The sequence below is a fragment of the Microbacterium sp. genome, assembly GCF_044340635.1.
GTDB lineage: Bacteria > Actinomycetota > Actinomycetes > Actinomycetales > Microbacteriaceae > Microbacterium.
In genome coordinates this window covers 169386-281224 of sequence record NZ_JBIITF010000003.1, presented here as the reverse complement: position 1 = coordinate 281224, position 111839 = coordinate 169386, and the positions used below count along the sequence as shown (strand labels likewise).

Genomic DNA, 111839 nt, shown 5'->3' with positions numbered 1-111839 from the left:
TCGCCTATCCCGGCCGCGTCTGGGATGTGCGCAGCGACACCTTCGACTACAACGGCGAGTCCACGTCGCGCGACTACGTCGATCACACGGGTGCCGTCGCGATCGCCGCGATCGATGACGACGGACGCATCCTGCTGTTGCAGCAGTACCGGCATCCGATCCGCTCGCGCGACTGGGAGATCCCGGCCGGTCTGCTCGACATCGCGGGCGAACCGCCCGCCGATACCGCCCGGCGTGAGCTGGCGGAAGAGGCCGACCTGACGGCGAGTCGGTGGAGCGAACTCGTCAGCATCAAGACCTCGCCCGGGGGCAGCGACGAGGTCGTGCACATCTTCCTGGCCGAGGGCATCTCGCCCGCACCCGAGACGTACGCGCGCGAGGCGGAAGAGGCCGACATCCGCCTCGAATGGGTGCCGCTCGACGATGTCGTGACGGCCGTACTCGAGGGACGGATGCAGAACGCGATCCTGATCGTCGCCGTGCTCGCGGCCGCCGAACACCGCCGCCGGACGGCGACCGAAGACGGCCGCCCCACGGCCGGCTGAACGATCCGGGACGGAGCCGAACCCCGGTGCGCATCGATCGAGCCGTGACGGCGTACCTGCGCCACGTCTCGATCGAGCGCGGGCTGTCGGAGCACACGGTCGCGGCGTATCGACGGGACCTCGGCGACTATGTCGCATGGCTGACCGAACAAGGTGTGTTCGACACCACGGACGTCACCCCGGATGTCGTGGGGTGCTACATCGCCGACCGGGCCGCGGCATCCCCTCCTCCCGCCGCGTCGAGCCTGGCGCGGCTGCAGTCCTCGGTGCGGGGCCTGCACCGCCATCTCGCCCGCGAGGGGATCGAGGACGAGGATGTGTCGGCCCGGCTTCGCCCCCCGAAGGCCCCGCAGCGTCTGCCGAAGGCGTTGACGATCGACCAGGTCGAGCGGTTGCTCGCGGCCCCGTCGGGGGAGGATCCCATCGGCCTCCGCGATCGGGCCCTGCTGGAACTGATGTACGCCACGGGCGCTCGCGTGTCGGAGGTGGTGACGCTCGACGTGGACGATCTCGCGGCCGGGGGCGGAATGGGCGCGGGCGGCGCGGGCGGGAGCCGCGGGACCGGCGACATCGTGCGTCTGCGCGGCAAGGGGGACAAGGAACGCATCGTGCCCGTCGGATCGTTCGCGCGCGACGCGGTGGATGCCTACCTGACCCGGGTGCGACCCGAGCTCTCGCTGCGAGGTCGCGCCACGCCCCGGCTGTTCCTCGGTGCCCGCGGCGCGCCGCTGTCTCGGCAGAGCGCCTGGCTCGTCATCCGGGCCGCCGCCGAGAAAGCGGGGATAGCGGCCCACGTCTCGCCGCATACGCTCCGCCACTCGTTCGCCACGCACCTCCTCCAGGGCGGTGCCGACGTTCGCGTCGTGCAGGAGCTTCTCGGGCACGCATCCGTTGCGACGACCCAGATTTACACCCACGTGACCGTCGATGCCCTGCGTGACGTGTACGCGACATCGCATCCGCGGGCACGGTAACGCGTCCGACAGCACCGGCGCCCGCGCGCGCCGCCCGGGCCGAGGGTGCGCGGGTGACTAGAATCGGTCCACAGCATGGGGTTCAGATGGTGACGCAGGGAGTATCGGTGGCGGGCAGCGCGCGGGGCACGAAGAAGGCCTCCTCGACGGACGAGGCACCCCTCGGCCCGACCGGTCGCCCGTATCACGGCTTCCCCACACCGCCGAAGCTCGATTCGCACGGTCCGGCGCGCATCATCGCGCTCTGCAACCAGAAGGGCGGGGTCGGCAAGACGACCACGACCATCAACCTGGCCGCATCGCTCGCGCACTACGGCCGTCGCGTGCTCGTCGTCGATTTCGACCCGCAGGGCGCGCTGTCGGCAGGTCTCGGTATCCAGACCCACGACGTGCCGACCGTCTACGATCTCCTGCTCGACACGAAGCGCGATCCGCGCGAGATCATCGTCCCCTCGCGCACCGAGGGTCTCGACGTGCTGCCGGCGAACATCGACCTGTCCGCCGCCGAGGTGCACCTGGTCAACGAGGTCGCGCGCGAGACGATCCTGGCGCGCGTGCTGCGCCACATCTCCCGCGAGTACGACGTCATCCTGATCGACTGCCAGCCCTCGCTCGGGCTGCTGACGGTCAACGCATTGACCGCCAGCCACGGCGTACTGATCCCCATGGAGTGCGAGTTCTTCGCGATGCGCGGCGTCGCCCTGCTGATCGAGACCATCGAGAAGGTACGCGACCGCCTCAACCCCGCGATCGAACTCGACGGGGTCCTCGCAACCATGTACGACTCGCGCACGCTCCACGCCCGCGAGGTGCTCGAGCGTGTCGTCGAGGCATTCGGCGACGATGTGCTCGAGACCGTCATCGGTCGCACGGTGAAGTTCCCGGATGCATCCGTCTCGGGTCTGCCGATCATCGAATTCGCCCCCGAGCACGCCGCCGCCCAGGCCTACCTGCGCCTGGCGCGGGAACTGGTCGCGCGTGGCGACGTCGCCTGAGGCCGCGCCGGCGGTCGATGACGGGGACGGCGACGGCCGATTCCGTGTTTCGGTCACGGGATTCGACGGCCCGTTCGACCTGCTGCTCTCGCTGATTTCGAAGCATGAACTCGACATCACCGAGATCGCGCTCAGCAAGGTGACGGACGAGTTCATCTCGTACCTGCGGGCGCTCGACCCGGACGAAGAGCTGGAGCGCGCGAGCGAGTTCCTCGTCGTCGCGGCGACCCTGCTGGATATGAAGGTCGCGGGCCTGCTGCCACAGGGCGAGCTCGTCGATTCCGAGTCCGTTGCGCTGCTCGAGGCGAGAGACCTGCTGTTCGCGCGTCTGCTGCAGTACCGCGCGTTCAAAGAGGTGTCCGGATGGTTCGGCACCCGGCTGCAGAGCGAAGACACGCGGCACGCTCGTGCCGTGCGGCTGGACGAGAAGCACCGCGCAGCCGTGCCCGAGCTGGTCTGGACGCTGTCGGTCGAGGACTTCGCCGCCCTCGCGCTCCTGGCGTTCAGCCCACGCGAGATGCCGCACGTCGGTCTCGAGCACCTGCACGCGCCACTCGTCAGCATCCGCGAACAGGCGGCCGTCGTCGTGTCGCTGCTGCGCCGGGCCGAGTCGGTGAGCTTCCGCGAGCTCGTCGCCGGCGTCACGCAACCCGGTATCGTCGTGGCGCGATTCCTGTCGATCCTCGAGCTGTACCGGCATGCTGCACTCTCGTTCGAACAGGTCGAACCGCTCGGCGAACTCACCCTGCGATGGTCGGCCGAGAACTGGTCCGACGAACAACTTGCGAGCCTGGGGGCCGATTATGACCGTTGATGCTTCGACAGACTCAGCAACCGAGGGCGGCGCTGGCGCGGCATCCGTCGCCCGCCGCCTCGAGGCGATCCTGCTCGTGGTCGAAGAGCCGCAGAGCCTCGTCGCGCTCGCGACCGCTGTGTCGGCACCCGTTGCGGCCGTGCGTCAGGCGATCGAGTCGCTCGTCGAGGATTACGACGGCCGCACGGGGGGACCTCGTCGCGGGTTCGAGCTGCGCGAGGTCGGCGGGGGATGGCGCCTGTACGTTCGCGCGGAGCACGACGACCTGGTGAGCGAGTTCGTCAACACGCAGGCGCCGTCGCGCCTGTCGCAGGCAGCGCTCGAGACGCTCGCCGTGATCGCGTACAAGCAGCCCGTCACACGCGGTCAGGTCGCGGCGATCCGCGCCGTCAATGTCGACTCGGTCGTGCGAACGCTGCTGGGTCGCGGCCTCATCACGGAAGAATTCGCGGATCCCGAGACCGGGGCGATCCACTATGGAACGACCGACGCGCTGCTGGTGAACCTCGGTATCAACTCGCTCGACGAGCTGCCGCCGATCTCGCCGCTCTTGCCCGATGTCTCGGACGACGACAGCCTCGACGAGACCTTGGGGCGGTGAGCTTGGCTGACATTCCGGGTGAAACCGGGACATCCCGATCAGGTGTGTCCCCTTTTCACCCGGAATGGAGGGTGTATACCGAGCGAAAAGGGGACATGAAGCAGGAGAAGTGGGACATGGAGCGAGGGAGCCGGCGATGAGCGATGAAGAGACGGGGGCGACGGATGCCTCGGCCGACGGAGTGCGGCTGCAGAAGGTGCTCGCCCAGGCCGGCGTTGCCTCGCGCCGCGTCAGCGAAGAGTTGATCTCCGACGGGCGCGTGCGGGTAAACGGCGTCGTGGTGACCGAGATGGGTGCGCGGATTCATCCGGAGTCCGACCTGGTCGATGTCGACGGTGTTGCCGTGCAGGTCGAGTCCGGCATGCGCTACGTCATGCTCAACAAGCCCACGGGCGTCTTCAGCACGATGCGCGACGAGCGTGGGCGCCCTGACCTGACTCAGTACACAGAGGAGTGGCCCGAGCGCCTCTACAACGTCGGTCGCCTCGACGCCGAGACGAGCGGCCTGCTCATTCTCACCAACGACGGGCAGCTCGCCCACGTGCTCGCGCATCCCTCGTACGGCGTGACGAAGGTTTACATCGCGAAGGTGTCGGGCCGGGTCAGCGCCCAGACGATCTCGCAGCTGACGCGGGGGATCGAGCTCGAGGACGGACCCATCGCAGCCGACAAGGCGCGGCTCTTGGACGCTTCGGGCGGCACGAGCCTGGTCGAGCTGACCCTGCACTCGGGTCGCAACCGGATCGTGCGTCGGATGATGGCCGAGGTGGGGCATCCGGTCCGTGAACTCGTCCGCCGACAGTTCGGCCCGCTCCACCTGGGAACTCTCCCGGCGGGGCAGGCGCGGGAGTTGACTAAGGTGGAACGCGGCGCGCTGCTCACCCTTGCGCGCCGCGATGCCGCCCTCGCGAGCGACGACGAGCCGCAGGGCGACACTCAGTAGGAGATTTCAGTGACCGACACGACCACGCCACGCGTTGCCGCGCGCACCAGCGGCACCGTCCGCGTGGTCGGTGCGGGACTGCTCGGCGCGAGCGTCGGACACGCCCTGACGGCGCTCGGCGTCGATGTCGCGCTCGACGATACCTCGCGCGCACAGGTGCGTCTGGCCGTCGATTATGGTGCCGGACGGCTCAGCAGCCCAGAGGACCAGCCTCGTCTCATCGTCGTTGCGGTGCCGCCGGATGTCACGGCTGACGTCGTTGCGGCCGAACTGGCTCGCTTTCCAAACGCGGTCGTCACGGATGTCGCGAGCGTCAAGCTCGCGCCATTGCACGAACTGCGCGAGCGCGGCGTAGATCTCACGCGCTACATCGGTTCGCACCCGCTCGCCGGGCGCGAACGCGGGGGAGCGATCTCGGCCCGTTCCGACCTGTTCATCGGGCGCCCGTGGGTCGTCTGCCGTGACGAAGAGACCTCGTCTGCCGATCTCGCGATCGTCGAAGGCCTCGCCCTCGACCTCGGGGCCATGCCGATCGAGATGACACCCGAAGAGCACGACCGATCCGTGGCCGTCGTCTCGCACGTGCCTCAACTCGTCTCGAGTCTGCTCGCGGCGCGCCTGCGCGAGGCTCCCGAGCAGTCGCTCGGCCTCGCGGGTCAGGGCGTTCGTGACACGACGCGGATCGCCGCATCCGCCCCCGAACTGTGGGTGCAGATCCTCGGCGCGAACTCCGAGCCCGTCGTCGAGGTCCTCGACCAGCTCGCCGCCGACCTCGGCCGGGTCGCCGATGCACTGCGAGACCCGGATGCCGCGGGCTCTCGCCGCACGATCGCCGACACGATCCAGCGCGGCAACGAGGGTGTCGAGCGGTTGCCGGGAAAGCACGGACAGAACCGGCGCTTCGAGCAGCTCGTCGTCATGGTCGACGACACCCCGGGCCAGTTGGCGCGCCTGTTCAGCGAACTCGGCGCGCTCGGCGTGAACGTCGAAGACCTGCGACTCGAGCACTCGCCCGGAGCCCCATTCGGCCTGGCCGAGATCAGTGTGGAACCCGCGATCGTCGCGCACGCGACGGCAGGGTTGGAAGAGCGAGGTTGGCGGATGGCGGGCACGGGTAATGGGTGAAGCGACCCCGGTGGTGCCGCTGGCAACCGCCGACAACGTCATCGCGATCGACGGCCCCGCGGGTAGCGGCAAGTCGAGCGTGGCGAAGCGTGTCGCCTCGCGCCTCGGTTACGGCTACCTCGACACAGGCGCCGCCTACCGTGCCCTCGCCTGGCACGTGCTCGAACGCGGTGCCGACACGAGCGACGCGAGCGCCGTGCTGGATGCCACGGGCGACTTCGATTTCGCGATCTCGACGAACCCCGACGACACGTGGGTGCGCGTCGGCTCGGTCGATGTCGCCGCTGCCATCCGTGAACCCCGCGTCTCGGACGCCGTCAGCGGCGTGGCCCGCGTGCCGGCGATCCGTCAGGCCGTCACTAACCTCTTCCGCGCGATCATCACCGATACGCCCGAGGGCATCGTCGTGGAAGGCCGGGATATCACGACCATCGTCGCGCCCGACGCGGCCGTCCGGCTGCTGCTCACAGCGGCCCCCGAGGTGCGCGCCGCCCGGCGCAGCGCCGAGCTGGCCGGCGTGGAAGCAGCGGTCGTCGCCGACGCCCTGCACCGCCGTGATGCCTCCGACAGTGGGGTGGTCGACTTCCTGACCGCCGCCCCGGGGGTCGAGGTGGTCGATTCGACCGACCTCGATCTCGAACAGACCGTCGACGCTGTCCTCGACATCGTCGACAGAACACGAGGATTGACCCCATGAGCGCTGACGACGAATACGAAGGTCGCCCCGACCAGATCGCCGAGAAACTGGCGGATCTCGACCCCGAGTTGGTCGAACAGAGGGCGGCGACACTTCGCGCATCCCTCGCCGATTACGACCTCGATGAAGACGACGCGCACCTGCTCGCGGGAGTCGAGCGCGGCATCGACGGCATCGAGTACCTGCCCGCCCTGCCCGTCGTCGCGATCGTCGGACGCCCGAACGTCGGCAAGTCCGCCCTCGTCAACCGCATCCTGGGTCGGCGTGAGGCCGTTGTGGAGGACACCCCGGGTGTCACGCGCGACCGCGTCACGTACAAGGCCGAGTGGATGGACCGGCGCTTCTCGCTCGTCGACACCGGCGGGTGGGAACCGGATGCACGGGGCATCGACGCATCCGTCGCCGCACAGGCCGAGGTCGCGATCGATCTGTCGGACGTCGTGCTGTTCGTCGTGGACGCCATGGTCGGCCCGACGGCGACCGACGAGCAGGTCGTGAAGCTGCTGCGCAAGAGCGGTAAGCCCGTCTTCCTCGTCGCGAACAAGATCGACGACGCACGCCACGAGCCCGAGGCCGCGGCGCTGTGGAGCCTGGGTCTCGGTGAACCGCACCCCGTCTCGGCCATCCATGGCCGGGGCGTTGCGGACCTGCTCGACCAGCTCATGGAGAAGCTGCCCGAGGTTTCGGCGGTCGCCTCGCACGAGATCGGCGGCCCGCGCCGCGTCGCGATCCTCGGGCGCCCCAACGTCGGCAAGTCCTCGCTGCTCAACAAGGCGGCGGGCGAAGAGCGCGTCGTCGTGAACGAGCTCGCCGGCACGACCCGCGACCCGGTGGACGAGATCGTCGAGCTCGGCGGCAAGCTCTGGCGTCTGGTCGACACCGCCGGCATCCGTCGTCGCGTCCACCTGCAGCAGGGTGCCGATTTCTACGCGTCGCTGCGTACGGCGACCGCGCTGGAAAAGGCCGAGGTCGCCGTTGTCGTGCTCGACGTGAGCGAGTCGCTCAGCGAGCAGGACGTGCGCATCATCGACATGGTGCTCGAGTCTGGCCGCTCGCTCGTGCTCGCGTTCAACAAGTGGGACCTGCTCTCGACCGACAAGCTTGTTGACGACGATCGTCGCCGCTACCTCGAGCGCGAGATCGAACAGGACCTCGCGCACGTCTCCTGGGCGCCCCGCGTGAACATTTCGGCGAAGACCGGCCGTCACCTCGACAAGCTCGTGCCGGCGCTCGAGACGTCGCTCGAGTCGTGGGATCAGCGGATTCCGACCGGCAAGTTCAACGCGTTCCTGTCGGAGCTCGTGGCCGAGCACCCGCACCCGCTTCGCGGTGGCAAGCAGCCGCGCATCCTGTTCGGCACGCAAGCCGCGTCGCGTCCGCCGACATTCGTGCTGTTCACGACCGGATTCCTCGACCCGGGCTACCGCCGCTTCATCGCGCGTCGCCTGCGCGAGATCTTCGGCTTCGAGGGCACACCGATCCAGATCAACATGCGGGTGCGTGAGAAGCGCCAGCGCTGAGCCGGGCCCGGGGGCGCCGAACTGCCGTCCGGGTGTGAGAATCTGGACGGGTGAGCATCGAGCCCCCCGTCCCCGGTGAGCCGCGACGGCCGTTCGGGCCGCGCGACTCGGGGGATGCGTGGGTTGTTGCCGACAGTGGCGAACGCTACTGGGGGCGCTTCGGTGCGGCCGGTCTGCTCGCGTACGACACCGCTCTCGATAGCGTGCTGCTGCAGCACCGTGTCTCGTGGAGTCACTTCGGTGGCACCTGGGCGCTGCCGGGTGGCGCTCGCCACGAGGGGGAGTCGGCGATGGATGCTGCGCTGCGCGAGGCGCTCGAGGAGGCCGGTGTTCCCGGCTCGGCGATCCGCCCGCGCGCTACGAGCGTTCTCGATCTCGACATCTGGTCGTACACGACCGTGATCGGCGATGTCGTCGTGCCCTTCGCGCCGGTCATCAGCGACCCCGAGAGTCATGCGCTCGAGTGGGTGAGGGTTGACGAGGTGGTCGATCACCCGTTGCATCCCTCGTTCGAGGAGGCCTGGAGTTCGCTTCGCTCGGCGCTGCATCTGCGCCCCGTCGTGGTTGTGGACATGGCGAACGTGGTCGGGTCGGTACCGGATGGGTGGTGGAAGGATCGTGCGGGCGCGACGGATCGCCTGCTCGATCGACTGGAGGCGCTCGCTGTCGAGGGGCTCGAGGCATCCGCACTCGAGCTGCCGGCGACGCGTTGGTTCCCGCGCATCATCGCGGTCGTCGAGGGTGCGGCGCGGGGCGTCGACGATCGTGACGGGTTGGTCGAGCTCGTGCGGGCCGAGGCATCCGGCGACGACGCGATCGTGGAGGCGGTGACTGGCCTCGATGCGGGGGGCGCCGCCGTGACGGTGGTCACGAGCGACGCCGAACTTACGCGCCGCTCGGAGCGGGTTGGCGCCACGGTTCATGGGGTTCGCTGGGTGCTCGACCGGCTCGCTTAGTCGCTCTGCGCTAGACGCTGTCGTCGCGCAGTGAGCGGATCATGCTCCGCAAGACCCGCAGCGCTCCCGCTTGCTCGTTCTCGGTCATGCCCGACAACATCCGGACCTCGACGGACCGCACTGCCGCCGACGCCTGCTTCAGGCTTTCGCGGCCGCGCGGTGTCAGCTCGGTCGGGAGAACCTTGCCGACGCGTGCCTCGGTCGCCCGGGTCACGAAACCGTCGCGTTCGAGGTTCTGCAGCAGCACGTTCATCGACTGCCGTGTGACGAAGGCGCCCCGGGCGAGCTCGGAGTTCGATAGGCCCGGCCTTTGCGACAGCAGCTCGAGACACGAGTAGTGCGTGACGGTCATTCCGAGTGGCTTGAGCACTTCTTCCATGGCGGACCGGAGCGCGCTTGACGCCTCTTTCAGCAGATAGCCCAACGACGTCTGCAGATCGATACCGGTTTGACTCATGTCAGTATTCTGACATATATTTTTGTGTGTCAGAAAACTGACATTAACCTCTGAGGAGCGCACCATGCCCGCCACCGGTCCCGACTTCATCTCTCTCCAGGCGCGCGACCTCGGCGCCTCGCAGGCGTTTTACGAGCGCTACCTCGGGCTGGTCCGCTCGCCCGCCGGGCCGCCGCATGCCGTGGTGTTCGAGACCACGCCGATCGCGTTCGCGCTGCGCGACATCGTTCCCAGCACGGACTTCGCATCCGTGCCTCAGCCGGGCATCGGCGCTGCGATCTGGCTCCACGCCACGGACGTCCAGGACATCCACGACGCGCTCGTCGCCGACGGGCAGACCATCGTCTCGGCGCCGATCGACGGCCCGTTCGGCCGGACGTTCACCTTCGCCGATCCCGATGGTTACCAGATCACGCTGCACGACCGCGCGTAGGCACCACCCTGGTGGGGGTGGGCTTGGGCGCGGCGCTCGGGTCACCTCGACGGGCTCAGCGATCGCGCGCGCGGCGATCGCGGGCGTGCGGGGAACCCGGGGACGAGGCGATCGCGGGCGCGCGGCGAACCCGGGGGCCAGGCGATCGCAAGCGTGCTGGGGCCCTTCGACAGGCTCGATGGTCGAGGGTACGGCGCTGCGGGTCACTTCGACAAGCTCAGTGACAATGCGCGCGGTGGTCACCTAAAACGGTGGTGGGTCCGTGTTCGGGGTGAAGTGGATCGCCGAGGGTGGTTTGTCGATATAGACGTGACCGCCCGGTGATGTCCATTCCAGGATCCCGCCGCCGAGTTGTCGGACCGTCCAGGCCGTTTCCCCCTTGAGAGTGTGGTGTCGTTTGCAGAGGCAGGCGAGGTTGCAGACGATGGTTTCACCACCCAGCGCGTAGTCGAGGGTATGGTCGCGGTCGCATCGGTGTGCGGGTTGTCGGCATCCGGGGAACCGGCAGTGTTGATCCCGCGCCTGCAGGAACCGCTTGATGTCCGCGGACGGGGTGTATCGGTCGACGGCGAGCACGCAGCCGGTGATGGGGTCGGCGAGGACCCGGTCCCATCCGGTTGCGTGTCCCGCGAGCCGGCGTGCGGTGGCGGGGTCGATCGGGCAGCGGCCGACCAGTTCGGCGGGCTCGTCTGTCACTCCGGCCAGTGCCAGGGCGGGAATGGTGACGTTCACGATTGCGCGGATCGCTCCCAATCCGCCCTGGCCCTCCGAGAGTCCGGCCCCCGTGTCGACGGACGGGACCGTGGTCAGCAACATGTCAGCCACGAGGTCCGCCCGGATCTGATCCAGAGTGCGGGTGTCCGTTGGGTCGGCGTTCTTCAACGCCTGGGCTTGTTGCGTGATCCGGTCGTGCATCGCGTGTGCCAATACCGCGGGTTGGGTAGAGATGAATTCCGCCATCCCGTCGCCGATGTCCCGCACACACGCACCCCGCAAAGCGCGAGCCTCCTGATGGCGCTCCGCCAAGGGTCGCGGCTGCAAAGACTCCGCCAACCGCGCCAACGACGCCCCGAGCCGCCCGGGCGTCGTCCCCTCGGCTCGCACCAGCGCCTCGCGCTCGAACTCCGCCCGCGCCTCGACATCCCTCAGAGGTAGCCCGTGTTCCATGATCACCGCGACATGGCCGCGAGCGATCCGTCCCTCTTCCCACGCCGCGAAGGTGGCGGGGAACGCCTCATCCAACACGGCGGCATCGTTCATGCGGCGTTGCACGGTCCGGTCGGACATGTTCATCGCCGCACCGAGTTCCGCCGCCAATGCCCGGTACGGGAGTTCTGCTTCGCGGGAGGAGGGCGAGGCGAGTTCGGCAACCCGGCGCGCACCCACGTGCGCGGCTTTCGCGAACACGCGCGCCATCGCGGCTTCGGTACGCGCATACGCACGCCACACGTCGATGCCCTCCCCGGCGAGCTCGCGCGCGATCGCGTCCACCCCCGTCGTTTCGACGTCGTCACATATCGAATGCATGTTCGAAACTCTACGGACGACCACCGACATCCGAACCCCGAAAAGCACCCAAACCACGCCAAATTCGCGACGAAAAGATGAGAGTTCTCACATCTCACGACGTCGGCAATGGCAAGCGTGTGCCGACGCTGTTTGCGCACAGCGGGTCAGCTCGAGAACCTCAGTGACCGCTGGCTGAGCGGCCCTGGCCACAGCAGGCTTACTCCGGGCTGAAGCCGCGCAGTTTGTCGATGTCGCGGCGCTCGCGCTTCGTCGGACGTCCGGCCCCGCGGTCACGGACGGGCACGAACGCGATCTCTTCCCGCGGCGGCGGGGGAGGCGTGAGGTCTTCGTAAGCCAGCGCGGCCGCCGGGGCCCCGACGCGCTTCACGAGGGTCTGGCGGACGATCAGCGTGCGGTCGAAGCCCGCGATGCGGATGCGGACCTCATCGCCGGGCCCGATGGGCTGCGCGGCTTTGGCTCGGTCGCCGTTGACGCGCACGTGTCCCGCCCGGCAGGCCGTGGTCGCCGCCGAGCGGGTCTTGTAGACGCGGACGGCCCAGAGCCAGGCATCCGTCCGCACGCGGGATGTCTCGGTGCTCACCCGCGCACCGCCCCGGTTCGCGCCGTGAGGCGGGGCAGGCGTGTCGCGACGCCCGCCACGATGAGCCCCTGGCCGAGCGTGTAGGTCGCCATAACGAGGGGGCTCGTCCAATCGGGCATGGCCTCGGGTGTGAAGAGGCGGAACGCGAGGATGGTGTCGGATGCGAGAAAGAACGCCGCGCCGATGGCGATGATCGTGGCGGTAGCGGCCGTGCTCCCGAGGACGAGGCCGTAGATCGCGACCGCCGGAGCGATCCCGCCACCGATATGGCTCATGATGATCGGGACGAGGATGACGACGAGCAGCAGCCACCACGCGGCGTACACCAGCGCCCACGCGGGCCAGCGCTTGATGCGGACGAAGCGCCAGAACAGCACGATGTAGGCGATGTGCGCCAGTCCGAAGCAGAGCAGCATGACGGGCAGCTCGGGTGCGTAGGGGAAGAAGGTGCCCGCGCCGTCGCCGAGCCACGAGAAGGCGAGCGCGAGGAAGAGCAGGGGCGCGGGCGTGCCCCAGGCCGAGCCGCGGCCGGCCCACAGGGCCGCAACGGCCAGGAGGGGCATGAGTGCAAGCTTGGTCGGGCCTGCGACGGCTTCGGCCCCGATGCCCAGCGCTATGACGTGCACCAGCGAGACGAGGGCGTACGGGACGAATCCGATCCATGCCGGCAGTCCGGCGACACGTGCGAGGGGCGAGCGCGAAGACTCTGCGGTCATGCTGCTCCTCGTCGAGTGGGCGGACGGGCGCCTGGGCGCATGGCGGCCGGGCCCCATAATCGTTGCACGACCCACACGCTTTCGCGCGTCGGCCTGCGCCGCATGACGGCCCGCGGAACCGAGTTGCACCGGGTGGCAATGGTGAGGGCAGCGAGCTCCGGTCGCGGGGGTGCGGCGGTCACGTGCTCAGTTCGAGCTGAACGATCACCCGCTCGGGCTTCGGGCGCGCTATCTCCCGGAACCCGGCATTCAGAAACACGCTCAGGATGCCTCGGTAGAGCTCGTTCGCGGAGCGTGTGGTCATGCTCGTGTCGTTCGGATGCGCCTCGAGAATGCGGGCGCCATGCGTACGAGCGTGGTCGATCGCGGCATCGAGCAACCGCTGGTTGAGACCCTTGCCGCGGTGTTCCTTACGCACCACGAAGCACGTGACAGCCCAGACGGTCGGGTCGTCCCACGGCTCCGTTGTCGCGGCGAAGTCCCGCGTGCGCGATAGTCGCGGCTGGGTCGTGCGCGGGCCGACGCGCACCCACCCCGCGGCTTCACCGTCGACGTAGGCGATGAGTGCGGGCGAGGGGTCGGCGGCGACCTGTGCTCGCAGCATCCCTGCGCGATCTTCCCGATCGGATGCCTTGAACTGTGCGTTCGTGAGCTTCCACCACTGGCATTGGCAGCTGAGGCCGTCCCCACCGCCCGAGAAGGTGTGCTCGACGTCGTCGAAGCGTTCGGCGTTGGCGGGCACGATTGTGATCGTCATGGCCCGAAGGTAGTCCGCCCCGCCGACACGGTCGATCGCGTTCACGGGCGCGCGGACGCTCGGGTAAGATGGGGGAGTTGTCCGCGCTCAGGCGGGGGCAGAAAAGTGAACAACGGGATGTGGCGCAGCTTGGTAGCGCACCTGACTGGGGGTCAGGGGGTCGCAGGTTCAAATCCTGTCATCCCGACAGATCAGAGGCCCGGGAGCTCGTAAGAGCTTCTCGGGCCTTTTGCGTGCCCGAACCAGTCGCCGCGTCGCGCTCAGCCCCGTCGCCAACCCACTGCGGGGGCATAGACGGCGCAAAGGATCCGGATAGGGGCGCGCGGTGTAGTGGTGATCCGCCACGAACGAACTGACCCAAGGATCGACCATGAGACGACTCGCCCTGACCTCCACCGCCCTCCTGGCCTCTGCGCTCCTGGTGTCCGGATGCGCTGTGTCCGCCACCACCTCGAGTACGCCCACCGCGTCCAGCTCCGCATCGACGATCGAGTCGAGCTCGACCGTCGCTGTGGACACGAGCAACGCCAGCGGCGACATCGACTGGAGCGCTCTGCCGACGACAGAGGTGGCGCTCACCGACGACGGCCTCACCATCACCGAGGCGGGTACCTACGTCCTCAGCGGATCTACCACCGGGCAGATCGTGGTGGGCACCGACGGGAATGTGCGCATCATCCTGAATGGCGCCACCATCGCGAGTAACGCGGGCGCCGCCATCCAGGTCGATAGCGCCGAGACGACCGTCATAGAACTGGCGGATGGCACGAGCAACACCGTCTCCGACGCATCCACGCGCACCGACGAAGAGATCGACGGCGCCATCTACTCCGCGGACGACCTGATCATCACAGGTACGGGTTCGCTCGATGTCACCGCGACTTTCGCCGACGGCATCGTCGGCAAGGACGACCTGTGGATCGAATCCGGAACCATCACCGTCGAGAGTGTCGACGACGCCATCCGCGGTACCGACTCGCTGACGGTCAGCGGCGGCACCATCACGATCGATGCGGCGGGCGACGGCATGAAGTCCACCAACGACAGCGACGCCGGCGCGGGGCAGCTCGTCGTCTCGGGTGGCGACATCACGATCACCACGGGCGATGACGCCGTCAAGGCCGAGCAACAGGTGACGATCACGGGCGGCACGATCGACATCCTCGAATCCGTCGAAGGCATCGAGGCGCCCGTCATCGTGATCGACGGCGGCGAGATCTCGCTCAACGCGAGCGACGACGGTATCAATGCCGCCGCCTCGGCTATCGTCACGAACGGCCTCAACGTGACCATCAACGGGGGAGACATCACGATCGTGATGGGCTCGGGTGACACCGACGCGATCGACAGCAACGGTGACCTCACGATCACCGGCGGCACGATCGACATCACCGGTCAGTCGTCAACCGACTTCGACGGGACGGGAACGTTCTCGGGCGGAACCCTGATCGTCAACGGCGAGCAGCTCACGGAACTGTCGGGTCAAATGATGGGCGGCGGCGGCGGTGGTGGCGGTGGCGGGCGGCCGTAGGGCGTGACGTACCGACGGCGTCGGCCCGGCTGAGCGAGTCGGGCCGACGCCGTCATGCAGGCTGGAGACCGTCAACGAAACGGCAGGCTCGCATTCACACGGCTCTCAGCGCACGTCGTGGCGCATCGAACGGTGTCGGGTGGCCGTCGCGCGCGCCGACAAGGAACTGGATCTCGCTCCGCGTCAGTCCCGATTGATCGAGCCGTCGCCCGACGGATGCCGCGAGTTCGGGTTCTTCCGGAGGGATGAGTTCGCTGCCCGGTTCGCGCGTCTTCCAGCCTTTGCTATTCATCTGCCGATAGAAGCGCTGACGCTCATCGGAGGTGACTTTACCCATCCGGTAGGCGCGTTCGAAGATCGCCTGCATCGAGACGCCCCACTCCCCTTTCAGGTCGGACAGTTTGCCGAGCGAGAGGTTTGTCAGCTGCGGACCGATCACGTGGGCGGGCATGAGGAACTCGGCGGCGAATTGGTTTGCGTGATCTTCGACGTCAAGGTCTACGTACTGGCTGTGGAGGACGAGGTGGCCAAGTTCGTGCGCAACGGTGAGGCGCTTCCGATCCGTCGGGAGTGAGCCGTTGAGCACAATGACCGCGTGTTCTCCCGCCCACTGGGACATCCCGTCGATGCGGTGGGTGCCGAAGTCCTCCTCAACGACGATGACGCCGGCCGACTCGACCCAACGGGTGAGGTCTCTCACCGGACCGATGGGCATCCGCCAGGCGGCGCGGAGCATTGCCGCGGCCTGATCGGGATCATGCTCGTCAGGATCGAGCTGGATGACGTGGTTCTTCAGCTGCAACGGCACCCGCTCCAGCAAGTACGAGGAGTGCATCCGCAGGGCGTTGAGCCGGGCCTCGACCCGCTTCCAGTCTGAAGGCTTCGTGGTCTTCTGCCGGCGCATGTGAGCATCGGCCGCGATGGCACCGTGCATCCGAAACTCGTGTCGGAGGAACTCGGCCGTGACGCCGAGCGCTTCTCCGAGCTTTTCGAGCATCGCTTCATCGGGCTCGCGGAGATCGTTCTCGTAACGAGACAGAGCGGCCTGAGTGATGCCGAGACGCGTGGCGAGCTCTTCCTGGGTGACGTCTGCGGCCCGCCGGAGAACGAGAATGACATCGCCGAATCTGCGGCTCATCATCCGGACTCCTCCTCCGCCTCGCGGACGACGCGGCTGAGGTCGATCTCGGGCAGATCGGGTGCGACCGGCGTCCACGAGAACCCGGATGCGTTGCCGACGTCTCGGCGAAGCTGGATCGCCCAAATGGGATTGTCTTTGCCATCACGGAAGGACAGGATGGCGTCTCCGACGGCGCGCAGGTCGGCGTCCCAGTAGTAACCGAGGGCGAGGCTGAATGACTCGAGCCCTTCGAGAGTGAGAGTGCTGTTGGACCAGAATGCACTGGATGCCTCTGTTGGATACGCGGAGATGCGGTCGCCGGGGTGGTGTCGCTTTATGCGGATGAGATAGGTGGTTCCGCTTCGCAGCTCGCGGACTGGCTCGCGGTCACTGACGTGGATGCCCTCCATCCCGTCGACCACCCGGACCAGCCGGTCCCAGATCCGTTCGTGCAGGAAATTTGCCGTGAAGCGGGCGGTGAAGCTGGGGAACCAACCTGGCCGCCACTGCTTGAAAGCGGCAAAATCATCGCGGGCCCCGTCGACAGCATCGATGAATGCGTGCACGAACGTGTCACCCAGGTCGTCGAGTACCTGATCGCCGTCGGGATATGCGGATGAATTCATGCCAGAAAATATACCACCCCTGTGCTGATGGTGGTCAGTCTGCCTCTCCTGCAGTCTTCGAAGCTGCGGGGGTGACGAGCTGCTGGATAGCCGTTGCATAGGTCCGGATCAGTGCCTCGGGGTCCGCGTCGAGAAGCGCGGTGTCTCGCACCAGCCAGAGCGTGGACATGAGGCCGCCGACGGCCGCGGCGACGAGCCGCGCGCGCAGGTCGGCGTCGGGACCGGTGAGGATGGCGCGGAGCGGCTCGACGAAGGTGCGATCGTGGGCGAGATGGAGAGCGGATGCCACGTCGCCCGCGTCGCTGGCGCGCACGAGAGCGAGATACACGCCCCGCACCTCGTGCTCTGTGTCCATGACGTATCTGACCAGGCGCTCGCCGAGTGTCTCCAGGGGGAGCTCGAACCGCAGAGCCCACTCCGGCGGGATCTGCATGGCGTCGAGGAAGAGTTTCTCCTTCGACCCGTAGTGGCGGATGACGAGGGCGGGATCCGCGCCCGCCTGGCGTGCGATGTCGCGGATGGATGTCGCCGCGTACCCGTTATCGGTGAACAGCGAAGCGGCAGCGTGCTTGATCGCCGCCTTGCTTCGTCCTCGTTCTCCGCCCATTTCACCCTCCTCTCCGAGTATGCCCTGACTAAATGTCACCAGCGTTGACTTTGTTCCCGCCGCGGAACAGAATCGACCTGATAGTCGAGGACGACGAAGGAGAAATTTCATGGCGAAAAAGGATCGACCGCTCAGCGCGAAGAGCTCTGTCGGAGAGTGGCTCAAGCATCCGGTCGGCGGCGCCCTGCTGCGTGAGATGCTCGCGCAGGGCGGCCAGAGCGAGAAGGCGCTCGCGCCGGTGAAGTTGCTCTCGTTGCAGCGCCTCGTCGCGATGAGTCAGGGCCAGCTCAGCCAAGAGGTCGTGGACGATCTCGTCCTCCGGGCGAACGGTGGTGTCGTCGTGGAAGACTCCGAAGACGACGAGGAGTCGGGGTGGATCGAGCAGATCACGCCGGGACGGTTCACGGGCAAGACCGTCGTCGTGACGGGTGCTGCATCCGGTATCGGTCGCGCAACCGCCGTCCGGATCGTCCGCGAGGGCGGACGCGTCATCGGCATCGACGTCTCGGCCGAGCGCCTCGCAGACGTTGCAGAGACACTGACGGACGGCGACTTCGTTCCGGTCGTTGCCGACATCACGGACCCCGACGGCATCGACGCGATCATGTCGGCCGCGGGCGAGCGGATCGACGGGCTGGCGAACGTCGCGGGAATCATGGACGACATGTCGCCCCTGCACGAGGTGAGCGACGCGATGTGGGAACGCGTCATGGGCATCAACGTGACCGGGATGTTCCGGCTCACGCGGGCCGTGATCCCCGTCATGCTCGCGGCAGGAACCGGCTCCATCGTGAACATCGCCTCCGAGGCCAGTCTTCGCGGGTCGGCCGCGGGCGCGGCGTACACCGCGTCCAAGCATGCGGTCATCGGCCTCACCCGCAGCAGCGCGTTCCTCTACGCGCCGCAGGGCATCCGCGTCAACGCCGTCGCGCCCGGGCCGGTCGCGACGAACATCGGCGGAATGTCGATGGAGGGTGAATATCGGGAGCGGATCGCGAGCGCGATGACGGTGCTGCCGCCGATCGCCGAACCCGAGCAGCTCGCGGCATCGATCACCTTCCTGCTCAGCGACGACGGCACGAACCTGACCGGTGTCATCCTGCCCTCCGATGGCGGCTGGTCGGTGATCTGAGGCGGCGAATCTACAACGCCCCGATCTCGCGGCCGCGTGGTGGGCGTGAACCGCCACGATGCACTAGTTGGTGAGCATCCACGGCAGTTTCTTCGTCGCGGACTCGAGCCCGCTCGCCGGCCCGCCGAGCGCCCGGAGCGCATACACGATCGTCGCCAGGTCGACCAGCTCCTGCACGAGGGCACCGGCGACGGCCGGGATGACCCCGGTCGTGGCGACGAGCATGAGACCGACGCTCAGGCCGATACCGATCCAGATCGCGGTGAGAGCCACCCGCAGGGTGTGTCTGCCGATCGACACCGCATCGACGACCTTGGCGAGCGAGTCCACCAGGATGACGACGTCGGCCGCCTCGCCCGCCGCGGTCGCGCCGCGCGCGCCCATCGCGACCCCGATATCGGAGGCGGCAAGCACGGGCGCGTCGTTGATCCCGTCGCCGACCATCATCATCGGCCGAGGGCGCATCTGGGCGGCCAGCCGGACTTTCTCTCCGGGGAGGAGCTCTGCGTGGACATCCTCGATCCCGACTTCCCGAGCGATCGAGTCCGCTGTCGATCGGCTGTCTCCAGTCAGCACGACGACGCGTTCGACGCCGTGCGCACGCAGCCACGAGACGACGGCGGATGCTTCGGGCCGGGGGTCGTCCGCCAGCACGAGAACCCCGGCGAAGCGGCCGTCGATCGAGACGTACGCGGCGGCCTCACCGGCGGAGAGCGTGGCTCTCGTGGTCTCGGGGGCAACCGAAGCGACGTAGGCCGGTTTGCCGACCACGACCGTGTGTCCGTCGATGAGGGCCGTGACCCCGTTGGTGGCGTTCTCGCTGGCCTCCTCGGCCGTCATCAACTCGAGCCCACGGTCGAGGGCCGCGCGACGGATACCGTCGGCCAGCACGTGCGATGAGTACTGTTCGGCGGAGGCAGCCAGGAGGAGCAGCCGATCTGCGGAGGTTACTTCGGTCGGTCGGACGTCGACGAGATCCGGTCGCCCCTGCGTGATCGTCCCGGTCTTGTCGAACGCCGCCGACCGCACGCGCGCGAGTTGTTCGATGACGGCGCCGCCCTTGATGATCACCCCCGCCTTGGCGGCGCGGGAGAGCCCGCCGAGGAACGCGACGGGCGCGGCGATCAGAAGCGGGCACGGCGTCGCGAGCACAAGCACCTCGGCGAAACGCGTCGGGTCGCCCGAGATCGCCCACGCGGTGGCCGCCAGCACGAGAGACACGGCCGTGAACGGAATGGCGAAGCGATCCGCGAGCCGCACGACCGGGGCGCGTGAGCCCTCGGCGGCGTGGACGAGCGCGATGATCTGCTGGTACTGGCTGTCGGCGCTGCGGCGCACCGCCCGGATGCGCACCGCCCGCGATCCGTTGATCGCGCCCGAGAGTACCTCGCCCCCCGCCTCGCGGCTGACCGGAAGGCTTTCCCCCGTGAGGGAGGACTCATCGAAGGTGCCGGTCTCGGAGAGCAGGATGCCGTCGACGGGGACGATCTCGGCCGGGCGGATGAGCAGGAGGTCGCCGATCGCGACGTCATCGACGTCGACGTCCTGCACCTCGCCGGAATCGGAGGCGCGCGGATGGGTCAAGACATGGGCGATGCGCGGCGACCTGTCCAGCAGCGCCGTCAGGTCTCTTTTGGCTCGCCGGGCCGCGAAGTCCTCGAGCGCTTCACCGCCCGAAAGCATCAGCACGATGATCAGCGACGCGACGTATTCGCCGACGGCCAGGGTCGCGACCATGGCGACGACGGCCAGGATGTCGAGACCGACATGCCCGCGGAGGACGTCGCGGACCATCCCGACGAGTGTCCACGCGACGAACGCGCTGACGGAGCCGGTCGCGAGCCACCGGCTGGCGGCTTCCTCGCCGAAAGAGTGAAGGACGAGCACGGCGACGAGGATGATCGCCGCGATCGTGATCACGGGATACCGCCACAGCATTCGGAATGAGCGCACGATGTCAGCCTCCCCTCCCCGAGCGGCGATCGCCAGGGAGATGTTCTCTCGCCATCCGGGACGGACGGCGTGTCGTCGGCCTACGGTGCGGGGTCGTCGCCGCGCTGCCAGGCAATGGCGATCAGGCGCTTGAGGACGTCGAGGTCGATGTCGTCGAGTTTCTTCACGTAGATGCATCCGGCACCCTCGGTGTACCCGCCGAGCTCCGGCAGCAAGGTGGCGCCCTCGGGCAGATCCTTGAGACCGTAGAGCGAGAGCTGCGCCTTGCGGGGCGAGAACCCGGTCTTCGGCCACTCGCCCTGCGTGCGCGAATTCGCGGGGGAGACGTAGCGGTAGCGGCCGTACCCGACGATCGACGGACCCCAGAGCACGGGGTCGACGCCGGTCACCTCGCGGAAGATGCCGTCGAGCGCGATCCCGTCGTCACGACGCCGCTGCGGAGTCGCCGCCTCGAGAAAGGCCGTGACGTCCGCATCCGTCGCCTGCGTCTTGATCTCGCTCACCCGGCCATTATGCGCTCACGCCGGCTCGCCCACGAGGGGCAACAGCTCGAAGGTGACGGCCGGCGTCGCGATCCCGTTCACCTGCAGCGCGACGGCGTGTTCACCGGGGTAGTAGCGGCGCGTGGTGATCGCGCGGAAGGAATGTCGTCGGTCGATCGCCAGCTCTTCACCGGGGGCGAGATCGGCGGTCGCCAGCTTGAAGACCTTGTCGCTGAGTGTGCCGTTCGCGCGGCGGTGGTGTACGACGTAGTCGACGGACAGGCGTGCGCTCTCGGCGCCCGCATTGCGGATGACCGCCGTGAACCGCGCCTCTCCGCCCCACGCCACACGCGGGTCGGCGAGGTGCGGCCCGTCGATGTCGACGGAAGCGGGGGCGAAACCGAGCAGCCCGAGGGCTTCGGGATCTCCGCGCCTGACGAGCGTCCGCAGGGCGCGGCGCACCAGGGCCGGGGTCGTCGGTGCGGGCGCGTCGAGCCAGCGCCGGGCGGTCTGGACGACGAGGTGCGGCGAGTCACGGCTGAGGTCGTTGAGGTGGTTGGCGACAGATCGGCGGACGTACTCGCTGTCGTCCCGGTACAGGGCGTCCAGGATGTCCACCGTGACACCGGGTCGCGCGAGCAGACCCGGGACGCGCACGGCCCACGGCAGGTACGGGCGGGTGCCCTCGCTGGCGAGACGACGCACGTGCTCGTCGGGTGAGCCGGTCCATCCGGCGACGATGCCGAGGGCCCGGTCCAGGTCGTGCCGCAGCAGGGTCCGGATGGCGAACTCCGACGTCAGTCGACCGGTGACCTCTGCCAGCACGGCCATGGCATCGTCGAACGCGGCATCCGTCCCCTCCTGCACCGCGCGGACGGCAACCGCGCTCGTGACGGGCCAGATCAGCCATCCGGTGAACGTGCTCTCCCGAGCGCTCGCGGAACGGATGACCCGGGCGAGGCGCGCATAGTCGCCCGGGACATCGGCGAGGAGGGCATCGCGGAGCAGGTCCGCGCGCTCGCGCAGCGAGAGCCCGTCGAGCGACTCCGCAGCGCGAGGGAGTTCTCGAAGCGGTCGTTCGGGGGAGACGTCTTGGATGGCGCGGCTCAGGGTCTGCGCGACGCCGGCGCCGAGCAGTTCGTCTGCGAAGGGCATGACCCCATCATCGCGCGGACGTATGACATGTCAGCCGAGTCGGTCGAGCAGGTGCCGGTTGCGCTGCACGATGAGCCGCCGCAGATATGGGACGAGGATGAGGCGCTCGGCGAGCCGACCGAAGACCGGGGAGGCGATCGTGATGACGTCGATCATGATCGTGGCGTCGCCGTCGGGCAGGAACACGTGCTCGTGACGGAACGAACGGAACGGGCCGCGCACCTGCTCGTCCACGAACCGTGTGGGCCGCTCGAGGCGCGTGATCCGCGATGTCATCGTGAACCAGATCCCGAAGTGCCTGGCACGCCAGGTGACCGACTCGCCGAGCGAGATGGACCCGGCGGTGACCCCGCCGACCGCCCGCTCGCCGGATTTCGCCATGGACGCGACATGCTCGTCGATGTCGAGCGACACGTCGAACAGCCGCTCGGCCGACGCCCGCGTGCGGCTCACGACCGAGAACGAACTAACCATCCCTCGATCCTGCCAGGGGATCGTCCGGACGCGCTCCCCGGGCGAAGATCAGCCGAAGGCCAGCGTCGGAAGCCCCGCGGCAGTGTCGTCGACACGACGGATCAGGGCAGGCGACAACACCTCGTCGATCACGACCTCGACCACGTAGTGCGCTGTCGCCGCCAGCAGGTGGCCCGTGTATCCGGCCGCTCCTTCGCCCTTGACGCCCACGGCGAGGTGGATGTGGGGGAGCGGCCCGTCGTCGGTCGCCGCGATCGTTCCCGACCCGGTGCCCTCGACCCCCTCGATCGTCACGGACTCGGCGAGCGGCGCGTGGGGATCCTCGATCGGACCCGTCGTCCCGATGAGCGTCACCGAGGTGAACGCGCCGACGAGGGTGACGATCACGCCCTGTTCGACGTGGTGCTCACGACAGGCCGTCACCACCGACGCGATCACGTCGTCGCCCGGGCGCAGCAGCACGGCGAGGCGTCGACCCGAGGTGATCTCTCGCGATTCCATGACGGTCCTCTCCTCGTGTGCGCCGGCGGCGGCTGGCTCAGTGTGTGTCGAAAATCTGCTGGTAGTCCCGCACCCGCTCGTGGATCCGCTGCCACTCCTCGGCGGTCGGCGCCGACGGATCGGCGGCCGGCGGGAGCGCCCCGAAGCGCATCAGGCAGGCCATCAGCAGCAGACGCGCCTTCGTCGCGGTGAGGTTGCTGCCCGAGATGAACGCGGGGCCCGGCCCGCCCCCGACCATCCCCTCGGCGTTTCCGCGGTTGACGCACACGACGGGCATCCCGCGGAGCACGGCCTCTTCGAGCGCGGCGGTCTCGGACTCGTTGCCGATCCCGAAGGGCGCCATGCCTTCCAGGACGAACCCCGCGAGCGGGAAGCTCTCGAGGTTCTTCTCGATCCGTGCCAGGATCTCGACCTGCATGGCAGCCGAGTCCAAGAAATCGTCCATGCCGTACCGCGCATACTTGGCGATCGTCACCTTCGGGATCGCGCTCTCGAGCAGCATGCCCGAGGCGTCCTTCACGGAGACGTCGACGGGCGCTGACCCCGAACCCGAAGCGCGCACACCGACGGTCGCGTCGGGAAGCCGGCGCAGGTTGACGGCGGAGCGTGACGTGTGCGCCTTCGCCGGACGGTAGGTGAGCATCGGATCGCCCGGGGCACCGATCGTGCCGACGATGCCGCCGTGCCCGCCGGTCGCGACGAACCCGCCGGGTCGGGCATCAGCCTTCTGCGCGTCCCGCGCGGCGAAGATCTGCTCGTCCTGCACCAGCACGACGCCGATCGCGTCCCGACCTTCTGCATCCGCCCAGATGCGCGACCGCACATAGGCGACGCTGTCGACGAGGTTGCGGTCGCCGTCGTTCGCGAGCGCGCCGTGCGGACGCTGCGACGCGTTGCAGCTGAACGGGATGGTGGTGTCGATGAGCAGGTTCAGCCAGTAGGCGGTGTCTTCCACGCTCGCGCTGTCTTCGAGCCACATCGCGCCCTCGTACCCGCCGCGATCGAGCGTCGACTGTACGACGTTGGTCAGCCGGGCGAGCGTCGCCATGGCCGGCGCGTGCGCCAGGTGGTACGGCCGATAGCCGAAGAAGTCCTCGCCCCGCACCTCCGGCGCGATGTCATCAGCCCGGTCGGTGATGTCCAGATCGGTGCGCTGCGACGCGGGCAGTCCGCTCGTGTAACCGCCCGACGGAGCGGCGCGCACGAAGTCGTAGCGAGCCTTCGAGCCGAGCATGTTGTTGTCACCCTTTTCGTCGAGACCGAACCGGTCGATCTCTTCGAAGATGCGCGAGGCGTCGGGGTAGAAGGTCTGCCGGCTCTCGGCGGAGGGGCTGAGCGGGTCGATGCCCTCTTGCTCCCACGCGCCGCCGTCGCGGGTGCGCGCCATGTAGGGCAGGGCGAACAGGCCGTCGTCGGGCCCGATCGTGACCTCGTACACAGGCACGTCGTCCTCGGTCATCCGCTCCGCGACGAACACGCCCTCGGGAGTCACGTAGCCGTCCGGTGCGGCGTAGAGGGAGGATGCGTCGCGCTCGAGCGGATGCGCCGAATACGCCTCGACGTACACCGTGACGGGTGCCGCGAGGCGCTGCGGGCGCACGATGTCTTGTCGGGGATGCGTGCCGTCGGGATTGCGACGCGGCGGCAGTCCGTACTTGCGGCGGGCGGCGTCGCTCGTGACGAGCGGCTCGCTGTTCTGCACCGTGGCATTGGCGCCGCTGAACACCGCGATGCGCGGAAGGTGCTCGGCGGGCATGGGCTGCGGGAGCGCGGTGGAGGCGTGTTCAGACATGGTGTTCACCACTCCTGGGGTGGGGCGAAGCGGACGATCTGTTCGCGTTCGAGCAACTCGGCGACCCGCAGCGGCGTGCGGTCTTCGAGGTAGGGGCCGATCAGCTGCGCGCCGAGGGGCATGCCCGAGTCGGCGCCGGGCCCCATCGGGATCACGGTCGAGGGCAGCATCGCCAGGTTGACCAGGCGGCCCCATGCGCTGACGACGTCGAACGCCGGATGCTCCGTCCCGGCCACCGTCAGGGTGCGCTCGGCGGTGGGGCGCTCGTCGTGGAGGGGAGCGGCGCCCGGGACCGCGGGCGCGAGGACGACGTCGAAGCGGTCGAAAACGGATCCCCACGCGGCGGTGATCGCGCGCTGCGCTTCCGCGTCCTGCCAGGCTGCGCGCACCGACTGGGTCAGTGCCCGGGCCGTCGTGTTCTCGGCGGCGTCGTTATCGGAGGCCGCGACGACCAGCGCATCCCAGTCCTCGTCGGTCAGGCTGTGCGCGATCTCCGCGGCCTGCAGCCGATCGAAGAGCTCGAGGCCCGAGGCGCCCGCCCCCGGGGGCGACGTCAGCTCGTCGACGGTGCAACCCGCCGCGCGGAGCTTGTCGGCAAGGTCGAGCAGGGCCATCCGCATTTCATCGTCGATGGGCGCCGCCGGCTCGTCGATCCACAGCCCGACGCGTGTGCCGCGCAGCTCGTCGACGCGAGACGGGGGGAGGTCCAGTCGCCAGCCGACGGCGTCGAGACGGGCGGGTCCCGCGAACACCTCGAACGCCAGGCGCAGGTCCCGTGCCGACCGCGCCATCGGCCCGGCGACGGAAACGGGCGGCTCGATGAGACCGTCCGTCGCCCACGGCAGATGCCCCATCTTGGAGACGACGCCGTTGCTCGGCCGGTGCCCGAAGACCCCACACCACGCCGATGGCATGCGGATCGAACCCGACAACTCGCTCCCGAGTTCGAGCGCCGAGAGCCCGGCGGCGATCGCGGCAGCCGCGCCCCCCGACGAGCCGCCCGGTGTGCGCTCCGGATCCCAGGGGTTCAGGGTGCGCCCGAAGTCGGGGTTGGTGCTCTGGTAGTCGGCGAGCAGGACGGGCACGTTCGTCTTGCCGTAGAGCACCGCGCCGGCGGCGCGGGCGCGGGCGACGGCGGGGGCGTCCTCGAGCGCGACGTGCGCGTCGGAGAGACGACCGTGCGTCGTGCGCATCCCGCGCACGTCGAAGGAGTCTTTGACGGTCATCGGTATGCCCGAAAGGGCTCGGCCCGGTGCACCCTCCCGTCGCGCTTCGTCGATCTTGCGCGCGGTGGACCGGGCGGACTCGGCATCCTGCGTCACGATGGCGCGCAAAGCCGCGCCGTGCCCCGCGACCATCGCCAGATGGGCGTCGATCACCTCGACGGCCGAGACCTCGTCGCGCCTCATCAGGTCGAGCATCGCGGTGGCGTCGAGCTCGCCGAGCGGCAGGGGAAATGACATGGGTGCTCCTCGTGCGCCTCTTCCGCGGCGCTATGAGCAACTGCGCTGCCCGCGCTCAGTATTCGTGGCCGATGTGTCGGCGATGTTTCGGCGGCTGCTTCGCGGAACGGTCCTCGTTAGGCTGACGCGCATGACGGATGCTGCGGGGTTCCTGTCTGCGGATGACGCCCGCATCCTCGCCCTAGAGTCCTCCGTGCTCACCGGGCACACGCTCAAGCTGATGGTCCTCGCCCCGGGCGAGCCGCTTGATCTGGGGGCTTTGCGCAGGTCGGTGCTGGCGCGGATGGCTGACCAGCCTCGCGCGCTCCAGCGTGTCGAGATCGGGGAAGCGGGAGCTCGCTGGGTCGAGGCCCCGGGCTTCGACATCGCCCTGCACGTTCGTCGTCGCGCCGGGGACGAGTGCGCCACGCCCGATGATCTGCGCCGCGTGGTGAGCGAGCTCATGTCCGAGCACCTCGATCGCTCGCGCCCGCTGTGGACGCTCGACCTGATCGGTCCGCTCGCGGATGGCAGCGAGGCGATCGCGGCCCGGATGCATCACGCGATGGTGGACGGCATCGCCGGGATGCCGTTCCTCGAGGCGATCCTGCTCGACCCTCACGATGCGCCACCGCACGCTGCAGGAATCGCCGCGGCAAGCGCACCGTCTTCAGCTGCGAACGAGTGGATCCGGCTGCCCGAAGTCATCACGCGCGAGCTCGGCCGGCCCGGCTCGAAGTCGCCCTTCGACCGGCCGATCACGGCGGCCCGGGATGTGGCCTTCACGGTCGCGCCTCTCGACGGGCTGAAGGCGATCGGAGCGACGCGTCCGCACCGCGCCACGATCAACGACGTGCTGCTCGCCGCGGTCGCGGGGGGATTGGATGCCTGGCTCGGCACCCACGCGGCCCACCTCGACCTCAGGGCGCAGGTTCCGGTGAGTCTTCACGGTCGCGACGAGGATGCGTCGGGCGCAGGCAACCACGACTCGTTCATCAACGTCGATCTCGAGCTCGGGATATCCGACCCGCTGCGCCGACTAGACCGCATCAGCGCGCGCACGCGTACCGAGAAGCAGGCGGGGGATGCGGTGCTGCTGTACGACGTCTTCCACGCGTTGGGGACGGTGCCGGCGCTGGATGCTCTCGCGCACCGCATCGCGGACAGCTCGCGCCAGTTCAGCCTCGCCATCTCGAACGTCCCGGGTCCGCGCGTACCGGTCGCGGTCGCGGGGCGCCGGGTCGATCGCCTGTTCACGTCGTCCGAGCCCGGTGCGCACCATGCCCTCCGTATCGCCGCGATCTCTCACGCCGACGAGATGGGGATCGGATTCTGCACCGACCCCTCCGCCGTGCCGCGCGTCGAGGCGCTCGCCGAGGCGGTTGGTCGTGCCTACGGTGAGCTGCACCGGGCGGCTCTGGGCGCGGACAGCTAGCGGCGCCGCGGGCTAGCCTGGATGGAATCGAAAGGGATCAGCATGCAGCAGCGAATTCTGGGCCGAACCGGCCGCGAGGTCTCGAGCGTCGGGCTCGGAACGTGGCAGCTCGGCGCTGACTGGGGTGACGTCAGCGAAGACGACGCGCTCGGAGTGCTCGCCGCGGCCGCAGATCAGGGTGTGACCCTCTTCGACACCGCCGATGTCTACGGCGACGGACGCTCCGAGTCACTGATCGGACAGTTCCTCCGCGGGCGTGACGACCTTTTCGTTGCCACCAAGATGGGGCGCCGTCAGCCCCAGGAGCTCGAGAACTACTCGCCCGAGAACTTCCGCGCGTGGACCGAACGCTCGCGTCGCAACCTCGGCGTCGACACGCTCGACCTCGTTCAGCTGCACTGCCCGCCGAGCGCCGTGATCGACGCGGATGCGACCTACGATGCCCTCGAAGATCTGGTTTCGGATGGCTCGATCGCTGCCTACGGCGTCTCGGTCGAGACCGTCGAGCAGGCGCTGTCGGCCATTTCCCGGCCGGGAGTGGCGAGCATTCAGATCATCTTCAACCCGCTGCGTCTCAAGCCGCTCGATGAGGTGCTGCCCGCGGCCGAGGCCGCAGGCGTGGGCATCCTTGCTCGTGTGCCGCTCGCATCCGGTCTGCTCTCGGGCAAGTACACGACAGACACGACGTTCGCGCAGAACGACCACCGCTCCTACAACCGTCACGGCGAGGCGTTCGATCGCGGCGAGACGTTCTCGGGCGTCGACTTCGAGGTCGGCATCCAGGCGGCGAACGAGCTCGCCGCAGCGCTGCCCGAGGGGGTTTCGCTTCCTCAGGCATCCCTCGCGTGGATCATGTCGCGCGCGGGAGTGACCTCGGTCATCCCCGGCGCACGCAACACGCGTCAGGCCGTGTCGAATGCCGATGCGGCCGCGCTGCTCGAACCGGGCGCTGACTTCGACGTCGAGGCCTTCGATGTCGTGGTGCGCGACGTCTACGACCGTCTGTTGCGGGCCGACATCCACCCGCTCTGGTAGGTCTGTGCGTCAGACGTCGACGAGTTCGACGCGGGCGCGCGCGATGCCCCCTTCGTCCAATCCCTCGGCCTCGCGCACCGCGCGTTTGAGGGGGAGGACGTACGACCCGGTCCCGCTCGAGGGGAAGATCGACGTCGTCCAGGAGCTGTCGCCGATGCTGACCCGCACCCGGACGGAACCGAAGCCACGGGCGAGCGCGGGATCCTGCATCTCGCGAATCATCTCGCTCATGTCGCCGGGCAGATCGACGAAGAACCAGGAGGCATCCGTCCGTGCCTGCCACCGGTAGACGGTTCCCTCGAAATCGACGATCACGAGGCCACTGTATTGCCGTCCGTGGACGTTCGTGCGGCCGTGAGTGCCAGACTGGAGCGTTGCCGCCTACCCGTCCCCACGGAATGAGGAATCACCATATGGAGCACACAGAAGCCCCCGAGGGTCGCCCCTGGGTCGCGTCCTATGCGGAGGGTGTGCCGGCCGACATCCCACCCGTCACCGAGACCCTCGTCGACATGCTCGACGCCTCGATCAAGAAGTACGGCAAGCAGACGGCGTTGGAGTTCTTCGGCGCCACGACGACCTACGCCGAACTCGGCGAACAGATCGAGCGTGCCGCCGGTGCCCTGCGCAAGCTCGGGGTCGAGCCCGGCGACCGGGTCGCGCTCGCGCTGCCCAACTGCCCGCAGCACGTGGTCGCGTTCTACGCCGTGATGCGCCTCGGCGCGATTGTGGTCGAGCACAATCCGCTGTACACCCCGCGTGAGATCCGGCACCAGTTCGAGGTGACGGCCCCGGTCGTCGCGATCGTGTGGGACAAGATCGCGGATGTCGTAGCAGGTCTTCCCGAGGACGCGCGGCCGGGTGCCGTGGTCTCGGTGAGTCTGCCGGAGGCCATGCCGCTCGGTAAGCGCCTGGCACTCCGGCTGCCCATCCCGAAGGCGCGAAAGGCCCGCGATGCCATTACGGCCAAACCCACGGCGAAGGGTGTCATCGCGTGGTCGCGCCTGGCCGACGCGCGTCGCATCTCGGCTCGGGTAGCGCGACCATCGCTCGATGACACGGCCCTGTTGCTGCTGACCAGCGGCACGACGGGCACGCCCAAGGCCGCCATCCTGTCGCACCGCAACCTTCGGGCGAACGCCGCGCAGGGCAGGGCGTGGCTACCCGGGCTGCGGGATGGTGAAGAAGTCGTGTACGCCGTGCTGCCGCTCTTCCACGCCTACGGCCTGACGCTGTGCCTGACCTTCGCGATGTCGATCGGGGCCAAGCTCGTGCTCTTCCCGAAGTACGATCTCGACCTTGTCATCGCTGCGACCCGCTCCTCGTCGCCGACGTTCCTTCCCGCCGTGCCGCCGATCTACGACGCACTCGCACGCGCGAGCAACCAGAAGCGGATCGATCTCAGCGGTGTGCGGTTCGCCATCTCGGGGGCGATGAGCCTTCCGGTCGCGACCGTCACGCGCTGGGAAGAGGCGACCGGTGGTCTGCTGGTCGAGGGATACGGCATGACCGAGACATCCCCGGTCGCCCTCGGCAATCCCGCGGGACCCAGCCGCCGCCCCGGCACGGTGGGCGTGCCGTTCCCGAGCACCGAGATCCGGGTCGTCGATCCGGACGATCCGACGCAGGATCGTCCGGCCGGCGAATCGGGCGAGCTGCTGATCCGCGGGCCTCAGGTGTTCGGTGGGTACTGGGGTGCGCCGGACGACACGGCGGCCTCGCTGCTCCCGGGCGGCTGGCTGCGGACGGGCGACATCGTGACCATGTCGGAGGACGGGTTCGTCACGATCATCGATCGGCTCAAGGAACTCATCATCACGGGCGGCTTCAACGTCAGCCCGACCGAGGTTGAGCAGACGCTGACGCAGCATCCGGACGTCGAGAGCGCGGCCGTCGTCGGGTTGCGTCGCTCGTCGGGCGGAGAGGATGTTGCGGCGGCCGTCGTGATGAAGCCGGGCGCCGTGTTCGACGGAACAGCCCTGCGTGACTTCTGCCGCCAGCACCTGACGGCCTACAAGATCCCCAAGAAGGTCGTGCAGGTCGACGACTTGCCGCGCTCGCAGGTCGGCAAGGTTCTGCGCCGCACGGTGCGAGACCAACTGATGGAGCGCGACTCGAAAGACTGATGGCGTCCGGGGTCAGCGACCGCCGAGCGCCGCCCGCTCGGCGGATTCGGATCGCTTCGGTGGAATCTCGCCTCCGAAGCGACCCGGATCGACCGAGTGATGTCGCGTAATCCCATTCCAGCGCTTCTGTCGCATCGTGTCTAGGCCGAAGGTCCCGCGGGCGGCTTCGGCCGATCCCACGGGACCTTCGGCCCCGGTAACCCCCCGAACGCCGTCATAGCGTCAGAGAACGCAGCGGCCGGCCAAGTGGGCACCGGGCGGGAAGGGAAGCCATGGAGCGAATCGTGGTGGGCTATGACGGATCGGAACCCGCTCTGGTCGCGCTGGACTGGGCTGCGACGAGAGCCGCCGAACGTTCGAGCATCGTCGAGATCGTGTCCGTCAACGCGTCCGAGCTGTTCGACGAGACCGTCATCCCGGATGTGCTCGAGGACGCGGAGCGCAGATTCCGCGACATCGCGAAGGACGCGCATGTCCAGTCGCGACGCGTGAACGGACGGATGCCCGGGGCGCTTCTGCAGGCGGCGGAAAAGTCCGACCTGCTCGTGATCGGCGCACACCGGCGTCGTCCCCTCCGTGCCGCGATCGCGGGGTGGCGTCCGCTCCGAACCGTAGCGCGCTCGAGCGTGCCCGTCGTCGTCGTGCCCGACGACTGGACGGCTACGGAGGGTCGTGTCCTGGTCGGTCTCGACGACGACGAAAGCTCCGCGGCCGCGCTCCATCTCGCCGCGCGGGAGGCGCACGCCACAGGCGGAGGTCTCACGCTGCTGCACGCGTGGCAGATGCCCGTGCCGACCATGGACGGGGAAGTCGCGGTACTGGCCTCCCCGATCGAACAGAAGGCGGCTCATCGCCGCATCCTCGATACGGCGGGAGACGTTCTGCGGGCCGCATATCCGGATGTGCCGATCGAGCTGATCCTGGTGAACGACAACCCGCCCTCCGCCCTTCTGATCGAGGCCCGGCGCTCGTCGCTGCTCGTCATCGGCACCCACCATCGCGGTCCTCTCACGGGTGCTCTGCTCGGATCCGTCGGGCAGGACATCGTGGCTCAGTCACGCATTCCGATCTGCGTGGTTCCCCGTCCGTGAGGGGTGACGCGTCCCGACCGTGTCGTCGGTAGGATCGCGAGCAGCGTCAAACGCCGGGAGGTCGACATGACCGACGACACGGTTGCATCGAACGAGGATCCTTCCGCGAGCCCAGCCGACGAGCTGGCGGGCCGGCGTCTGTCGGACCTGCTCAGCGCCAGTACGTCGGTCATCGAGCGGCTCGATCTCGAGGTGGTGCTGCGGCGGATCGTCGAAGCGGGGATGTCGCTGGTCGGTGCCCGATACGGCGCACTCGGTGTCATCAGCCGCGACGGTGGCCTCGAGCGTTTCATCCACGTCGGCATCGACGCGCCGTCCGCCGACCGGATCGGACATCTGCCGGTCGGTCGTGGTGTCCTGGGCGCGGTGATAACCGACCGTGAACCGATTCGCGTGCCGCACCTGGCATCCGAGCCCCGGTCCGTCGGGTTCCCCGCCCATCATCCGGTCATGGACTCGTTCCTGGGCGTCCCCGTGCGGGTCGGCGATCAGATCTACGGCAACCTCTACCTGACCGAGGCGAAGAGCGGATCGTTCAGTGCGGCCGATCAGGAGCTCGTCGTCGCCCTGGCCGCCACGGCGGGCATCGCGATCGAGAACGCCCGCATGTACGACGCCGCGCGCACCCGCGAGGTCTGGAACGCGACGATCGCGGATGTGATGTCGGCCATGCTCGACCTCGACGGCACGAACGTGCTCGAAGTCATCGCGTCGCGTGTGGCTGCGCTGATCGACGCCGACCTCGTGGCGGTGGCGATACCGCACGGGGAGGACCAACTCGTCCTGTCCACGGTGTACGGTCTCTCGGCCGCCGAGCTGCAGGGCCACGCCTACGCGATCGAGGGCACCCTGACGGGACGTGCCCTGCGCACGCGTCAGGCGCTCAGCATCGAAAGCGAACCCGAGGGGACGAAATTCGAGGGTCAGCCGCCGCTCGGACCCACGGTGGCGATCCCCTTGTACGCGGGCGACGACGCCCTCGGAGTGCTGATGATCTCTCGTCAGCCCGAGGGTCGGTCGTTCACCGCCGCCGACCTCGAGATGGCGTTCTCCTTCGCGGCGCAGGCGAGCATCGCCCTCGAGGTCGTCCGGGCGCGTGAGGATCGCAAGCGCGCCGAGACCACGCGTGACCGGGCCCGGATAGCCCGCGACCTGCATGACCACGTCATCCAGCGCCTCTTCGGGGCGGGGCTCGCGCTTCAGGCGGCATCCGCGACGGTCCACGCCGACGCGTCCGCGGCCATCGAGGCGCAGATCGACGTCATCGACGCCACGATAAAAGACATCCGTACCGCGATCTTCGCGCTGGGAAGCGGCGAACGTCAGGGCGCGAAGCGGTTCCGCGATCGGGCCCTGGACGTCGTCGCAGAGATCAGCGACTCGTGGCCGACACCGGTCCGGGTCTCGTTCGTCGGGCCCCTCGACAACGTGATCGCGGGCGGGCTGGACGATGATCTCGTGGCCGTCGTCCGCGAACTGCTGACCAACGTCGCGAAGCACGCGCAAGCCGAGTCCGTGGATGTCGTCATCCAGCTGTCGGACGATACCGTGGAGCTCTCGGTCACCGACGACGGCGTCGGCATACCCGAGGGTGCCGCGCGCAGCGGCCTGGCGAACATCGCCGAGCGTGCGCGTTTGCGCTCCGGCTCGTGCGACATCGTGTCTTCTGCGCGAACCGGAACGGCCGTCCGGTGGCGAGCCCCCATCCGAGCATCGAACGGACATCCTCAATGACCCGTGTATTCCTGGTGGACGACCACGAGATCGTGCGCCGCGGTGTCGCACAGCTGATCGACGCGGAGCTCGACCTCGAGGTCGTGGGCGAGGCGGGCGGCGTCGATGAAGCGATGCGTCGAATCGAAGCCACGCGTCCCGACGTCGCTGTGCTGGATGTTCGTCTACCGGACGGCAACGGGATCGACCTGTGTCGCGACATCCGCTCGGCGCACCCGAGCGTGAAGTGTCTGATCCTGACCGCGTACGACGACGACGAGGCCCTGCGGTCCGCGGTGCTGGCCGGAGCGAGCGGATACGTCATCAAGAACGTGCGGGGCGGCTCGATCGTCGACGCGATCCGGCGAGCCGCGGCGGGCGGCACGATCCAGGCCGCTGATGTCATGTTGCGCGCGGCGCGGACGCTGCACCCCGAGACGGCGCCCCGGCGCGACACGACCGATCCGGGGCTGTCGTTGCGCGAAAGTCAGATCCTCGGGCTGATCGCCGAGGGGATGACCAATCGCGAGATCGGCGAACGCCTCGGCATCGCCGAGAAGACCGTCAAGAACTACGTCAGCGGCCTGCTGGCGAAACTCGGCATGGAGCGACGCACCCAGGCCGCTGTCTACGGCGCCGAACGCAAAGGCCGGGGGAGTGCCGGGGCGTAAGCATCCGACGTCCGCCGTCCGCCGTTCGCCTGCGGGATTCGGGTCAGGCGACGGGCGCCTTCTTCGGCTCGTGCATGATGAGCACCGGACACCGCGCGTGCTGGGCGCACGTCGCGCTCACGGAGCCGAGGAGCAGCCCGACGAAGCCACCCCGTCCCCGGCTTCCGAGGACGAGCATCGAGGCGTGGTCGCTCATGTCGATGAGGGACGCGGCGACCGGCCCGGGGCGGATCGAGGTTCGCAGCCGCTCCGGCCGGCCCTCCGGGAACGCCCGTTCGAGGGCGTCGGCCAGGATGTCCTCGGCGTCGCCCTCGGGCGACCAGTCGCCGGTCGGGAACGACGCGTCGTAGGTGATGGGGAACTGCCACGCCGTCACGGCCTCCAGCGGGACATCCATCATCCGAGCGAGCTCCGCCGCCTTTCGCAGGGCCGCGATCGAACTGGCCGATCCGTCCACGCCGACGACGATCGGCTTCGGCTCTGTGCTGGTGACCATGATGTCTTCCTCTCCGATCGGATCCTCGGGGGACTCTCTGACCTCATGCTGTCGCCGTCCGGGCGCGCCGAGCAGGGCCGAAGGTCCCGCGTGCCTCAGAACAGCGAGCCGAGCCAGAGTCCCAGGCCCGCGACGAGGGTCGTCGCGGCGAGCACCCCGAGTCCGTTGAGCGCGCCCGCGAGCCACTTGCGCTCCTGGAGCAGGCGCACGGTCTCGAAGCTCGCGGTCGAGAACGTCGTGTAGCCGCCGAGGAAGCCGGTGGCGACGACCGCGTACCACCCGTCCGAGACGAGCTGACCCGCGGCGAGGCCCGCGAGGAATCCGAGCAGCAGCGAGCCGGTCACGTTGATGATGATCGTCGCCCACGGGAGAGCGCTCGAGACGCGGGTGCGGATGACGCCGTCGAGCAGGAGTCGGGATGCCGCGCCCAGGCCGCCCGCGAGGGCGATGAGCACGAAGATCAGGGGCGTCACCGCTCGACCCCGTTCGCGAGCGTCCGCCGGTGGAGGGCTGCCGCGATCGCGATTCCTGCCCAGGTCGCGACCGCGCCGACCAAGACCGTCCCCGCGCCGTACGCCAGCCCAGGTACGGGCGAACCCGCACCGATCAGGTGCGCCGTGTCGGCGGCCAATGCGCTGTACGTCGTGAAGCCGCCCATCGCGCCCGTGCCGAGCAGCAGGCGCACGCGTCGACGTCCGCCGTGGTCGGGTCCGCGGCGGACGAGCGACTCGAGCAGCAGGCCCAGCAGGAATGCGCCGGTGATGTTGATGGCGAAGATGGCATACGGGATGCCGTCGACCGGCGGGAACGCCAGGCTCAGCGCCTCGCGGGCCGCGGTGCCGAGCGTGCCGCCCGCGAAGACCAGCAGCAGGGCGCCCGGCCGAAGATGAATGGGTCGCGGTGCGCCGGTGACCGACTCGGATGCCTCGAGGTCGGGATCGAGGGGCAGGTCCTCGTCGTGTCCGTTCATGTGTCGGGCTCATCCTGCCAGATGCTCGTCGGGGCCGCGAACGGCGGAGCGCGTTCATCCCCTGGGAGTCGGTGCACCCCGGCGGTCCGCTCTCCGGCTATCGTCGCAGGGGGCGCGCCGCAGACAGCCAGACGGGGACGCGACGCCACGGAGCAAAGGAGCACCATGACATTCGAGTTCGGCATCTTCGACTCGTTCGATCTGGGCCGGGGCACGGCCGGAGAAGTGATCGATGCCCGCCTGCGGCTCGCCGTCGAGGCCGAACGCCTCGGCTTCGGGCACTACCACGCGACCGAGCACCACGGCACCGACCTGTCGGTCATCCCCTCACCGAACCTCTTCCTCGCGGCGCTCAGTCAACGCACCGAGCGCATGCGGATCGGGGCGATGGTCTACGTCCTGCCCTCGTACGAACCCCTGCGCCTGGCTGAGGAGATCGCGACGCTCGACCACCTCTCGGGCGGGCGGGTCGACCTCGGGGTCGGCAGCGGGATCAGCCCGATCGAATTGGGGTACTTCGGCGTGGCGGATGACGCGGCGCGCGGCCTGTACGACCGCGCCCTGGTCGCCCTGCTGGACGCCTGGAAGACGGGGGTGCTCACGCATCCGGAACATCCCGAGCGCGAACCGGCGACGCTGTCGGTGCTGCCCGTGCAGCAGCCGTACCCGCTGCTCTGGTACGCCTCGAGCAACCCCCGGACGGCAGAGTGGGCCGGTCGCAACGCCGTCAACTTCCTCGGTCGCTGGAATACGGGGGAGTTCGTGCAGACGGTCGACGCCTACTGGCGCGCCTGGCGCGATGCGGCGGGGGACGAGAGCCGCCTGAACGCCCATGTCGAGGGCGTGCCTCGGGTGGGACAGACGACGTCGGTGCTGATCGGGGAGAGCGATGCGGCGGCTCATGACCGGTTCCTCGCTGTGCAGGAGTTCTATGCCACGCGCGTTCTGCGCCTGTGGCACGACCACGGCATCTCGACCTTCGACGCGGGCTTCGACGGCGCCGTCATGCTCGAGCGCGGCACCGCGATCGTCGGCACGGCGGAGAGCGTCCGGGATCAGATCGTCGCGCAGCTCGAGCTCGTGGACGCCAACATGCTCGAGGTCCAGCTCTACCAGGGCGACATGGGTCTGGACGAGAGCCTGTCGAACCTGCGCGCCTTCGCCAGCATCATGCCCGACATCCGGTCCGCGGCCGATGCCCTCGCCCGCGGGACGGATCGCGTGGCCCTCGGCGGCGCCGGGGTAGGCGTGGTCACGCCGTGACGGGGAACGGCGTGACGGGCAAGGGATGCCGCCGATGAACCCCGTGCACACCGAAACGGACGTCGTGTACGCGGCCACCGCGGGTCGCGAGCTGCGATGCGACCTGCACTGGCCGGTCGGAGACGTCGGTCCTCTCCCCGTCGCGATCTACCTGCACGGGGGCGGGTGGGCCCGGGGGGCTCGCTCCGATCGTGCCGAGGAGCGGCTCGTCCCCGTCGCCGGGGCGGGAATCGCGGTGGCGTCGATCGAGTACCGCCTATCGGGCGAGGCGCTGTGGCCGGCGCAGCTCGACGACGTGCGCGCGGCGATCGACGCCGTGCCGCGCCTGTTCGCCGAGCGCGGCGTCGCGGTCTCGGGGCGCACCACGCTCTGGGGCTGCTCGGCCGGCGGACACGTGGCGCTGATGGCCGCGTTGACGGCGGCAGGGAACGGCGACGCGGGACCCGATGCCGGACCCGGGGCGGCCCCCGGCGCGGCCCCCGATGCGGTCGTCGCCTGGTTCCCGCCCACCGACCTGACCCTGATGACGGATGCCCCGGCCTCTCCGGGCGCCCGCATGCCCGCCTTCCTGCCGCCCGGAGCGGCGGTCCCGCCGTTCGAGCGCATGCTGCTCGGGCTGGGCGAGGGGGACGACGAAGACGCCCTTACGCGGCTGCGGGGTGCCAGCCCGCTCTCCCATGTGGCGCCCGGCGTGTGCCCCGTGCTGTTGATCCACGGCGACGAGGACGCCCTGATCCCCGCATCCCACTCCGAGACGCTGCGCGATGCCCTGCTGGCCGCGGGCTCGCCCGTGTCGATGCTGCTCGTGCGCGGCGCGACCCACGAGGATCCGCTCTTCGACGCGCCCGCGGTCCTCGGCGCGACGGCGGCGCACCTGAAGGACTCCGCGTGACGTCGAGCTAGCTCGTGGGGCCGGCGTCGTCGATCTGTGCGCTGGTCGACTGTCCGTCCAGCCCGCGCCGCAACGCGTCGACGGCAGCGCCCTCGCGCCCGGTGCCCGAGGTCGCCGCGGCCGCGTCCAAGCGGGCGAGGAGCTCGGTCGGGACATCGAGCGTCAGCCGCGCGCCGTCGTCGGGGCGGCCGCGTACGACGAGTCCGATGATCGGCACCGCGATCGTGCCGATCACATCGACGATCGCGATCACGCCGAAGAAGCGCCAGTATCCCGTGTCCGCGCCCGGGATGTCGCCGTCGGTCAGGATCGGCAGCCACAGCATGATCGCGACGATCGCCGCCGCGACCAGCGTGATCGTCAGCCCGATGCGAACGATCGGGCGCGCCGACGATGCCAGGCGCAGCAGCAGGTTCGTCTGCGCGAGCGTGACGGCGAGGATCGTCAACACACCGAGCGCGCGGAACCAGTCGTCGACCGACTCGCTGATGTCGAACCACGACCAGATGACGACGAGTGCGGGAACGAGGGCCGCGACGCTGGCGGCGATGCCGATGTAGCCGACCACGCGGAACCTCTGCGAGGCGATGGCGAGGTGGCAGAGGGCGGTGAGCCCGAACGCCGCGACGGCGAGGGTCGTGAGCAGGATGCGTCCCTGCGTCTCGCCGAACTCACCCGACAGCAGGGCGACGATGCCGAGGGCGCCTGCGGCGAGGAGCGACACGATGACGACGACGATCGCCGCGCGGCGAAGGCCGCGCACGGCCGGCGGGGTGCGCGTGCTGTTCGAGGAATCCGTGCGCGTGGCACTCGGGGGTGAGGCGCTCATGCCCCCAGGGTACGGCGCGGACCGTGCTTCGCGCCCGCTCGTGCTTCGCGCCCGCTCGGCGGATTCGGGCGCTGTCGGTGGAACGCATCCGCAGACTCGACCCGAATCGACCGAGCCGCTCGCAAACGGAACCGCTAGTCGACCCGCTGCGCGAGGACGACGCTGTCGTGCAGCACGGTGTGCGCACCGTCCGGGCTCGTAGCCGTGCGCTCTCGCACCTCGACGACGAGCGTTCGCCACCGAGCGTCGTCGAGCTGGAGCGCCGCCAGGTCGCCCTCGGGGGTCGGGAAGACCATGTCGTGGACGTGATCCGTCGGGGCCCACGGCGGTGCGGCGGCGTGCCCGACGACGAGTATCGAGCCACCCGGTGAGACGAATCCGGTGGCGGTGCGCAGGATCAGCTCCCGGGGCAGTTCGACCGGGGATTGCAGGAAGGATGCCGTGACGAGGTCGTACTCGTCGCCGTCGGTGTAGCTCGACAGGTCGGCCGCGATGAACCGCGTGCGATCGGACAACCCGCGGGCGTCCGCGGCCGTGCGCGCCCGCTGGACCGCGGTGGGCGAGAGGTCGACGCCCGTGGCATGCCATCCTCGCGCGGCGAGCCAAAGCACATCCCCGCCCTCGCCGCATCCGAGATCCATGGCGCGGCCCGGCGCGAGCGCATCGGTGACCGCCGCGAGCGTCCCGTTGACCCGGCCCGACCAGACGCGCGGCGAGCCCGCGTACCGCTGCTCCCAGAATTCGACGGGTGCCTGATCTGTCATGAGGCCACCTCGGCCGTCTGCTCGCGGGTCGCCTGCTCACGGGCCTGCTCGCTCAGCCGGGCGACGGCGTCGTCGAACTCCCGCGCGACGAGGGCCGCGTTCACGGCAGCCCCGGCGAAGGATCCGGAGCCCATCGCGAGGGGCACGTTCGCCGCCGGGTTGACGACGTTGCCGGTGGCCCAGACGCGGGGGTTGCTGGTCTGTCCGACGGGATCGACCGTGATCAGGTCGCCCATCGGGCCCTCCGACCGGGCGAGGCCCAGGAGCGCCAGCATCCGGTCATGGGGTTCGGGCGCCCCGCCCGTGAAGATGGCGTCGATCTCGAGGATGGAGCCGTCCTCGAGCCGCGCGCCGGTGACCGTCTCGCCGTCCCCGAGCACCGCGACGACGGCCTGTTCGACGATCCGGATGCCTCGCGCAGCGAGCCTTCGCCGGGTCTGCTCGTCGAGGTCGCCCGCGAGAGCGGCGAAGAACACGACGTCATCGCTCCACTGGCGCAGGAGCTGTGCCTGGTGGAGCGACATCGGCGAGGTCGCCAGCACGCCCAGTCGCCGCCCGCGGACCTCCCAGCCGTGGCAGTAGGGGCAGTGCAGCACGCTCGTGCCCCAGTGTTCGGCCAGGCCGGGAATGTCGGGCAGGCGATCGGTGATCCCGGTCGCGACGATGAGGGTGCGGGCGGCGTACGAAGCCCCGGCCTCGGTTGCGACCCGCAATCCGTCCGGCGCTTCCTCGACACGTGTGACCGAGGCCTCCGCGAACTCGACACCGAAGGCGGATGCGTCGGCACGGCCGATGCGGAGCAGCTCGGCGGGATCGATCCTCTCGTGCCCGAGCACGGCGTGCATGTGCGCGGCGAAGCGGTTGCGAGGTTGGCCCGCGTCGATGACGAGGACGCGGCGGCGTGCGCGCCCGAGCATGAGTGCGGCGCTGAGGCCGGCGACGCCCCCGCCGATGATGATCGTGTCCCAGGGCTCGCTCGCGGAATCGGTGGCGTGGTTGTGCATGACTCCAGCGTGGCGCTGAGCGCGACAGAATGGCAAACTGGTTTGCGGTATTGGCAAGAAGAGCGATCGGGGGATGAAGATGGCGGACGGTCTGGATCAGGTCGGAGCTCGGCTGCGGACCGCCCGTCACGCGCGCGGCTGGACGTTGGACGAGTTGGCCACGCGCTCGGAGATGTCGGCGAGCACGCTGTCACGGCTCGAATCCGGCAAACGGCAGGCCAGCCTCGAGCTGCTCGTGCCGCTCACGCGCCAGCTCGGTATTCGCATCGACGACCTCGTCGGCGCGCCCGATGTCGACCCCCGGGTGCGACGCCCGGTCATCCGGCGCGACGGAATGGTGATCGCGCCGCTCGCACCCGAGGGGTCGTCGGTGAATACGTACAAGATCACGTATTCGCCCGATGCGACCCGATTCGCCGAGTTGCGCGTGCACGACGGCTACGAGTGGCTGTATGTCCTCGCTGGAAGGTTGAGGTTGCGGCTCGGTGAGCAGGATCTCGTGCTTTCGCGGGGTGAGGCGGCGGAGTTCGATACCCGCATTCCGCACGCGATCGGTGCGGCGGGCAGTCGGCCCGCGCAGATCATCAGCATCTTCAACGAGTCGGGCGCACGCATGCACACGCACGGCGCCGTTGCGGTTACGGACGTTCACTTTCCCTGAGCCTCTGGGTGTGCGCGCCGGGGCATAGCTCGGTGACCGTGCAGGGCACAGCGGATCCCTTCGACAGGCTCAGTGCCAGTGCTCAGTGACCGGGCATCTCAGTGACCGGGCATCTCAGTGACCGGGCATCTCAGTGACCGGGCATCTCAGTGACCGGGCATCTCAGTGACCGGGCGGCCGCGGCGAACCCATCCCTAGAAGGGTGGTGGATCCGTGTTCGGGGCGAAGTGAACCGCGGGCGGGGGTCTGTCGATGTAGACGTGCCCGCCCGGGGATGTCCATTCCAGGATTCCGCCGCCGAGTTGTCTCACCCGCCACGGTGTTTCGCCTTTGAGGGTGTGGTGTCGTTTGCAGAGGCACGCCAGGTTGCAGGTGCTGGTTTCACCACCGAGGGCGTAATCCAGGGTGTGATCTCGATCGCACCGGTGTGCGGGTTGCCGGCACCCGGGGAACCGGCAGTGCTGATCCCTCGCCCGGAGGAAGCGTTTCATGTCCGCCGACGGTGTGTACCGGTCGACAGCGAGAACACAGCCGGTGATCGGGTCCGCGAGGACCCGATCCCATCCGGTCGCGTGCCCGGCAAGAGCGCGGGCGGTCGCGGGGTCGATCGGGCACCGCCCGGCCAGTTCCGCGGGCTCATCCGTCACCCCGGCGAGTGCCAGGGCGGGAACGGTGACGTTCACGATCGCCTGGATCGCCCCCAGGCCCCCGAACCCGTCTGACATTCCCGCACCCGTGTGAGCGTCCGGGGTGGTGGTGAGGAGTATGTCGGCGACGAGGTCCGCACGAATCTGATCGACGGTGCGCGCATCACTCGGGTCGGTGTTCTTGATCGCCCGCGCTTGCTGCGTGATCCGGTCGTGCATGGCGTGGGCGAGGACGGCGGGTTGGATGGTGCTGAACTCCGCCATCCCGTCGCCGAGGTCCCGCACACACGCACCCCGCCCCGCCCGCGCCTCCCGGTGACGCTCCGTCAATGACCGGGGCTGCAACGACTCCGCGAGGCGAGCCAACGCAGACCCCAAGCGGCCCGGCGTCGTCCCCTCCGCACGGACCAAGGCCGCCGCCTCGAACTCCGACCGCGCCTCGGCATCCGTGAGGGGAAGTCCGTGTTCCATGATCACCGCAACATGCCCCGCACTCACCCGCCCCTGATCCCACGCGTCGAATGTCGCGGGGAAGGCCTCGGCAAGGGTCGCGGCGTCGTTCATGCGGCGTTGCACCGTCCGATCCGACATGTTCGCCGCAACACCCAACTCCGCCGCCAACGCCCGAAACGGCAGCTCCGCCTCACGCGACGACGTCGACACCAGCTCCGCGACCCGACGCATCCCGAGATCCGCCGCATCCGCCAACACCCGCGCCTGCGCGGCCTGCGCCCGGGCCACCGTCCGGGAAGCCTCGGCGAACCGCACCGCGAGATCACGTGCGGCAACATCGACATCGTCACCGGACGCAACGCGAATGTTCGAATGCATGTTCGAAACTCTACGGACACCCACCGACATCCGATGCTCGAAAAGCACCGAAATCACGCCGAGATTGCGCCAAGAAGATGAGAGTTTTCACACACCCATAGAGACGCGCGAACCAGCGCCCTTACGAGACGGCCGCGGCACGCAACGCAGCCAGGTGCCGCTCGCGTTCGGCGCCATCGATGAACGCCGCCTCGAACGAGTTCTCGATGCATCCGATCAGCACGTCTCGGGGCGTTCCGATCGCCTCGAGCGCCGCGAAGTTCGCGCCGATCTGACCCCCGAAGTAGGCCGGGTCATCGCTCGAGATCGTGGCCGGAATACCCGCCTCGAGCATCGCGAACACCGGATGCTGCTCCATCCGGTCGACCGCGCGCAGCGCGACGTTCGAGAGGGGGCAGACGTTGACGGCGATCTGCTCGCCCGCGATCCGCTTGAGCAGCTCGGGGTCCTCGACGGCGCGCAGACCGTGGTCGATGCGCTCGACGCGCAGGTCGTCGAGGGCCTGACGGACGTATTCGGGGTCGCCCTCTTCGCCCGCGTGGCAGGTCCGGTGCAAGCCGTCCGCCTCGGCGCGCGCGAAGACATCCCGGAACAGCACGGGCGGATAGCCCACCTCGGTGGAGTCGAGCCCCACCCCGATGATCATGTCGCGGAAGGGCGCGATGTCCGTCAGCATCTGGTCGGCGGCCTCGGCGCCGAGGTCGCGCGTGAAGTCGAGGATCAGGTCGCACGACAATCCGTCGCGGCGGGCATCGGCGAAGGCCGCGCCGTAGCCCTCCATGACCGCGGCGAGCGGTACGCCGGCGCGGACATGCACCATCGGGTTGAAGAACGACTCGGCGCGGACGACGCCTTCCTCGCGGGCGCGACGCAGGTACAGCGCTGCGAGGTCGTGGAAGTCCTCGGCCGTCCGCATCACCGCGAGATTGTCGAAGTACACGTCGAGGAAGTCCTGCAGCTCGCCGAACCGGTAGCGCGCGTCGAGAACCTCGGGGTCGTAGGTCGGCAGCTGCACGCCGTTGCGGCGGGCGAGTGTGACGAGCAGTTCGGATTCGAGGGCGCCCTCGAGGTGCATGTGGATCTCGGCCTTGGGGATCGTCGGAGACGATGCGAGCGGCACGGCTGCGGGTGCCGACGCGGCTGCCGGTGTCGACGGGGTCATCGCGCGGCCGACGTCACGCGCGCCTGCTCGCGCTCGGCCGCGGTGTTCTTCACACCCGCACGCGATCCGCGGAGCTTGGCCTGCACGTGCTCCGCGACCGTCACGGGCGCGTACAGCGGCTCGGAGTGCTCGAGGATCGACGGGAGGGTGTGGATCACGGAATCCGCGTTCCAGTCGTGGAAGAAGGCGGCCGAGCGGCGGCGCTTGATCGTGCCGTTCACGATCGGCGGCTTGACACGGTGCAGCGTCGACATCCATTCGTCGTTCGTGACGCGCGCGGCGATGTCGCCGAGGTTGATCAGCAGCGCGCCCTCGGCGGGCATGACGTCGTGCCAGCCTCCGTCGCGACCCAGTACCTGCAGGCCCTCGACGCGATCGGCCCAGAGCACGGTCACCATCCCGTAGTCGGTGTGCTCGCCCATTCCCGTGAGGTCGGCACCGAGCTCGATGCTGCCCGGGGGGAGGGCGTAGTTGTTCATGCGCAGGACGTTGATCGGATGATCCGACACCGCGCCGAACACCGCGCGGTCGATGCCGAGGGCATCCGCGAAGGCATCCTGCAGCGTGTACGCGACGCGGCGGGCCTCGGCGAAGTACGTCGTGACGCGCTCCTCGAACCCGGGGGTGTCGGGCCAGGTGTTGGCGGCGTAGTCGCCGGTCGCGTCGACGAAGCCGGGGAAGTCGGCCTCCGAGCTGCCGATGTTGAACGCCTCGAAGAAGTCGTTCATGCGGGTGACGGGGTCGACGCCCAGCGAGTAGCTGAGCGACTCGCTCTTGGGTGGGCTGTAGCCGCGGTTCTCTTTCGCGGGCCGCTTCCACGCCTTCTTCGCCTCGAGCTCCTGGCCGAAGAAGTCGTCCATCGCCTGGGCCAGGCCATCCGTCACCGCGGTCGGCACGCCGTGCCCCACGATCTGGATGAAGCCGACGGTGCGGCAGGCCTCGTCGAGGGCTCGGGCCACGGCGGCCTTGCTCTCGTCGCTCGCATCGGTCACGTACGCGGAGATGTCGACGGTCGGGACGTCGAAGGATTCGCTCATGCGTTTGATAATACAGAGCAATCAATGATTGCTTGTGTAAATAACTTGTTACGCCGCCGACAGGAGTTCCCCGCGGGCTGCGGCCTCACGAACCGGGGGAGTGCACGAGCAGGATGGTGGCCTGTTCCGGGCCGATGACCCTCCAGACGTTGCGGAGTTCCCCGGGGTAGGTCATGGCGTCACCGGTGCCGAGCTCCCACTCGCCCTGACCCTCGATCGTCACGACGATCCGCCCGTCCGCGACGTACACGAGCAGCTCGCCGTCGGACTGGAACCAGTCGCCCATGTCGTCGTCCGCTCCGACGACGTATTCGGTCGCGACGACCCGGCGACCCGCGGCGGTGAGGATGCGGCCGATGCCCGCGTTGGCGGACTCGGTGACCGGCACGCGGCGCGCGTCGTCGCGCCGCAGGACGTGGATCGGTGCGACCTCGACCTCGGCCGGCATGAGCTCTGCGGCCGACAGCCCGAGCGCTCCGGCGAGCCGGTAGAGCGTCAGCATGGAGGGGAGCGTGTGGCCGTTCTCGATCTGACTGAGGAACGGCTGGCTGATCCCGGCCTCGGCGGCGAGCGCACGCATCGAGAGCTTCCGGTCGGCGCGAGCGGACGCCACGGCCCGGCCGATCGCGGCCGCGATGCTCGTCTCGGCGCGAGCGTCGTCGGTCGGGGCACTCGGGCGGGGGATGTCTTCGCTCACCGTCTCAGGCTAGGCCAGGCGTCGGCCTGCGGCCGAAGCATCCGTCACCCTGCTCTTCCCAGCCCGACTGTCCACAGCTCACCAGGTGGAGTCGCCCCGGATGACCGCATCCGATCCACCGTCGATGAACACGACCTGACCGCACAGGTGCGCGTTCTCTTCGCTCGTCAGCCACGCGAGGAGGTAGGCGACATCGCGCGGTTCGAAGATGCCGTTCAGGGGCATCGGCACCATCTGCAGCAGAGCTTCGCGTGCCTCGGCGGTGGCGGTCAGGTCGGCGGTCATCGGGGTCGCGACGACACCGGGTCCGACGGCGTTCAGCGGGATGCCCGCGCCCGCCCAGGCGGGGGTCGGGGCGTTCCGGCGGATCCATCGCGCGAGCGCCTGCTTGGTCGTCCCGTAGATCAGGTTCGCCGTCTCGGGGGCGGATGCCTCGAGCTCGGCACCTCGCGCGAGCGCCGCCTCTTCGTCGCCGGCCAGGAGCGCCTCGAGCAGGGCGTCATCCGGCGGGAAGAGGGATGCCATCGATACCGTGGCGACGGCGCGGGGGGCCGCAGAGCCGGTCAGCAGGGGGCGGAGGCCCTCGAGTGTCGCGACCGCGCCGAAGTAGTTCACCGCCACGGTCGCGGTGGTCGGGGTGGCCAGGCCCGCGTTGGCGATGATCGCGTCGATGTGCCCGTCGGTTGCCGCGGCGACCTCGGTGACCATCCGCTCGCGTCCCTCGGACGTGGTCAGGTCGACGTTGACATCGGCATTTCGGATGTCGACCCCGACCACACGATGGCCGCGCTCGCCGAGCAGCTGGGCGGTGGCCGCTCCGATCCCGCTCGCCGCTCCCGTGATGACGTATGTCCGAGACATGGTGTGCCTGCCTTCGTCGTGAGATTCGTGGTGAGAGGTGCTCCGCCGGGAGGCGGCTCCCGTCTTCATCCTGCTCCTCGGGACCGGGGGAGGGGAGGTCGTCGCGCCGTGAATATGCGCGTGGCGACGCCTACGGTGGAGGGATGGCGGATGACTCGGCAACCACGGTCGCGGCGCGACCCCTCCGCCGTCGCCTCATCGCGCTGGGGCTGCTGCTCGTGACGGTCGGCGCCGGTCTGGCGGTGCACCTGCTGGCGCCCGACGGCGCGGCATCCGACATCGCGGGTGACGCGCTCTACGCCGTCGCGGTGTATCTCGCGGTCGTGATCCTTCTGCCCCGCGTGCGGGTCGCCGTCGCCGGGCTCATCGCGGCGGCCTGGTGCGTGGCGGTCGAGGTGTTCCAGGTGACCGGAGTGCCCCTGGACCTCGGGCGGGCGTTCCCGCCCGCGGTGCTCGTGCTCGGCACGGTCTTCGACGTGCGCGACGTCGTCGTCTACCTCGTCACGATCGCCGTGGTCGCGCTGGCCGACGGAGTGCTCCGGGGCGGGCGACGCTCTCGCGCCTAGGCCTCACCCGAAGATGCGACGCCACACGTTGGTGTCGGCGAGGTCGAGGAGCTCGTCACCCCGGCCCGACATGACCGTCCGCAGGGCGTAGAGCGCGAACCCCTTGGCCTGCGCCGCCGTGATCGACGGCGGGATCGAGAGCTCGTCGCGTGCCACCACCACGTCGAGCAGGACGGGTCCGGGGTCTGCCAGTGCACGCGTCAGGGCGTCCTCGAGCTCGGACGCCTTCTCGACGCGGATGCCCGTTATGCCCATCGACCGAGCGACCTCGGCGAAGTCCGGATTGTTCAGCTCGGTCCCAAACGGCACGATCCCCGCCGCCTTCATCTCGAGCTCGATGAAGCTGAGCGAAGAGTTGTTGAACACGACGATCTTGATCGGCAGGTCGTTCTGGCGGATCGAGAGCAGGTCGCCCATCAGCATCGCCAGGCCCCCGTCACCCGCGAGGGCGATGACCTGGCGGTCGGGATCCGTCGCCTGGGCGCCGAGTGCGTGCGGCATGGCGTTCGCCATCGACCCGTGCGTGAACGACCCGATCAGGCGCCGCTGCTCGGTCATCCGCAGGTATCGGGCGGCCCAGATGACCGGGGTCCCGACATCCGCCGTGAAGACGGCATCCCTCGCGGCCAGCTCGTCGATCAGACGTGCCACGTACTGCGGATGGATGGGTTCCTTGCCATCGTCGTTCGCGAACCCGTCGAGCTCGCGACGGGTCTTGGCGTAGTGCGCCACGGAGTCCGTGAGGTGGGAGTCGCTGCGTCCGTCGCTCAGCAGGGGCAGGAGTGCCGCCGCCGTCTCGCGCACCCCGCCCACCAGGCCGAGATCGATCGGGGTGCGGCGCCCCAGCTGCTCGCCGCGGATGTCGATCTGGATGATCTTCGCCTTGCTGGGATAGAACTGGCGATACGGCAGGTCGGTGCCGAGCATGAGCAGCGTGTCGCACTGCTCCATCGCGCGGTAGCCCGAGGCGAAGCCCAGGAGCCCCGTCATGCCGACGTCGTACGGGTTGTCGTATTCGATGTGCTGCTTGCCGCGGAAGGCATGCACGATCGGGGCCTGCAGCCGCTCGGCGAGCGCCATCACCTCGGCATGTGCCCCCGCGACGCCCGCGCCCGCGAGGATCGTCACCTTGCCGGCGGCGTCGAGCAGGTCGGCGGCGGCCCGCAGCTCGGACTCGGACGGCACGACGCGTGGTTCCGCCGCACGGATCGGCGCGGACGGGCGGCGGTTCGGGGCATCCGCGAAGAACACATCGGCGGGTACGACGACGACCGCGACGCCGCGCTTCTCGATCGCGGTGCGCATGGCGATCTCGAGCACCCAGGGCAGCTGGCTCGGGTCGGCGACCAGCTCGCTGTAGACGCTGCACTCGCGGAACAGCTCCTGCGGGTGCGTCTCCTGGAAGTAGTTGCTGCCGATCTCGGCGGACGGCAGGTGCGATGCGATCGCGAGCACCGGCACGCGGCTGCGCTGCGCGTCGAACAGGCCGTTGATGAAGTGCAGGTTGCCGGGGCCGCCGCTGCCCGCGACGACGGCGAGCTCGCCGGTCATCTCGGCCTCGGCGGCGGCCGCGAAGGCCGCGGCCTCCTCGTGCCGCACGTGCATCCAACGGATGTCCTTGTCGCGGCGCAGAACGTCGGTGAATCCGTTCAGCGAGTCGCCCGGCAACCCCCAGATCCGCGTGACTCCCGCGCTCTTCAACGTTTCGACGAACAGTTCTGCGACGCTGTGCGACATGCGAGGTCCTTTCCGGGACGATGATCGGCCACGATACGCGTGGCGAGCCTCACGCGAGAGGGGTTGCGCTCGCCGTCCGTGTCATCCCTCGAGAGTGGACGAGGGCGCGTGGATCGCTCTTTGCGTGGCCACGGCGAGGGGAATGTGGCCCGCAGCCAGGATCGTCGCCGCGAGCGCGATCCACCACGATCCGAGCCATCCCGCGGAGAGCAGGAACGCCGCGATCGGGAACAGCGCCATCGGCACCGGGACGAGCCCGAGGGGCGCGTAGAGGGATGCGACGTGCCGCCCGGTCGCGAGGTATCGCACCCAGAGTCCGAGGTAGACGGCGATGCAGGCTGCCAGCGCGGCGAACCACCACGGATCACCGGGTTCCTGCCCGGTCAGGGCGGGAGTGACGAGGCAGAGGGCCTGGCCGGCCCGCTCCAGCCAGGTGAGCGGTCGCGGAGTGCGGGTCGGCGGCAAGGCATCGACGGGTCGGAAGAAGATCAGAATCGCATTGGGCGCCAGGACGGCGAGCGACACGGCCAGCCCGGCAAGCGAGAACCCCACGATTCCTCCTCGCGGCCATCGTAGGAGCACCGCGCGACGGGATGTCCGGTCACGGGCCGTGTATATCTGGATCGGTCCAATCTAGACATCCTGGACCTCGATCGGGAGCGAAGTCTGCATATCGACGCCTACTGATCGGCTGGGGCAGCCAGTCCACGTCAATTGGACTGTTGTTCCCGTCGGGGTGATGCGGTCGGATCAAACCATTCACCCGACTCCGGAGGCTCTCATGTTCATCGTCGTCCTGCTCGTAGCGCTCGTTCTGGTTGCCCTCGTCGTTGCCGCGACGACCGCCGCCGTCCTGCGCGACGGGCACGGCGCGATCGCGGACGACCGGGCGTACGACACCCGGCGGCCCGGGCCGTGAGCCGCGCTCAGCGGACGGATCTGATCGCTGCCGCCGCGATCCCGCTCTTCCAGCCCGGCGCGCGTCCGTGGTCCGGTGGGTGGAGCGTCGACGCGTCGACCCCGCTGCGGGTCAGCGCCCACGACGCGAGCGAATTCGAGTTCCACATGTCACCGATCCGCAGGGGATCCCGGCCCCACACGAAGTCGGGCACCGAGGCCACGACGCCGGACACGTTGCGGGCGCTTTCGCGGCTCAGGTCGAGACGGACCGGCGGACCCACCGCCCAGGCGCGGTCGGGAAGGATCCCGTCGCGCCAGCACCGCACCTCGTAGCGGAAGAATCGTGATCTGCCGAGGGCCCGCATCCCGACCGGTCCGGTCGCCACCACTCCGCGGTCGACCGCGGGTGCTCCCCATGCCGGTGCCATCTCGATGATGTCGCGATGGCCATCGACGAACAGCTCGAGGGCGGCGTGGAAAAGGGGCCGTCGCGGCCTGCGGTGGGCTGCGGCGTCAAGCCCCTCCCACCACCTACTGGTGTGGACCACGACGTGGCCGCCCGCGCCCACGGGGAGCCACCACAGCAGGAGATATGAGTCGGGCGTGCTCGGTGGGCGGTGCGGCTCGGTGGGCGTCGGCATGCCGGTTCACGATCAGGTTTCGATGCCCAGCCGCTCAGCGACGAACGTCGTGGCCCTCCGCCACGCGTCGGCTGCGGCATCCGCATCGTAGGTGTGCGGATTCGTCTCGTTGAAGAACGCGTGCCGCGCCCCCGGATAAACGTGGTCGGAGAAGGCGATGCCGTTGGCCTGCATGACCTCGCGTACCTCGGGGAGTCGATCGACGATGGCCGGGTCGAGCTCGCCGTACAGCGCGAGGACGGGGCACGCGATCCGTGCGATCGCCTCGGGTTCGGGGGCCGTCCCGTAGAAGGGCACCGCGGCGCGGACCCGGTCGTCGTCCGCGGCGAGGGCGAAGCTGTAGGTCCCGCCGAAGCAGAAGCCGGTCACGGCGATGCGCCCGTTCACATCCGGGAGGGCGGCGAGGTGATCGACGACGGCCCGGAGGCGTGCGACGGCCTCCGCTGCGTACTCGGGCGAGCGGATCGGTGCGAGCGCCTCGCGAAGGCGGGGCTGCAGCGATGCGCGTTTCTCATCATCGGGGTCGGCGTTCAGAGCGGCGAGTTCTTCGCCGACCTCGGGGGTGACCCCGATATCGCTCAGCAGGTCGGGCGAGAGCGCCAGGTATCCCTCGTCGGCCCACCGGTCGGCGATCCGCGTGATCTGGTCGACGAGGCCCCAGATCTCGTGAATGACGATGATCGCTCCGCGCGGCGGACCCGCCGGCTCAGCACGATAAACACGGACTCCGTTGATCTCGATGCGCTCACCCACGGCGGCAGTCTAGGCGGGCCATGCGGGCAGTGACGAGCGCGTCTGCCGGTCAACGGAAGTCCCGGGAGTTGTGCCGCACCCCGACCCGCAGGTCTTCGAAGCCATCCGCCACGAGGTTGGTGACGCCCTCGGGGGATCGCTCCAGCATGCCCCGAGCGATGAGCGCCGGGCTGTCGCGCACGACGCGGCGATACCGGTTCCACACGCCGACCGTGCAGATCACGTTGACGAGCCCGTGCTCGTCCTCGAGGTTGAGGAACGTGACCCCGGATGCGGTAGCCGGGCGTTGTCGGTGTGTCACGAGCCCCGCGACCTCGACGCGCCGGCCCTCTTCGTGCGTCCGCATCGCCTCGGACGACAGCACCCCCCGCTGATCGAGGTCGGGACGGTAGTGCGCGAGAGGGTGATCGCCGGTCGAGATGCCCGTGGCCCACAGGTCCGCGGCCAGGGTGTCGTAGCCGGTCAGGTCGGGGAAGAGCGGAGGCTGGACGGCGATCATCGTGCCGGGCAGGAACTCGGAGCGATCCTGCGCGGCCGAACCCGCGAGCCAGATCGCTTCGCGGCGCGTCAGCCCCAAGCACTCGAAGGCTCCGGCGGTCGCGAGCGCCTCGAGCTGGGCGGCAGTGGCGTCGGTGCGCCGCACCAGATCGTGCAGGTCGCGATACGGGCCGCGCGCATCCCGCTCCGCCACGATCTTCTGCGCGGTCGCCTCACCGATGCCCGTGACCCCCTTCAGCCCGAGGCGCACGGCGAAAGCGCCGTCCCGGCGATGTGCGGCCGAGGTATCCGGTGCTCTGATGTCGAACAGGCCCGGATGGGGCTGCTCCGGGTCTCGGCACGAGTCCAGCCCCGTCGGGCGGCGCGTCCCTCGGGTCGGAGTGTCGGGCCCGTGCGCGCCCTCGCGCTTGCCCCCGCCGAGCGTCGGAGATCCGCCCGGCGTCGGAGGATTCGGGGCTGTGGCATCCGACGCTCGCCGAATCCCCGACGCTGAGCCGCTGCCCACCCCCGGCGCATCGTCGGTCACGGGCTCGAGCAGCTCGGTCACGCCCGAGCGCTGCAGGTCGGGCCGCAGCACCTCGACCCCGTGGCGCCGGGCATCGGCGACGAGGGTCGCGGGGGAGTAGAAGCCCATCGGCTGCGACCGGAGCAGCCCCGCGAGGAACGCCGCCGGGTAGTGCAGCTTGATCCACGAGCTGGCGTACACCAGCAGCCCGAACGACAGCGAGTGCGACTCCGCGAAGCCGAAGTTCGCGAACGCCTGGATCTTAGCGTAGATGTCGTCGGCCACGTCGCCCGTGAGTCCGTTCGCGGCCATGCCCTCGTACAGGCGCTCCCGCAGCGAATCGATCTTCTCGAGCCCGCGCTTGGACCCCATCGCACGGCGCAGCAGGTCGGCCTCCTCTCCGGTGCATCCGCCGACCGCCATCGCGATCTGCATGAGCTGCTCCTGAAAAACCGGCACCCCGAGCGTCCGCTCGAGCACGGGCTCGAGCTTCGGATGCGGGTACGTGATGGGTTCTCGGCCGAGTTTGCGCCGGACGAACGGATGCACCGCACCGCCCTGGATCGGCCCCGGACGGATCAGGGCGATCTCGACGACGAGGTCGTAGAAGGCGCGGGGTTGGAGACGCGGGAGCAGGCCCATCTGCGCACGCGATTCGACCTGGAACACCCCGATCGAATCCGCGCGGCACAGCATGTCGAAGACGGCCGGCTCTTCCTTCGGCAGCGTCGCGAGCTCCCACCGCTCGCCCGTCGCGTCGCGGATCAGGTCGAAGCAGTGCTGCAGGGCGGCGAGCATGCCGAGTCCCAGCAGGTCGAACTTGACCAGCCCCATCCAGGCCGCGTCGTCCTTGTCCCACTGGATGACGGTGCGGCCGGGCATCCGCGCGTGCTCGATCGGCACGACCTCCCCGACGGGCCGGTCCGTCAGCACCATTCCGCCCGAGTGGATGCCGAGGTGCCGGGGTGCCTTGAGCAGTTCGGTCGCGTATTCGATCACCTGCTCGGGAATGTCGTGGTCGGACGACGTCAGTTCGGCACCCCAGCGCTCGACCTGTGCCGACCAGGCATCCTGCTGTCCCGGTGAATGGCCGAGCGCCTTCGCCATGTCACGCACCGCGTTCTTGGGTCGGTACTGGATGACGTTCGCGACCTGCGCGGCGCGGTCGCGACCATACCGGCCGTAGACCCACTGGATGATCTCTTCGCGGCGATCGGAGTCGAAGTCGACGTCGATGTCGGGCTCTTCGTCGCGCAGCGACGACAGGAACCGCTCGAACGGCAGCCGATAGTAGATCGGGTCGACGGCCGTGATGTTCAGCAGGAAGCAGACGGCGCTGTTCGCCGCGGATCCGCGCCCCTGACACAGGATGCCCCGGCGACGGGCTTCGGCGACGATGTCGTGCACGATCAGGAAGTAGCCGGGAAAGTCCTTGCGCTCGATGACGTCGAGCTCGCCCTCGATCCGTTCACGCTCGGCCGCGCTCAGGCGCGGATAGGTCCGCGGCACGGCCTGCCAGACCAGATGCCTCAGCCACGACATCGGCGTGTGCCCTTCGGGTACCTCCTGCTTCGGGAGCGCGGGCTTCGCACGACGGAGGGGAAAGGCGAGCTCGTCGGCAAGGGGCACGGTGCGGGCCACGGCTCCGGGGTACCGCGAGAAGCGCGCGTGCATCTCGGCCCCCGAACGCAGGTGCGCGGCGTGATGGGCGGGCAGCCAGCCATCCAGCTCGTCCATGCTGCGGTTCGCCCGCACCGCCGCGACCGCCGCAGCGAGCCGGGCGCGTTCGGGGGCGGCGTAGTGGACGTTGTTCGTGGCGATCAGGCTCAGACGGCGCTCGGCGGCGAGCGCGGCGAGGGCGTCGTTGCGACGCGAATCGAGTGGATCGCCGTGGTCGGTCAGCTCGACGTGCACGCTGTCGCGGCCGAACAACGCGACCAGGCGATCGAGTTCGCGTGCGGCGCCATCGACACCCTCGACCTCGAGCGCCCGTCGCACGGCCCCCTTGCGGCATCCGGTCAGCACAGCCCAATGCCCATCACCGCCCCGCCCATCGCCTCTCCCGCCCGAGCCCGCGCCCGACTGTTCGGCGAGTTCTTCGAGGTCGTAGACGGGCCGCCCCTTCTCGGCCCCCCGCAGCTGCGCGGTCGTGATCGCCCCGGCCAGCCGGTGGTAGCCCTCTTCGCCGCGGGCGAGGACGACCAGGTGCGCACCCTCGGGTTCGGGCTCGCCCTTCTGCGGGCGGGTGAGCTCGAGCGAGAGCTCGGCGCCGAAAACGGTGCGGAGTGAGAAGGCCTCGGCGGCCTCGGCGAAGCGCACGATTCCGTAGAAGCCGTCGTGGTCGGTCACAGCGAGGGCATGCAGGCCCAGCCGCTCTGCCTCTTCGACCAGATCTTCGGGCGAGGACGCTCCGTCGAGGAACGAGTACGACGTATGCGCGTGCAGCTCGGCGTAGGGAACCGTGACGTCGGGGCGCAGCACGGGCGGTTTGACGTAGGCCGAGCGCTTGCGCGACCACGCCGGGCTGTCGCCGCCGTCCGCGTTCGGCGGGGTCGGATCGGGTCGGCGGCCGCTGAGGACGCGTTCGAGCTCGGACCACGGCACGGGAGGGTTGTCGAAGCCCATCAGTCGTACCTGCCCTCTGCCCACCAGCGCTCGCCCTCGTTCACGAGCATCCAGGCCGTCTGATCGGCATCGACGACCTGCAGTCGGTACGCGGTACGGATGCGTTCGGCATCCCAGATGCGCTCGCGCACGGGCCAGGGGCCCGCCCACGCGGCGACCGGACGCTGCCGTCCCTCGAGCCCCAGCTGCACCGGTGGCGCGCTCAGCCGGCCACGCCCGTCGACGCTCACCGACCGGCCCTCGTGGTCGGTGACCGCGGCGCCCTGACCGGCGGGGAACACGGTCGCGGGCAGGGGAGCGGGCAGGTGACCCGGCCAGGGCTGCGCGCGGGAGCGGGGGACGGACGCCCGATCGCCCCACGGCACGAGCGTCTGGCGCTCGGACAGCCAGCGGCCCCCGCCGAGCGTCGGCGTCGTGACCCCACGATGCCCGAGCATCGCCTGCACGCGCGACAACGCATGGTGCACGCGCTCTTCGGCGCCCTGCCCGAACAGCCCGGGTTCGTGGTGGGATGCGGCATCCACCGCCTGCGGAATCAGCCGCACCAGCGCGACCCCGCTCTTCAGGTCGTTGCCGATGGCCGATTCGAGTTGCCAGCGCACCCGGTCGACGACATCGGGGGCGTCGAAGCATGTCGGATGCAGCCACACCCGCTCCGAGAATCCACCGCGCTCGTCGGTCAGCTCGACCCGCAGCTCGGTGCAGACCAGGGAGATCTGTGTCAGGTTGTCGATGAATTCGTCGGCGGTGGTGCGTACGCCGAAGCCGATCTGGTCGACGAGCTCGAGGGGCGGCTCGAAGGCGATCTGCCGCTCGAGCTCGGGGGGAGGGGTGCGTGCGATGACCGCGCGCGGGTCGCGCCCCCCGGCGAGAGCGTGCAGGCGGATGCCTCGTTCCCCGAACCGTCCCCGCACCTTCTCGACGTCCAGCGCGGCGAATTCACCAAGCGTCCGTACGCCCAGTCGGGCGAGCAGACCGATCAGCTCCTCGTCTTCGAGCGTCGCGATCGACAGGCCCGACAGAAACGTCGCGGTATCGCCCGACGGGATCACGAGGATGCCCCCGGGGCCCGTGCGCCGAGCCGCCTGCTCGGCGGTGAAGGGGCCGTCCGCGACGCCCGCACGCGTGTCGGAGATGCCGAGGTCATCGAGAGACTCGCGCAGCACCCGAGCCGCCTCCTCTTCACCCCCGTAATACCGCGCCGGACCACGCGCTCGCAGCGCACAGAGCCCCGGTCGGATGATCTGGATGCCGGGAGCCCGGGCCTCGATCGCCTCGACAACCGGCAGGAAGCCGCGGTGATCACGCGCGGCGTCGTCGGCGACGATCTGCAGGGCGGGGCAACGTGCCTGGGCATCGCGTCTGCGCTGCCCTCGCCGCACCCCTTCGGCGCGTGCGGCGGCGGAGCACGCGACCACCCTATTTGCGTGAATGATCGCGACCGGCTGCCGTGCGAGGGTGTCCGTTTCGCCCGCGAGGGTGCCCGTTCCTCCCGCGAGGGTGCCCGTTTCCCGCGCGAGCGCGACGATGGGCCAATCGGGAATCCACAGCACCAGGCTGCGCACGACGTCCACGATCAACCCGCCGCTCGGATACGGATGGGCGGGGCAAGGGTGGTGTCACGCGCCGGGGTGCGGGCGGCGACGATTTCGCCCGACACACCACCATCGGGGCCGGGCAGCAGCATCCGGACGCTCCGTGGCACCGGCGAGCGGCGGCTGCTCGCGGTGACGGTGACCTCGCGGCCTTCGAGGTATCCGTGTCCCGCATCCAGTCCGCTCCAGCGCGGGTCGCTGACGCTCAGCAGAGCATCGGCCCCGGGCCAGTCGCCCATGACGAGCAGAACGGTGCCGCGGTCGCGCAGCCGGGCACTCAGCCGCGCGACGTCGCCGTCACGAGCGCGGCCCTGTGGGCGCACGGCCACGATCGGCAGCACCTCGGCGACCGCCGCGGCGACCGCCAACCATCGCTGCCCCGGTTCGGGGATGAGTACGAGACGCTCGAGGTCCACACCGAACGACGCGGCTGCCTCGGCGCCCAGTGTCGGCATACCGATCGCCGCACACCACGATCCCGCCTGGGATGCGGTGGCGATGAGGGCCAGCAGCAGGCTGGGAGAGGCCGAAACCGCATATGAGGCCCCCGGGCGGAGCCCTCCTTCGGGCAGCAGAGAGGCCAGCAACGGATGCACAGGCAACGGCGGAGCCTCGACCCGCGGGGCTTGTGTGCGGTCGAGCTGGGCCCGCAGGCGTCTCAGCTCGTCCGCGGGCGAAGCCGCAGTGCGGGGAAGGGGCGTAGCCATCCCGTCATGCTAGAACATAGCTTCGACACTGGCCAGGGGTAGGATGTGAACGTGCGTGCGAATCTCAGGTGAGCAGGCCCACGCTGATCAATACGACGGCGATGAGGGGTGCCGCGCCCTGCACCGCGGCGGCGCGTGCTTTCGCGGGCGACGAGAGCACCAGCACCAGGCTTGCCGCGAGCATCGACCCCGTGCCGACGAGCACGAGGGTTGCCCCGACGGGCAGGTTCCCGGCCGAAACCAGAATGATTCCGAGCCCGGTCGCGATCGCGAGGAACAGATTGTAGAAGCCCTGGTTGAACGCCAGCTCGCGCGTCTGCTGGGCCTGCTCGGCGGTCGTGCCGAACGTGGCCCGTGCGCGGGGAGTCGTCCAGATGATCGACTCGAGCACGAAGATGTACACGTGGATGAGGGCTGCGAGCCCCGCGAAGATCAGTCCGGCAATGACCATGCTGCGCTCCTTCGATGGCCGGCGTCCTGCGCCGACACCCCATCATCGCGCTCCGACGGCCCGATGTCTGTACGCGAACGGTCGCGACTCGCCGTGCCCGTTGAGGGTCACGCGGCGAGTCGCGACCGTTCGCGAAGATCGGCCAGGGTGCAGCAGAGCGACCGAGCCTCAGCGACCGAGGCTCAGCGACCGAGGCTCAGCGACACAGGCTCAGCGACACAGGCTCAGTGACCGAGGTCAGTGGCCGTGGTGGCCCGTCATCTCGCCGTGCGGCACGGCGTAGTCGCCGGCGTTGGTCTGTGCGAGCGCCGGCGTCGTCAATCCCGACACCAGCAGTGCACCCGCCACGACGCCGATCAGTGCTCGTCCCGCGGGGACGGCAGAGCGAGCGGATGCCTCGGCATCCGACCCTCGTCCCTCATGACCCCGGGCGGCCCGGCGCAAGGTCACGGCGGCGATGCCGGCGATCGCCACGAGCATGACGCTCGAGCTGACGAGCGGCATCCACGCCATCAGGTCTAACAGGGCGAGGACGAGTCCACCGAGGGTTGCGAGAACCCCCACCGCGAGGGTGGTGCGCACGAGGGGCATCCGTCCCTGGCGCAGCATCACGATTCCCCACACCAACTCGGCGACGCCCAGCGCCGTGAGCGGCAGAAGTACGCCCAGCGGTGAGCCCGCCGCCACGGCGATATGGATGAGGCCCGCCCCCCAGGCAAAGAGGGCGGGCCACATACGAAGCGACATGCTCAGACGGTCGCTCGACGCGTCTCGACGCCGCGCTCTGCACCGAGTCCGACACCGAGGAGCACGATGGCGCTCGCGAGGTGGAGGAAGTGGTCGGCGGTGTTCAGCGCGAGGATGTTCGCGGCCGTACCCACCAGGAAGAAGCCGACGATACCGAGCAGCAGGTAGACCGCACCGATCGTGATGTTGACGCCCTTGGCCGCGCGGACCGAGGACAGGCCGGCGATCAGCAGGGCGGCACCGATGAGGAGGTGCGCGATGTTGTGGAGCGGGTTGACCTCGAAGATGCCGAGGAGCAGCCCACCGTCGGTGGCGATGAATCCGACGCCGCCGGTGACGGCGAAGCCGAGCAGGCCGACGAGGACATAGACGGCGCCGAAGATGATGGCGACCAGGCGGTTGGGTGATGTGCGCATGAGCGCCTCCGTTCTGCACGGTGATTCCGTGTCGTTGGGTGTTTCGGAGGCTAACGCTCATCGGATTGAAAGCTGAGGGGATTGCGTTCCGGCCGCAAACACGACACCATTTCGCCCTTTTGACCGGGTTCTGCGACCGCGGAGTAGGTTGACACCGTGCCGCTCGCTCCCCGTGTCGCCGTCGTGATCCCGTGTCGTGACGATGCGGAATTCCTCGAGGCGTGCCTGACGGCGCTCGACGAGCAGAGTAGGCCCGCGGATCGTGTGATCGTGATCGACAACGGGAGCGCGGATGATTCCGCCGCCGTCGCCCGTGCGCACGGCGCCGAGGTGGTCCGTGAGGACGTCGTCGGGATCTGGCCGGCCGCCGCGCACGGTTATGACGAGGCGGCGTCCGACTGCGACATCATCGCGCGGGTGGACGCTGATTCGCGGCCGCATCCGGACTGGATCTCACGGATCGTCCGGGCCTTCGTGGCCGACCCGGCGCTCGGCGCGCTGACGGGTTCGGCCGAGTTCTACGGGGCGGGTCCGATCGTGCGATATCTCGGCGCGAAGTGGTACATCGGCGGCATGTACTTCTGGGTCACGCCGTGGCTCGGGCATCCGCCGGTCTTCGGGTCGAACTTCGCGATGCGCAGGGCGCTGTGGTTGCGGGTCCGCGATGAGGTCGACCGCTCCAACGCCGGTATCCACGACGATCTGGATCTGTCCATTCACCTGCGGCGGACGGATGGTGTGCGGTACGACCCGACGCTCCGGATGCCTGTATCCGCGCGCCCGTTCGCGACGCACGGCGCCCTGTGGCGGCGCGTCGGACGGGTAATCCCGACGTTCGCCGCGAGCTGGCCCGCCGGCGCGGCGTGGCGACGAGAGCGTCTGACTCTCGAGCGGCATGACGCGCGGCACGAGAATCGGGCCGAGGTTCTCGACGAGGGTGACGAGTGGGCTCCGGGCTTCGGCCGGTGAGCTCTCACAAACCTCAGGTTCTGCTCAGGATCGCGTTAGTCCCGAGGACTTTTCCGGCCCCTGGAGATCAGCACTTAAGCAATGTGAACTGGGTTTTATTCGCTTAGTCCGCGCGCACCTTCTCCACAGCCACGCAATCTTGGCTTGACTTCAACATGAGAACTGTCTCATGATTCTGAACGGGGAAGGGATCGCTTGTCGGTCCGAAATACCTGGCTTTGGGGGCCGGGGGTTATCTGGGGATGTTTTCTGGGAGCTCCTTCCGTCGTTGAAGTCGAGTCAAGAAATTCACTGGGGGACACGGGCATGCGTGTATTCATCTATCGCACCGTCGGCTGGGGCCAACGCGGTGTGATCGTCGTCACGGTGGGGAACCATGACGACGTGCACACGCTCTCGCGCACCGCAGCGGAATAAGACCGATCCGCGCGTTCGCGTGGGTTGGAACAGGACGCCTGGTGAAAGCCGGGCGGCTGGGGAAATGCAAGCTCGCACTGGGGAGGGTGAGCGCACATGGGGATGATGCGAGATGGCCGGTGGGGACCGACCAAGACTGACGCGGGACTGGGTCTCGTCGAGGTCGTCATCGCGATGTTGCTGCTAATGGTGATCTCGTTGGCGGTTCTTCCGCTGATGATCACCGCCACGCAGTCGAGCGTGAGTAACCGGGAGATGGCGAAGGCGAATGCCTTGGCCAGCTCCACCGTCGCGGCGCTGCGGGCGCAGTTCCCCGATTCCACGACGGCGACGTCGTGCGGATCGGTGCGAGCTGTCACCGGGGAAGCTGACGCCGAGACCGGCCTCACGTCGACGATCACCTTTCCGGGCGGGTGCCCGGCGCGATATCCGGGAACGGTGACCGTCACGGTCTCCGTTGCCGACATGTCTGCGCCGGGCACTCCGCTTTCGACCGTCTCCACCAAGATCCTGGTGGGTAAAGCATGACGCCCCACAGCACGACCGATCGCGGCGCCGACGACGCCGGTATGACTCTCGTCGAACTCATCATCTACGGCGCGATCTCGGCCGTCGTCCTCAGTCTTCTCGCTACGCTTTTCGCCTCCAGCCTGAGCGCTGAGGCGCAGACACGCGACCGTGACACCGCCACCGGAGGAGCGCAGGTCGTCATGAGCTCGCTGCAGTCGAGCATCCGCAATGCCAGCGAGATGCGCGTCGACGGCGACGTCGTCCGCGCCGTCGTCGCGACCGGCGCGAGCGGATGGTCCTGCGAGGCATGGGCGCTGCAGGGCGACCGTCTTTTGTACCGCTCTTCGGAATCGGCGATCGCGCTGCCCGACGCATCCGGCTCGGGGTGGGCGACCCTCGTGAGCGGTGTCTCGGGAGCGAAGAACGGTTCTCCATTCTCGATCGCCGGCCGCACGCTGAACGTGTCGCTCGCGGTGAAGGCGGGCGCGACGACCGTGCCCGCGGCCGGCCACGTCCTCGCGCAGGCCAAGCAGAGCGGGACGGTGAAGCAATGCTGGTGAACCAGCTTCGCCGGACCGGCGAAGACAACAAGCGCGCCGGCGATGACACCGGGTCCGCGATCGTCTCGGTGCTGATCGTCATGATCGTATTGAGCCTGATGGGGCTGACGGCCGCCGCGATCGTGACCAACACCACCGGTTCGGTCGTGCAGACCCGTGGCAGCGTGCAGGCGAAGGCCGCAGCGGATGCGGGCATCACCGCGGCTCTCGCTCAGGCGCGCGGCACGGGCGATTTCTGTGCGCTCTCGCTCACGAGCTCGAACCCCTCGTACACGGCAACGAGCGCGTGTGCCTCGAACCAGGTCACGATCACCTCGACCGGCCGGGGCACGGATGGCGGGACGACACGGACGCAAGCGGTCTACGCCTACACACCAGCGAAGGATGTCGGCATGGGCGCCGATCTCACGTTCTTCAACAGCGCAACCTTCACGTGGGAGGTGAAGACGGTCGCGGCCGCCAAGCCTTTGACCATCAATATCGCGAAGGGCGATTTCACCTGCCAGGTGCCGATCGCGGCATCCATTCGGGTGCAGGGTGCGTTCGCCTCCAAGGGCTCGTGCGACGTCGCGGGCTCGGTCACGGCGGGCGGCACGATCGACATGACGAACGGCAGTGATACCGTCCGCGGCAACCTGTCCGCCGCGGGGACCGGCACCAGCCTCGTGCGGGGTTCGGTCGGCGGGAAACTCACAGTCGGCGGATCGCTGGAGTTCGGCTGGGAGCAGAAGATCATCGGCGGCGATGTACAGGCGGCGGGCGACGTCAAGCTCGGCAGTCAGCGGTTGGCGAAGGCGCTCACGTTCCCGGCCGGCAAGAAGTTCGTGCAGGACCAGGGTGTTGTCAGCGGCACGATCTCGCGCCCCGCCTCGGTGGCAGCCCCGGCGGCACCGTCGTTCGATGCTTGGTTCGATTACGCATACAAGTCGTCGGACTGGCCCGGGTACTCGATCATCACGCTGACCGCATCCGGAGCGGGTCCCGGGACATGCGACTCGTTCAATGCGCACCCGGCGACGGGGTGGACGAGCCTCGCATCGCTCACCACGCCGACCGTGCTCGATGCGCGTGCCTGTTCGACCCTCAGCTCCAACAGCGGCACGCAGCCGGTCGTGGCGCTGAGGACCGACCTGGTGATGCTGGCCAAGAGCTTCGATCTGACGATGCTCACCATGACCGCAGCGCCGGGCGCGCAACCGAAGGTGCACGTCGTCGTCGAAGACACCACGAAGGACTCGCAGCCGACGTGCGGGAAGCGCGGGGGCACGATCAACATCAACGGCACCTCGATGGCCTCGGGCATCACCGCGCTGGCCTACACGCCCTGCGCGGTCGACGTGCACGGTATCGGTGGGCGCGACGCGTGGAACGGGAGCGTGTACGCGGGCCAGTTCTCATACGGCGGGCTCGTCACGTTCTCGAGCGACCCGATCTCGCTGCCCGGCGTCGCCGGCGGGGAGCCGGTGCTCGGCGAGCTGGTTTCACAGCGAGACATCCGTTAGCGGGTGAGCACGGCGTCACACGGCGCGACGGTGGTGGGGGATCACCGGGACACAGAAAGCGAACTGGGGGATAGCGATCATGGGCAAGACAATTGTGGGGCTGGAGATCACCGAAGAAAGCGTGCGCGCGGTCGAGGTGACCGCGGGGCGCCGCCCCGTGCTCGTCGCGAGCGGCGAGGTCGCGCTGCCGGCGGGCGCCGCGAAGGACTCCGAGGTTCTGGATCAGGATGCCGTGGCCCTGGCGCTGCGGCAGCTCTGGACCCGTGCCGGGTTCCGCAGTCGCCGGGTCGTGCTCGGCATCGGCAGCCGGCGTGTGCTCGTCCGCGAGTTCACGACGCAGGCGATGCGCCCGGATCTGCTCCGGCAGTCGCTGCCCTTCCAGGTGCAGGATCTGCTGCCCGTTCCGGCCGATCAGGCCGTGCTCGACTTCCTGCCCATCGCCGAGGTGGACGGTCAGATCAGCGGCCTGCTCGTCGCGGCCGTCTCCGAAACGGTAGAGACGCTGCTCGCGACTCTGGAGAAGGCGAAGCTGCGCGCGGATGCCGTCGATTTCGCGCCGTTCGGACTCGCCCGCGCCGCGGGCGCCTTCGCGGCCCCGGGCGAGACCGTCGCGATGGTGCACGTCGGCGACCACACGAGCTACGTCGTGATCGTGCGTGACGCGGTCCCGCTGTTCGTGCGCATCCTGCCCATCGATATTCCGACCGCGGCCACCTTCGGCCACGACGTCACGATGGATGTCACGGCGAACACCACCGCGGACGTCGACGCGGCGATCGCCGAGATCTTCGAAACCGTCCCCGCCGGCCCACGGGTCCGTCTGGGCGCGGGCTCGGACAGCCACTCGCACCCCCCGATTCCGCTCGCTGCAGCGGATCTTGCGGCCCGCGTGCGGAGCACCCTCTCGTTCCACGCGGGGCGAGGGGATGAGCTGGCTGTAGAGCGCGTGCTGCTCAGCGGCGCCGGAGCAGCCTCAGATGGCGTCTTCGACGCGCTGGACGCCGCGCTCGACGCGGAGATCGTGCTGGTCTCTGCCGCCGATGTGATCACGAGCGAAGCCGTTCAGTTGCCGGAGGGGGACGCGGGCCGCGATCTCGTCAGCACGCTCGGCCTGGTCATCGGGGCGGAGGCCGCGTGAGGGCCTTCCCGCAGAAGTTCACCCGTCGGGCGGGGGTCGTCATGATCATCGCCGTCGCGGTGGCGGCCGTCATCACGATTGCCGTGCCCCTCGTGCTGCGCGCGATGGGTTGAGAAGAATTCGGTCGCCCGGACATCCCCCCACCCCCCTTGTTCGAATGCGACCGAATGGCCGCCCCCGGGTTGTCGATACGTCGACACCCGGGGGCGTTTCCTTTTGATTACATGAGGGCGCTCTCATCTTGACGATGAGGACCCTCTCATGTTTCCGGCCCGTTTCGGGCAGATGAGAATTTCGGGGCACCGACCATGCTTACCCCGGCATGTTTGGAAAAGCTCTCCACATCGGTGGTGGGTGCGTAGTTAGGCAGCGTGAACTGGGGTTAATTTCCCCATGACGGTCCAGTTCGGGAGTTACTGGTCAGCGGTTGCGCAAATCCTGAGCGTGTCTTGAGGGGGAATTGCGGTGCAGGGGATATATCGGCCTTGACAGAAAGATGAGAAGTCCCTCATGATTCTTGCCGGGGGATGGATGCATTAAGTGCATTCGCCAAATAAGGCCGAGGCGGACAAGGACCTGACGGAGGGCTTGTCCGCCTCGACCGGCCCCACACAACCACTGCAAGGGGAGAGAGAAAGAAATGCGAGCAACGATCAAGAACTACATCCAGGCCGAGCAGGAGCGACGCGAAGAGAGCGGCGAGAAGGGCTTCTCGCTCATCGAGCTCATCATCGTCGTCGTGATCCTCGGCATCCTCGCCGCGATCGCGATTCCGATCTTCATAAGCATCCAGGATGACGCCAAGGAGAGCTCACTCAAGAGCGTTGCAGCCAATGGCGCGTCTCAGGTGGCCGCAAAGTACGCCACAGACGACACCGCACCTAGCGCGCAGTCTCCGCTCGTCAACCTTGAGACCGGCGATGTGACGTCGGTGACTGTTGCGGGAACGAATCTCGAGAATTTCTGTGTGGAAGCACGCACGGCCGCCAACTTCGCCAAGTCGGGTCCCGGCTGCAGCGGTGACGAATATGGCACCGTAGCGGCGCCTACGCCCTAGCGGATACTACGTGGGTGCGGGGCGTCGCTGACGCTCCGTACCCACGTAGTTAGTTCTGAGGATGTGGGAGAGACATGCCTCGTGGGATTCAGGAAGAAGCCGGCTTCAGCCTCGTCGAGCTCGTGATCGCGATGTTCTTCATCGCGGTCCTCGCGCTCGCGCTGCTGCCGCTGCTGACCGGTGCGACGCAATCGAGCACGACCAACCGCACGCTCGTCGCGGCGACGTCGTACGCGAACGCGCAACTCGCACCGATCCGCGCCGCCTTTCCGCATGACGCGCTGACGACGACCTGCACGGCCGTCGCGGCGATGGGTGCCACCGCTGTTCCGGATCCGTCCGGCAGCGGCCTGGCGGCGACCATCGCCGTGGAACCGTGCCCCGTCGCCCTGCCCGACACCGTGATGGTCACCGTCACGGTGTTCGAGGCAGCGTCTCCCTCGAAAGTCCTCGTCCGCATGCCGACCGAGATCGTTGTCTCGGCACCATGACGAAACGAATGACTGACCGCACGGCGCACTCGCGCCGCGTGCGGGGGGAGGAGGAGGCGGGAATGACGCTCATCGAACTCATCATCGCGGTGTTGATCACCGCGCTCTTGCTCGGAGCCGTGGCCTCCCTTTTCGCCTCGGGACTCCGCTCCGAGTCGGCGACCCGCGATCGCGACACGGCCACGGGCGCTGCGCAGGTCGTGACCGAATCGCTGCACGCCTCGATCCGCAATGCCGCCGAGGTGCTCGCCACCGGCAACCTGCTGCGGGCCGTCGTCGCCACCGGATCCACGGGGTGGGAGTGCCGCGCGTGGGCCCTCGTCGGAGACGAGCTGCGCTACCGCACATCGGCCGCACCGATCGGCACCGACGCCACGACCTGGACCGTGCTCGCGCGCGGTGTGAGCGGAACGCTCGAGGGCGATGTCCCTTTCACGAACGACGGTCGCCTCGTCACGATCGGTGTCGCGGTCACCGCAGGAGCTGCCTCGGTGCCCGTCACGGCGGGTGTCGCCGCGCAAGCGCGAGCCGAGGCGCCGGTGATCGCATGTTGGTGATCACTCCTTTCCGTCGTGACGGTTCGGCTGACCAGCGGCGCAACGACGACGGTGCCGTGCTCGTCGTCGCCCTCGTCGTCATGCTCGTCCTCGGCATCGCAGGGCTGACCGCCGCTGCCATCGTCACGAATACGACGAACTCGCTCGTGGGCGGTCGTGACTCGGCTCAGGCACGGGCCGCCGCGGACGCCGGACTCGCGCAGATCGTCGCGCAGGCCCGGCGCTCCAGCGCCGTGTGCGGCGCGACGGCGAGGAGCACCGTGGCGCCCGTCTACGTCGCCACCTCGACGTGCGACGGCGCGCGGGTCACCTTCGCCTCGACCGGGAGGGGCGCGAGCGGCCGAGAGATCACCCTCGCCGCGGTCTATGAATACAGCACCCAGAACATCGGGGGCGACGGAGACATGGTGTTCTTCGGCAAGACCACCTTCACCGACGAGGTGCTCGCGCACACCCTCGACGACGAGCTGCTCTCGATCGTCATCCCCACGGGCGACTTCACCTGCCAGTCCGTCATCCCCGCGAACATCGTCCTGAGCGGAAACTTCCTCACCAAGGGCGGATGCGACGTGCAGGGCTCCGTCGTCGCGGGCGGCCGCATCGACATGTCCAACGGCACCGACACGGTCCGGGGAACGCTTTCTCTGGCAGGCACGGGCACCAACAACATCCAGGGCACGGTCGGTGGCGACATCCTGGCCGGCGGCACGCTCGATTTCGGCTGGAACGCGAAGACCGTGGGCGGAGATGTGACGACGGCGGGCGCGGTGATGCTGGGCAGCCAGCGTCTGCTGGGATCGCTGACCATGCCCGCGGGTGCTCAGTTCGCGCGGGAGAGCGGCTCCGTCGCGGGCACCATCAACACGCCGGAGACGGTTTCCGCGCCCGCGGCAGCGCCGACCTTCGCGCCCTGGTTCGACTACCGCTACCGGGCTTCAGACTGGACGGGTTACGACGTCATCACCCTGGCCGATGTGCGGGGAAGTTCCGCGGAAGGAACCTGCGGGTACTTCAACGCCAGCCCCGGAACCGGCTGGACGAGCCTCGCGACGCGCACTACCCCGACCATCCTTGACGCGCGGGCTTGCGCGGAGCTGAGCTCGAACAACGGCTCGCACCCCGACGTCGCCCTGAAGACGGATCTTGTTCTACTCGCGAACGACTTCGACCTGACCAGGTTGACCTTCCGGCCCGCATCGGGGGCCGCACCGGATCTCTGGTTCGTCGTGGAAGACACCGTCAACGACGGGGTGCCCTCGTGCGTGCGCGGCCGCGACATCCTCATCAACGGCACCGTCATCGAGGCGGGCATCGCAGCCATGGCCTACACCCCGTGCATCATCGACGTCGCCGGTATGGGCAACGATCTGTGGCACGGCGCGTTCTACGGCGGAACATTCGATTACGGCGGGGGTCTGTCCTTCTACGGTAAGTCCATCGACCTGCCCGGCATGCCCGAGAGCGACACCTCGGTGGGCGTCGAGACGCTCGAGGCCCTCGGCCTGCTCGTCAGTCAGCGGGACGTGCCATGATCGCCGCGCTCACACCCGCCGCGCTCGGCCTGATCGTCGCGTTCGCAGCCGTCCTGGGTCTCGTCATCGGCTCGTTCCTCAACGTCGTCGTCTACCGTGTGCCCGCCGGTATCCCGCTCACCCGCGAGAGCCGGTGCCCGAACTGCGAGGCGCCCGTGCGGCCCTGGCAGAACGTCCCGGTGCTCTCGTGGCTGGGCCTCCGCGGACGATGCGCGTCGTGCCGCGCCCCCATCTCGCCGCGCTATCCGCTCGTCGAACTACTCACCGCGGCGGTCTTCGCGGGCGTGGCGTGGTACTTCGCCGCACCGGCGATGGCGACCTCGGCCGGAGCAGCATCCGCGGCCGTCGTCATCGCGATCGCCTACCTCTACTTCGCGGCGATCAGTGTCGCGCTCGCCCTCATCGACCTCGACACGCGGCGCCTGCCGAACGCGATCGTGCTGCCGAGCTACGTCGTGTCGCTCGTCCTGCTGGCAGTGGCATGCGCTTTGGGCGCCGACTGGTCGGCGCTGCTGCGGGCGGTCATCGCCATGGCTGTGCTGTTCGCTTTCTACGCCATCCTCCGCGCGATCCGTCCCGACGGCATGGGCGGAGGCGACGTGAAGCTCGCGGGCCTCCTCGGTATTTATCTGGGATGGCTCGGCTGGGGCAGCGTCGTGGTCGGCGCCTTCGCGGCCTTCCTGCTCGGCGGTGTGTTCGGCGTCGCCCTGCTGCTGGCCCGTCGCGCCGGACGCCGCACCGCGATCCCCTTCGGGCCGTGGATGCTCGTCGGCGCGTGGATCGGAGTCGTCGCGGGCGAGCCCATCGCCCGTTGGTACCTGCAACTCTTCATCGGCGCATGAGCGCCCACACAGCCCGTCCCGGGCGGATCGAAACGGAAAGGGAGGACCGACGATGACCAAGACCATCGTGGGACTCGAGATCACCGAGCAGAGCGTGCGCGCTGTCGAGGTGAGCGTCGGACGGACGCCCACCCTCCTCGCCGCGGGCGAAGTACCGCTGCCGCCCGGTGCCGCGCGCGATTCGGAAGTGCTCGATCCGGATGCGGTGGCTGTCGCCATCCGGCAGCTCTGGAGCCGCGCGGGCATCAGCGGCAAGCGCGTCGTGCTCGGCATCGGCAGTCGACGCGTCCTCGTCCGCGAATACTCGACGCAGGCCATGAAGCCCGAACTCCTGCGCCAGTCGCTGCCGTTCCAGGTACAGGATCTGCTGCCGGTCCCCGTGTCGGAGGCGGTTCTGGACTTCTATCCGTTCGCCGAAGCAGACGGTCAGGTGCATGGTTTGCTCGTCGCCGCCGTAGCCGAGACCATCGAGACCCTCATCGCGACGCTTGCCAAGGCGAAGCTGGCGGTGGACATCGTCGATCTCGTCCCCTTCGGTCTCGCGCGCGTCTCCCAGCGTCTCGGACGCCCCGGCGAGGCAACAGCGATGGTGCACATCGGTGACCACACCAGTTATGTCGTCGTCTCGGTCGACGGCATACCGCGCTTCGTGCGGATCATCCCGATCGACATCCCGACGGCCGCCGTTCGCGCTCGTGCCGACGCCGCATCCCTCCTGCCCGCGCCCGCGCCGGAACTCGTTCTGACTGGTGCAGGGACAGCGCCGGGGACGACGGCACCGAGTGCGGGACCGGTAGGGGGGCGTTCGCTGCTCCGAACACAGGCCGAGTCGACGCCCTCCGTCGGCGACTTCGCCGCGCGCCTGCGCAGTACCCTCTCCTTCTACGGCAATCGCCCCGGGGCCGCCCGCGTTACCACGGTCTGCGTGAGCGGCGCGGGAGTTGCGGCCAAGGGCATGCGGGGCGAACTGGCGCGTGTTCTGGACGTGCCACCGCAGGCCGTCACGGCATACGGGATCCTGCCGACGACCGTCGCGGGCGAACCGTCCACCGACCTCGACCTCAACCTGGTCTCGACGATCGGGCTCACCCTCGGCGAGGTGACGCGATGAAACGCGCGACACTGACGCCGGCCACCGCGGGGATCCCGCGGGTCAACCTCATGCCGCGGGCCGAGACCGAGCGGCGCGAGCGCGCTGCGCTCGCGGTCCGGTGGGGCATCGGCCTGCTCGGCGCGCTGCTCGTGGTCGCGCTGCTCGCGGGGGGTGCGTTCTGGCTCAAGTGGAATGCCGACCAGCGCCTAGCGGGGGAGCAAGCACGAACGGCCGGACTCCTCACCGATCTCGCGGCGCTCTCCGAGGTGAGCCGTGCGATCGGGATGAGCGCCGAGCTCGAGACGTTCCGCGCGGACGCGATGGCATCCGACCTCAAGTGGTCCGAACTGTTCGCTTCGCTGGAGGAGGCCCTTCCTGCCGGGGTGGTCGTGACGGGCTTCGATCTCACGGTGGGCGCCGCGCCGACGATGCCGGTTGTGGCTGCGGAAGCTCCCGCGGGAGGCGAATCCGCGGGAGAGAACGCGGGGACCGCGACCGCCGCTGGTGCGGCCGAGCTCGCCCTCGCGGGAACGCTCGAACTGCGCAGCCCGACGGCGATCGATGTCGCACCCGCGGTGCGGGCACTGCGTGATGTCGCCGGGGTCGCGCAGGTCGACCCGCTCGAGATGACGACCGAGCAGGTCGGCGACAGCGACGCGCGTTCCTACATCTACCGCTTGCGGACGACATTCGATCAGACGCTCTACACGGGCGCATACGCCGAGGAGGCGCTCGGATGAACATCCCGAAGCAGTTCCTGAACCTGATCGGCGCGATCGTCGTGCTCGCAGTCGTGACCGCCGGTGTACTGCTGCTCGCGCTGCCGTTGTACACACAGTCGTCCACGACCGCGACCGATGCGAACCTCGTGGCCCAGACCAACGCCGGATACGAGGCGCAGATCGCGTCGCTGCGTGAGCGCGAGGCGGATATGGATGAGATCGAGGACACCGTCGCCGAGCTGCGTCGAGAAATCCCGGCCGAACCCCTGCTCGATGACGTCTTCGAGGTCGTCGCAGCGGCCGCAGACACGGCCGGTGTGAGCATCCAGACCGTCACCGTCGGCGAGACGTCCGCGTGGGCGCCGCGCGCAGCGCTGACTCCCGACGCGGTCCTGTCGACCGACGGGGCCCCGGCCGCCGAGGCCGCTCCCGTCACGCCGGACGCGACGACAGAAGGAACCCCGCCGGCGGAGGGGACCGACACCATGACAACCGACCCCACAACAGCCGACTCCACGACGACGGATGCCGCGACGGTAGCCGATCCGCAGATCCAGGTCGCGTTCACGGTCACCGTCACGGCCCCGAGCCCTGCGCAGGCGGAGCGGTTCATCGACGCGCTGGGGGAGGGCAACCGCCTGATCGGCATCGTCCACTCGGCTCTCACCTCCGGAGCCGATTCATACGACCTGACGGTCAACGCACTCGCGTTCGCCCGCACCGAGAACTGAGGCCTCCATGTCCGACACCTCCGCACTTGACGCCGTCCTGGCCGCCGCGGCAGCGGCGCGCGCGTCCGATGTCCACCTGACGGCGGGACGACCTGCCCTCATGCGCGTCGACGGTGACCTCGCGCCGATCCCGGGCTACGCCGACCCGTTGTCGGCCGAGTGGGTCGAGCGCGCCGTGCTCTCGATCATGTCGGCCGCGCAGGCCGAAGACTTCGCCACGCACGGCGAGGTCGACCTGTCGTACGCCTCGGCGAACCTCGGTCGCTTTCGCGTCAACGTCTTCCGACAGGTCGGGGCGGTCGCGGTGGCCTTGCGGTTCATCTCCACGACCGTCTCAACGCTCGAGAAGCTCGGCGCGCCGGCCATCGCGCGGGACCTCGCCCTCAAGCCCCGCGGTCTCGTGCTCGTGACGGGCCCCACGGGCTCGGGCAAGTCCACGACACTCACCGCGATGGTCGACATCATCAACAGCACGCTGCCGGCCCACGTCATCACGATCGAGGATCCGATCGAGTTCCAGCACACGAGCCGCACGGCCCTCATCCACCAGCGCGAGATCGGTTCCGACACAGCGTCGTTCTCCGAGGCGCTCCGACGCGTGCTGCGCCAGGACCCCGACGTGATTCTGATCGGCGAGCTGCGTGACGCGGTGTCGGTCTCGACAGCCCTGTCGGCCGCCGAAACCGGCCACCTCGTGCTGTCGACCCTGCACACCCAGAGCGCGGCGAAGAGCATCAACCGCATCGTCGACGTCTTCCCGGCACACCAGCAGGACCAGGTGCGCACGCAGCTCGGCGACACGCTCCAGGGCATCATCAGCCAGTCGCTCCTTCCCCTCGCGCAGAGCGAGGGCCGCACGATCGCGACCGAGGTGCTCGTCAACACCCCGGCCGTGGCGAACATGATCCGCGAGAACCAGATCGCCCAGATCTATTCGGCGATGCAGGCGGGCGCCGCGCTCGGGATGCACACCTTCGACCAGGATCTCAAGCGCCTCGTCGAGAACGGCACGATCTCCGAGAAAATCGCCCGCACCTACGCGGTCGACGAACGGACCCTCGACGGCATCCGCGTGCGTCCGCGCGATCTCGATGCCGAGGCATGGATGACGCACGCCGGAGAGCGCCAGCTCTCCGGCTGGGGGAACTGACATGCCCGTCTTGCAGGAGTACAACTACCGCGCGGTCGACGGCACCGGCGGAGCGATCGTCAAGGGCACGATCGAGGCATCGAGTGAGAACGCGGTCGCCTCGAAGCTGCGCGTCCAGGGCCTGACCCCGGTCTCGGTGGTCCCGGTCTCGAAGACGGGACTGAACCGGGACGTCGCCCTTCCCGGCATGCGCAAGCGGGTCAAGGTGGCCGAGCTCGCGGTGATGTCGAAGCAGATGGCGGGCCTGATCAACGCGGGTCTGCCGCTCATGCGCACGCTCGCGATCCTGATCGAGCAGACCGAGGGCAAGCAGCTGCAGGGCGCCCTCGGCTCGGTGCACGCCGACGTCGAATCCGGTTCCTCGCTGTCGACCGCGCTCGGGAAGCATCCGGACGTGTTCCCGCCCTTGATGGTCAGCATCGTGCGCGTGGGCGAGACGGGTGGATTCCTCGGTCAGGCTCTCACGTCGATCGCCGAGACGTACAGCAACGAGGCGGAGTTGCAGAACAAGATCCGCACCGCGACGACCTATCCGATCGTGGTGCTGGTGATCGCGATCGTCGGCGTGCTCGTCATGATCACGTTCATCGTCCCGATCTTCAAGGGCATGTTCGAGGGAATCGGATCGGCGCTGCCGCTACCGACACAGGTGCTCGTCACGGTCTCCGAGAACATGATGTGGCTGCTGCCGCTGCTGGCGGTCGTGGTGATCGCGGGCTGGATCTGGTGGACGCGCAACCGGACGACGGAGCGCGTGCGCAAGGTGGTCGATCCGCTCAAGCTCAAGATGCCGGTGTTCGGTCCGCTCGCGACCAAGATCGCCGTCTCGCGGTTCTCGCGCAACCTGTCGATGATGCTGCAGTCGGGCGTGCCCCTCGTTCAGGCCCTCTCGATCGTCGGGCAGGCCTCGAACAACTACGTGATCGAGAGCGCCGTCCACGACATCCAGGACTCCATCAAGCAGGGCCGTTCGTTCGCCGTCCCGCTCGCCAAGTCCGGGGTATTCCCGCCGATGGTCGCCCAGATGGTGTCCGTCGGCGAGGAGTCCGGAACGCTCGCCGAAATGCTCGCGAGCATCGCCGACTTCTACGAGGACGAGGTCCAGACGGCCACCGACCAGCTCACGGCGACCATCGAGCCCGTGCTGATCGTCGGCATCGGCGTGCTCATCGGCGGCATGGTCATCTCGCTCTACCTCCCGATCTTCTCGCTGTACGGCGAGCTCGGCCAGTCCGGCTGAGACAGAGTTCGGCTGCCTGTGTCGCTCTCCCCTTCGCAGAGCAGCCGAACCGCTCCCGGTCGCCGCCGCACGGCGCGGCCGGGAGCGAACACCCCCGACGGATCAGAGCAGATTCGTCAAGCAACTCGGCATCAGGGCAGCACCACGTCAGCCCCACGTCAGTCAGGGCAGCACCACGTCAGATCGAGACGCGCAGGACTTCCTCGATCGTGGTCAGGCCCTGCGTGACCTTGCTCCAGCCGTCGTCGCGCAGCGATGTCATCCCCTCGGCGAGGGCGACCTGTCGCATCTCGGTTCCGGTCGCGCGGGCGACGACGAGCTCTTCGAGCTGTTCGGTCAGCACCATCACCTCGTGCAGGGCGATCCGGCCGCGGTAGCCGGTTCCGGAGCATGCGGGGCATCCGTTCGCCCGGTACAGCTGGGGCGGATCGGCGGGGTCGTGCGGGAAGCCCAGTGAGGCGAGCACCTCGCTCGTCTCGGTGACGGGCAGGCGGCACTTCGTGCACAGTCGGCGCGCGAGGCGCTGGGCGACGACGGCCGTGAGCGCGGTCGCGACGAGGAACGGCTCGCAGCCGATCTCGACCAGACGCGTGAGCGCGCTCGGTGCATCGTTGGTGTGCAGCGTCGAGAGCACGAGGTGGCCGGTGAGGGATGCCTCGATCGAGATGACGGCGGTCTCGTGATCGCGGATCTCACCCACCAGCACGATGTCGGGGTCGCTCCGCAGGATGGAGCGGAGTGCCGCCGCGAAGGTGAGGCCCGCGCGATTGTTCACCTGCACCTGGTTGACGCCGGCGATCCGGTACTCCACGGGATCCTCGACCGTGATCGCATTCACGCGCGGGTTGGCGACGTCGTTCAGCGCCGTGTAGAGCGTCGTGGACTTGCCCGACCCGGTCGGGCCGGTCACGAGCACCATGCCGTGCGGGCGATGGATCGCCTTCTCGAACCGGGCGAGGTTGCCCGCCGCCATGTTCATATCGGTCATGGCCATGGACTGGCCGGTGTTGTCGAGGATGCGCATGACGATCTTCTCGCCCCACACGGTCGGCAGCGTCGCCACGCGCAGGTCGATCTGCCGACCCTCGTGGTGCACCGACAGACGACCGTCCTGTGGGCGGCGGCGCTCGGCGATGTCGATCGACGACATGATCTTCAGGCGCGAGATGATGCCGTCCTGGATCCCGCGGTCGGCCCGCTGCATCTCGTGCAGCACGCCGTCGATGCGGAAACGCACCGTCAGCTGGTGCTCGCCCGGCTCGACGTGGATATCGCTCGCACGATCGTTGATGGCCTGGGCGATCAGCAGGTTGACGAATCGCACGACCGGCGCGTCGACGTCCTGATCATCGAGCGTCTCGGTGAACGACACCGCCGACAGCTGGTTCGTCTCACCGATCTGCTCCGACAGGTCGCTCAACTCTTCGTCGGAGCGCAGGTAGCGCTCGAATGCCTGCCGCAGCGCGTCGGCGGCGACGACGACCGGCTCGACGCGCAGGTCGGTCACGCTCGTCACGTCGTCGATCGCGATGATGTCGGTCGGATCGACCATCGCCAGAATCAGCCTGCTCCCGGCGCGCTCGAGGGGCAGGATGCGATAGCGACGGCTCAGCGAAACCGGAACCAACGCGATGGTCTGGGGATCCAGCACCGCTCCCGATATGTCGACGGCGCGGTGTCCGGTGTGCGCAGCGACCGCCTCGGCGAGCTGCCACTCCGTCACGACGCCCTCGTCGACCAAATGTCGCTCGAGCTCACTGGTGTCGCCGAACCGCGCCATGGCCTGGGTCATCTGGGCCGCGGTGACCGCGCCCGTGAGTACCAGCGTCTGATAGATCCCGCGCACCGTATATACCTCTCTCGCCGCGTCCATCCTAGGCGCGTCGCGCGGCACTCTGATGGCGCCGAGCGCGTATCGCCGCTGGAGCAAGCACGGATGCCACGCCTGTCAAGACGCTGCACGGTCGCCACGGCGCGATTAGCCTGGCCAGATGGCCGAAACCGAAGCGTCTGCGCAGGCTCGACGACCACTCATCGCCCGGATCATCACCTGGGCGCTGCAGCGCAAGCCCGTCCGCGCGTTCCTTCTCTATTCGGAACACCGCGGACCGATGCTCGCCGACAGCATCACCTATCGCCTGCTGTTCGCGGTCTTCGCTGCCGTGCTGCTGGGGTTCTCGATCGCGGCTCTGTGGCTCTCGGGCAACGCCGCGGCCTGGCAAGCGCTGATCGACGCGGTCAACTCCGTCATCCCCGGACTCGTCGGCGAGGACGGGCTGATCGAAACGTCGGACATTCAAGCGCCGGCCGGATTGAGCCTGACCGGTGTGCTGTCGTCGCTCGGTCTGCTGGGTGCGGCGATCGGATCCGTCGGGCAGGTGCGTTCGGCGCTGCGCTCGCTTGCCGACCAGCCCAACGAAGACATCTTCATCGTCTGGGCGCTGCTGCGGAACCTCGGCGTCGCTGTGGGCGTGGGTGTCGCACTGGTGGCGGCCGCGGGCGTGACCTTCTTCGGGACCGCCCTGGTCGATGTCGTCGGCGGATGGTTCGGCGTACCGGCCGACCACCCACTCTCCTCGTGGGGAACGTGGCTGTTGTCGGCCGCCGTGGTCTTCGTGCTCGATGTGCTGGTCATCGCCGTCATGTTCCGCGTGCTCTCGGGGGTCAAGGCAACGGGCCGGACACTGTGGACCGGCGCGCTCATCGGGGGATTCGGTCTCATCGTGCTGCAGCAGCTCTCCGGCCTGTTCGTGGGGGGTGCACGCTCGAATCCGCTCCTCGCCTCGTTCGCTGCGCTCATCGCCCTACTGCTCTGGTTCAACCTGTCGAGCCAGGTCGTACTCATCTCGGCCGCCTACATCCTGACGGGCGTCGAAGAGGAGCGAGACCGTGTTCGCGCCCGCTACGGCACACCCTCCTTCGCCGCGCGTCGTGTCCAGCGCTCCGAGATCGCCCTGAGGGTGGCCAAAACCGAACTGGATCGAGCCCGCGAGGCGGAGCAAGAAGAGCGCGAAGCGGCGCTCGCCGAAACGAAGGGAAAGAAATGAGTGACATCGGAGTCCTCACACCCGCCTACTCGGCCATAGCGGTCCGTGCCGCGGAGCAGCCTCTGCTCGAGGCGGGTGAGCCCCTCATGGCCCGCGCCGCCGCGGCCACGGCTGCGTGCGTTCGCGGTCTGCTCGAGGTGTCCGTTGATCCGGCGGGCCCGGTCCTCGTGCTCGCCGGCTCGGGCAACAACGGCGGGGACGCGCTGTTCGCGGCGGCCGTGCTCGCTGCCTCGGGCGTCCGGGTGGATCTGCTGCTGACGTCCGACCGAGCGCACAGCGAGGGGCTGGGTGCCGCCCGCCGTGCCGGCACACGCTGTGTCGGTCTCGACGAGGTTCGGGCCGGCGCATCCGGCTATCGCGTGATCGTCGACGGAATCCTCGGAATCGGAACGTCGGCCACGCCGGCGCTGCGCGGCATCGCCCGCGCAGCCGTCGAGGCCCTGCTCCCCGCCGTCCGATCAGCAGCCTCCGACCGGCCCCGTGTCGTCGCTGTCGACCTGCCGAGTGGGCTGCACCCCGACGACGGTTCGGCGGACGACGCCGTGCTTCCTGCCGATGTCACCGTGACCTTCGGGGCTCTCAAGGCTGGGCTCGTGCGGGGGCGCGGCCCGGCTGTCGCGGGCGAAATCCGTCTCGTCGACCTCGGCCTCGGTCCGGCGCTCGCCCGCGTCCGGCCGGAGCTCGAGACATCCGTCCCCGTCGCTCTGGCGAGCTGACTCCGCACGAACGGGCGCGACACGCCGCGTAATGGGTGCACCACACGGCGTGTCGCGACCGTTCGCGGGCGGTCAGTCGCGCGCGTAGAGCTCGACGAAGGTGCGGAGCATCCGCGCCGGATGCGACACCGGCGCCGTGCGCACCGCCGCGAGCGTCAGTTCGAGTTCGTCCGCGGCGAAGTACCCGTGGCCGGCGTACGCGTGGATGCGGGTCGTGATTCCGTCGACATCGAGTTCGGGATGGAACTGGGTCGCGTAGACGTTCCGTCCGACGCGGAAGGCCTGGACGGGACAGCCGGGTGAGGATGCGAGGTGCACCGCGTGTGCGGGCAGTCGCGACGCTGCCTCCTTGTGTCCGACGAACGCGCCGAACTCCGTCGGCAGTCCCGCGAAGAGCGGGTCGCTCGCGCCCTCGTCGGTGAGCGTGACTTCCACGACGCTGATCGCTTCGCCGAAGGTCCGGTCGATCACTGCCCCCTCGTGTGCACCGAGTGTGCCGATACCGTAGCAGGCCCCGAAGAACGGGAAGTCGGTGGGCACGACCCTGTCGAGCAGGGCCGCGAACTCCGCCTCGACCCGCCGCTGCACGGGCGACTTCGCCTCGGGTGCGTCCGAGGCGTTGAACGGTCCGCCGCCGACGATGATGCCCGAGAGGGCGTCGAGATCCAGTGGCGGCATCGGTTCGGCCTCGAGACGCACCCGGATCAGGCCGCGCTCGTCGAGCCCGGTGGCGCGCAGCATCGCGGCATACTCCTCGTCCGCGGGCAGGTCCTCGGCCCGCGTGGCGAGCAGTACGAACGGTCTCACGGATTACGAGGCGTACGTGACGAGGCCGAGCTCGACATCCGAGACGAGCTGCGGGTGCGTCGGCACTACACGCACCGTGTACCCGAACGGACCCGTCACCGCAAGCGCCACGGTGCCCGTGAACGTCGTCAGCCCGTCCACCGCATCGCCGGCTGGCGTGAGGGGCACGATCGATCGCTCGCCCGTGATGGCGTCTTCGGCATCCGTCGTCCCGCATACGAGTTGCACGGCGACATCCGCGGCGGACAGCCCGTCGAGCGCGACGGCGGCGCGCACCTCGAGCACATCGCCGGCGGCCGCCTGCTGGGCGATGCCCGACCCGTCCACGCTCGCGATGTGCACCGACGGCCACGCTGCCCGCACGTGTTCCGTGTACGCCGCGAGCTCTCGCGCCAGGGCGAAATCGTCGGCACGCAGCTCGGTGGCGTGCTCCGACGCGGGCGTGTACAGGCGCGCGACGTACTCCCGCACCATCCGGTCGCTCGTCGCCTTCTGACCGAGCACCTTCATCGTGTGCCGCACCATCCCGAGCCATTCGCTCGGCACACCGTCCGTGCGGTCGAAGAACTTCGGCACCAGCTGATGTTCGATGAGGTCATAGAGAGCGGATGCCTCGGCATCGTCTCTCTCGTCGTCCGACCCGGCGGTATCGGCGGTCGGGATCGCCCAGCCGTTCTGCCCGTCGAACCACTCGTCCCACCATCCGTCGAGGATCGACAGGTTGAGCGCTCCGTTGAGCGCCGCCTTCATACCGGAGGTTCCGGATGCCTCGAGCGGCCGGATCGGATTGTTGAGCCAGACATCGCAGCCCGGGAAGAGCGTCTTGGCGAGCGAGATGTCGTAGTCGGGTAGGAAGACGATCCGCCCGCGTACCTTCGGGTCACGGCTGAAGCGCACGAGCTCCTGGATCATCTGCTTGCCGGAGTCGTCCGCCGGGTGCGACTTGCCGGCGACGATGATCTGAACCGGATGCTCCGGGTCGGTCAGAATCCGCGTGAGGCGCTCCGGGTCCCGCAGCATGAGCGTCAGGCGCTTGTAGGTCGGCACGCGTCGTGCGAACCCGATCGTGAGCGCCTCGGGGTCGAGGACCCCGGCGAGGCCGGTGCGGCTGCGTGCCTCGTCGACCAGCTCGCCCTTCATCGTCGAGCGCGTGTCCCAGAGCTCGCGATCCGAGACGCGCGCGACATCCGTCCAGTCATGTGTTTCGACGTGCGCGTCGCCGAAGGTCCGCTCGCTCAGGCCCTTGAGGGCCGGGTGCAGCCAGGTGGGCGGGTGCACGCCGTTCGTGATCGACGTGATGGGAACCTCGTCGGTGTCGACACCCGGCCACAGCTGTCCGAACATGCCCCGGCTCACCTCGCCGTGCAGCAGGGAGACGCCGTTGGCGTGCTGTCCGAGGTGCAGCCCGAGCACCGCCATGTTGAAGACGCTCGGGTCACCGCCGGGCCAGCTCTCGAGCCCGAGCGCCAGCGCGCGCTGCGGGTCGATGCCGCTGACGACACCGGCGGCCAGGTAATCGGCGATCAGATCTTTCGGGAACCGGTCGATCCCCGCGGGAACCGGGGTGTGCGTCGTGAACACCGTCGAGGCGCGCACCTGCGCCAGGGCCTCGTCGAACGTGAGGCCCTCGTGGGTGACGAGCTCCGACATCCGCTCGATGCCCTGCAGCCCCGCGTGCCCCTCGTTCGTGTGATAAACGTCGGCCTCGGGCCGGCCCGTCACGCGACACCACGCACGCAGCGCGCGGACCCCGCCGATACCCAGCAGCGCCTCTTGCAGCAGACGGTGCTCGCCGCCGCCGCCGTACAGGCGGTCGGTGACCCGACGCATCTCTTCCGTGTTCGAGGGTGTCTCGGAGTCGAGCAGCAGGAGGGGGACGCGTCCGATGTCGGCGATCCAGATACGCGCGTGCAGCACGCGGTCTGCGGTGACATCCAGCGACACCTCGACCGGAGTGCCTTCGGCATCGCGCAGCAGCGTCAGACCGAGGCCGTGCGGGTCGAGCAGGGGATAGCTCTCGCGCTGCCAGCCGTCGTCGCCGATCGACTGGCGGAAGTAGCCGGCGCGATAGAACAGGCCGATGCCCGTCAGTGGAACCCCCAGGTCCGAGCAGCTCTTCAGGTGATCGCCGGCCAGGATGCCGAGGCCACCCGAATACTGGGGGAGCGACCCGTCCACCCCGAACTCCGGGGAGAAATACGCGATGTGCTCGGGCTTCGGGCCCTGCACCCGCTGGAACCAGCGCGGCTGCGTCAGGTAGGCCTCGAGGCGATCGGCCTCTTCCGTGACCCGGTCGACGAACGCGTCGTCGCGGGCGAGGGCGTCCAGGCGTTCCTGTCCCAGCGCCCCGAGCATCCGGGCGGGGTTCTCTCCGACCTTCGCCCAGACCGCGGGATCCATGGACTCGAACAGGGCGTGTGTGGCGCGACTCCATGACCATCGCCAGTTCGCGGCGAGGGTGTCGAGCGCCGCGATGCTTTCGGCGAGAACGGGTCGGACCGTGAACGTGCGAATGGCCTTCATGCGACTGATCATAGGCGTCCCATCTGAAGCGATCCCACCGCGCGACGCGGGGTCCTGTCGTGCCCGGAGGGTAGGGTCGAAGAAGGAGGAACTATGTCTATTGCACGACTTTCCGGAGGGCCGCTCGACGGCCAGGTGGTACCCCTCGAGGATGCCGACGACGACTCGCTCGTTCTGCCCTACAGCGAGGGCCAGATCGTCTACCGCCGTCAGGGCGAGCTCGAGCAGACCGGCGATTCCGACGGTCCCACGCAGGCCACGTTCGTCTACGTCGAAGAGACGCAAGAGATCCGGCCCGACAGTGACTAGTCATGTGAGGCATTGAGCGCGTGACGACTGAACCGACGCGTTCGATCGAGGTCGAGCGCAAATACGACGTAAGCGAGGCCACCGGATTACCGGGTCTGGCCTCGCTTCCGGGTGTGGTCGGTGTCCAACAGCCCGAGTTGCGGTCGCTCGACGCGATCTACTTCGACACGGCGGGCCTTGCCCTGGCGCGTCGCGCGGTCGCTCTGCGTCGACGGACGGGCGGCCCCGATGAGGGGTGGCACGTCAAGTCCACCGCACCCGAAGGCCGCCACGAATGGGGATGGCCTCTCGGTGAGGCGCTGTCGTCCGATCCGCTCGCGGCGGCGGTGCCCGACGATGTTCGCTCGTCGGTGACCGAATGGTGCGGCGAAGAAGAACTGCGACCGATTGCCCGGGTCCGGAACGAACGGCAGGCGATCCTGCTGCAGGATGCCTCGGGCGCGGTGATCGGCGAGTTCGTGGACGATCACGTCCAGGCCACCGACCTGCAGACGGGTGTCGCGACGAACTGGCGCGAGTGGGAGGTCGAACTCGGCCCCGCCGCACCCGCGGATGAGACAGGCCGCGCCGATTTCTTCGCGGCGGTCGATGCTGCCGTCGACGCCGTCGGGGGAGTGCCCGCGGTATCCGGTTCGAAGCTGCAGCGCGCCCTCGGCCGCTGACTCGCTTCACGTGAAGACGGACGCCCGCCTCGCGATGCGAGGGTGGGCGTCCGTCTGTGGAGCGGAATCTCTCACATATTGATCATGTGACCGGCGAGGCCGTGGAACGCCTCTTGCACGGCCTCCGACAGGGTCGGGTGCGTGTGCACGTTTCGTGCCGCCTCGAGAGCGGTCAGGTCCCACTTCTGCGCCAAGGTCAGCTCGGGCAGAAGCTCCGACACGTCGGGTCCGATCAGGTGACCACCGAGAAGCTCGAGGTGTTCGGCGTCGGCGATGAGCTTGACGAATCCGATGGGCTCACCCAGTCCGTTGGCCTTGCCGTTCGCCGAGAACGGGAACTTGGCGACCTTGACGTCGTGGCCCGCGTCGCGTGCCTGCTGCTCGGTCAGACCGAACGAGGCCACCTGGGGCGAGCAGAACGTCGCGCGCGGCATCATGCGGTAGTCGCCGAGCGCCATGGTCTCGGCCTTGCCGATCGTCTCGGCGGCGACCACGCCCTGTGCCTCGGCGACGTGCGCGAGCTGCAGCTTGGCCGTCACGTCACCGATCGCGTAGATGTGCGGGACGTTCGTGTGCATGAAGTCGTCGATCTCGATCGCACCGCGGTCGGTCAGCTTCACACCGGTGTTCTCGAGCCCGTAGCCCTCGACGTTCGCCGCGAACCCGATCGACATCATCACCTTGTCCGTGTCGATCGACTGCGTCTCGCCGCCGCTGTTGGGCGTGTAGGTGACGGTCACGTGGTCACCGTGATCGGTGACCGATTCGACCTTGGTCGAGGTCAGGATGTCGACACCGTACTTCTTGTACTGACGGGCGATCTCCTTCGAGACATCCGCGTCCTCATTCGGCAGAGCGCGGTCGAGGAACTCGATGATCGTGACCTTGACGCCGAAGTTCGTCATGATGAAGGCGAACTCCATGCCGATCGCGCCGGCACCGACGATCACGATGGACTGGGGCAGTCCCCGCGTCATGATCTGCTCTTCGTACGTCACGACGTTCTCGCTCAACTCGACACCGGGCAGCAGTCGCACCTTGGCGCCCGTCGAGACGATCGCGTTGTCGAACGTCAGGCGCTCGGTCTGCCCATCGGCCTTGGCCACGTCGATGGTGTTCGCGTCGATGAACGATCCGCGGCCCTCGTATTCGATGACCTTGTTCTTCTTCATCAAGTAGTGGATGCCCTTGACGTGCGTGTCGGCCACCTTGCGGCTGCGGTCCCAGGCGGTCCCGAAGTCGAAGCTCACGTCGCCCGAGATGCCGAACTGCTCGGCCTGGTGGGTGAAGACGTGGGCGAGATCGGCATTACGCAGCAGAGCCTTCGAAGGGATGCAGCCGACGTTCAGGCAGACACCGCCCCAGTACTTCTGCTCGATGATGGCCACCGAGAGACCGAGCTGCGCGCTTCGCACGGCCGCGACATATCCGCCGGGGCCAGCACCGAGAATGACGACGTCGTAGTGAGGCATGCCTTCAAGCCTAGACCCCGCGCGAGGCTGCCGCGCCGGGGTCGAAACCCGTTCCGTTGCCGTTCAAACTCCGCCGTTGCGGCCCCGTGCCCGTGCCATCAGGATGGCCACGAGAGCACCGCCGAGGCCGACCGCGACGATGCCGATGACGATCCAGATCGGCGTCAGATCGAAGCCTCCGGCATCCGATCCAGCACCCGTCGCGTCGCCAGCGTCGGCGTCAGTCGTCGTCGGGATGTCGGCGGGTACGGATGTCTCGCCGACCGAGAACGTCAGCTCACCAGAGATGGGGTGCCCGTCGCTGGACACGATGCGCCAGACGACCGTATAGGTGCCGCGTTCGTCGGCGCCGGACAACTCCTGGATCACGCCGTTTCGATCGAGGATCGGATCGCCTTGCTGGACTTCCGCGCCCGACGGATCGATCACGAGCACCTCGGTCGCGCCGTCGCCCTCGAGGGGATTCGCGCTGAAGCGCAGGTCGATCTCGCTCGGGCCCGTCTCGATGATCTCGCCGTCGTCGGGGGTGCTGCCGATCAGCTCGTCATGAGCGAAGGCAGCGGAAGGCGCGGCGATGAAGAACGCGCACAGCGCAACCAGCAAGACGGCGAGGCCCGGACGTCGAACGGTGGGCGGGCGTCGACGAGGCTGAGACTTCATACTTCGAGACTAACGAGGGTCGCTGGGCACAAGCCGGGGCACGGGCCGGGGCGCGGGCCGGACGGCATGGAGAAAAGCGCGGCCCGTCGTGCGTGGATCCGATCGGCTAGTCTGGACCGCGAGGAGGACAGCGTGTCAGAACAGCAAGACCAAGCGCCCCCGGCCATGCGCCGCGAGGCCGAGCCGGCGCATTCCACGCCCGATACGACCCAGACGTTCGGACACGATTCCGACCTCTCGTTCGTTCCGTTCGGTTCCGAGCTCTCGCAAGCCGAACTCGACGCCATTTCAGCTCTCCCGGCGCGAGCGGCGCTGCTGCTCGTCCGGTCCGGACCGACGGCGGGTGCGCGCTACCTGCTCGATTCCGAAGTCGCCACCGTGGGTCGCCACCCCGAGGCCGACATCTTCTTCGATGACGTGACCGTCTCGCGCCGCCATGCCGAGATCACGCGACGCCCGGAAGGGTTCGAACTCGTCGATCAGCGCTCTTTGAACGGCAGCTACGTCGACGGCGAGCGTGTCGATCGCGCCCTGCTCGTCAATGGTGCCGAGGTGCGGATCGGAAAGTTCCGTCTGACCTTCTTCATCTCCCCGGTCGATCTGCCGTTGCCGGCGGACGGCTGATGCCCGCGGTTCCTTCCCGGAACTCCGCGGCCGCCGCGGGCCTGCTCAGCATCGGGCAGGTGCTGGCGCGGCTCACGCCGGAGTTTCCCACCCTCACGACCTCGAAGCTCCGCTTTCTGGAAGTCCAGGGCATCGTCACGCCGACGCGCACCGAGTCCGGTTACCGCAAGTTCTCTCCCGCGGATGTCGACAGGCTTCGCCTGGCACTCCAGCTCCAGCGTGACCACTACCTGCCCCTGGGTGTCATCCGCGAATATCTCAGCGACCTCGATGCGGGACGCGACCCCAGTCACCCGGGGCAGCAGCCTCCGCCCACGATCCACCCGCAGGGGCGTCGATACCGTCGGGACGAACTGCTGCGGGCTGCCGGCGCGACACCGCAGCTCTTCAACGAGGCCGTGTCGTCGGGCATCCTTCCGGCCGCCGAGTCGTTCGGCGAACAGAGCGTCTCGTTGCTGCGAGCGATCGTCTCGCTCGACAGCCACGGCATCGAGCCCCGCCACCTGCGAACCATTCGGCAGAGCGCCGAGCGTGACGTCTCGTTGATCGAGCAGGCTCTGGCCCCGCTCACTCACCGGACGGACGCGCCCTCGCGTGCACGGGCGAACGAAGTGGGTCCCGAGCTCGCAAGACGCCTCGATGAGGTGCGCGCCATCTTCGTACGATCCGCGCTCACGCGGTTGCTTCCGTGACCGCCTCGACGTTCGCGTCGGGTCGCCCGGCGTGTCGCGGCGGATGTCGTTGCTCGGTGACGACGGGTGTCCTAGCGTGGGGGATGAGCCGCGAACCTGCGTCTCGGAACCCGGCGAGGAGGACGCGATGAACGCTGGCGAACTCGCCGACGAGAAGCGTTTCGACTCGGACCTCTTGTTCACCGACGGGCTTCCGGCGATGGACGACGAGGTGGGTTACAAGGGCGCCGTCGCGGCTCGTGCTGCGGGAATCACGTACCGGCAGCTCGACTACTGGGCCCGCACCGAACTGGTCGAACCGACCGTTCGCGGCGCGAGTGGCTCGGGATCGCAGCGACTTTACGGATTCCGCGACATTCTGGTGCTCAAGCTCGTGAAGCGCCTTCTCGACACCGGGATCTCGTTGCAGCAGATCCGCACCGCGGTCGATCAGCTTCGTGCTGCCGGCATCCGCGACCTCGCGGGCACGACGCTCATGAGCGATGGAGCATCCGTCTATCTCTGCACGTCCAACGACGAGGTCATCGACCTGGTCAGCCGCGGGCAGGGTGTTTTCGGCATCGCCGTCGGCAAGGTGCTGCGCGAGGTGGAGTCGACGCTCGTCGAGTTCGGCCCGCAGACGGTCGACACGATCGACGAGCTCGCCGCTCGCCGTTCCGCCCGCACCGCCTGACCAAACGCCAGGTCAAGGGCTGTTCGAGCCAGCACGCGGGGGCTGTTCGCCACGCGAGGGTGATGCGCTCTGGCCCTGACCGACGATGTCCCACTTTCGCTCGGTATGGAGCGCGTCGCGAGGGTCGCTCCGATAGGTGTGTCCCATTTTTGCTCGGTGTAGGACCGGATTACCGACGCAAAGTGGGGCGCAAGGGCGCGGAAGTGGGACACGCGGCGGGCCGACGAGGGCGTGCAGCCGGAGCGCTATGGCTACTGTCTGCGGTGCGGTGCGTCTGCGGTGCGCTGACCGAATCAGATGCGGGCGTCGCCGGGGACCGGGATGCGGCCGGTGCGCATGACGCGATCGAGCAGGGCATCGAAGTCCGCCGCGAGTTCTTGGGCGGAATCGCCGGGCCAGATGTGCAGCGGCTTTGCCGCGCCCTGCGCCTGCTGCAGCGACGTGCGCTCGGGCAGCTGGGGAGACAGGACGAGGGGGCCGAACATGTCGCGCAGCTCCTTGATGCGGAACTGGTGCTCGATCGACTGCGGGCGCACACGGTTGACGACGATGCCGAGCGGCTGGAGTCGCGGCGAGAGACCGCGACGGATCTCTTCGATCGCGCGCAGGGCACGGTCGGCGGCGGCGACCGAGAACAGGCCGGGCTCGGACACGACGATGACACGGTCGCTCGCGGCCCACGCGGTGCGCGTCAACGCGTTCAGCGATGGGGCGCAGTCGACGAGGACGAGGTCGTAGTCGGCCTCGATCGTGGCCAGGGCCTCTTCGAGCTTCCAGACGTCACGCACGCTCGGGTGCGGCCCGTCGAAGTTGATGGCCGAGGGGCTGCCGATGAGGACATCGATCGTGCCGGGATGGACCTTCGCCCACCCGCTCGATGTGATCGCCTGGCGGACGACCTTTTCTTTCGGATTCCCGAGCACGTCGGCGACGTTGAGTCGGCCGGCCACCTGGATATCCATGCCGGTCGAGACATCCGACTGCGGGTCGAGGTCGACGACGAGGGTCCGGACGCCCCGAGCGAATGCCGCGGAGGCAAGCCCGAGCGTCACGGTGGTCTTTCCGACCCCGCCCTTGAGGGAGCTGACGCTGAGTACGTGCACAATCGTCTACGTTACCGTCCCCTAGGCTGTGGAACACACTCAGGTCGACGCGCCGAAGCTGTGAGGTGTCATGTTCCGCAAGATCCTTGTCGCGAATCGTGGTGAAATCGCCATCCGCGCTTTTCGGGCCGCCTACGAAGTGGGCGCTCGCACGGTCGCTGTCTATCCGCACGAGGATCGCAACTCGTTGCACCGTTTGAAGGCCGATGAGGCCTACGAGATCGGCGAGCGCGGCCATCCGGTGCGCGCCTATCTCGACGTCGACGAGATCATCCGCGTCGCGCTCGAGAGCGGTTGCGACGCGATCTATCCCGGATACGGATTCCTTTCCGAGAATCCGGATCTCGCCGAGAGGGCCAGTGCCAACGGCATCGCGTTCATCGGACCGCCCGCCCGGGTGCTCGAGATGGCCGGCAACAAGGTCACGGCCAAGCATCACGCGATCGCCGCCGGGGTGCCCGTGCTCGCCTCGACCGAGGCATCCGCCGACATCGACGAACTACTCGCGCAGGCCGACGGGATCGGGTTCCCCCTCTTCGCCAAGGCGGTCGCCGGCGGTGGGGGACGCGGGATGCGCCGGGTCGAGAGCAAGGGCGAGCTCGCTCCCGCCCTCGCCGAGGCCATGCGCGAGGCGGACAGCGCATTCGGCGACCCGCGTATGTTCCTCGAGCAGGCGGTCGTCCGCCCGCGTCACATCGAGGTGCAGATCCTCGCCGACGCGGAGGGGCACACGGTCCATCTGTTCGAGCGCGACTGCTCGGTGCAGCGACGCCACCAGAAAGTGATCGAGATCGCGCCCGCGCCGAACCTCGACGACGGGCTGCGCCAGCAGCTGCACAAGGATGCCGTGGCCTTCGCGGAGTCGATCGGCTACGTCAACGCGGGCACGGTCGAATTCCTCGTGGACACAGAGGGGGAGCGCGCCGGAAAGCACGTCTTCATCGAGATGAACCCGCGTATCCAGGTCGAGCACACGGTCACCGAGGAAGTGACGGATGTCGATCTCGTGCAGTCGCAGATGCGCATCGCCGCGGGCGAGACGCTCGCCGAGCTGGGTCTCGAGCAGCACGACATCCGCCTGCGCGGAGCGGCTCTGCAGTGCCGCATCACGACCGAGGACCCGACGCAGGGTTTCCGGCCCGACACGGGCAAGATCACGACGTACCGCTCGCCGGGCGGTGCCGGCATCCGTCTCGACGGCGGTACGACGGCGGCAGGCTCGCAGGTCAGTCCCCACTTCGACTCAATGCTCGCAAAGCTCACGTGTCGCGGGCGCGACTTTCCCGCCGCGGTCGCCCGGGCGCGGCGGGCCCTGGCCGAATTCCGCATCCGCGGCGTCTCGACGAACATTCCGTTCCTGCAAGCCGTACTCGATGACCCGTCGTTCGTCGCCGGTGACATCGCGACGTCGTTCATCGACGAGCGCCCCCAGCTGCTGCGCGGCCGGGAATCGAAGGACCGCGGAACGCGCCTGCTGAACTGGCTCGTCGATGTGACCGTCAACAAGCCGAACGGCGAGAACCCGCTCTCGATCGACCCGGCGATGAAGCTGCCGAAGGTCGATCTGAACGTGCCCGCACCGGCCGGTGGGCGTCAGCGCCTGCTCGAACTCGGGCCCGCGGGATTCGCTCGCGCGCTCCGCGAGCAGAAGCCGCTCGCCGTGACCGACACGACCTTCCGTGACGCGCACCAGTCCCTGCTCGCGACCCGTGTGCGCACGCGTGACCTCGTGGCGGTCGCGCCGTACGTGGCGCGGCTGACCCCCGACCTGTTCTCGGTCGAGGCCTGGGGTGGAGCTACCTACGACGTCGCCCTGCGATTCCTCGGTGAGGACCCCTGGGAGCGACTCGAACGTCTGCGCGAAGCGCTGCCGAACATCCCGATCCAGATGCTGCTGCGCGGTCGCAACACGGTCGGCTACACGCCGTACCCCACGGAGGTCACGGATGCCTTCGTCCGCGAGGCGGCGGCTACCGGTGTCGACATCTTCCGGATCTTCGACGCGCTCAACGACGTCGCACAGATGCGCCCCGCGATCGACGCCGTGCTCTCGACCGGGTCCACGGTGGCCGAGGTCGCCGTCTGTTACACCGGTGACCTGCTGAACCCGAACGAAGACCTCTACACCCTCGACTACTACCTGCGCCTCGCCGAGCAGATCGTCGACGCGGGTGCCCATGTGCTTGCCATCAAGGACATGGCGGGGCTGCTTCGCCCCGAGGCGGCTTCGCGGTTGGTGTCGGCGCTCCGTTCACGCTTCGATCTGCCCGTGCACGTCCACACGCACGACACCCCGGGCGGCCAGCTCGCGACGCTCCTCGCCGCGAGTGCGGCCGGCGCGGACGCTGTGGATGCCGCATCCGCACCGATGGCCGGGACCACCAGTCAGCCATCGCTCTCGTCGCTCGTCGCGGCCCTTGCACACACCGAGCGCGACACCGGGCTCGACCTCGACGCTGTCGCGGACCTCGAGCCGTACTGGGAGGCCGTGCGGCACCTGTACGCCCCGTTCGAGTCCGGTCTGCCGGGCCCCACAGGCCGGGTCTATCGTCACGAGATCCCCGGGGGGCAGCTGTCGAACCTGCGCCAGCAGGCGATCGCACTGGGCCTTGCAGATGACTTCGAGCTGATCGAGGACATGTACGCGGCGGCCAACGGGATCCTCGGGCGGATTCCCAAGGTCACCCCCTCATCGAAGGTCGTCGGCGATCTCGCTCTGCACCTCGCGGCCGTCAAGGCCGACCCCGCGGACTTCGAAGCTCATCCGGAGAACTATGACATCCCCGACTCCGTCGTCGGGTTCATGGCGGGTGAACTCGGAGATCTGCCGGGAGGATGGCCCGAGCCGTTCCGCACGGCCGTGCTGGCCGGTCGGACCGTCAAGATCGAGGTGGAACCCCTGGCTCCCGCCGATTCGGAGGCGCTCGCGGGCGATGCCGGGGCGCGTCGCGAAGCGCTCAACAGGCTGCTGTTCCCCGTGCCGACCCGGCAGTTCGCCCAGGTCCGCGAGGTCTTCGGGGACGTCTCCCTGCTCGACACCTCGGACTACCTCTACGGTCTCGTGCCGGGCGAGGAGCACGCGGTCGAGATCCAGCGCGGCGTGCGCCTGTTGGTCGGGCTCGAGGCGATCGGCGAGGCCGACGACAAGGGCATGCGCACCGTGATGACGACCCTGAACGGTCAGCTGCGCCCCGTCTTCGTGCGAGACCGGAGTATTGCCGTCGAGGCCCGACAAGCAGAGAAGGCGGACACGACGAAGCCCGGTCAGATCGCCGCACCGTTCTCCGGAGTCGTCACGCTCAAGGCATCCGTCGGTGACGCGGTCCAAGCGGGCGAGGCGGTCGCCTCGATCGAAGCGATGAAGATGGAGGCGGCGATCACGTCGCCCGTCGACGGTGTGATCGAGCGTCTCGCGATCGGCGCGACCCAGCAGGTCGAGGCCGGAGATCTTTTGGTCGTGGTGCGTCCGGCGCACTAATCTGGGGCGAGTCCCACCCCCTAACTGCAAGGTCCGGAGTTCCAGTGACGCCTCACGGCAAAGATCCGAGCGCCGACGACGACCCGGATAACGGGATCCTCGACGACGCGCCCTCGGTCGAAACGTCGGGCATCGGCTTGATGGGCACGCAGACGGCACACGTCAACATCGCTCTTCCCGCGCAAGAAGAGGATGACGACGAGGACATCGTCGAGGGCGACATCGCCTTCTCAGGCGCATTCGTCACGATCGACCTACCTGCCGTCGCGCACGAGCCCACGCACGCCCGCGAGATCGACGACAGGTCTGTCGCTCCGGAACCGGTCGCCGAGGAAGCCATGGTCGAGGAGCCCATCGACGTCGTGATCGCCGCGATTGGTTTGGATGACTCCGCAGCTGAGGACGTGGCCCCCGAGGATCTTGCCCCGGAGGACCGCGCCCTCGAGGATCTGGCGCCCGAGGACCTCGCCCCCGAGGATCTTGCCCCGGAGGAGGTCGCTTCGGACGACATCGACCTGGACGAGGTCGCCCCCGAAGATGCCGCTATGCATGACGTCCGGCTGGACGACGCAGAGATCACCGGGTTCGAGCCGATCGGGTTCGAACCGACCCCCGATGCGTCGGACGCCGGCGCCGCAGACGATGAGCACCTCGAAGCTCCGGTTGCGGACGCACCGGACGAGAAGGAGACGACGATGAACGATGGGAACGACGCTGCACAGCCCGCCGAGCGCCGCGAGGTGGCTCGCACCACGCAGGCCGAGGCGCCCGTGCTGGTCTCCCGCAGAATCGGCGAACTCGCGGACGTGGCAGAGCGCGAGACATCCGATCTGCTGACCGCCGACCGCCTGCTCGACCCGGCCCAGGTCACGCGACCCGAGCCCGAGGGCGTCTGGCAGCACCTGCTGTATTCGGTCTCCGGCGGCAAGGTGAATATCGGTGACAGCAAGCGCGCGCGAGCGCGCAAGGCGATGGATCGGCGAATCGCGGCACCCCTGCCCGGCAGCGGGGCACGGTTCGTCGCGATCGTCTCGCGCAAGGGCGGCGTTGGGAAGACGACCATCACGACCCTGCTCGGACAGGCACTGGCTGATGCGCGCGACGACCGCGTGATCGCCGTCGACGCCAATCCCGACCGCGGCACACTCGCCGAGCGGATCGCAAAGCGAAGCGGGCGAACCGTCCGTGATCTGGTGCGCGAGCGTGAGAACCTGCGCGGCTACAACGACGTCTCCGCGATCGTCGCCCGCGACGAGACCCGCCTCGACGTGCTGGCATCCGACACCGATCCGCGCATCGCCGAGGCCTTCAGCGGCGATGAGTACCGCGCGGTCGCCGAGGTTGCAGCCCACTACTACTCGGTCGTGCTGACAGACACCGGCACCGGCATCGTGCACTCCGTCATGGGCGCCACATTGGAGCGCGCCGACCGGCTGGTCGTCGTCGCGGGTCAGAGCATCGACGAGGCGCGACTGGCATCCGAGACGCTGACATGGCTCGAAGCGAACGGCTACGAGGAACACGTACGAAGCGCGATCGTCGTGCTGAACATGTCGTCTCCCGGGACGCCGCCCGTCCGCCAAGACGAGCTCGAGGCGCACTTCCGCACCCGCGTGCGCGATGTGCTCCGCGTGCCGTACGACCCGCAGCTCGCGACCGGCGGCGCCATCGTGTTCCGTGACTTGCAGCCCGCGACCCGGATGGCGGCTCGAGAGCTCGCCGTGAAGGTCGTCGAGGGTCTCCAGTCCGTGTCGACGGCGGCCTGACGCGCCATGGCCGTGCGTGACATCCGTCTCTTCGGCGATCCCGTGCTGAAGGCGCGATCGACCGAGATCGCCGAGATCGACGAAAGTGTGCGTGCCCTCGTCCGCGACCTGCTCGACACGGTCGAGCCCGCCGGGCGCGCCGGCGTCGCTGCCCCGCAGATCGGTGTGGGTCTGCGCGCCTTCAGCTACAACATCGACGGCGATATCGGATACGTCGTGAACCCCGTCCTCGTAGAGGTCCGTGGCGAGCCGCAGCCAGTGGACGAGGGATGTCTCTCGGTCCCGGGACTCTGGCACCCGGCGCTGCGGTATCCGTGGGCGAGGGTGGAGGGTATCGACCTCGACGGCGAGCCCGTCGTGCTCGAGGGTGAGGGGCTGCTCGCCCAGGCCCTGCAGCACGAGACCGACCACCTCGACGGCACCCTGTACCTTGACCGACTCACGCCCGAGCGTCGCCGGGTGGCGATGCGCGAGGTGCGCGAGTCGTCCTGGTTCTGACCCGAACGGGTCGGCCGAATCGCTTCGACAGCTCAGCGGCCGTGAGGCCTCCGTTCCCTGAACTTGTCTCAGGGAGCGAAGGCCTCACGAGACGCGCTACGGGAGCGTGACGTTCGTCGTCGCGACCGGTTCGCGGTAGAGCTCGGCGATGTCGTCCGCGAAGTCGCCGACGATCACGTTGCGCTTGATCGACATCTTCGGCGTCAGGTGGCCGCTCGCTTCGGTCCACTCGCTCGCGAGGATGGTGAACTTGCGGATCGACTCCGCGCGCGACACGTGGGCGTTCGCCGTGTCGATCGCCCGCTGCACCTCAGCGCGCACGGCATCATGCTGAGCAGCCTCGGCGAGGGTCATCGTGCCCGCGTGCCCGTTGTTCGCGAGCCACGTCGGCAGCATCTCGGAGTCGAGCGTGACGAGGGCGGCGATGAACGGCTTCTGATCTCCGACGACGACGACCTGTCCGACGATCGGATTGGCGCGGATCGGGTCCTCGAGCGCCGCGGGAGCGACATTCTTGCCTCCCGCGGTCACGATGATCTCTTTCTTGCGTCCCGTGATCGTCAGGAACCCCTCGTCATCGAACGTTCCGATGTCACCGGTCGTGAACCACTCACCGTCGAACGCCGCGGCGGTCGCCTCGGGGTTGCGCCAGTACTCCTTGAACACGTTGATGCCGCGCACCTCGACCTCGCCGTCCTCGGCGAGGCGGACTCCGACGCCGGGCAGGACGGGGCCGACCGTGCCGATCTTCGACTTGGTCGCGAGGTTCACGGTCGCCGGGGCAGTGGTCTCGGTCAGGCCGTAGCCCTCGAGGATCACGATGCCGAGGCTGTGGAAGAAGTGGCCGAGTCGCGGGCCGAGGGGGGCCGAACCGGAGACGGCGTACTGGATGCGTCCACCCATGGCCGCCCGCAGCTTGCTGTAGACGAGCCGGTCGAACAGCGCGAACTTGATCTTCAGTCCGAGCGGGATCTTCTTCCCGTCCTGCAGGAGCTTCGAGTGCTCGATCGCTGCGTCCGCGGCGGCCCGGAAGATCTTGCCCTTGCCGCCCGCCTCGGCCTTCTGCTCGGAGGAGTTGTAGACCTTTTCGAAGACGCGCGGAACCGCGAGCAAGAACGTCGGCTTGAACGATCCGAGCGCGGGGAGGAGATGCTTCGTGTCGGGCTGGTGACCCGTCTTCACACCCGCGTGCACATCCAGGATCGAGATGAACCGCGCGAACACGTGCGCCGTGGTGATGAAGAGGAGCGTCGACGCGCCGGGCGTCTGCACGACCTCCTTCAGGGCGACGGCCGAGTTGCGCGACAACTCGACGAAGTTGCTGTGCGTGAGCACGCATCCCTTCGGGCGTCCCGTCGAACCCGACGTGTAGATGAGCGTCGCGATGTCCGAGCCCTGCGCGATGCCGCGGCGGCGTTCGATCTCGGAGTCGGGGACGGATGCGCCGAGCTCGCTCAGCTTGTCGATGGCTCCGAGGGCGAGCTGCCACACCTCGCGGATCAAGGGCAGGTCGCCGCGCACCTCGTCGAGACGCGCGGCGTGGTCGGCAGCTTCGACGATGCAGACCACAGCACCCGAGTCCTCGAGGATCCACTGGATCTGGTGAGGAGAACTCGTCTCGTAGATCGGCACCATGACGGCGCCCGCGTAGAACAACGCGAAGTCGACCAGGGTCCACTCGTACGTCGTGCGCGCGAGGAATCCGACCTTGTCGCCGGGTTCGATCCCGGACGCGGCGAATCCCTTGGCGAGGGCTACCACTTGACGACGGAACTCCGCCGCCGTGATGTCTCGCCATCCCTCGCCCTGCGGCACGGCGAAGAGCGCGAGATCGGGCGTTGCCGCGACGCGATCTTCGAGCAGGTGGGTCACATTGGCTTTCGGGTCCGCGGGAACAATTGCGGGGACCTCGAATTGGACGGCACTCATTATCGGCAGCTCCTTTGGCACCCGGGTGTTGTCGGCTTCAGGCCGAGTCTACCCTCTGGTGATACTCGGTCTCAGGGATTCGAGACCCGGTTCGCGGGCCTGCGCGCGGCTAGACTGCTCGAGGCCGTCCGTGGCCGCACGAGGTCGCGAAGGGGTGTGGGAGTGCTTTCGATCGGCATCGACATCGGCGGAACCAAGATCGCCGGGGGCGTGGTCGACGACTCGGGGACGATCGTGAAGGCGCTCCGCATCGATACCCCCGACGGGCCCCGCGCGATCGAGGACGCGGTCGCCGTGATGATCCGCGAGTTGCGCACCGGCACCGATGCCCCCGCCGCGGGTGTCGCCGCGGCCGGCTTCATGGACCGTGAGCGCACGCGCGTGCGTTTCGCCCCGAACATCGCCTGGCGTGACGAACCCCTGCGCGACAGGGTCTCGGAGTTGGCCGGTGTGCCCGTCGTGATCGAGAACGACGCGGACGCAGCGGGCTGGGCCGAGTATCGGTTCGGTGCCGGACGTGGTCGATCGCACATGGTGATGCTGACCCTCGGCACGGGCGTCGGAGGCGCGATCATCGCGGACGGTGAGCTTTCCCGGGGCGGCTTCGGCATCGGTGGCGAGCTCGGACACCTGCGGCTCGTGCCGGGCGGACTGGTGTGCGGCTGCGGCCGAAGCGGATGCCTGGAGCAGTACGCGTCGGGAAACGCCCTGCGCCGGATCGCGAACGAGATCGCGGATGCTGAGCCATCCGGGATCGGCGCCGCGCTCAACGCCGGCCGCGCGGTCGATGGGCGGGTCTCCGGGCACACGATCGCCGAACTCGTCGTGCAGGACGACGCGGGTGCGCTCGAGGCTCTCCGCCGGGTCGCGGAGTCCCTCGGCGACGCGTGCGGAAGCTTCGCGGCGGTTCTCGATCCCGAGATCTTCGTGATCGGCGGGGGAGTGTCCGTGCTCGGCGAGCGACTGCTCGCCCCCGTCCGGGAGGCATACCTCGCGGCGCTGCCGGCGGCGGGCCATCGCCCCGTCGCCGAGTTCGCGATCGCCGAGCTGACCAACGATGCGGGTGTGATCGGTGTCGCCGATCTCGCTCGTCGCGCCGTGATCAGGGACGGTGAGTGAGCCATGTTCTACTGGCTGATGAAGTACATCGTGATCGGGCCGCTGCTGAAGGCGATCTTCCGGCCGTGGATCGTCGGGCGCCGCAACATCCCGGTCGAGGGCGGTGCGATCCTCGCGAGCAATCACCTGTCCTTCGCAGACTCGGTTTTCCTGCCGCTCATGATCGACCGGCAGATGTCGTTCCTGGCCAAGAGCGACTACTTCACGGGCCGTGGCATCCGCGGCTGGGCGACACGCGTGTTCTTCAAGGCCACGGGTCAGATCCCGATCGATCGCTCGGGCGGCAAGGCATCCGAAGCATCCCTGAACACCGGACTCTCGGTGCTCGCGAACGACGACCTGCTCGGCATCTATCCCGAGGGCACACGCAGCCCCGACGGCCGGCTGTACCGCGGCCGCACGGGCATCGCGCGCATGGCGCTCGAGGCGCGCGTGCCGGTGATTCCCGTCGTGATGGTCGACACCGACACGATCATGCCGATCGGCAAGCGGATGCCGCGCATCGGCCGTGTCGGCGTGGTCATCGGCGAACCGCTCGACTTCTCGCGCTTCGCCGGGCTCGAGGGCGATCGCTACGTGCTCCGATCGGTGACGGACGAGATCATGGTCGCGCTGCAGCGGCTGGGGGAGCAGTACTACGAGGACGTCTACGCCTCGACGGTCAAGGACCGCCTCGCCGCGCGACGCTGAGCGTCGCTCCCGCGCACGGTGACGCGGATCCCGCAGCGGTCCGGGGCAGGTTGCCGCGGCATCCTGAGCGTGTGCCACACGGATAGACTGAGCGGATGCTTCAGCAGCTTGACCCCCTCGATCACTGGCGGACCCTGCCCATCAAGCAGCAGCCGCAGTGGCGCGACGCCGATGCCGTCGCCGCTGTCTCGGCCGAGATCGCAACGCTTCCGCCGCTCGTCTTCGCGGGAGAGGTCGACATCCTGCGCGACCGCCTCGCGCGTGCCGCCTCGGGCAATGCGTTCCTGCTGCAGGGCGGTGACTGCGCCGAGACCTTCGCGGGTGCGACGGCCGAGCAGATCCGCAACCGCATCAAGACGGTGCTGCAGATGGCGGTCGTGCTGACCTACGGCGCGTCGATGCCGGTCGTGAAGATGGGTCGCATGGCGGGTCAGTTCGCCAAGCCGCGCTCGAGCGACACCGAGACGCGCGGCGAGGTCACGCTCCCGGCCTACCGCGGGGACATCGTCAACGGGTACGACTTCACGGAGGCATCCCGTCAGCCGGACCCGGCACGCCTGCTCAAGGGCTACCACACGGCCGCCTCGACGCTGAACCTCATCCGTGCATTCACGCAGGGTGGTTTCGCAGACCTGCGCGAGGTGCACAGCTGGAACAAGGGGTTCGCCGAGAACCCGGCGAACCAGCGCTACGAGCGGATCGCCGGCGAGATCGATCGCGCGATCAAGTTCATGGAGGCCGCGGGCGCCGACTTCGACGACCTTCGCCGTGTCGAGTTCTACACGGGCCACGAGGGCCTGCTCATGGACTACGAGCGCCCCATGACCCGCATCGACTCCCGCACCGGAACGCCGTACAACACGTCGGCGCACTTCGTGTGGATCGGTGAGCGCACGCGAGACCTCGACGGGGCGCACATCGACTACTTCTCGAAGATCCGCAACCCGATCGGCGTGAAGCTCGGGCCCACGACCTCTCCCGAGACGGTGCTCGAGCTGATCGACAAGCTCGACCCCGAGCGCGAGCCCGGCCGTCTGACGTTCATCACCCGCATGGGTGCGGGCAAGATCCGCGACGCGCTGCCGCCGCTGCTCGAGGCCGTGCGCGATTCCGGCGCCACCCCATTGTGGGTCACCGACCCGATGCACGGCAACGGCATCACGACGCCGACGGGCTACAAGACGCGCCGCTTCGACGACGTCGTGGACGAGGTTCGCGGATTCTTCGACGCCCACCGCGCGGTCGGCACGTTCCCGGGCGGCATCCACGTCGAGCTCACGGGCGACGACGTGACCGAGTGCCTGGGCGGTTCCGAGATGATCGACGAGGCCACACTGGCCACGCGGTACGAGAGCCTCTGCGACCCGCGCCTGAACCACATGCAGAGCCTCGAGCTCGCGTTCCTGGTGGCCGAAGAGCTGGAGAAGCGCTGACCCCTGCGCCTTCTGGCGTCGAACTGTCACAAACCGCTGCATCCGTTCGCGAGATCGAGCGTTTTGTGACAGTTCGACGGGTTGCGGTTGTGGATAACCCGGGATAGGGCTGCCCTGAGCGGCAGAGTGGCCCGATGGGTCGACGTGTGCCGTTGCCGGGCGACCTGCCGGCGGGTCTCGCGTTCACCGTTGCGCAGGGCCGGTCGGTGGGCGTACAGGACGGACGGATGCGCGGGCGCGACCTCGACCGGCCGCACCACGGTGTGCGAGCACGGGCGCTCGACCTCACGGATCTCGTCGACCGCTGCACAGCGCTTCTTCCGCTGATGGGCAATGACCAGGTCTTCAGCCATCTGACCGCGGCGGCATTGCTCGGCATGCCACTCCCCGTCGAGCGCGCGACATCCGATCCGCTCGACGTTCTCACGATCGGAGCGAGACGGATGCGTCGGCCCGGAGTTGCGGGTCGCCAGACCGCCGATGCTGATACGCCTGTCACGCTTCTCGCGCACCTGCCGGTCGTCTCGGCTCCGCGCACGTGGTGTCATCTGGCCGAGCTCGGGCGCACTGCGCGCATCGACCGCAGGTGGCTCGTGGCGATCGGCGACCATGCGCTCAGCGGAACACGCAGATTGGGCGGACGTACGCCGCCTCTCGCGGACCACACAGCGCTGACGGCGGCCGTGCGTGAGCATGGGTCGCGCCGCGGTGCCACGAATCTCGCGTGGGCCCTACCTCGGCTTCGTCGCCCGGTCGATTCGCCCCGCGAGTCGCTGCTGAGACTGCTTCTGGTGGCGGGGGGCCTGCCCGAACCCGAGGTGCAGTGCGCGGTGATCACGGCCCAAGGCATCCGTCACGCTGATCTCGGCTACCGGGATGCCCGCCTGCTGATCGAATACCAGGGCGACGATCACCGCATTTCGCGAAAGAGGTGGCTCGAAGACCTGACCCGACGCCAGCTGTTCGAGGACGCCGGCTATCGCGTGATCGAGTTAGGCGCGGACGACCTGGTCAATGAGCTCGCCCTGGTCGAGCGGATCCGCCGGGCGCTGCAGGGACGCTCCTTCAGTGCCTAGGCGATCGAACTGTCACGAAACGCTCAATCTGGGGCTCAGATAGAGCGTTTTGTGACAGCTCGGCGAGGGCTCAGCCGGAGGCGGTGATCTAGCCCAACGCGCGGATCTGAACGGTCGTGTTTGGCAGTTGTAGGCTGCCCGGCTCGGGGCTCGTGCTCGTCGCCGTAAAGATATCCCAGACGAGTTCAGGGACGTTCGTGGTCGGGCGGAATCCGGCATCTGTCAGGATCTCGACCGCCTCCCGCACAGAACGTCCTTCCACGTCCGGGACCGCAATCGGCTGCGGGCCCTTCGAAACGACGAGCGTTGCGGTGTCGCCGGGGCGCCAGTTGCGGCCGTCCGGCTGACCGCGGATCCCGATGACGTCGCCCGAGTCGATGTCGTCGGAGAACTCTTCTTCGCGCGTTCCGGAGACCTGCAGGTTCGCACCCTGCAGAGCGGATGTCGCGGCATCCACGCTCAGACCCTGCACCGGCGGCACGGGCCCGAGCGAGACGGTCAGGGCGACGGTGCTGCCCTCCAGCACCGTGCCACCATTCGTGACGTCGAACGGGTCGCCGGTCACGGGCTGCGCGAGGGCGGCGAGCACGGTGCCGGATGCGGCATCCGTGAACTCATTCACGCTCTCGCCGACCTCGATGTTGACGCTGCTCAGTGTCGTGCGCACGACGTCTTCGGGCTGACCCGCCAGGGCCGGTAGGTCGTGCGGCTGCGGGCCGAGCGACAACACGACCGAGACGGTCGCATCCTTGTCGACACGCTCGCCGGGGCCCGGGTCGGTGTAGAGCACGAGTCCCGCATCCACCTCGAGGCTGTGCTCACCCTCACCCTGGACGGCCACGAGGGTTTCTTGCTGCAATCTCGCGGCGGCTTCTTCGTAGGTCGTGCCCGCGACATCCGGAACCGCGACCAGAGACCCGGGTCCTGACCCGAACCACCATCCGGCACCGCCCGCGAGTCCCGCGAGCAGGATCACCAGGACCGCGAACCAGGCACCCCGCGCGCGACGCCGACTGGCGCGGCGACGGAGCAGTGTGCCGTTGTCGACATCCGGTGTGATGGTTGTCGTGAGCGCCACGGCCGACGGCATGACCTTCGTGAGCTCGCCCGAATTGCTGTCGTCGTGGATCCCGATCGCAACGGTCGCCCGCGTTGGGGCGGGCGCGACGCCGAGGTCGCGCTCGATCTCGCGCAGGCGATCGAGCATGACGGACGCGTCGTCTGGACGGTCATCCGGATTCTTCTCCGTCGCCCACAGCACGAGTTCGTCGAGCGGCTCGGGAATCTGCGGATTCTTCGCGCTCGGCCTCGGCACCGTGTCGGTCGCGTGACGGTAAGCGATCTGCATCGGCTGTTCGCCCTTGTAGGGCTGCTCGCCGACGAGCATCTCGTACAGCATGATGCCGAGCGCGTAGATGTCGCTGCGGGCATCGGCCTGGCCGCGGGTGACGAGCTCGGGCGCGAGGTACGCGATCGTGCCCATCAGCATCTGACCGGTCGCGGTGTTCGCGGTCGTGGCGCGTGCCAGGCCGAAGTCGCCGATCTTGATGCGGCCGTCCTCGGCCAGCAGGATGTTCTCGGGTTTGACGTCGCGGTGCACGATGCCGGCGCGGTGCGCGGCCGCGAGGCCCGACAGCGTCGCATCCATGATCGTGATCGTCTGCGCCACCGTGAGCTTCTTCTGCTCCTTCAGCAGTTCGCGCAGCGTGATTCCCGGCAGGTACTCCATCACGAGGTAGGCGATGCCCTCGTCCTGACCCTGGTCGAAGACGTTGACGACGTTCGGGTCGGCCAGTCGAGCGGCCGCGCGCGCCTCTTGGATGAAGCGGGTCTGGAACACCGCGTCGTCGCTCAGGTGCCCATGCATGACCTTCAGGGCGATACGCCGTTCGAGCCGTAGGTCGGTGGCCACGTATACGGTGGCCATGCCGCCGCGGGCGATCCGCGCGCGAACGCGGTACCGAGAGTCGACAAGCCGCCCGATCAGGGGGTCGGCTTGCTGGCTCGTACTCACGAATGAAGTCTACGGAAGCTACGGCCCGTGCCCCGGGAGCGCCTCACCCTCGGGGCGAGGCGGAACCGTGTCATCCGAGCGCGGCGATCCACTGGTAGGCGGCGCCCTCCCAGGCGGCGTATCGGTCGGGGAATGCGGATCGTTGCACGGCCTGCGCAGCCTGCGAGAACCCCATGCCCTCCCAGCCCGAAATGTCGAGCAGTCCGCGCGTGCGGCTGCCGTTCGGGTCGGACGGGCCGCCGTAGAAGACACGGATGGAACGGGATGCGTCGCGAATCTCATCGGGGGAGCCCCAGCCGGTGCTCGGTCGCTGCTGGTAGAGGCCGAGCGAGTCGCGGTCACCCCAATCGAGGTTGCGAATCCAGGATTCGACCATCGCGGTGGCGAGGGCGATCGCGATTCCGCGGTCTGAGACGCCGAGTTCGCGGCCGACCTGGATGATCAGGCGTGCGTTCTCGATCTGCTCCGCGTCGAGCCCGTCGACGGATGCCGCGACCGCCGGTGTCGCCGGTGTCGCCGCGGCGGCGGGTGCCGCACCGGTGCCGGGTACGGTGATGGCCTGGCCGGGGTAGATGATCGAGCCCGAGCCGAGGCCGTTCGCCTCGAATACGGCGGCGAGCGTCACGCCGTACTTCTTCGCGATGCCCGACAGTGTGTCGCCGCGGGCGACGGTGTGCGCGGTCTGGGGTGCCGCGGGTGCGGGCGCCGGTGCCGGGGCGGCGACGGGCGCGACCGCGGCGGCGCTCGTGACGCCCGGAACGTTCAGGGTCTGGCCGGGGTAGATCACCGAGCTCCAGCCGAGCCCGTTCGCGTCGAACAGGGTCTGCAGGCTGATGCCGTGTCTCTGAGCGATGCCGGTGAGAGTGTCGCCGGCGACGACCGTATGCGACATCATCGTGGGCGCGGAGGGGGTGGGGGCAACCTGTGCTGCGGCCGGTGCGGTCAGGTTCAGGACCTGACCCGGACGGATGACCGAAGACCAGTCGAGGCCGTTCCACGCGAGGACATCGGCGGGGCGGAGGCCGTGTGCGGTCGCGACAGACCAGACGCTTTCGCCCGCGGCGACGACGTGCGTCGTCACCGAAGGGGTAGCGGGCACACCCCGCCAGTGCGGACGCGGTTCACGTTGGCTGGTCATCGGCGCAGCCTCGGCCGGCGTGGCGACGAGCGTCGCCGCCAGCGTGCCGATCAGGGCGGCGGGCACGGTGAAGTGCGCACGGTTCGGACGAACGAGCGTCTTGAGTGACTTGCGCACGGATTTTTCCCCTCCATCAAACTTCTGAAACGCTGTCACGGCTGTCAACGAAAGTCAACAGAAGTGATATGTGGGGTTTTTGTTACTGATGTGACTCACGAGGTTGCAGTCGTTGCGGGCCGAGCAGGCGGCGTGCCCCACGTTCGAACCGAGCCCCCGTGAACTGACCCCCTCGGTCATGACACACTGTGTGGGTGAGTGAGACACCCGCCTGGGCCTCCGCCATCGAGTGGTTGCCCCTTCCCGCCGTCGCCCAGTTGATGGGCGAGACGCCCGGCCGCGTCCGGCGTCTTCTCGATGACCACCATCTCGCCGCGATGCGCGTCGACGGTGCCCTGAAGATCCCTGCCGACTTCCTGGTCGAGGATCGGCCCCTGCCGTCGTTGCGCGGCACCATCATCGTGCTTCTCGACCGGGGCTTCTCGACCGACGAGGTCGTCGAGTGGCTCTTCGAGACGGAAGAGACCATGGGTGAAGCACCGATCGCGGTGCTCCGTGCCGGCCGCAAGAGCGAAGTCCGCCGCATCGCACAGTCTTTGGGATGACCCGGTCGCTCGGCTGAACGCGCGTTCGCCGGGGCGCGGGTGACGTCTACGACACCCGGTGAACGGCGGCGCGCGCCAGATCTCGGAGCGCCCCGACGGAGGCGTTGTCGAGCGGCGCGCCCGAGAGGGCCCGGTCGGCTTCGCGCGTGTACGACGCGATGAGATCCTCGACCCGGTCAAGGGCTCCGCTGTCGCGGATGGTGTCCTGAAGCATCCGGACCTGGGTGTCGTCGAGGTCGGGATCGCCGAGCAATTCGTCGAGCGTGCGGCGGACGGATGCAGGGAGTTCCTGCCGCGCGAAGGCGATGAGTGCGGTGCGCTTGCCCTCACGCAGGTCATCCCCGCTCGGCTTGCCGGTTGCAGCCGAGTCGCCGAATACCCCGAGGACGTCGTCGCGCAATTGAAAGGCCATCCCGATCGGGTGGCCGAAGTCGCGGAGCGCCTCCTGTTGCTCGGTGCTCGCGCCGCCGATCGCCGCGCCGATGAGGAGGGGCTGCTGGACCGAGTAGCGTGCGGACTTGAACGAGGCCACGTGGAGCGCCCGGCCGAGTTGCTCGGCGTCAGGGGCGGGCACGGTCTCCGCCGCGATGTCGAGGTACTGCCCGACCGTCACGTCGCGCCGCATCTCCGCATAGCGGCGGCGTGCCGCTCGTGCGCGATCGGCGGGCGCATCGGCTATCCCCTCCTCGAAGAGGTCGTCGCTCCACGCGACCAGCAGGTCACCGGCGAGGATCGCGGAGGATCGACCGTACGCGGCGGCGTCGCCGGTCCATCCGCCGGCAAGATGGGCGCCCTCGAACGCGCGGTGCGTCGCGGGGCGTCCGCGACGCGTGTCGGAGTTGTCGATGATGTCGTCGTGCACGAGTGCTGCGGCATGGAAAACCTCGAGCGCCGCGGCCGCAGCGACGATCTCGTCGGTGCCCGTGGCATCCGTCACCGATCGCCATCCCCAGTAGCAGAAGGCTGCACGCAAACGCTTTCCGCCCTGCAGTGTCGCCGCGGAGAGCTCGAGAATCGGACGGGCGAGCGGACCGGCGTCTGCCGCCTCGTCGACGCGAGCCGAGATAAAACTCTCCAGTCGCTGTGAAACCGCTTGGATGGCGTCTGGGGATCCCTGCACGGGCCTAGCCTAGTAACCGGCGCCGCGAGTAGACTGTGACGCAATCTTTAGAACCCACGGGGGACCGATGCCACTCTCTGAACAGGAGCAGCGCCTTCTCGACGAGATGGAGCGCCACCTTCTGCGGAACGACGCCGATGTCGTGAGCTCAGACCGCGAGGGCCGCGCCATCAACTACCGCAACGTCACGTTGGGTGCGATCCTCGTGCTCGTCGGGATCGGTGCGCTCGTCGCAGGGGTTGCGACGCAGCTGATCGTCGTCGGAATTCTTGGCTTCGTCGCGATGCTCGGGGGAGTCGTCCTCGCCCTCACGCCCACGCGCGTCGACATCACGCGGATGCCCGCTCCCGGCAGTACGAGCGCCGCGCGCCGCGCAACCCAGGTCAGCTTCATGGATCGCATGAACGACCGGTGGGATCGCCGCCAGGACGGCCACTAGTCCTCCACCTCCCTCCACACTTCGGGGTCGACCTTCGGGTCGGCCCCTTTTTTTGTGCGCTCTTTGGCAAACGGGTCTGAACTTCCGCGTCTTCTCGCGAACATCCGGGAGGAGCGACGAGTCCTCGAGCGGCCCATCGGAGGCGTTTCCTGTCGTTCGGCCGACCTTGTTCCTCTGGGATGTTCGGTCGTTCGGGGACTCTCGCCGGGATTGGTGGTGCAAAAGCGTAGGGAAGTGGAGGGAAGTGGAGTAATGTGGGGACAAACCTGAGGCGGGCCGGGCGAAGGGGGTACACGTCGATGCTTCTTGGCACCTACACCCCCAAACTCGACGACAAGGGACGCGTGATCCTCCCCGCGAAGTTCCGCGAAGACCTCGCCGGCGGTGTCGTCATCACCCGTGGCCAAGACCGCTGTCTCTTCGTCTTCAGCTCGGTCGAGTTCGAGCGTGTGCACGAGCGCATCCGCGAGGCGCCGCTCAGCAACAAGCAGGCTCGCGACTTCCTGCGCATGTTTCTCTCGGGCGCGAGCGCCGAGATGCCGGACTCGCAGAACCGCATCACGGTTCCGACGCACCTGCGTGCCTATGCCGGACTCGAGAAGGAACTCGTCGTGACGGGTGTCGGCGCGCACGCCGAGATCTGGAACGCGGATGCCTGGAACACCTACGCCGCCGAGAACGAAGAGTCGTACTCCGATCTGGAGCAGGAGGTGATCCCGGGCCTCTTCTGACGCCCCCTGGTCCTGACTCCCAGCCGCCACGCCCTGACACACTTCCCCGGTGCCAGGTCGGAGCGGATGGGGATCAGGACCCGGGGTCCCGCCCCTCTCATCATGGAAACCCGCGACCGTCACATCCCTGTTCTGCTCGAGCGCTGCATCGAGCTACTCGCGCCCGCCCTGCAACGACCGGGGGCCGTTCTGGTCGATGCGACGCTCGGCATGGGCGGGCACTCCGAGGCCTTTCTCGAGCGCTTCCCCGACATCCACCTGATCGGGCTCGACCGCGACACCGACGCGCTCCGGCTCGCGGGCGAACGGCTAGCTCGGTTCGGCGACCGCGTCAGCCTGGTGCACACCGTCTACGACGGCATTGCTCAGGCTGCGGCATCCGTCGGCTACAACCGGGTCGATGCGATCCTCTTCGATCTCGGCGTCTCGTCGCTGCAACTCGACGAGTCCGACCGAGGTTTCGCTTACTCACGCGATGCTCCGCTCGACATGCGGATGGATCAGACGGATGGTCCCACCGCCGCAGACGTGATCGCGACCTACCCCGAGGGGGCGCTGCGGGCGATCTTCGAGCGTTACGGCGAAGAGAAGCTCGCCGCGCGCTACGCCCGCTTCATCGTCGCGGCCCGTGACCGGGCGCCGATCCAGCGGTCGGGTGAACTCGTCGAGGTGCTCGTCGCCGCGACTCCGGCGGCCGCCCAGCGCGCGGGTCACCCGGCGAAGCGGGTCTTCCAAGCCCTCCGGATCGAGGTCAACGAAGAGCTCGTCGCGGTGGAGCGTGCCATCCCCGCAGCCCTCGACCTGCTTGCCGTCAAGGGCCGCATCGTGGTGCTGGCTTACCAGTCGCTCGAGGACCGAATCGTCAAGCGCGCCTTCGCGGATGCCTCGGCGTCGACGGCGCCCTCGGGTCTGCCCGTCGAGCTTCCCGAGCACGCTCCGAAATTCCGCCTGCTCGTCAAAGGTGCGGAGCTCGCACCCGAGGACGAGCGCGAACGCAATCCGCGGGCCACACCCGTCCGACTCCGTGCCGCAGAGAGAGCGAGGGCCGCATGAGCCTCGCAACCACCGCCCTTCCCCTCGTTCCCGGCACCGCGACGCGTCCCGCCCGCAATCGCCTGCGTGTCGTCGAGGGTGCCCCCGCGCGCCGCCGCCGACCGCGGCTGGCGTATGCGATCATCGCGCTGAGCGGCGCCGTCGCCATCGCGGCGGCGCAGATGGGAATCTCGATCGCGATGACCCAGGGCGTATACGAGGAACAGGCACTGACCCAGCAGGTCAAAGCCCTGCGGTACGAGAGCCAGTCATTGACCCAGCAGCTCGTCGGCCTGAGTTCCCCGCAATATCTCGCCGCGAACGCTTCGGCGCTGGGGATGGTCATCAACGAGGCGCCCTCCTACCTGCGACTCTCGGACGGAGCGATCCTCGGCAGCGGTGAAGCCGCGCCGTGGCAATCGACGGTGGATGCCATCGGTCGCGGAAGCGTGGCGAACTCGCTCGTCGCGGCGGCCCCCCTCGTTACCGCGCCCGACGCGACCATCGAGGGTCTGCCCGAGACGCCGGTCGCGCCGACCGAGGCCGTCGTCACCGGTCCACCCGCTCTTTCCGAGGGGCTTCCCGCCCCCCAGACCCGCTGACACTGAAGATCCCGGAACCGATATACGAAACGCGGCGACGCACATATGACTACACGCACCACACGTTCCCCCCGCCGCCGCACCGTGGTCGCCCTCGCGGTCGTCCTGTCGATCCTCGGGGTGTTCGTCGTCCGCCTGGTCGACATCCAGGTCGTCAATGCCGACGACCATCGCGCCGATTCGGCCGGTGTCGGCATGGTCGCGAGCAACACGCTGACCGCCGCGCGCGGCACGATCGTTGATGAGACGGGCGCCGTGCTCGCGGGCAACACCATGCTGTACGACGCGCAGGTCGACCCGCAGAACATCCTCAACCAGAAGTTCAGCGACGGCCGTACCGTGCAAGAGGTCTGGCCCGAGCAGGCGGCGCAGATCGCTGCGGTCACGGGCCAGACGCCCGAACAGGTGCAGCAGATCGTGGCGGATGTGCTCGCGGCCGATGCTGATTCGCAGTGGGCGCAGATCGCCACGAAACTCAGCACGGATCAGTACCAGGCGCTCGTCGCCCTCGACTTTCCGTTCTTGTACACGACGGAACATCCGGCACGTAACTATCCCGATGGGGCTGTCGGCGGCAACCTCGTCGGATTCGTCGGGTCCGATGGTGAGGCGCTTGCCGGGCTGGAGCTTTCGGAGAACGACTGCCTCTCGGGTGAGGACGGCGCGGAGTCGTACGAACGCGGCAAGGACGGCGTCGTGATCCCGGGAACCCGTCAGCAGACCCCCGCCGAGGACGGCGGCACGCTCCAGCTGACGATCAATCGTGATCTCCAGTGGTACCTGCAGCAGATGGTGGCCGAAGAGGTCCAGAACCAGCAGGCGAACTACGGCACCGCGTTCGTCCTCGAGGTCGAAACGGGAAAGATCCGCGCGGCGGCCGAGTATCCGACGGTCGATCCGAACGACGTCAACGCCTCGGCCGAGGCCGACCGCAGCAGCCGCATCTTCACGTACGAGTTCGAGCCCGGCTCCACCTTCAAGCCCGTGACGGCCGCGACGATCATCGATTCTGCGGGTGTCACGCCGACCAGCCCGACGATTCCCGCATCGGGGCGCGAGACGCTGGCGGGCGACATCACGGTCAACGACGTCTTCTCCCACCCGTCGTACAACTACACGATGACGGGCGCGCTCGTCGACTCCTCGAACGTGGCTCTGTCCAAGTTCGGCACGCTGGTGTCGGACGAGGTGCGTTACGACTACCTGCAGCGTTTCGGTGTCGGCGAGAAGACCGAGGTCGATTTCCCCGGCGAGCGCACAGGCATCCTGCACGACGCTCCCTGGGATCAGGCATCCCACTACACGACCACCTTCGGTCAGTCCTTCACGGTCACCGTCCCGCAGGTCGCCAGCGTGTATCAGACGATCGCGAACGACGGCGTGCGGATGCCTCTGAGCCTCGTCGAGTCGTGCACCACGGCCTCGGGAGAGGTCATCGAGCCCGACCTCGGGGAGCCCGAACAGGTCATCTCGTCCGAGACCGCGGCCGACGTCACGCTCATGCTCGAGAACGTGTTCCAGCAGGTCCCGAACCACAAAGTGCTCGCGATCGATGGCTACCGGATGGCGACCAAGTCGGGTACGGCAGAGAAGGCGAACGAAGACGGCAGCGGGTACAAGCAGGGCATCTTCTACACGACGCTCGCCGGCTTCGCGCCCGCGGATGACCCCAAGTACGTGGTGATCTTCACGCTCGACGAGCCGAAGAAGAATAGGATGTCTTCGGCCAATGCCGCCGGTTTCCAGAAGGCGATGACCCAGGTCTTGAAGACCTATCGGGTGCTTCCGTCCACCACGCCGGGGCCCGAGATCCTGCCCAAGTACCAGTAAATCCTGCCCACGTACCGATGACGTCGCGCGGGCGCCGCCCACAGCCCACTGTCCAGGGAGAGTGTCCATGATCGCGCTGACGTATGCCGAGATCGCCCAAGCCACCGGGGGCGAGCTGCGTACCGTCGGATCGGACACGGCTGAATCGATCGTCGACGGCACCGTCGAGACCGACTCGCGCCTCATCGCCGACGGAGGCATCTTCGCCGCCAAGCCCGGTGCCGAAACCGACGGGCACCTGTTCGTCGGCACGGCACACGAGCGCGGGGCGGTCGTTGCTCTCGTGGAGCACCCCGTCGACACGCCGATCAGCCAGGTTGTCGTCGCGAGTGTCGTGGGAGCTCTCGCCGACTTGGCACGCTACGTCGTCGCGCGAGTACGCGAAGAGGGCGAACTCACCGTCGTCGGCATCACCGGTTCGAACGGGAAGACGACGACCAAGAACCTCGTCGCGCGCATTCTCCGTGACGAGGGCGAGACCGTCTGGCCCCACGCATCCTTCAACAACGAAGTCGGCGCCCCGCTGACGATGCTGCGTGTGACGCACAGCACCCGATACCTCGTGTGCGAGTTCGGGGCCAGCGCTCCCGGCGAGATCGCCCGCCTCGCGGGACTCGTCACGCCCGATATCGGCGTCGTTCTGATGGTCGGTCTCGCGCATGCCGGCGGTTTCGGCGGTATCGAGGCGACCGTGGCCGCGAAATCCGAGCTGGTCCATGCGATCCGCCCTGGCGGCACCGCGGTATTGAACGCGGACGACCCGCGGGTCGCGGGGATGGCCTCGATCGCGTACGACCGTGGCGTGGAGGTCGTCTGGTTCGGGCGCGGCGCGAGCGCCGATGTCCGCGCCGAAGACGTCCAGGTGACCGCCCAGGGAACGACGTGCGATGTCAGCGCCGGGGGAGCGACGGTGTCGCTCCGACTCCGCGTTCTCGGCGAGCATTTCGTCGCGAATGCTCTGGCCGCGATCGCCGTCGCGACGCGAATCGGGGTGTCGTTGCAGGATTGCGTCGAGCGGCTCGAGACGGTCGAACTCGCCGAACGCTGGCGGATGCAGCCGCTCGGCACCGAGCGCGTGCGCATCATCAACGACGCGTACAACGCCAGTCCCGATTCGATGTCCGCGGCACTCCGCACGCTCGCCCAGATCACCGGGCCGGGACAGCGCACGGTCGCCGTTCTCGGCGCGATGAGCGAGCTCGGCGAATACGCCGACGACGAGCACGATCGCGTCGGACTGCTCGCGGTACGTCTCGGGATTCAGCGGATCGTGATCGTCGGCACCGACGCGCGCCGCATGTTCCTCGAGGCGATCGCGCAGGGTTCGTGGGACGGCGAAGCCGTCTTCTTCCCGGATGTGGATGCCGCCTACGACTATCTGCTCGAAGAGCTGCGCGATGGCGATCGAGTGCTCGTGAAGTCCTCCAACGCGGCGGGGCTCCGGCACCTCGGCGATCGTCTGGGAGAATCGTTCTCGTGAGATCCCTTCTGACAGCGGCAGCGATCTCTTTGGCGTTCACGCTTTTTCTCACTCCCGTCTTCATCCGCTGGTTCCGCAAATGGGGCTGGGGTCAGGTCATCCGAACCCCCGAGGCGATCGAGAACCCGAGCCACGGCCAGAAGCGCGGCACCCCGACGATGGGTGGCACGATCTTCATCGTCGGCACGATCGTCGGCTACCTGATCGGCGGGTTCACGGGCGGCAATCCGCCCACGATCTCTGGTTTGCTCGTCATCTGGATGATGATCGGATTCGGTGCCGTCGGTTTCATCGACGACTACATGAAGGTGCGCAGCCAGCGCAGCCTCGGCCTGTCGGGCTGGCGCAAGATCGTCGGTCAGATCCTCGTCGCGGTGCCCTTCGGCATCGTCGCCCTCAACTTCCCGAACGCCTGGGGTCAGACTCCCGCATCCGCGTATGTGTCGCTGTTCCGAGACATCCCCGTGCTCTCGTTCATGGCGCTCGGCCCGGTGATCGGCTGGATCCTGTACCTGACGTGGCTGTCGCTCATCGGCGTCGCGACCTCTAACAGCGTGAACGTCTCCGACGGTCTGGACGGGCTCGCCGCGGGCGCCGGAATCTTCGTCGTCGGCGCGTACAGCCTGATCGCCTTCTGGCAGTTCAACCAGATCTGCACGGGTGAGGGGTTGGCGCCCGCGCTGCAACCGGCCTGCTACGACACGCCGAACTCCTTCGACCTCGCGATCGTCTCGGCGTCCTTCGTTGGCGCCCTCGTCGGCTTCCTGTGGTGGAACGCACCGACCGCGAAACTCTTCATGGGCGATGTCGGCTCGATGGCTATCGGTGGCGTCATCGCCGCGATGGCCATCCTCACGCGCACCGAGCTGCTCGTCGTGCTGGTTGCCGGTGTTTACGTCATCGCGTCGGGCTCGGTCATCCTGCAGCGTGTGTACTTCAAGCTGACGCGCGGCAAACGCCTGTTCCTGATGAGCCCGCTGCACCACCATCTCGAGATGCGCGGCTGGGCAGAAGTCACGATCGTGGTGCGCATGTGGATCATCGCGGGCATGCTCGCCGTTTCGGGCGTGGGTCTTTTCTACGTCGAGTGGCTGACCCGGGCATGAGCGCCCCGATCTCCGAGCTCACCAGTTGGAACGCCGATTGGAAGGGCCTTCGGGTCGTCGTCCTGGGGCTCGCTCAGACCGGATTCTCGGTCGCAGATACCCTCACCGAGCTCGGTGCCGAGGTGCTCGTCGCAACCGAAACCGCGGCCGAAGAATACGCGAGCCTCCTCCCGGTCATCGGGGCCGACCTGCACGTCGGCCCGCTCGACGCGGTCCCCGATCGCATCACGGAGTTCGGCCCCGACGTGATCGTGGCATCGCCCGGGTTCGCGCCCGGTCACCCCGTCGTGCGCTGGGCGCTCGAAGCATCCGTCCCGTTGTGGGGCGACATCGAGCTCGCCTGGCGCGTGCGAGACAAAGTCGTGCGTGCGGATGGCTCGTCCGCCGACTGGATCCTGATCACGGGGACGAACGGCAAGACCACGACGACGCGCCTCACGGCGACGATGCTCGTCGAGGGCGGGCTGCGCGCGGCACCATGCGGAAACATCGGGGTGCCCGTGCTCGATGCGATCCGCGACCCCGCGGGGTTCGATGCTCTTGTCGTCGAGCTCTCGAGCCACCAACTCTGGTACCTCTCGCTTGCCGAAGCGGAGGGGCAACCCTTCCCGCTCGCCTCGGTGTGCCTGAATCTCGCCGATGACCACCTGGAATGGCACGGAACGTTCGACGCCTACCGCGAAGCCAAGGCCGTCGTCTATCGCAACACCCGCGTCGCCTGTGTCTACAACAAGGCGGATGTCGCAACCCGGGAGATGGTCGAAGACGCCGAAGTCGTCGAGGGTGCGAGAGCCATCGGATTCGACCTGGGCGTTCCGGGGCCGAGCGACGTCGGAATCGTCGACGGGATCCTCGTCGATCGCGCCTTTCTCGAGGAGCGTCGGTCCAGTGCTCTCGAGCTCACGACTCTGGACCGACTGGCATCCGTCGGGCTGATCGCCCCGCACATCGTCTCGAACATCCTCGCCGCCTCGGCCCTGTCGCGCGCCGCGGGGGTGGAGCCGGCCGCCATCCGCGACGCGCTCGACACGTTCCGGCTCGATCCCCATCGCATCGAGGTCGTCGCGCACCATGCCGGGGTGACGTGGGTGGATGACTCGAAGGCAACCAACC

Annotated in this window: 109 protein-coding genes and 1 tRNA gene (2 of these 110 cut by a window edge); 63 read left to right on the top strand and 47 right to left on the bottom strand. The window is 68.5% G+C overall.

Features of this window, described 5'->3' with window-relative positions:
* The 10 genes from ACIQ0W_RS04665 to ACIQ0W_RS04620 form a co-directional block, all read left to right on the top strand.
* Window positions 1-545 carry the 3' portion of an NUDIX domain-containing protein gene (locus ACIQ0W_RS04665; RefSeq protein WP_396641643.1) on the top strand. It extends 61 nt beyond the left edge of the window, so only the last 545 of its 606 coding nucleotides appear in the window; the start codon falls outside the window, past its left edge; the stop codon is at window positions 543-545.
* Window positions 546-571: 26 nt separating this feature from the next.
* Window positions 572-1519: a site-specific tyrosine recombinase XerD gene (gene xerD, locus ACIQ0W_RS04660; protein WP_396641642.1), complete on the top strand. Its 948-nt coding sequence runs from the start codon at window positions 572-574 to the stop codon at window positions 1517-1519.
* 86 nt (window positions 1520-1605) lie between these two features.
* On the top strand, window positions 1606-2514 hold the full coding sequence (locus ACIQ0W_RS04655) for a ParA family protein (protein WP_396641658.1): 909 nt from the start codon (window positions 1606-1608) through the stop codon (window positions 2512-2514).
* On the top strand, window positions 2498-3328 hold the full coding sequence (locus ACIQ0W_RS04650; protein ID WP_396641641.1) for a segregation and condensation protein A: 831 nt from the start codon (window positions 2498-2500) through the stop codon (window positions 3326-3328). The genes ACIQ0W_RS04655 and ACIQ0W_RS04650 overlap by 17 nt, the downstream gene beginning before the upstream one ends.
* Window positions 3318-3929, top strand: coding sequence for an SMC-Scp complex subunit ScpB (gene scpB / locus ACIQ0W_RS04645; RefSeq protein ID WP_396641640.1), 612 nt, complete (start codon window positions 3318-3320; stop codon window positions 3927-3929). Before ACIQ0W_RS04650 ends, scpB begins: the two co-directional genes overlap by 11 nt.
* Window positions 3930-4065: 136 nt before the next feature.
* Window positions 4066-4872, top strand: coding sequence for a pseudouridine synthase (locus ACIQ0W_RS04640; protein ID WP_396641639.1), 807 nt, complete (start codon window positions 4066-4068; stop codon window positions 4870-4872).
* A 9-nt stretch (window positions 4873-4881) separates the two neighbouring features.
* Window positions 4882-5997 carry a prephenate dehydrogenase gene (locus ACIQ0W_RS04635; protein ID WP_396641638.1) on the top strand — a complete coding sequence of 372 codons (1116 nt, stop codon included), beginning with the start codon at window positions 4882-4884 and terminating at the stop codon, window positions 5995-5997.
* On the top strand, window positions 5990-6694 hold the full coding sequence (gene cmk / locus ACIQ0W_RS04630; protein ID WP_396641637.1) for a (d)CMP kinase: 705 nt from the start codon (window positions 5990-5992) through the stop codon (window positions 6692-6694). Before ACIQ0W_RS04635 ends, cmk begins: the two co-directional genes overlap by 8 nt.
* The gene (der, locus tag ACIQ0W_RS04625; RefSeq protein ID WP_396641636.1) at window positions 6691-8214 is read left to right on the top strand and encodes a ribosome biogenesis GTPase Der; all 1524 of its coding nucleotides are present in this window, start codon (window positions 6691-6693) and stop codon (window positions 8212-8214) included. Before cmk ends, der begins: the two co-directional genes overlap by 4 nt.
* Before the next feature lie 50 nt (window positions 8215-8264).
* The gene (locus ACIQ0W_RS04620) at window positions 8265-9170 is read left to right on the top strand and encodes an NUDIX domain-containing protein (RefSeq protein WP_396641635.1); all 906 of its coding nucleotides are present in this window, start codon (window positions 8265-8267) and stop codon (window positions 9168-9170) included.
* Window positions 9171-9180: 10 nt separating this feature from the next.
* Here the strand turns inward: ACIQ0W_RS04620 and ACIQ0W_RS04615 are convergent, their stop codons facing one another.
* Window positions 9181-9627, bottom strand: coding sequence for a MarR family winged helix-turn-helix transcriptional regulator (locus ACIQ0W_RS04615; RefSeq protein WP_396641634.1), 447 nt, complete (start codon window positions 9625-9627; stop codon window positions 9181-9183).
* A 64-nt stretch (window positions 9628-9691) separates the two neighbouring features.
* Here ACIQ0W_RS04615 and ACIQ0W_RS04610 point away from each other — a divergent pair, with 64 nt between their 5' ends.
* Window positions 9692-10060: a VOC family protein gene (locus ACIQ0W_RS04610; RefSeq protein ID WP_396641633.1), complete on the top strand. Its 369-nt coding sequence runs from the start codon at window positions 9692-9694 to the stop codon at window positions 10058-10060.
* Window positions 10061-10303: 243 nt separating this feature from the next.
* On the opposite strand, the gene ACIQ0W_RS04605 is transcribed toward ACIQ0W_RS04610, so the two are convergent.
* The 4 genes from ACIQ0W_RS04605 to ACIQ0W_RS04590 all read right to left on the bottom strand — a co-directional run bounded on the left by ACIQ0W_RS04605 (window position 10304) and on the right by ACIQ0W_RS04590 (window position 13643).
* Complete coding sequence (locus ACIQ0W_RS04605) at window positions 10304-11587, bottom strand: DUF222 domain-containing protein (RefSeq protein ID WP_396641632.1); 1284 nt, start codon at window positions 11585-11587, stop codon at window positions 10304-10306.
* Window positions 11588-11786: 199 nt separating this feature from the next.
* On the bottom strand, window positions 11787-12170 hold the full coding sequence (locus ACIQ0W_RS04600; protein WP_396641631.1) for an RNA-binding S4 domain-containing protein: 384 nt from the start codon (window positions 12168-12170) through the stop codon (window positions 11787-11789).
* On the bottom strand, window positions 12167-12886 hold the full coding sequence (locus ACIQ0W_RS04595; protein ID WP_396641630.1) for a lysoplasmalogenase family protein: 720 nt from the start codon (window positions 12884-12886) through the stop codon (window positions 12167-12169). Before ACIQ0W_RS04595 ends, ACIQ0W_RS04600 begins: the two co-directional genes overlap by 4 nt.
* A 178-nt stretch (window positions 12887-13064) precedes the next feature.
* Window positions 13065-13643 (bottom strand): GNAT family N-acetyltransferase, encoded by a 579-nt coding sequence (locus ACIQ0W_RS04590; RefSeq protein WP_396641629.1) that lies wholly within the window; start codon window positions 13641-13643, stop codon window positions 13065-13067.
* Between the two features lie 113 nt (window positions 13644-13756).
* Here ACIQ0W_RS04590 and ACIQ0W_RS04585 point away from each other — a divergent pair.
* Both ACIQ0W_RS04585 and ACIQ0W_RS04580 read left to right on the top strand, forming a co-directional pair.
* A tRNA-Pro gene (locus ACIQ0W_RS04585) sits at window positions 13757-13830 on the top strand.
* Window positions 13831-14013: 183 nt separating this feature from the next.
* Window positions 14014-15174 carry a carbohydrate-binding domain-containing protein gene (locus ACIQ0W_RS04580; RefSeq protein ID WP_396641628.1) on the top strand — a complete coding sequence of 387 codons (1161 nt, stop codon included), beginning with the start codon at window positions 14014-14016 and terminating at the stop codon, window positions 15172-15174.
* 94 nt (window positions 15175-15268) lie between these two features.
* On the opposite strand, the gene ACIQ0W_RS04575 is transcribed toward ACIQ0W_RS04580, so the two are convergent.
* From ACIQ0W_RS04575 to ACIQ0W_RS04565, 3 genes are read right to left on the bottom strand one after another with little or no spacing between them, the layout of a single operon-like run.
* Complete coding sequence (locus tag ACIQ0W_RS04575; RefSeq protein ID WP_396641627.1) at window positions 15269-16315, bottom strand: helix-turn-helix domain-containing protein; 1047 nt, start codon at window positions 16313-16315, stop codon at window positions 15269-15271.
* Window positions 16312-16920: a hypothetical protein gene (locus ACIQ0W_RS04570; protein ID WP_396641626.1), complete on the bottom strand. Its 609-nt coding sequence runs from the start codon at window positions 16918-16920 to the stop codon at window positions 16312-16314. The genes ACIQ0W_RS04575 and ACIQ0W_RS04570 overlap by 4 nt, the downstream gene beginning before the upstream one ends.
* A 34-nt stretch (window positions 16921-16954) precedes the next feature.
* Entirely contained in the window at window positions 16955-17527 is a 573-nt protein-coding gene (locus ACIQ0W_RS04565) for a TetR family transcriptional regulator (protein WP_396641625.1), read from the bottom strand.
* Between the two features lie 109 nt (window positions 17528-17636).
* Here ACIQ0W_RS04565 and ACIQ0W_RS04560 point away from each other — a divergent pair, with 109 nt between their 5' ends.
* Window positions 17637-18659: an SDR family NAD(P)-dependent oxidoreductase gene (locus tag ACIQ0W_RS04560; protein ID WP_396641624.1), complete on the top strand. Its 1023-nt coding sequence runs from the start codon at window positions 17637-17639 to the stop codon at window positions 18657-18659.
* Between the two features lie 63 nt (window positions 18660-18722).
* Here ACIQ0W_RS04560 and ACIQ0W_RS04555 read toward each other — a convergent pair whose 3' ends face one another.
* The 7 genes from ACIQ0W_RS04555 to ACIQ0W_RS04525 form a co-directional block, all read right to left on the bottom strand.
* Entirely contained in the window at window positions 18723-20612 is a 1890-nt protein-coding gene (locus ACIQ0W_RS04555; protein ID WP_396641623.1) for a heavy metal translocating P-type ATPase, read from the bottom strand.
* Window positions 20613-20692: 80 nt separating this feature from the next.
* Window positions 20693-21115: a DUF1801 domain-containing protein gene (locus ACIQ0W_RS04550; protein WP_396641622.1), complete on the bottom strand. Its 423-nt coding sequence runs from the start codon at window positions 21113-21115 to the stop codon at window positions 20693-20695.
* A 15-nt stretch (window positions 21116-21130) separates the two neighbouring features.
* Window positions 21131-22249, bottom strand: a complete 1119-nt coding sequence (locus ACIQ0W_RS04545) for a DNA alkylation repair protein (RefSeq protein ID WP_396641621.1) — start codon at window positions 22247-22249, stop codon at window positions 21131-21133.
* Window positions 22250-22279: 30 nt separating this feature from the next.
* Window positions 22280-22723, bottom strand: coding sequence for a cyclase (locus tag ACIQ0W_RS04540; RefSeq protein ID WP_396641620.1), 444 nt, complete (start codon window positions 22721-22723; stop codon window positions 22280-22282).
* Between the two features lie 48 nt (window positions 22724-22771).
* Window positions 22772-23224: a PPC domain-containing DNA-binding protein gene (locus ACIQ0W_RS04535; RefSeq protein ID WP_396641619.1), complete on the bottom strand. Its 453-nt coding sequence runs from the start codon at window positions 23222-23224 to the stop codon at window positions 22772-22774.
* A 37-nt stretch (window positions 23225-23261) separates the two neighbouring features.
* Window positions 23262-25016, bottom strand: coding sequence for an asparaginase domain-containing protein (locus ACIQ0W_RS04530; protein ID WP_396641618.1), 1755 nt, complete (start codon window positions 25014-25016; stop codon window positions 23262-23264).
* Window positions 25017-25021: 5 nt separating this feature from the next.
* Entirely contained in the window at window positions 25022-26479 is a 1458-nt protein-coding gene (locus tag ACIQ0W_RS04525; protein ID WP_396641617.1) for an amidase family protein, read from the bottom strand.
* A gap of 130 nt (window positions 26480-26609) precedes the next feature.
* Here ACIQ0W_RS04525 and ACIQ0W_RS04520 point away from each other — a divergent pair, with 130 nt between their 5' ends.
* Together ACIQ0W_RS04520 and ACIQ0W_RS04515 are read left to right on the top strand one after the other, a co-directional pair.
* Entirely contained in the window at window positions 26610-27893 is a 1284-nt protein-coding gene (locus ACIQ0W_RS04520; protein WP_396641616.1) for a wax ester/triacylglycerol synthase domain-containing protein, read from the top strand.
* A 42-nt stretch (window positions 27894-27935) separates the two neighbouring features.
* The gene (locus tag ACIQ0W_RS04515; protein ID WP_396641615.1) at window positions 27936-28928 is read left to right on the top strand and encodes an aldo/keto reductase; all 993 of its coding nucleotides are present in this window, start codon (window positions 27936-27938) and stop codon (window positions 28926-28928) included.
* A gap of 9 nt (window positions 28929-28937) precedes the next feature.
* On the opposite strand, the gene ACIQ0W_RS04510 is transcribed toward ACIQ0W_RS04515, so the two are convergent.
* On the bottom strand, window positions 28938-29243 hold the full coding sequence (locus ACIQ0W_RS04510) for a DUF1905 domain-containing protein (protein ID WP_396641614.1): 306 nt from the start codon (window positions 29241-29243) through the stop codon (window positions 28938-28940).
* A 98-nt stretch (window positions 29244-29341) separates the two neighbouring features.
* Here ACIQ0W_RS04510 and ACIQ0W_RS04505 point away from each other — a divergent pair, with 98 nt between their 5' ends.
* From ACIQ0W_RS04505 to ACIQ0W_RS04490, 4 genes are all read left to right on the top strand, one after another.
* Window positions 29342-31054, top strand: coding sequence for a long-chain-fatty-acid--CoA ligase (locus ACIQ0W_RS04505; protein WP_396641613.1), 1713 nt, complete (start codon window positions 29342-29344; stop codon window positions 31052-31054).
* Between the two features lie 272 nt (window positions 31055-31326).
* Entirely contained in the window at window positions 31327-32145 is an 819-nt protein-coding gene (locus ACIQ0W_RS04500) for a universal stress protein (protein WP_304687637.1), read from the top strand.
* Window positions 32146-32211: 66 nt separating this feature from the next.
* The gene (locus ACIQ0W_RS04495; RefSeq protein ID WP_396641612.1) at window positions 32212-33879 is read left to right on the top strand and encodes a GAF domain-containing protein; all 1668 of its coding nucleotides are present in this window, start codon (window positions 32212-32214) and stop codon (window positions 33877-33879) included.
* Window positions 33876-34529: a response regulator gene (locus tag ACIQ0W_RS04490; RefSeq protein WP_396641611.1), complete on the top strand. Its 654-nt coding sequence runs from the start codon at window positions 33876-33878 to the stop codon at window positions 34527-34529. Before ACIQ0W_RS04495 ends, ACIQ0W_RS04490 begins: the two co-directional genes overlap by 4 nt.
* A 43-nt stretch (window positions 34530-34572) precedes the next feature.
* Here the strand turns inward: ACIQ0W_RS04490 and ACIQ0W_RS04485 are convergent, their stop codons facing one another.
* From ACIQ0W_RS04485 to ACIQ0W_RS04475, 3 genes are all read right to left on the bottom strand, one after another.
* Complete coding sequence (locus ACIQ0W_RS04485) at window positions 34573-35025, bottom strand: universal stress protein (protein ID WP_396641610.1); 453 nt, start codon at window positions 35023-35025, stop codon at window positions 34573-34575.
* 95 nt (window positions 35026-35120) lie between these two features.
* The gene (locus ACIQ0W_RS04480) at window positions 35121-35498 is read right to left on the bottom strand and encodes a fluoride efflux transporter FluC (protein WP_396641609.1); all 378 of its coding nucleotides are present in this window, start codon (window positions 35496-35498) and stop codon (window positions 35121-35123) included.
* Window positions 35495-35995, bottom strand: a complete 501-nt coding sequence (locus tag ACIQ0W_RS04475; protein ID WP_396641608.1) for a fluoride efflux transporter FluC — start codon at window positions 35993-35995, stop codon at window positions 35495-35497. Before ACIQ0W_RS04475 ends, ACIQ0W_RS04480 begins: the two co-directional genes overlap by 4 nt.
* Window positions 35996-36160: 165 nt before the next feature.
* Here ACIQ0W_RS04475 and ACIQ0W_RS04470 point away from each other — a divergent pair, with 165 nt between their 5' ends.
* A complete protein-coding gene (locus tag ACIQ0W_RS04470) occupies window positions 36161-37258 on the top strand; it encodes an LLM class flavin-dependent oxidoreductase (protein WP_396641607.1) in 1098 nt (365 codons plus the stop codon).
* Between the two features lie 34 nt (window positions 37259-37292).
* Window positions 37293-38150, top strand: coding sequence for an alpha/beta hydrolase fold domain-containing protein (locus ACIQ0W_RS04465; protein WP_396641606.1), 858 nt, complete (start codon window positions 37293-37295; stop codon window positions 38148-38150).
* A gap of 7 nt (window positions 38151-38157) precedes the next feature.
* Here the strand turns inward: ACIQ0W_RS04465 and ACIQ0W_RS04460 are convergent, their stop codons facing one another.
* From ACIQ0W_RS04460 to ACIQ0W_RS04450, 3 genes are all read right to left on the bottom strand, one after another.
* Window positions 38158-38979, bottom strand: coding sequence for a hypothetical protein (locus tag ACIQ0W_RS04460; RefSeq protein WP_396641605.1), 822 nt, complete (start codon window positions 38977-38979; stop codon window positions 38158-38160).
* Window positions 38980-39113: 134 nt separating this feature from the next.
* The gene (locus ACIQ0W_RS04455) at window positions 39114-39743 is read right to left on the bottom strand and encodes a class I SAM-dependent methyltransferase (protein ID WP_396641604.1); all 630 of its coding nucleotides are present in this window, start codon (window positions 39741-39743) and stop codon (window positions 39114-39116) included.
* Complete coding sequence (locus ACIQ0W_RS04450; protein ID WP_396641603.1) at window positions 39740-40747, bottom strand: NAD(P)/FAD-dependent oxidoreductase; 1008 nt, start codon at window positions 40745-40747, stop codon at window positions 39740-39742. Before ACIQ0W_RS04450 ends, ACIQ0W_RS04455 begins: the two co-directional genes overlap by 4 nt.
* Window positions 40748-40826: 79 nt before the next feature.
* On the opposite strand from ACIQ0W_RS04450, the gene ACIQ0W_RS04445 reads away from it, so the two are divergent.
* Entirely contained in the window at window positions 40827-41408 is a 582-nt protein-coding gene (locus ACIQ0W_RS04445; protein ID WP_396641657.1) for a helix-turn-helix domain-containing protein, read from the top strand.
* A gap of 194 nt (window positions 41409-41602) precedes the next feature.
* Here ACIQ0W_RS04445 and ACIQ0W_RS04440 read toward each other — a convergent pair whose 3' ends face one another.
* The 5 genes from ACIQ0W_RS04440 to ACIQ0W_RS04420 all read right to left on the bottom strand — a co-directional run bounded on the left by ACIQ0W_RS04440 (window position 41603) and on the right by ACIQ0W_RS04420 (window position 46643).
* Window positions 41603-42886, bottom strand: coding sequence for a DUF222 domain-containing protein (locus tag ACIQ0W_RS04440; RefSeq protein WP_396641602.1), 1284 nt, complete (start codon window positions 42884-42886; stop codon window positions 41603-41605).
* A 121-nt stretch (window positions 42887-43007) separates the two neighbouring features.
* Window positions 43008-44048 carry an adenosine deaminase gene (gene add, locus ACIQ0W_RS04435; RefSeq protein ID WP_396641601.1) on the bottom strand — a complete coding sequence of 347 codons (1041 nt, stop codon included), beginning with the start codon at window positions 44046-44048 and terminating at the stop codon, window positions 43008-43010.
* Complete coding sequence (locus ACIQ0W_RS04430) at window positions 44045-45085, bottom strand: isopenicillin N synthase family dioxygenase (protein ID WP_396641600.1); 1041 nt, start codon at window positions 45083-45085, stop codon at window positions 44045-44047. Before ACIQ0W_RS04430 ends, add begins: the two co-directional genes overlap by 4 nt.
* Window positions 45086-45170: 85 nt before the next feature.
* Window positions 45171-45782: a helix-turn-helix domain-containing protein gene (locus tag ACIQ0W_RS04425; RefSeq protein ID WP_396641599.1), complete on the bottom strand. Its 612-nt coding sequence runs from the start codon at window positions 45780-45782 to the stop codon at window positions 45171-45173.
* 78 nt (window positions 45783-45860) lie between these two features.
* The gene (locus ACIQ0W_RS04420; RefSeq protein WP_396641598.1) at window positions 45861-46643 is read right to left on the bottom strand and encodes an SDR family oxidoreductase; all 783 of its coding nucleotides are present in this window, start codon (window positions 46641-46643) and stop codon (window positions 45861-45863) included.
* 143 nt (window positions 46644-46786) lie between these two features.
* On the opposite strand from ACIQ0W_RS04420, the gene ACIQ0W_RS04415 reads away from it, so the two are divergent.
* Window positions 46787-47209: a DUF2809 domain-containing protein gene (locus ACIQ0W_RS04415; RefSeq protein WP_396641597.1), complete on the top strand. Its 423-nt coding sequence runs from the start codon at window positions 46787-46789 to the stop codon at window positions 47207-47209.
* A gap of 3 nt (window positions 47210-47212) precedes the next feature.
* Here ACIQ0W_RS04415 and poxB read toward each other — a convergent pair whose 3' ends face one another.
* Together poxB and ACIQ0W_RS04405 are read right to left on the bottom strand one after the other, a co-directional pair.
* Window positions 47213-48946, bottom strand: a complete 1734-nt coding sequence (poxB, locus tag ACIQ0W_RS04410; protein ID WP_396641596.1) for a ubiquinone-dependent pyruvate dehydrogenase — start codon at window positions 48944-48946, stop codon at window positions 47213-47215.
* Between the two features lie 81 nt (window positions 48947-49027).
* Window positions 49028-49498 (bottom strand): hypothetical protein, encoded by a 471-nt coding sequence (locus ACIQ0W_RS04405; RefSeq protein WP_396641595.1) that lies wholly within the window; start codon window positions 49496-49498, stop codon window positions 49028-49030.
* Window positions 49499-49727: 229 nt separating this feature from the next.
* Here ACIQ0W_RS04405 and ACIQ0W_RS04400 point away from each other — a divergent pair, with 229 nt between their 5' ends.
* Window positions 49728-49865 (top strand): hypothetical protein, encoded by a 138-nt coding sequence (locus tag ACIQ0W_RS04400; RefSeq protein ID WP_396641594.1) that lies wholly within the window; start codon window positions 49728-49730, stop codon window positions 49863-49865.
* 7 nt (window positions 49866-49872) lie between these two features.
* Here ACIQ0W_RS04400 and ACIQ0W_RS04395 read toward each other — a convergent pair whose 3' ends face one another.
* The 8 genes from ACIQ0W_RS04395 to ACIQ0W_RS04360 form a co-directional block, all read right to left on the bottom strand.
* Window positions 49873-50487, bottom strand: coding sequence for a hypothetical protein (locus ACIQ0W_RS04395; RefSeq protein WP_396641593.1), 615 nt, complete (start codon window positions 50485-50487; stop codon window positions 49873-49875).
* Window positions 50488-50499: 12 nt separating this feature from the next.
* Window positions 50500-51240, bottom strand: a complete 741-nt coding sequence (locus ACIQ0W_RS04390) for a dienelactone hydrolase family protein (protein ID WP_396641592.1) — start codon at window positions 51238-51240, stop codon at window positions 50500-50502.
* Between the two features lie 49 nt (window positions 51241-51289).
* On the bottom strand, window positions 51290-54868 hold the full coding sequence (locus ACIQ0W_RS04385; RefSeq protein WP_396641591.1) for an error-prone DNA polymerase: 3579 nt from the start codon (window positions 54866-54868) through the stop codon (window positions 51290-51292).
* On the bottom strand, window positions 54868-56442 hold the full coding sequence (locus tag ACIQ0W_RS04380; RefSeq protein WP_396641590.1) for a DNA polymerase Y family protein: 1575 nt from the start codon (window positions 56440-56442) through the stop codon (window positions 54868-54870). Before ACIQ0W_RS04380 ends, ACIQ0W_RS04385 begins: the two co-directional genes overlap by 1 nt.
* 2 nt (window positions 56443-56444) lie before the next feature.
* On the bottom strand, window positions 56445-57170 hold the full coding sequence (locus tag ACIQ0W_RS04375) for a hypothetical protein (protein ID WP_396641589.1): 726 nt from the start codon (window positions 57168-57170) through the stop codon (window positions 56445-56447).
* A 64-nt stretch (window positions 57171-57234) separates the two neighbouring features.
* On the bottom strand, window positions 57235-57621 hold the full coding sequence (locus tag ACIQ0W_RS04370; protein WP_396641588.1) for a DUF1304 domain-containing protein: 387 nt from the start codon (window positions 57619-57621) through the stop codon (window positions 57235-57237).
* A gap of 237 nt (window positions 57622-57858) precedes the next feature.
* A complete protein-coding gene (locus tag ACIQ0W_RS04365; protein WP_396641587.1) occupies window positions 57859-58368 on the bottom strand; it encodes a hypothetical protein in 510 nt (169 codons plus the stop codon).
* Window positions 58369-58370: 2 nt separating this feature from the next.
* Complete coding sequence (locus tag ACIQ0W_RS04360; RefSeq protein WP_396641586.1) at window positions 58371-58784, bottom strand: DUF4383 domain-containing protein; 414 nt, start codon at window positions 58782-58784, stop codon at window positions 58371-58373.
* A 156-nt stretch (window positions 58785-58940) separates the two neighbouring features.
* Between ACIQ0W_RS04360 and ACIQ0W_RS04355 the strand changes: the two genes are divergently transcribed.
* The 15 genes from ACIQ0W_RS04355 to ACIQ0W_RS04285 all read left to right on the top strand — a co-directional run bounded on the left by ACIQ0W_RS04355 (window position 58941) and on the right by ACIQ0W_RS04285 (window position 73295).
* Window positions 58941-59753, top strand: coding sequence for a glycosyltransferase (locus ACIQ0W_RS04355; RefSeq protein ID WP_396641585.1), 813 nt, complete (start codon window positions 58941-58943; stop codon window positions 59751-59753).
* A 513-nt stretch (window positions 59754-60266) separates the two neighbouring features.
* Window positions 60267-60698 carry a hypothetical protein gene (locus tag ACIQ0W_RS04350; protein ID WP_396641584.1) on the top strand — a complete coding sequence of 144 codons (432 nt, stop codon included), beginning with the start codon at window positions 60267-60269 and terminating at the stop codon, window positions 60696-60698.
* Window positions 60695-61240, top strand: coding sequence for a PilW family protein (locus ACIQ0W_RS04345; protein WP_396641583.1), 546 nt, complete (start codon window positions 60695-60697; stop codon window positions 61238-61240). The genes ACIQ0W_RS04350 and ACIQ0W_RS04345 overlap by 4 nt, the downstream gene beginning before the upstream one ends.
* Window positions 61231-62742 carry a hypothetical protein gene (locus ACIQ0W_RS04340; RefSeq protein WP_396641582.1) on the top strand — a complete coding sequence of 504 codons (1512 nt, stop codon included), beginning with the start codon at window positions 61231-61233 and terminating at the stop codon, window positions 62740-62742. The genes ACIQ0W_RS04345 and ACIQ0W_RS04340 overlap by 10 nt, the downstream gene beginning before the upstream one ends.
* Window positions 62743-62821: 79 nt before the next feature.
* Window positions 62822-63880 (top strand): type IV pilus biogenesis protein PilM, encoded by a 1059-nt coding sequence (gene pilM / locus ACIQ0W_RS04335; protein ID WP_396641581.1) that lies wholly within the window; start codon window positions 62822-62824, stop codon window positions 63878-63880.
* 640 nt (window positions 63881-64520) lie between these two features.
* Entirely contained in the window at window positions 64521-64937 is a 417-nt protein-coding gene (locus ACIQ0W_RS04330; protein ID WP_396641580.1) for a type II secretion system protein, read from the top strand.
* 74 nt (window positions 64938-65011) lie between these two features.
* Window positions 65012-65428 carry a hypothetical protein gene (locus tag ACIQ0W_RS04325; RefSeq protein WP_396641579.1) on the top strand — a complete coding sequence of 139 codons (417 nt, stop codon included), beginning with the start codon at window positions 65012-65014 and terminating at the stop codon, window positions 65426-65428.
* Between the two features lie 62 nt (window positions 65429-65490).
* On the top strand, window positions 65491-65985 hold the full coding sequence (locus ACIQ0W_RS04320) for a type II secretion system protein J (protein ID WP_396641578.1): 495 nt from the start codon (window positions 65491-65493) through the stop codon (window positions 65983-65985).
* Window positions 65982-67517: a hypothetical protein gene (locus tag ACIQ0W_RS04315; protein ID WP_396641577.1), complete on the top strand. Its 1536-nt coding sequence runs from the start codon at window positions 65982-65984 to the stop codon at window positions 67515-67517. The genes ACIQ0W_RS04320 and ACIQ0W_RS04315 overlap by 4 nt, the downstream gene beginning before the upstream one ends.
* Window positions 67514-68359, top strand: a complete 846-nt coding sequence (locus ACIQ0W_RS04310) for a prepilin peptidase (protein WP_396641576.1) — start codon at window positions 67514-67516, stop codon at window positions 68357-68359. Before ACIQ0W_RS04315 ends, ACIQ0W_RS04310 begins: the two co-directional genes overlap by 4 nt.
* A gap of 52 nt (window positions 68360-68411) precedes the next feature.
* Complete coding sequence (gene pilM, locus ACIQ0W_RS04305; protein ID WP_396641575.1) at window positions 68412-69470, top strand: type IV pilus biogenesis protein PilM; 1059 nt, start codon at window positions 68412-68414, stop codon at window positions 69468-69470.
* Window positions 69467-70192: a hypothetical protein gene (locus tag ACIQ0W_RS04300; RefSeq protein WP_396641574.1), complete on the top strand. Its 726-nt coding sequence runs from the start codon at window positions 69467-69469 to the stop codon at window positions 70190-70192. The genes pilM (ACIQ0W_RS04305) and ACIQ0W_RS04300 overlap by 4 nt, the downstream gene beginning before the upstream one ends.
* Window positions 70189-70905 carry a hypothetical protein gene (locus ACIQ0W_RS04295; protein ID WP_396641573.1) on the top strand — a complete coding sequence of 239 codons (717 nt, stop codon included), beginning with the start codon at window positions 70189-70191 and terminating at the stop codon, window positions 70903-70905. Before ACIQ0W_RS04300 ends, ACIQ0W_RS04295 begins: the two co-directional genes overlap by 4 nt.
* A 7-nt stretch (window positions 70906-70912) precedes the next feature.
* Window positions 70913-72055 (top strand): type IV pilus twitching motility protein PilT, encoded by a 1143-nt coding sequence (locus tag ACIQ0W_RS04290; RefSeq protein ID WP_396641572.1) that lies wholly within the window; start codon window positions 70913-70915, stop codon window positions 72053-72055.
* A 1-nt stretch (window position 72056) separates the two neighbouring features.
* Window positions 72057-73295: a type II secretion system F family protein gene (locus ACIQ0W_RS04285; RefSeq protein WP_396641571.1), complete on the top strand. Its 1239-nt coding sequence runs from the start codon at window positions 72057-72059 to the stop codon at window positions 73293-73295.
* A 178-nt stretch (window positions 73296-73473) separates the two neighbouring features.
* Here the strand turns inward: ACIQ0W_RS04285 and ACIQ0W_RS04280 are convergent, their stop codons facing one another.
* Window positions 73474-75168, bottom strand: a complete 1695-nt coding sequence (locus ACIQ0W_RS04280; protein ID WP_396641570.1) for a GspE/PulE family protein — start codon at window positions 75166-75168, stop codon at window positions 73474-73476.
* A gap of 118 nt (window positions 75169-75286) precedes the next feature.
* On the opposite strand from ACIQ0W_RS04280, the gene ACIQ0W_RS04275 reads away from it, so the two are divergent.
* On the top strand, window positions 75287-76342 hold the full coding sequence (locus ACIQ0W_RS04275; protein ID WP_396641569.1) for a YihY/virulence factor BrkB family protein: 1056 nt from the start codon (window positions 75287-75289) through the stop codon (window positions 76340-76342).
* Window positions 76339-77058 carry an NAD(P)H-hydrate epimerase gene (locus ACIQ0W_RS04270; RefSeq protein WP_396641568.1) on the top strand — a complete coding sequence of 240 codons (720 nt, stop codon included), beginning with the start codon at window positions 76339-76341 and terminating at the stop codon, window positions 77056-77058. Before ACIQ0W_RS04275 ends, ACIQ0W_RS04270 begins: the two co-directional genes overlap by 4 nt.
* A 72-nt stretch (window positions 77059-77130) precedes the next feature.
* Here the strand turns inward: ACIQ0W_RS04270 and ACIQ0W_RS04265 are convergent, their stop codons facing one another.
* Both ACIQ0W_RS04265 and glgP read right to left on the bottom strand, forming a co-directional pair.
* Window positions 77131-77865 (bottom strand): glutamine amidotransferase, encoded by a 735-nt coding sequence (locus tag ACIQ0W_RS04265; protein WP_396641567.1) that lies wholly within the window; start codon window positions 77863-77865, stop codon window positions 77131-77133.
* Between the two features lie 3 nt (window positions 77866-77868).
* Entirely contained in the window at window positions 77869-80388 is a 2520-nt protein-coding gene (gene glgP, locus ACIQ0W_RS04260; RefSeq protein ID WP_396641566.1) for an alpha-glucan family phosphorylase, read from the bottom strand.
* Window positions 80389-80481: 93 nt separating this feature from the next.
* On the opposite strand from glgP, the gene ACIQ0W_RS04255 reads away from it, so the two are divergent.
* Window positions 80482-80697: a response regulator gene (locus ACIQ0W_RS04255; RefSeq protein ID WP_396641565.1), complete on the top strand. Its 216-nt coding sequence runs from the start codon at window positions 80482-80484 to the stop codon at window positions 80695-80697.
* 20 nt (window positions 80698-80717) lie between these two features.
* Window positions 80718-81359 (top strand): CYTH domain-containing protein, encoded by a 642-nt coding sequence (locus ACIQ0W_RS04250; RefSeq protein ID WP_396641564.1) that lies wholly within the window; start codon window positions 80718-80720, stop codon window positions 81357-81359.
* A gap of 71 nt (window positions 81360-81430) precedes the next feature.
* Here ACIQ0W_RS04250 and lpdA read toward each other — a convergent pair whose 3' ends face one another.
* Window positions 81431-82831: a dihydrolipoyl dehydrogenase gene (lpdA, locus tag ACIQ0W_RS04245; RefSeq protein WP_396641563.1), complete on the bottom strand. Its 1401-nt coding sequence runs from the start codon at window positions 82829-82831 to the stop codon at window positions 81431-81433.
* A gap of 63 nt (window positions 82832-82894) precedes the next feature.
* The gene (locus tag ACIQ0W_RS04240) at window positions 82895-83491 is read right to left on the bottom strand and encodes a copper resistance protein CopC (protein WP_396641562.1); all 597 of its coding nucleotides are present in this window, start codon (window positions 83489-83491) and stop codon (window positions 82895-82897) included.
* 165 nt (window positions 83492-83656) lie between these two features.
* Between ACIQ0W_RS04240 and ACIQ0W_RS04235 the strand changes: the two genes are divergently transcribed.
* From ACIQ0W_RS04235 to ACIQ0W_RS04225, 3 genes are all read left to right on the top strand, one after another.
* Window positions 83657-84115, top strand: coding sequence for an FHA domain-containing protein (locus ACIQ0W_RS04235; RefSeq protein ID WP_036296485.1), 459 nt, complete (start codon window positions 83657-83659; stop codon window positions 84113-84115).
* Window positions 84115-84807 (top strand): MerR family transcriptional regulator, encoded by a 693-nt coding sequence (locus tag ACIQ0W_RS04230; protein WP_396641561.1) that lies wholly within the window; start codon window positions 84115-84117, stop codon window positions 84805-84807. Before ACIQ0W_RS04235 ends, ACIQ0W_RS04230 begins: the two co-directional genes overlap by 1 nt.
* A gap of 127 nt (window positions 84808-84934) precedes the next feature.
* Window positions 84935-85480: a MerR family transcriptional regulator gene (locus ACIQ0W_RS04225; protein WP_036296483.1), complete on the top strand. Its 546-nt coding sequence runs from the start codon at window positions 84935-84937 to the stop codon at window positions 85478-85480.
* 293 nt (window positions 85481-85773) lie between these two features.
* Here the strand turns inward: ACIQ0W_RS04225 and ACIQ0W_RS04220 are convergent, their stop codons facing one another.
* Entirely contained in the window at window positions 85774-86583 is an 810-nt protein-coding gene (locus ACIQ0W_RS04220; RefSeq protein WP_036296460.1) for a ParA family protein, read from the bottom strand.
* Between the two features lie 70 nt (window positions 86584-86653).
* Between ACIQ0W_RS04220 and ACIQ0W_RS04215 the strand changes: the two genes are divergently transcribed.
* The 3 genes from ACIQ0W_RS04215 to ACIQ0W_RS04205 are packed head-to-tail and all read left to right on the top strand — an operon-like array spanning window position 86654 to window position 92325.
* Window positions 86654-90061, top strand: coding sequence for a pyruvate carboxylase (locus tag ACIQ0W_RS04215; RefSeq protein ID WP_396641560.1), 3408 nt, complete (start codon window positions 86654-86656; stop codon window positions 90059-90061).
* Window positions 90062-90105: 44 nt separating this feature from the next.
* Complete coding sequence (locus tag ACIQ0W_RS04210) at window positions 90106-91827, top strand: AAA family ATPase (RefSeq protein WP_396641559.1); 1722 nt, start codon at window positions 90106-90108, stop codon at window positions 91825-91827.
* 6 nt (window positions 91828-91833) lie between these two features.
* Window positions 91834-92325 carry a peptide deformylase gene (locus ACIQ0W_RS04205; RefSeq protein WP_396641558.1) on the top strand — a complete coding sequence of 164 codons (492 nt, stop codon included), beginning with the start codon at window positions 91834-91836 and terminating at the stop codon, window positions 92323-92325.
* A gap of 96 nt (window positions 92326-92421) precedes the next feature.
* On the opposite strand, the gene ACIQ0W_RS04200 is transcribed toward ACIQ0W_RS04205, so the two are convergent.
* On the bottom strand, window positions 92422-94254 hold the full coding sequence (locus ACIQ0W_RS04200; RefSeq protein WP_396641557.1) for an AMP-dependent synthetase/ligase: 1833 nt from the start codon (window positions 94252-94254) through the stop codon (window positions 92422-92424).
* 162 nt (window positions 94255-94416) lie between these two features.
* Between ACIQ0W_RS04200 and ACIQ0W_RS04195 the strand changes: the two genes are divergently transcribed.
* From ACIQ0W_RS04195 to ACIQ0W_RS04180, 4 genes are all read left to right on the top strand, one after another.
* Entirely contained in the window at window positions 94417-95373 is a 957-nt protein-coding gene (locus ACIQ0W_RS04195) for an ROK family glucokinase (RefSeq protein ID WP_396641556.1), read from the top strand.
* A gap of 3 nt (window positions 95374-95376) precedes the next feature.
* Window positions 95377-96063, top strand: a complete 687-nt coding sequence (locus ACIQ0W_RS04190; protein WP_036296450.1) for a 1-acyl-sn-glycerol-3-phosphate acyltransferase — start codon at window positions 95377-95379, stop codon at window positions 96061-96063.
* A gap of 95 nt (window positions 96064-96158) precedes the next feature.
* Window positions 96159-97496 (top strand): class II 3-deoxy-7-phosphoheptulonate synthase, encoded by a 1338-nt coding sequence (locus ACIQ0W_RS04185; RefSeq protein ID WP_036296448.1) that lies wholly within the window; start codon window positions 96159-96161, stop codon window positions 97494-97496.
* Window positions 97497-97630: 134 nt separating this feature from the next.
* Entirely contained in the window at window positions 97631-98572 is a 942-nt protein-coding gene (locus ACIQ0W_RS04180; RefSeq protein WP_396641555.1) for a hypothetical protein, read from the top strand.
* A gap of 88 nt (window positions 98573-98660) precedes the next feature.
* On the opposite strand, the gene pknB is transcribed toward ACIQ0W_RS04180, so the two are convergent.
* A complete protein-coding gene (pknB, locus tag ACIQ0W_RS04175) occupies window positions 98661-100586 on the bottom strand; it encodes a Stk1 family PASTA domain-containing Ser/Thr kinase (RefSeq protein WP_396641554.1) in 1926 nt (641 codons plus the stop codon).
* Between the two features lie 70 nt (window positions 100587-100656).
* A complete protein-coding gene (locus ACIQ0W_RS04170) occupies window positions 100657-101841 on the bottom strand; it encodes a LysM peptidoglycan-binding domain-containing protein (RefSeq protein WP_396641553.1) in 1185 nt (394 codons plus the stop codon).
* A 194-nt stretch (window positions 101842-102035) separates the two neighbouring features.
* Between ACIQ0W_RS04170 and ACIQ0W_RS04165 the strand changes: the two genes are divergently transcribed.
* Entirely contained in the window at window positions 102036-102386 is a 351-nt protein-coding gene (locus ACIQ0W_RS04165) for an Rv2175c family DNA-binding protein (protein WP_396641552.1), read from the top strand.
* A gap of 46 nt (window positions 102387-102432) precedes the next feature.
* Here the strand turns inward: ACIQ0W_RS04165 and ACIQ0W_RS04160 are convergent, their stop codons facing one another.
* The gene (locus ACIQ0W_RS04160; RefSeq protein ID WP_396641551.1) at window positions 102433-103506 is read right to left on the bottom strand and encodes a polyprenyl synthetase family protein; all 1074 of its coding nucleotides are present in this window, start codon (window positions 103504-103506) and stop codon (window positions 102433-102435) included.
* A 67-nt stretch (window positions 103507-103573) separates the two neighbouring features.
* On the opposite strand from ACIQ0W_RS04160, the gene ACIQ0W_RS04155 reads away from it, so the two are divergent.
* The 8 genes from ACIQ0W_RS04155 to murD all read left to right on the top strand — a co-directional run.
* Window positions 103574-103945, top strand: a complete 372-nt coding sequence (locus tag ACIQ0W_RS04155; RefSeq protein ID WP_396641550.1) for a DUF3040 domain-containing protein — start codon at window positions 103574-103576, stop codon at window positions 103943-103945.
* A 299-nt stretch (window positions 103946-104244) separates the two neighbouring features.
* The gene (gene mraZ, locus ACIQ0W_RS04150) at window positions 104245-104676 is read left to right on the top strand and encodes a division/cell wall cluster transcriptional repressor MraZ (RefSeq protein ID WP_396641549.1); all 432 of its coding nucleotides are present in this window, start codon (window positions 104245-104247) and stop codon (window positions 104674-104676) included.
* Window positions 104677-104778: 102 nt separating this feature from the next.
* Window positions 104779-105729 carry a 16S rRNA (cytosine(1402)-N(4))-methyltransferase RsmH gene (gene rsmH / locus ACIQ0W_RS04145; RefSeq protein WP_396641548.1) on the top strand — a complete coding sequence of 317 codons (951 nt, stop codon included), beginning with the start codon at window positions 104779-104781 and terminating at the stop codon, window positions 105727-105729.
* Entirely contained in the window at window positions 105726-106310 is a 585-nt protein-coding gene (locus tag ACIQ0W_RS04140; protein ID WP_396641547.1) for a hypothetical protein, read from the top strand. The genes rsmH and ACIQ0W_RS04140 overlap by 4 nt, the downstream gene beginning before the upstream one ends.
* A gap of 45 nt (window positions 106311-106355) precedes the next feature.
* Window positions 106356-108140: a peptidoglycan D,D-transpeptidase FtsI family protein gene (locus tag ACIQ0W_RS04135; RefSeq protein WP_396641546.1), complete on the top strand. Its 1785-nt coding sequence runs from the start codon at window positions 106356-106358 to the stop codon at window positions 108138-108140.
* Window positions 108141-108207: 67 nt separating this feature from the next.
* Entirely contained in the window at window positions 108208-109620 is a 1413-nt protein-coding gene (gene murF, locus ACIQ0W_RS04130) for a UDP-N-acetylmuramoyl-tripeptide--D-alanyl-D-alanine ligase (RefSeq protein ID WP_396641545.1), read from the top strand.
* A complete protein-coding gene (mraY, locus tag ACIQ0W_RS04125; protein WP_396641544.1) occupies window positions 109617-110726 on the top strand; it encodes a phospho-N-acetylmuramoyl-pentapeptide-transferase in 1110 nt (369 codons plus the stop codon). Before murF ends, mraY begins: the two co-directional genes overlap by 4 nt.
* A protein-coding gene (gene murD, locus ACIQ0W_RS04120; RefSeq protein WP_304689567.1) for a UDP-N-acetylmuramoyl-L-alanine--D-glutamate ligase crosses the window boundary here: on the top strand, window positions 110723-111839 show its 5' portion. 506 nt of this gene lie beyond the right edge of the window; only the first 1117 of its 1623 coding nucleotides appear in the window; the start codon lies at window positions 110723-110725; its stop codon lies beyond the right edge, outside the window. Before mraY ends, murD begins: the two co-directional genes overlap by 4 nt.

Excerpts from the sequence above, each read along its gene's own strand:
- ACIQ0W_RS04560 (WP_396641624.1), top strand. The coding sequence starts at position 17,637 with ATGGCGAAAAAGGATCGACCGCTCAGCGCGAAGAGCTCTGTCGGAGAG.
- ACIQ0W_RS04215 (WP_396641560.1), top strand. The coding sequence starts at position 86,654 with ATGTTCCGCAAGATCCTTGTCGCGAATCGTGGTGAAATCGCCATCCGC.
- ACIQ0W_RS04270 (WP_396641568.1), top strand. The coding sequence starts at position 76,339 with ATGAGTGACATCGGAGTCCTCACACCCGCCTACTCGGCCATAGCGGTC.
- ACIQ0W_RS04570 (WP_396641626.1), bottom strand. The coding sequence starts at position 16,920 with ATGAATTCATCCGCATATCCCGACGGCGATCAGGTACTCGACGACCTG.
- ACIQ0W_RS04455 (WP_396641604.1), bottom strand. The coding sequence starts at position 39,743 with ATGACAGATCAGGCACCCGTCGAATTCTGGGAGCAGCGGTACGCGGGC.
- ACIQ0W_RS04530 (WP_396641618.1), bottom strand. The coding sequence starts at position 25,016 with ATGTCTGAACACGCCTCCACCGCGCTCCCGCAGCCCATGCCCGCCGAG.
- ACIQ0W_RS04255 (WP_396641565.1), top strand. The coding sequence starts at position 80,482 with ATGTCTATTGCACGACTTTCCGGAGGGCCGCTCGACGGCCAGGTGGTA.
- ACIQ0W_RS04415 (WP_396641597.1), top strand. The coding sequence starts at position 46,787 with ATGGCGGATGACTCGGCAACCACGGTCGCGGCGCGACCCCTCCGCCGT.
- scpB (WP_396641640.1), top strand. The coding sequence starts at position 3,318 with ATGACCGTTGATGCTTCGACAGACTCAGCAACCGAGGGCGGCGCTGGC.
- ACIQ0W_RS04180 (WP_396641555.1), top strand. The coding sequence starts at position 97,631 with ATGGGTCGACGTGTGCCGTTGCCGGGCGACCTGCCGGCGGGTCTCGCG.
- ACIQ0W_RS04520 (WP_396641616.1), top strand. The coding sequence starts at position 26,610 with ATGACGGATGCTGCGGGGTTCCTGTCTGCGGATGACGCCCGCATCCTC.
- ACIQ0W_RS04500 (WP_304687637.1), top strand. The coding sequence starts at position 31,327 with ATGGAGCGAATCGTGGTGGGCTATGACGGATCGGAACCCGCTCTGGTC.
- cmk (WP_396641637.1), top strand. The coding sequence starts at position 5,990 with ATGGGTGAAGCGACCCCGGTGGTGCCGCTGGCAACCGCCGACAACGTC.
- ACIQ0W_RS04610 (WP_396641633.1), top strand. The coding sequence starts at position 9,692 with ATGCCCGCCACCGGTCCCGACTTCATCTCTCTCCAGGCGCGCGACCTC.
- ACIQ0W_RS04595 (WP_396641630.1), bottom strand. The coding sequence starts at position 12,886 with ATGACCGCAGAGTCTTCGCGCTCGCCCCTCGCACGTGTCGCCGGACTG.
- ACIQ0W_RS04350 (WP_396641584.1), top strand. The coding sequence starts at position 60,267 with ATGGGGATGATGCGAGATGGCCGGTGGGGACCGACCAAGACTGACGCG.
- ACIQ0W_RS04395 (WP_396641593.1), bottom strand. The coding sequence starts at position 50,487 with ATGCCGACGCCCACCGAGCCGCACCGCCCACCGAGCACGCCCGACTCA.
- ACIQ0W_RS04240 (WP_396641562.1), bottom strand. The coding sequence starts at position 83,491 with ATGAAGTCTCAGCCTCGTCGACGCCCGCCCACCGTTCGACGTCCGGGC.
- ACIQ0W_RS04340 (WP_396641582.1), top strand. The coding sequence starts at position 61,231 with ATGCTGGTGAACCAGCTTCGCCGGACCGGCGAAGACAACAAGCGCGCC.
- ACIQ0W_RS04155 (WP_396641550.1), top strand. The coding sequence starts at position 103,574 with ATGCCACTCTCTGAACAGGAGCAGCGCCTTCTCGACGAGATGGAGCGC.
- ACIQ0W_RS04185 (WP_036296448.1), top strand. The coding sequence starts at position 96,159 with ATGCTTCAGCAGCTTGACCCCCTCGATCACTGGCGGACCCTGCCCATC.
- ACIQ0W_RS04545 (WP_396641621.1), bottom strand. The coding sequence starts at position 22,249 with ATGCCCTTCGCAGACGAACTGCTCGGCGCCGGCGTCGCGCAGACCCTG.
- ACIQ0W_RS04325 (WP_396641579.1), top strand. The coding sequence starts at position 65,012 with ATGCCTCGTGGGATTCAGGAAGAAGCCGGCTTCAGCCTCGTCGAGCTC.
- ACIQ0W_RS04365 (WP_396641587.1), bottom strand. The coding sequence starts at position 58,368 with ATGTCGCTTCGTATGTGGCCCGCCCTCTTTGCCTGGGGGGCGGGCCTC.
- ACIQ0W_RS04505 (WP_396641613.1), top strand. The coding sequence starts at position 29,342 with ATGGAGCACACAGAAGCCCCCGAGGGTCGCCCCTGGGTCGCGTCCTAT.
- ACIQ0W_RS04490 (WP_396641611.1), top strand. The coding sequence starts at position 33,876 with ATGACCCGTGTATTCCTGGTGGACGACCACGAGATCGTGCGCCGCGGT.
- ACIQ0W_RS04360 (WP_396641586.1), bottom strand. The coding sequence starts at position 58,784 with ATGCGCACATCACCCAACCGCCTGGTCGCCATCATCTTCGGCGCCGTC.
- ACIQ0W_RS04275 (WP_396641569.1), top strand. The coding sequence starts at position 75,287 with ATGGCCGAAACCGAAGCGTCTGCGCAGGCTCGACGACCACTCATCGCC.
- ACIQ0W_RS04400 (WP_396641594.1), top strand. The coding sequence starts at position 49,728 with ATGTTCATCGTCGTCCTGCTCGTAGCGCTCGTTCTGGTTGCCCTCGTC.
- ACIQ0W_RS04590 (WP_396641629.1), bottom strand. The coding sequence starts at position 13,643 with ATGACGATCACAATCGTGCCCGCCAACGCCGAACGCTTCGACGACGTC.
- ACIQ0W_RS04375 (WP_396641589.1), bottom strand. The coding sequence starts at position 57,170 with ATGGCTACGCCCCTTCCCCGCACTGCGGCTTCGCCCGCGGACGAGCTG.
- ACIQ0W_RS04225 (WP_036296483.1), top strand. The coding sequence starts at position 84,935 with ATGAACGCTGGCGAACTCGCCGACGAGAAGCGTTTCGACTCGGACCTC.
- ACIQ0W_RS04535 (WP_396641619.1), bottom strand. The coding sequence starts at position 23,224 with ATGGAATCGCGAGAGATCACCTCGGGTCGACGCCTCGCCGTGCTGCTG.
- lpdA (WP_396641563.1), bottom strand. The coding sequence starts at position 82,831 with ATGCCTCACTACGACGTCGTCATTCTCGGTGCTGGCCCCGGCGGATAT.
- poxB (WP_396641596.1), bottom strand. The coding sequence starts at position 48,946 with ATGTCGCACAGCGTCGCAGAACTGTTCGTCGAAACGTTGAAGAGCGCG.
- ACIQ0W_RS04445 (WP_396641657.1), top strand. The coding sequence starts at position 40,827 with ATGGCGGACGGTCTGGATCAGGTCGGAGCTCGGCTGCGGACCGCCCGT.
- add (WP_396641601.1), bottom strand. The coding sequence starts at position 44,048 with ATGACCCCGTCGACACCGGCAGCCGCGTCGGCACCCGCAGCCGTGCCG.
- ACIQ0W_RS04190 (WP_036296450.1), top strand. The coding sequence starts at position 95,377 with ATGTTCTACTGGCTGATGAAGTACATCGTGATCGGGCCGCTGCTGAAG.
- ACIQ0W_RS04655 (WP_396641658.1), top strand. The coding sequence starts at position 1,606 with ATGGTGACGCAGGGAGTATCGGTGGCGGGCAGCGCGCGGGGCACGAAG.
- ACIQ0W_RS04370 (WP_396641588.1), bottom strand. The coding sequence starts at position 57,621 with ATGGTCATTGCCGGACTGATCTTCGCGGGGCTCGCAGCCCTCATCCAC.
- ACIQ0W_RS04475 (WP_396641608.1), bottom strand. The coding sequence starts at position 35,995 with ATGAACGGACACGACGAGGACCTGCCCCTCGATCCCGACCTCGAGGCA.
- mraZ (WP_396641549.1), top strand. The coding sequence starts at position 104,245 with ATGCTTCTTGGCACCTACACCCCCAAACTCGACGACAAGGGACGCGTG.
- rsmH (WP_396641548.1), top strand. The coding sequence starts at position 104,779 with ATGGAAACCCGCGACCGTCACATCCCTGTTCTGCTCGAGCGCTGCATC.
- ACIQ0W_RS04605 (WP_396641632.1), bottom strand. The coding sequence starts at position 11,587 with ATGCATTCGATATGTGACGACGTCGAAACGACGGGGGTGGACGCGATC.
- ACIQ0W_RS04230 (WP_396641561.1), top strand. The coding sequence starts at position 84,115 with ATGCCCGCGGTTCCTTCCCGGAACTCCGCGGCCGCCGCGGGCCTGCTC.
- ACIQ0W_RS04330 (WP_396641580.1), top strand. The coding sequence starts at position 64,521 with ATGCGAGCAACGATCAAGAACTACATCCAGGCCGAGCAGGAGCGACGC.
- ACIQ0W_RS04200 (WP_396641557.1), bottom strand. The coding sequence starts at position 94,254 with ATGAGTGCCGTCCAATTCGAGGTCCCCGCAATTGTTCCCGCGGACCCG.
- ACIQ0W_RS04470 (WP_396641607.1), top strand. The coding sequence starts at position 36,161 with ATGACATTCGAGTTCGGCATCTTCGACTCGTTCGATCTGGGCCGGGGC.
- ACIQ0W_RS04640 (WP_396641639.1), top strand. The coding sequence starts at position 4,066 with ATGAGCGATGAAGAGACGGGGGCGACGGATGCCTCGGCCGACGGAGTG.
- murF (WP_396641545.1), top strand. The coding sequence starts at position 108,208 with ATGATCGCGCTGACGTATGCCGAGATCGCCCAAGCCACCGGGGGCGAG.
- ACIQ0W_RS04430 (WP_396641600.1), bottom strand. The coding sequence starts at position 45,085 with ATGAGCGAATCCTTCGACGTCCCGACCGTCGACATCTCCGCGTACGTG.
- ACIQ0W_RS04440 (WP_396641602.1), bottom strand. The coding sequence starts at position 42,886 with ATGCATTCGAACATTCGCGTTGCGTCCGGTGACGATGTCGATGTTGCC.
- ACIQ0W_RS04320 (WP_396641578.1), top strand. The coding sequence starts at position 65,491 with ATGACGCTCATCGAACTCATCATCGCGGTGTTGATCACCGCGCTCTTG.
- ACIQ0W_RS04540 (WP_396641620.1), bottom strand. The coding sequence starts at position 22,723 with ATGGTTAGTTCGTTCTCGGTCGTGAGCCGCACGCGGGCGTCGGCCGAG.
- ACIQ0W_RS04280 (WP_396641570.1), bottom strand. The coding sequence starts at position 75,168 with ATGGACGCGGCGAGAGAGGTATATACGGTGCGCGGGATCTATCAGACG.
- ACIQ0W_RS04310 (WP_396641576.1), top strand. The coding sequence starts at position 67,514 with ATGATCGCCGCGCTCACACCCGCCGCGCTCGGCCTGATCGTCGCGTTC.
- ACIQ0W_RS04345 (WP_396641583.1), top strand. The coding sequence starts at position 60,695 with ATGACGCCCCACAGCACGACCGATCGCGGCGCCGACGACGCCGGTATG.
- ACIQ0W_RS04515 (WP_396641615.1), top strand. The coding sequence starts at position 27,936 with ATGCAGCAGCGAATTCTGGGCCGAACCGGCCGCGAGGTCTCGAGCGTC.
- ACIQ0W_RS04460 (WP_396641605.1), bottom strand. The coding sequence starts at position 38,979 with ATGAGCGCCTCACCCCCGAGTGCCACGCGCACGGATTCCTCGAACAGC.
- ACIQ0W_RS04235 (WP_036296485.1), top strand. The coding sequence starts at position 83,657 with ATGCGCCGCGAGGCCGAGCCGGCGCATTCCACGCCCGATACGACCCAG.
- ACIQ0W_RS04485 (WP_396641610.1), bottom strand. The coding sequence starts at position 35,025 with ATGGTCACCAGCACAGAGCCGAAGCCGATCGTCGTCGGCGTGGACGGA.
- ACIQ0W_RS04385 (WP_396641591.1), bottom strand. The coding sequence starts at position 54,868 with ATGGGCTTCGACAACCCTCCCGTGCCGTGGTCCGAGCTCGAACGCGTC.
- der (WP_396641636.1), top strand. The coding sequence starts at position 6,691 with ATGAGCGCTGACGACGAATACGAAGGTCGCCCCGACCAGATCGCCGAG.
- ACIQ0W_RS04495 (WP_396641612.1), top strand. The coding sequence starts at position 32,212 with ATGACCGACGACACGGTTGCATCGAACGAGGATCCTTCCGCGAGCCCA.
- ACIQ0W_RS04285 (WP_396641571.1), top strand. The coding sequence starts at position 72,057 with ATGCCCGTCTTGCAGGAGTACAACTACCGCGCGGTCGACGGCACCGGC.
- pilM (WP_396641581.1), top strand. The coding sequence starts at position 62,822 with ATGGGCAAGACAATTGTGGGGCTGGAGATCACCGAAGAAAGCGTGCGC.
- ACIQ0W_RS04565 (WP_396641625.1), bottom strand. The coding sequence starts at position 17,527 with ATGGGCGGAGAACGAGGACGAAGCAAGGCGGCGATCAAGCACGCTGCC.
- pilM (WP_396641575.1), top strand. The coding sequence starts at position 68,412 with ATGACCAAGACCATCGTGGGACTCGAGATCACCGAGCAGAGCGTGCGC.
- ACIQ0W_RS04615 (WP_396641634.1), bottom strand. The coding sequence starts at position 9,627 with ATGAGTCAAACCGGTATCGATCTGCAGACGTCGTTGGGCTATCTGCTG.
- ACIQ0W_RS04300 (WP_396641574.1), top strand. The coding sequence starts at position 69,467 with ATGAAACGCGCGACACTGACGCCGGCCACCGCGGGGATCCCGCGGGTC.
- ACIQ0W_RS04205 (WP_396641558.1), top strand. The coding sequence starts at position 91,834 with ATGGCCGTGCGTGACATCCGTCTCTTCGGCGATCCCGTGCTGAAGGCG.
- ACIQ0W_RS04465 (WP_396641606.1), top strand. The coding sequence starts at position 37,293 with ATGAACCCCGTGCACACCGAAACGGACGTCGTGTACGCGGCCACCGCG.
- ACIQ0W_RS04140 (WP_396641547.1), top strand. The coding sequence starts at position 105,726 with ATGAGCCTCGCAACCACCGCCCTTCCCCTCGTTCCCGGCACCGCGACG.
- ACIQ0W_RS04290 (WP_396641572.1), top strand. The coding sequence starts at position 70,913 with ATGTCCGACACCTCCGCACTTGACGCCGTCCTGGCCGCCGCGGCAGCG.
- ACIQ0W_RS04295 (WP_396641573.1), top strand. The coding sequence starts at position 70,189 with ATGAACATCCCGAAGCAGTTCCTGAACCTGATCGGCGCGATCGTCGTG.
- ACIQ0W_RS04135 (WP_396641546.1), top strand. The coding sequence starts at position 106,356 with ATGACTACACGCACCACACGTTCCCCCCGCCGCCGCACCGTGGTCGCC.
- ACIQ0W_RS04580 (WP_396641628.1), top strand. The coding sequence starts at position 14,014 with ATGAGACGACTCGCCCTGACCTCCACCGCCCTCCTGGCCTCTGCGCTC.
- ACIQ0W_RS04450 (WP_396641603.1), bottom strand. The coding sequence starts at position 40,747 with ATGCACAACCACGCCACCGATTCCGCGAGCGAGCCCTGGGACACGATC.
- glgP (WP_396641566.1), bottom strand. The coding sequence starts at position 80,388 with ATGAAGGCCATTCGCACGTTCACGGTCCGACCCGTTCTCGCCGAAAGC.
- ACIQ0W_RS04575 (WP_396641627.1), bottom strand. The coding sequence starts at position 16,315 with ATGATGAGCCGCAGATTCGGCGATGTCATTCTCGTTCTCCGGCGGGCC.
- ACIQ0W_RS04420 (WP_396641598.1), bottom strand. The coding sequence starts at position 46,643 with ATGTCTCGGACATACGTCATCACGGGAGCGGCGAGCGGGATCGGAGCG.
- ACIQ0W_RS04525 (WP_396641617.1), bottom strand. The coding sequence starts at position 26,479 with ATGTCATTTCCCCTGCCGCTCGGCGAGCTCGACGCCACCGCGATGCTC.